At 71.0% G+C, this 114,445-nt stretch carries 99 protein-coding genes, 3 tRNA genes, 5 pseudogenes and 1 riboswitch (1 of these 108 cut by a window edge); of the genes and pseudogenes, 52 read left to right on the forward strand and 55 right to left on the reverse strand.

The window, feature by feature from the left end:
• Positions 1-42: 42 nt before the first annotated feature.
• Positions 43-345 carry a co-chaperone GroES gene (locus U5640_RS28190; protein ID WP_162252535.1) on the forward strand — a complete coding sequence of 101 codons (303 nt, stop codon included), beginning with the start codon at positions 43-45 and terminating at the stop codon, positions 343-345.
• A gap of 51 nt (positions 346-396) precedes the next feature.
• A riboswitch (guanidine-III (ykkC-III) riboswitch) is annotated at positions 397-480 on the forward strand.
• Between the two features lie 36 nt (positions 481-516).
• Positions 517-837: an SMR family transporter gene (locus tag U5640_RS28195; protein ID WP_340378673.1), complete on the forward strand. Its 321-nt coding sequence runs from the start codon at positions 517-519 to the stop codon at positions 835-837.
• Positions 838-853: 16 nt separating this feature from the next.
• Here U5640_RS28195 and U5640_RS28200 read toward each other — a convergent pair whose 3' ends face one another.
• Positions 854-3,256, reverse strand: coding sequence for a transglycosylase domain-containing protein (locus U5640_RS28200; protein WP_340378675.1), 2,403 nt, complete (start codon positions 3,254-3,256; stop codon positions 854-856).
• 213 nt (positions 3,257-3,469) lie between these two features.
• Between U5640_RS28200 and U5640_RS28205 the strand changes: the two genes are divergently transcribed.
• Genes U5640_RS28205 through U5640_RS28220 form a run of 4 tightly spaced genes read left to right on the forward strand, consistent with a single transcriptional unit; the run spans position 3,470 to position 6,877 of the window.
• Positions 3,470-4,270: an ABC-2 family transporter protein gene (locus U5640_RS28205; protein WP_340378677.1), complete on the forward strand. Its 801-nt coding sequence runs from the start codon at positions 3,470-3,472 to the stop codon at positions 4,268-4,270.
• A gap of 55 nt (positions 4,271-4,325) precedes the next feature.
• Positions 4,326-5,102 carry an ABC transporter permease gene (locus U5640_RS28210; protein ID WP_340385380.1) on the forward strand — a complete coding sequence of 259 codons (777 nt, stop codon included), beginning with the start codon at positions 4,326-4,328 and terminating at the stop codon, positions 5,100-5,102.
• A 56-nt stretch (positions 5,103-5,158) separates the two neighbouring features.
• Positions 5,159-6,160 (forward strand): ATP-binding cassette domain-containing protein, encoded by a 1,002-nt coding sequence (locus U5640_RS28215; protein WP_340385382.1) that lies wholly within the window; start codon positions 5,159-5,161, stop codon positions 6,158-6,160.
• Between the two features lie 9 nt (positions 6,161-6,169).
• Positions 6,170-6,877 carry a DUF1707 domain-containing protein gene (locus U5640_RS28220; protein WP_340378679.1) on the forward strand — a complete coding sequence of 236 codons (708 nt, stop codon included), beginning with the start codon at positions 6,170-6,172 and terminating at the stop codon, positions 6,875-6,877.
• A gap of 138 nt (positions 6,878-7,015) precedes the next feature.
• Here U5640_RS28220 and U5640_RS28225 read toward each other — a convergent pair whose 3' ends face one another.
• On the reverse strand, positions 7,016-8,371 hold the full coding sequence (locus U5640_RS28225) for an SGNH/GDSL hydrolase family protein (protein ID WP_340378681.1): 1,356 nt from the start codon (positions 8,369-8,371) through the stop codon (positions 7,016-7,018).
• 223 nt (positions 8,372-8,594) lie between these two features.
• On the opposite strand from U5640_RS28225, the gene U5640_RS28230 reads away from it, so the two are divergent.
• A complete protein-coding gene (locus tag U5640_RS28230) occupies positions 8,595-9,857 on the forward strand; it encodes a DUF445 domain-containing protein (RefSeq protein ID WP_340378683.1) in 1,263 nt (420 codons plus the stop codon).
• 196 nt (positions 9,858-10,053) lie between these two features.
• The gene (locus tag U5640_RS28235) at positions 10,054-11,535 is read left to right on the forward strand and encodes an MFS transporter (RefSeq protein WP_340378685.1); all 1,482 of its coding nucleotides are present in this window, start codon (positions 10,054-10,056) and stop codon (positions 11,533-11,535) included.
• A gap of 201 nt (positions 11,536-11,736) precedes the next feature.
• Here U5640_RS28235 and U5640_RS28240 read toward each other — a convergent pair whose 3' ends face one another.
• Positions 11,737-12,186, reverse strand: a complete 450-nt coding sequence (locus U5640_RS28240) for a hypothetical protein (protein ID WP_340378687.1) — start codon at positions 12,184-12,186, stop codon at positions 11,737-11,739.
• 143 nt (positions 12,187-12,329) lie between these two features.
• On the opposite strand from U5640_RS28240, the gene U5640_RS28245 reads away from it, so the two are divergent.
• Positions 12,330-13,310 carry a helix-turn-helix domain-containing protein gene (locus U5640_RS28245; protein ID WP_340378689.1) on the forward strand — a complete coding sequence of 327 codons (981 nt, stop codon included), beginning with the start codon at positions 12,330-12,332 and terminating at the stop codon, positions 13,308-13,310.
• A gap of 253 nt (positions 13,311-13,563) precedes the next feature.
• Here the strand turns inward: U5640_RS28245 and U5640_RS28250 are convergent, their stop codons facing one another.
• The 3 genes from U5640_RS28250 to U5640_RS28260 form a co-directional block, all read right to left on the reverse strand.
• Complete coding sequence (locus U5640_RS28250) at positions 13,564-13,866, reverse strand: hypothetical protein (protein ID WP_067243795.1); 303 nt, start codon at positions 13,864-13,866, stop codon at positions 13,564-13,566.
• An 80-nt stretch (positions 13,867-13,946) separates the two neighbouring features.
• Entirely contained in the window at positions 13,947-15,038 is a 1,092-nt protein-coding gene (locus tag U5640_RS28255; protein WP_340378692.1) for a CU044_5270 family protein, read from the reverse strand.
• Positions 15,035-15,664 carry an RNA polymerase sigma factor gene (locus tag U5640_RS28260; RefSeq protein WP_340385384.1) on the reverse strand — a complete coding sequence of 210 codons (630 nt, stop codon included), beginning with the start codon at positions 15,662-15,664 and terminating at the stop codon, positions 15,035-15,037. Before U5640_RS28260 ends, U5640_RS28255 begins: the two co-directional genes overlap by 4 nt.
• Positions 15,665-15,827: 163 nt before the next feature.
• Between U5640_RS28260 and U5640_RS28265 the strand changes: the two genes are divergently transcribed.
• Positions 15,828-17,015, forward strand: coding sequence for a serine hydrolase domain-containing protein (locus tag U5640_RS28265; protein ID WP_340378694.1), 1,188 nt, complete (start codon positions 15,828-15,830; stop codon positions 17,013-17,015).
• On the opposite strand, the gene U5640_RS28270 is transcribed toward U5640_RS28265, so the two are convergent.
• The 3 genes from U5640_RS28270 to U5640_RS28280 form a co-directional block, all read right to left on the reverse strand.
• The gene (locus tag U5640_RS28270; protein ID WP_340378696.1) at positions 16,945-17,442 is read right to left on the reverse strand and encodes a hypothetical protein; all 498 of its coding nucleotides are present in this window, start codon (positions 17,440-17,442) and stop codon (positions 16,945-16,947) included. The genes U5640_RS28265 and U5640_RS28270 overlap by 71 nt on opposite strands.
• A gap of 80 nt (positions 17,443-17,522) precedes the next feature.
• The gene (locus tag U5640_RS28275; protein WP_340378697.1) at positions 17,523-17,963 is read right to left on the reverse strand and encodes a hypothetical protein; all 441 of its coding nucleotides are present in this window, start codon (positions 17,961-17,963) and stop codon (positions 17,523-17,525) included.
• 48 nt (positions 17,964-18,011) lie between these two features.
• A complete protein-coding gene (locus tag U5640_RS28280; protein WP_340378699.1) occupies positions 18,012-18,503 on the reverse strand; it encodes a hypothetical protein in 492 nt (163 codons plus the stop codon).
• A gap of 167 nt (positions 18,504-18,670) precedes the next feature.
• On the opposite strand from U5640_RS28280, the gene U5640_RS28285 reads away from it, so the two are divergent.
• From U5640_RS28285 to U5640_RS28295, 3 genes are all read left to right on the forward strand, one after another.
• Positions 18,671-19,897 (forward strand): transcriptional regulator, encoded by a 1,227-nt coding sequence (locus tag U5640_RS28285; RefSeq protein WP_340378701.1) that lies wholly within the window; start codon positions 18,671-18,673, stop codon positions 19,895-19,897.
• A 2-nt stretch (positions 19,898-19,899) separates the two neighbouring features.
• A complete protein-coding gene (locus U5640_RS28290) occupies positions 19,900-20,460 on the forward strand; it encodes a GNAT family N-acetyltransferase (protein ID WP_340385386.1) in 561 nt (186 codons plus the stop codon).
• A gap of 327 nt (positions 20,461-20,787) precedes the next feature.
• Positions 20,788-24,330 (forward strand): AAA family ATPase, encoded by a 3,543-nt coding sequence (locus U5640_RS28295; protein WP_340378703.1) that lies wholly within the window; start codon positions 20,788-20,790, stop codon positions 24,328-24,330.
• A gap of 8 nt (positions 24,331-24,338) precedes the next feature.
• Here the strand turns inward: U5640_RS28295 and U5640_RS28300 are convergent, their stop codons facing one another.
• Together U5640_RS28300 and U5640_RS28305 are read right to left on the reverse strand one after the other, a co-directional pair.
• A complete protein-coding gene (locus U5640_RS28300) occupies positions 24,339-24,638 on the reverse strand; it encodes an NIPSNAP family protein (RefSeq protein ID WP_340378705.1) in 300 nt (99 codons plus the stop codon).
• Between the two features lie 141 nt (positions 24,639-24,779).
• Positions 24,780-24,980 (reverse strand): hypothetical protein, encoded by a 201-nt coding sequence (locus U5640_RS28305; protein WP_340378707.1) that lies wholly within the window; start codon positions 24,978-24,980, stop codon positions 24,780-24,782.
• A gap of 52 nt (positions 24,981-25,032) precedes the next feature.
• Here U5640_RS28305 and U5640_RS28310 point away from each other — a divergent pair, with 52 nt between their 5' ends.
• The gene (locus U5640_RS28310) at positions 25,033-25,893 is read left to right on the forward strand and encodes a hypothetical protein (protein WP_340378709.1); all 861 of its coding nucleotides are present in this window, start codon (positions 25,033-25,035) and stop codon (positions 25,891-25,893) included.
• On the opposite strand, the gene U5640_RS28315 is transcribed toward U5640_RS28310, so the two are convergent.
• From U5640_RS28315 to U5640_RS28350, 8 genes are all read right to left on the reverse strand, one after another.
• On the reverse strand, positions 25,881-26,738 hold the full coding sequence (locus U5640_RS28315) for an aldo/keto reductase (protein WP_340378710.1): 858 nt from the start codon (positions 26,736-26,738) through the stop codon (positions 25,881-25,883). The genes U5640_RS28310 and U5640_RS28315 overlap by 13 nt on opposite strands.
• Positions 26,672-27,868, reverse strand: a complete 1,197-nt coding sequence (locus tag U5640_RS28320) for a cupin domain-containing protein (protein ID WP_340378711.1) — start codon at positions 27,866-27,868, stop codon at positions 26,672-26,674. The genes U5640_RS28315 and U5640_RS28320 overlap by 67 nt, the downstream gene beginning before the upstream one ends.
• Before the next feature lie 94 nt (positions 27,869-27,962).
• A complete protein-coding gene (locus tag U5640_RS28325) occupies positions 27,963-28,085 on the reverse strand; it encodes a hypothetical protein (RefSeq protein ID WP_340385719.1) in 123 nt (40 codons plus the stop codon).
• Between the two features lie 317 nt (positions 28,086-28,402).
• On the reverse strand, positions 28,403-28,966 hold the full coding sequence (locus U5640_RS28330; RefSeq protein ID WP_340378713.1) for a flavoprotein: 564 nt from the start codon (positions 28,964-28,966) through the stop codon (positions 28,403-28,405).
• Positions 28,963-30,198 carry a helix-turn-helix transcriptional regulator gene (locus tag U5640_RS28335; protein ID WP_340378715.1) on the reverse strand — a complete coding sequence of 412 codons (1,236 nt, stop codon included), beginning with the start codon at positions 30,196-30,198 and terminating at the stop codon, positions 28,963-28,965. The genes U5640_RS28330 and U5640_RS28335 overlap by 4 nt, the downstream gene beginning before the upstream one ends.
• Before the next feature lie 561 nt (positions 30,199-30,759).
• The gene (locus U5640_RS28340) at positions 30,760-31,056 is read right to left on the reverse strand and encodes a DUF6247 family protein (protein WP_340378717.1); all 297 of its coding nucleotides are present in this window, start codon (positions 31,054-31,056) and stop codon (positions 30,760-30,762) included.
• Positions 31,057-31,093: 37 nt separating this feature from the next.
• Positions 31,094-31,342: a DUF397 domain-containing protein gene (locus tag U5640_RS28345; protein ID WP_340378719.1), complete on the reverse strand. Its 249-nt coding sequence runs from the start codon at positions 31,340-31,342 to the stop codon at positions 31,094-31,096.
• Complete coding sequence (locus U5640_RS28350) at positions 31,339-32,187, reverse strand: helix-turn-helix transcriptional regulator (protein ID WP_340378721.1); 849 nt, start codon at positions 32,185-32,187, stop codon at positions 31,339-31,341. The genes U5640_RS28345 and U5640_RS28350 overlap by 4 nt, the downstream gene beginning before the upstream one ends.
• Before the next feature lie 216 nt (positions 32,188-32,403).
• On the opposite strand from U5640_RS28350, the gene U5640_RS28355 reads away from it, so the two are divergent.
• Positions 32,404-33,039, forward strand: a complete 636-nt coding sequence (locus U5640_RS28355; RefSeq protein ID WP_340378723.1) for an ATP-binding protein — start codon at positions 32,404-32,406, stop codon at positions 33,037-33,039.
• Positions 33,040-33,048: 9 nt separating this feature from the next.
• On the opposite strand, the gene drmB is transcribed toward U5640_RS28355, so the two are convergent.
• From drmB to U5640_RS28375, 4 genes are read right to left on the reverse strand one after another with little or no spacing between them, the layout of a single operon-like run.
• Positions 33,049-34,887: a DrmB family protein gene (gene drmB, locus U5640_RS28360; RefSeq protein ID WP_340378724.1), complete on the reverse strand. Its 1,839-nt coding sequence runs from the start codon at positions 34,885-34,887 to the stop codon at positions 33,049-33,051.
• On the reverse strand, positions 34,884-38,129 hold the full coding sequence (locus U5640_RS28365; protein ID WP_340378726.1) for a helicase-related protein: 3,246 nt from the start codon (positions 38,127-38,129) through the stop codon (positions 34,884-34,886). Before U5640_RS28365 ends, drmB begins: the two co-directional genes overlap by 4 nt.
• A complete protein-coding gene (locus tag U5640_RS28370; protein ID WP_340378728.1) occupies positions 38,126-40,036 on the reverse strand; it encodes a UvrD-helicase domain-containing protein in 1,911 nt (636 codons plus the stop codon). Before U5640_RS28370 ends, U5640_RS28365 begins: the two co-directional genes overlap by 4 nt.
• Complete coding sequence (locus tag U5640_RS28375) at positions 40,033-44,775, reverse strand: DEAD/DEAH box helicase (RefSeq protein WP_340378730.1); 4,743 nt, start codon at positions 44,773-44,775, stop codon at positions 40,033-40,035. Before U5640_RS28375 ends, U5640_RS28370 begins: the two co-directional genes overlap by 4 nt.
• Before the next feature lie 975 nt (positions 44,776-45,750).
• Between U5640_RS28375 and U5640_RS28380 the strand changes: the two genes are divergently transcribed.
• From U5640_RS28380 to U5640_RS28390, 3 genes are read left to right on the forward strand one after another with little or no spacing between them, the layout of a single operon-like run.
• Positions 45,751-47,868: a helix-turn-helix transcriptional regulator gene (locus tag U5640_RS28380; RefSeq protein WP_340378732.1), complete on the forward strand. Its 2,118-nt coding sequence runs from the start codon at positions 45,751-45,753 to the stop codon at positions 47,866-47,868.
• Positions 47,865-48,851 carry a hypothetical protein gene (locus U5640_RS28385; RefSeq protein ID WP_340378734.1) on the forward strand — a complete coding sequence of 329 codons (987 nt, stop codon included), beginning with the start codon at positions 47,865-47,867 and terminating at the stop codon, positions 48,849-48,851. The genes U5640_RS28380 and U5640_RS28385 overlap by 4 nt, the downstream gene beginning before the upstream one ends.
• A gap of 2 nt (positions 48,852-48,853) precedes the next feature.
• Positions 48,854-49,726: a DUF6339 family protein gene (locus U5640_RS28390; protein ID WP_340378736.1), complete on the forward strand. Its 873-nt coding sequence runs from the start codon at positions 48,854-48,856 to the stop codon at positions 49,724-49,726.
• Positions 49,727-49,728: 2 nt separating this feature from the next.
• Here the strand turns inward: U5640_RS28390 and U5640_RS28395 are convergent, their stop codons facing one another.
• The 6 genes from U5640_RS28395 to U5640_RS28420 all read right to left on the reverse strand — a co-directional run bounded on the left by U5640_RS28395 (position 49,729) and on the right by U5640_RS28420 (position 56,577).
• Positions 49,729-50,886 (reverse strand): DNA cytosine methyltransferase, encoded by a 1,158-nt coding sequence (locus U5640_RS28395; RefSeq protein WP_340378738.1) that lies wholly within the window; start codon positions 50,884-50,886, stop codon positions 49,729-49,731.
• A gap of 74 nt (positions 50,887-50,960) precedes the next feature.
• On the reverse strand, positions 50,961-51,950 hold the full coding sequence (locus U5640_RS28400; RefSeq protein ID WP_340378740.1) for a DNA cytosine methyltransferase: 990 nt from the start codon (positions 51,948-51,950) through the stop codon (positions 50,961-50,963).
• 102 nt (positions 51,951-52,052) lie between these two features.
• On the reverse strand, positions 52,053-52,436 hold the full coding sequence (locus U5640_RS28405; RefSeq protein WP_340378742.1) for a very short patch repair endonuclease: 384 nt from the start codon (positions 52,434-52,436) through the stop codon (positions 52,053-52,055).
• 303 nt (positions 52,437-52,739) lie between these two features.
• Positions 52,740-53,777 carry a questin oxidase family protein gene (locus U5640_RS28410; RefSeq protein ID WP_340378744.1) on the reverse strand — a complete coding sequence of 346 codons (1,038 nt, stop codon included), beginning with the start codon at positions 53,775-53,777 and terminating at the stop codon, positions 52,740-52,742.
• A 153-nt stretch (positions 53,778-53,930) separates the two neighbouring features.
• A complete protein-coding gene (locus U5640_RS28415) occupies positions 53,931-54,956 on the reverse strand; it encodes a hypothetical protein (protein WP_340378746.1) in 1,026 nt (341 codons plus the stop codon).
• Positions 54,957-55,101: 145 nt separating this feature from the next.
• On the reverse strand, positions 55,102-56,577 hold the full coding sequence (locus tag U5640_RS28420; RefSeq protein WP_340378748.1) for a beta-1,6-galactanase: 1,476 nt from the start codon (positions 56,575-56,577) through the stop codon (positions 55,102-55,104).
• A gap of 212 nt (positions 56,578-56,789) precedes the next feature.
• On the opposite strand from U5640_RS28420, the gene U5640_RS28425 reads away from it, so the two are divergent.
• The 4 genes from U5640_RS28425 (at position 56,790) to U5640_RS28440 (ending at position 61,588) form a co-directional block, all read left to right on the forward strand.
• Positions 56,790-57,620 (forward strand): class E sortase, encoded by an 831-nt coding sequence (locus U5640_RS28425; protein ID WP_340378750.1) that lies wholly within the window; start codon positions 56,790-56,792, stop codon positions 57,618-57,620.
• 102 nt (positions 57,621-57,722) lie between these two features.
• Entirely contained in the window at positions 57,723-58,565 is an 843-nt protein-coding gene (locus U5640_RS28430) for a L,D-transpeptidase family protein (protein ID WP_340378752.1), read from the forward strand.
• A gap of 273 nt (positions 58,566-58,838) precedes the next feature.
• Positions 58,839-59,534, forward strand: a complete 696-nt coding sequence (locus U5640_RS28435) for a response regulator transcription factor (RefSeq protein WP_340378754.1) — start codon at positions 58,839-58,841, stop codon at positions 59,532-59,534.
• A complete protein-coding gene (locus U5640_RS28440; protein WP_340378756.1) occupies positions 59,531-61,588 on the forward strand; it encodes an ATP-binding protein in 2,058 nt (685 codons plus the stop codon). The genes U5640_RS28435 and U5640_RS28440 overlap by 4 nt, the downstream gene beginning before the upstream one ends.
• 146 nt (positions 61,589-61,734) lie before the next feature.
• Here U5640_RS28440 and U5640_RS28445 read toward each other — a convergent pair whose 3' ends face one another.
• On the reverse strand, positions 61,735-62,118 hold the full coding sequence (locus tag U5640_RS28445; protein ID WP_340378758.1) for a GntR family transcriptional regulator: 384 nt from the start codon (positions 62,116-62,118) through the stop codon (positions 61,735-61,737).
• A complete protein-coding gene (locus U5640_RS28450; protein ID WP_340378760.1) occupies positions 62,111-62,869 on the reverse strand; it encodes a hypothetical protein in 759 nt (252 codons plus the stop codon). The genes U5640_RS28445 and U5640_RS28450 overlap by 8 nt, the downstream gene beginning before the upstream one ends.
• Before the next feature lie 185 nt (positions 62,870-63,054).
• Here U5640_RS28450 and U5640_RS28455 point away from each other — a divergent pair, with 185 nt between their 5' ends.
• The 3 genes from U5640_RS28455 to U5640_RS28465 all read left to right on the forward strand — a co-directional run bounded on the left by U5640_RS28455 (position 63,055) and on the right by U5640_RS28465 (position 65,122).
• On the forward strand, positions 63,055-63,366 hold the full coding sequence (locus tag U5640_RS28455; protein ID WP_340378762.1) for a DUF6412 domain-containing protein: 312 nt from the start codon (positions 63,055-63,057) through the stop codon (positions 63,364-63,366).
• Positions 63,367-63,462: 96 nt separating this feature from the next.
• The gene (gene yidC, locus U5640_RS28460; protein WP_340378764.1) at positions 63,463-64,164 is read left to right on the forward strand and encodes a membrane protein insertase YidC; all 702 of its coding nucleotides are present in this window, start codon (positions 63,463-63,465) and stop codon (positions 64,162-64,164) included.
• 100 nt (positions 64,165-64,264) lie between these two features.
• Positions 64,265-65,122, forward strand: a complete 858-nt coding sequence (locus U5640_RS28465; RefSeq protein ID WP_340378766.1) for a fumarylacetoacetate hydrolase family protein — start codon at positions 64,265-64,267, stop codon at positions 65,120-65,122.
• A gap of 210 nt (positions 65,123-65,332) precedes the next feature.
• Here U5640_RS28465 and U5640_RS28470 read toward each other — a convergent pair whose 3' ends face one another.
• Positions 65,333-65,839, reverse strand: coding sequence for a heme-degrading domain-containing protein (locus U5640_RS28470; protein ID WP_340378768.1), 507 nt, complete (start codon positions 65,837-65,839; stop codon positions 65,333-65,335).
• A complete protein-coding gene (locus U5640_RS28475; RefSeq protein WP_340378770.1) occupies positions 65,836-66,921 on the reverse strand; it encodes a Gfo/Idh/MocA family oxidoreductase in 1,086 nt (361 codons plus the stop codon). Before U5640_RS28475 ends, U5640_RS28470 begins: the two co-directional genes overlap by 4 nt.
• A 55-nt stretch (positions 66,922-66,976) precedes the next feature.
• Between U5640_RS28475 and U5640_RS28480 the strand changes: the two genes are divergently transcribed.
• From U5640_RS28480 to U5640_RS28505, 6 genes and pseudogenes are all read left to right on the forward strand, one after another.
• A complete protein-coding gene (locus U5640_RS28480) occupies positions 66,977-68,083 on the forward strand; it encodes an ROK family transcriptional regulator (RefSeq protein ID WP_340378772.1) in 1,107 nt (368 codons plus the stop codon).
• 158 nt (positions 68,084-68,241) lie between these two features.
• Positions 68,242-69,153 (forward strand): hypothetical protein, encoded by a 912-nt coding sequence (locus U5640_RS28485; protein ID WP_340378774.1) that lies wholly within the window; start codon positions 68,242-68,244, stop codon positions 69,151-69,153.
• Positions 69,154-69,258: 105 nt separating this feature from the next.
• The gene (locus U5640_RS28490) at positions 69,259-70,038 is read left to right on the forward strand and encodes an HAD-IIA family hydrolase (RefSeq protein ID WP_340378776.1); all 780 of its coding nucleotides are present in this window, start codon (positions 69,259-69,261) and stop codon (positions 70,036-70,038) included.
• 118 nt (positions 70,039-70,156) lie between these two features.
• Positions 70,157-70,759: a hypothetical protein gene (locus tag U5640_RS28495; RefSeq protein WP_340378778.1), complete on the forward strand. Its 603-nt coding sequence runs from the start codon at positions 70,157-70,159 to the stop codon at positions 70,757-70,759.
• Between the two features lie 3 nt (positions 70,760-70,762).
• Complete coding sequence (locus tag U5640_RS28500; RefSeq protein WP_340378780.1) at positions 70,763-71,419, forward strand: class F sortase; 657 nt, start codon at positions 70,763-70,765, stop codon at positions 71,417-71,419.
• 499 nt (positions 71,420-71,918) lie between these two features.
• A pseudogene (locus U5640_RS28505) lies at positions 71,919-72,767 on the forward strand (glycoside hydrolase family 6 protein); the annotation flags it as partial.
• Between the two features lie 49 nt (positions 72,768-72,816).
• Here U5640_RS28505 and U5640_RS28510 read toward each other — a convergent pair.
• Positions 72,817-72,890, reverse strand: a tRNA-Lys gene (locus U5640_RS28510).
• Between the two features lie 185 nt (positions 72,891-73,075).
• Between U5640_RS28510 and U5640_RS28515 the strand changes: the two genes are divergently transcribed.
• The 4 genes from U5640_RS28515 (at position 73,076) to U5640_RS28530 (ending at position 77,079) form a co-directional block, all read left to right on the forward strand.
• Positions 73,076-74,425, forward strand: a complete 1,350-nt coding sequence (locus U5640_RS28515) for a peptidoglycan-binding protein (protein ID WP_340378782.1) — start codon at positions 73,076-73,078, stop codon at positions 74,423-74,425.
• Positions 74,426-74,528: 103 nt separating this feature from the next.
• Positions 74,529-75,731, forward strand: a complete 1,203-nt coding sequence (locus tag U5640_RS28520; RefSeq protein WP_340378784.1) for an SPFH domain-containing protein — start codon at positions 74,529-74,531, stop codon at positions 75,729-75,731.
• A gap of 100 nt (positions 75,732-75,831) precedes the next feature.
• Positions 75,832-76,437 (forward strand): lytic polysaccharide monooxygenase, encoded by a 606-nt coding sequence (locus U5640_RS28525; protein ID WP_340378786.1) that lies wholly within the window; start codon positions 75,832-75,834, stop codon positions 76,435-76,437.
• 174 nt (positions 76,438-76,611) lie between these two features.
• Complete coding sequence (locus tag U5640_RS28530; RefSeq protein ID WP_340378788.1) at positions 76,612-77,079, forward strand: DUF3592 domain-containing protein; 468 nt, start codon at positions 76,612-76,614, stop codon at positions 77,077-77,079.
• Between the two features lie 33 nt (positions 77,080-77,112).
• Here U5640_RS28530 and U5640_RS28535 read toward each other — a convergent pair whose 3' ends face one another.
• Positions 77,113-77,760 carry a dihydrofolate reductase family protein gene (locus tag U5640_RS28535; RefSeq protein ID WP_340378790.1) on the reverse strand — a complete coding sequence of 216 codons (648 nt, stop codon included), beginning with the start codon at positions 77,758-77,760 and terminating at the stop codon, positions 77,113-77,115.
• Between the two features lie 197 nt (positions 77,761-77,957).
• Here U5640_RS28535 and U5640_RS28540 point away from each other — a divergent pair.
• Positions 77,958-79,603 (forward strand): annotated as a pseudogene (locus U5640_RS28540) (AMP-binding protein).
• Here the strand turns inward: U5640_RS28540 and U5640_RS28545 are convergent.
• From U5640_RS28545 to U5640_RS28575, 7 genes are all read right to left on the reverse strand, one after another.
• A tRNA-Lys gene (locus U5640_RS28545) sits at positions 79,569-79,642 on the reverse strand. The pseudogene U5640_RS28540 and the gene U5640_RS28545 sit on opposite strands and share 35 nt — an antisense overlap.
• Before the next feature lie 114 nt (positions 79,643-79,756).
• Positions 79,757-80,515: an IclR family transcriptional regulator C-terminal domain-containing protein gene (locus U5640_RS28550; RefSeq protein WP_340378792.1), complete on the reverse strand. Its 759-nt coding sequence runs from the start codon at positions 80,513-80,515 to the stop codon at positions 79,757-79,759.
• 239 nt (positions 80,516-80,754) lie between these two features.
• Positions 80,755-81,486, reverse strand: a complete 732-nt coding sequence (gene ehuA / locus U5640_RS28555; RefSeq protein WP_340378794.1) for an ectoine/hydroxyectoine ABC transporter ATP-binding protein EhuA — start codon at positions 81,484-81,486, stop codon at positions 80,755-80,757.
• Positions 81,476-82,126: an ectoine/hydroxyectoine ABC transporter permease subunit EhuD gene (gene ehuD, locus U5640_RS28560; protein ID WP_340378797.1), complete on the reverse strand. Its 651-nt coding sequence runs from the start codon at positions 82,124-82,126 to the stop codon at positions 81,476-81,478. The genes ehuA and ehuD overlap by 11 nt, the downstream gene beginning before the upstream one ends.
• The gene (ehuC, locus tag U5640_RS28565) at positions 82,123-82,767 is read right to left on the reverse strand and encodes an ectoine/hydroxyectoine ABC transporter permease subunit EhuC (protein WP_340378799.1); all 645 of its coding nucleotides are present in this window, start codon (positions 82,765-82,767) and stop codon (positions 82,123-82,125) included. Before ehuC ends, ehuD begins: the two co-directional genes overlap by 4 nt.
• On the reverse strand, positions 82,764-83,669 hold the full coding sequence (ehuB, locus tag U5640_RS28570) for an ectoine/hydroxyectoine ABC transporter substrate-binding protein EhuB (RefSeq protein WP_340378801.1): 906 nt from the start codon (positions 83,667-83,669) through the stop codon (positions 82,764-82,766). The genes ehuC and ehuB overlap by 4 nt, the downstream gene beginning before the upstream one ends.
• A 67-nt stretch (positions 83,670-83,736) precedes the next feature.
• A complete protein-coding gene (locus U5640_RS28575; RefSeq protein WP_340378803.1) occupies positions 83,737-84,687 on the reverse strand; it encodes a D-2-hydroxyacid dehydrogenase in 951 nt (316 codons plus the stop codon).
• 173 nt (positions 84,688-84,860) lie between these two features.
• Between U5640_RS28575 and U5640_RS28580 the strand changes: the two genes are divergently transcribed.
• A complete protein-coding gene (locus U5640_RS28580) occupies positions 84,861-85,601 on the forward strand; it encodes a decarboxylase (protein WP_340378805.1) in 741 nt (246 codons plus the stop codon).
• A 316-nt stretch (positions 85,602-85,917) separates the two neighbouring features.
• Entirely contained in the window at positions 85,918-86,994 is a 1,077-nt protein-coding gene (locus tag U5640_RS28585) for an LLM class flavin-dependent oxidoreductase (protein WP_340385388.1), read from the forward strand.
• 39 nt (positions 86,995-87,033) lie between these two features.
• Here U5640_RS28585 and U5640_RS28590 read toward each other — a convergent pair whose 3' ends face one another.
• Positions 87,034-88,896 carry an EAL domain-containing protein gene (locus tag U5640_RS28590; protein ID WP_340378807.1) on the reverse strand — a complete coding sequence of 621 codons (1,863 nt, stop codon included), beginning with the start codon at positions 88,894-88,896 and terminating at the stop codon, positions 87,034-87,036.
• Positions 88,897-89,212: 316 nt separating this feature from the next.
• Between U5640_RS28590 and U5640_RS28595 the strand changes: the two genes are divergently transcribed.
• Positions 89,213-90,481: a M6 family metalloprotease domain-containing protein gene (locus U5640_RS28595; protein WP_340378809.1), complete on the forward strand. Its 1,269-nt coding sequence runs from the start codon at positions 89,213-89,215 to the stop codon at positions 90,479-90,481.
• Between the two features lie 95 nt (positions 90,482-90,576).
• Here the strand turns inward: U5640_RS28595 and U5640_RS28600 are convergent.
• The 7 genes from U5640_RS28600 to U5640_RS28630 form a co-directional block, all read right to left on the reverse strand.
• A tRNA-Lys gene (locus U5640_RS28600) sits at positions 90,577-90,650 on the reverse strand.
• Positions 90,641-91,213, reverse strand: a complete 573-nt coding sequence (locus U5640_RS28605; RefSeq protein WP_340378811.1) for a bifunctional DNA primase/polymerase — start codon at positions 91,211-91,213, stop codon at positions 90,641-90,643. The genes U5640_RS28600 and U5640_RS28605 overlap by 10 nt, the downstream gene beginning before the upstream one ends.
• Before the next feature lie 136 nt (positions 91,214-91,349).
• On the reverse strand, positions 91,350-91,718 hold the full coding sequence (locus U5640_RS28610) for a hypothetical protein (RefSeq protein ID WP_340378813.1): 369 nt from the start codon (positions 91,716-91,718) through the stop codon (positions 91,350-91,352).
• A gap of 234 nt (positions 91,719-91,952) precedes the next feature.
• Positions 91,953-93,293, reverse strand: coding sequence for an AAA domain-containing protein (locus tag U5640_RS28615; protein ID WP_340378815.1), 1,341 nt, complete (start codon positions 93,291-93,293; stop codon positions 91,953-91,955).
• On the reverse strand, positions 93,290-94,915 hold the full coding sequence (locus U5640_RS28620) for a hypothetical protein (RefSeq protein ID WP_340378817.1): 1,626 nt from the start codon (positions 94,913-94,915) through the stop codon (positions 93,290-93,292). Before U5640_RS28620 ends, U5640_RS28615 begins: the two co-directional genes overlap by 4 nt.
• Positions 94,906-96,039 carry a hypothetical protein gene (locus U5640_RS28625; protein WP_340378819.1) on the reverse strand — a complete coding sequence of 378 codons (1,134 nt, stop codon included), beginning with the start codon at positions 96,037-96,039 and terminating at the stop codon, positions 94,906-94,908. Before U5640_RS28625 ends, U5640_RS28620 begins: the two co-directional genes overlap by 10 nt.
• Positions 95,990-97,024, reverse strand: a complete 1,035-nt coding sequence (locus U5640_RS28630; protein ID WP_340378821.1) for a phosphatase PAP2 family protein — start codon at positions 97,022-97,024, stop codon at positions 95,990-95,992. Before U5640_RS28630 ends, U5640_RS28625 begins: the two co-directional genes overlap by 50 nt.
• 233 nt (positions 97,025-97,257) lie before the next feature.
• Here U5640_RS28630 and U5640_RS28635 point away from each other — a divergent pair.
• Positions 97,258-97,855 (forward strand): annotated as a pseudogene (locus tag U5640_RS28635) (histidine phosphatase family protein).
• On the opposite strand, the gene U5640_RS28640 reads toward U5640_RS28635, so the two are convergent.
• On the reverse strand, positions 97,845-99,365 hold the full coding sequence (locus U5640_RS28640) for a tetratricopeptide repeat protein (RefSeq protein ID WP_340378823.1): 1,521 nt from the start codon (positions 99,363-99,365) through the stop codon (positions 97,845-97,847). The pseudogene U5640_RS28635 and the gene U5640_RS28640 sit on opposite strands and share 11 nt — an antisense overlap.
• A 267-nt stretch (positions 99,366-99,632) precedes the next feature.
• Between U5640_RS28640 and U5640_RS28645 the strand changes: the two genes are divergently transcribed.
• Together U5640_RS28645 and U5640_RS28650 are read left to right on the forward strand one after the other, a co-directional pair.
• Entirely contained in the window at positions 99,633-100,037 is a 405-nt protein-coding gene (locus U5640_RS28645; protein WP_340378824.1) for a hypothetical protein, read from the forward strand.
• Between the two features lie 64 nt (positions 100,038-100,101).
• Positions 100,102-100,974: a fused MFS/spermidine synthase gene (locus U5640_RS28650; protein ID WP_340378826.1), complete on the forward strand. Its 873-nt coding sequence runs from the start codon at positions 100,102-100,104 to the stop codon at positions 100,972-100,974.
• 159 nt (positions 100,975-101,133) lie between these two features.
• On the opposite strand, the gene U5640_RS28655 is transcribed toward U5640_RS28650, so the two are convergent.
• Positions 101,134-101,649: a hypothetical protein gene (locus U5640_RS28655; protein WP_340378828.1), complete on the reverse strand. Its 516-nt coding sequence runs from the start codon at positions 101,647-101,649 to the stop codon at positions 101,134-101,136.
• A gap of 122 nt (positions 101,650-101,771) precedes the next feature.
• Between U5640_RS28655 and U5640_RS28660 the strand changes: the two genes are divergently transcribed.
• The 8 genes and pseudogenes from U5640_RS28660 to U5640_RS28695 all read left to right on the forward strand — a co-directional run bounded on the left by U5640_RS28660 (position 101,772) and on the right by U5640_RS28695 (position 110,396).
• Positions 101,772-102,479 carry a response regulator transcription factor gene (locus tag U5640_RS28660; protein ID WP_340378830.1) on the forward strand — a complete coding sequence of 236 codons (708 nt, stop codon included), beginning with the start codon at positions 101,772-101,774 and terminating at the stop codon, positions 102,477-102,479.
• Positions 102,476-103,846 (forward strand): HAMP domain-containing sensor histidine kinase, encoded by a 1,371-nt coding sequence (locus U5640_RS28665; RefSeq protein WP_340378832.1) that lies wholly within the window; start codon positions 102,476-102,478, stop codon positions 103,844-103,846. The genes U5640_RS28660 and U5640_RS28665 overlap by 4 nt, the downstream gene beginning before the upstream one ends.
• 144 nt (positions 103,847-103,990) lie before the next feature.
• Positions 103,991-104,467 (forward strand): annotated as a pseudogene (locus U5640_RS28670) (sugar hydrolase); the annotation flags it as partial.
• Positions 104,468-104,672: 205 nt separating this feature from the next.
• Positions 104,673-105,989: an ABC transporter substrate-binding protein gene (locus U5640_RS28675; RefSeq protein WP_340378834.1), complete on the forward strand. Its 1,317-nt coding sequence runs from the start codon at positions 104,673-104,675 to the stop codon at positions 105,987-105,989.
• 20 nt (positions 105,990-106,009) lie between these two features.
• Positions 106,010-106,987: a sugar ABC transporter permease gene (locus U5640_RS28680; protein WP_340378836.1), complete on the forward strand. Its 978-nt coding sequence runs from the start codon at positions 106,010-106,012 to the stop codon at positions 106,985-106,987.
• Positions 106,984-107,871, forward strand: a complete 888-nt coding sequence (locus tag U5640_RS28685) for a carbohydrate ABC transporter permease (RefSeq protein ID WP_067243906.1) — start codon at positions 106,984-106,986, stop codon at positions 107,869-107,871. The genes U5640_RS28680 and U5640_RS28685 overlap by 4 nt, the downstream gene beginning before the upstream one ends.
• Positions 107,872-107,895: 24 nt before the next feature.
• A pseudogene (locus U5640_RS28690) lies at positions 107,896-108,255 on the forward strand (alpha-galactosidase); the annotation flags it as partial.
• Positions 108,256-108,380: 125 nt separating this feature from the next.
• The gene (locus U5640_RS28695; RefSeq protein WP_340378838.1) at positions 108,381-110,396 is read left to right on the forward strand and encodes a beta-galactosidase; all 2,016 of its coding nucleotides are present in this window, start codon (positions 108,381-108,383) and stop codon (positions 110,394-110,396) included.
• A 38-nt stretch (positions 110,397-110,434) separates the two neighbouring features.
• Here the strand turns inward: U5640_RS28695 and U5640_RS28700 are convergent, their stop codons facing one another.
• A complete protein-coding gene (locus U5640_RS28700) occupies positions 110,435-110,821 on the reverse strand; it encodes a VOC family protein (RefSeq protein ID WP_340378840.1) in 387 nt (128 codons plus the stop codon).
• Between the two features lie 116 nt (positions 110,822-110,937).
• Between U5640_RS28700 and U5640_RS28705 the strand changes: the two genes are divergently transcribed.
• Both U5640_RS28705 and U5640_RS28710 read left to right on the forward strand, forming a co-directional pair.
• Positions 110,938-111,735, forward strand: coding sequence for a TetR/AcrR family transcriptional regulator C-terminal domain-containing protein (locus tag U5640_RS28705; protein WP_340378842.1), 798 nt, complete (start codon positions 110,938-110,940; stop codon positions 111,733-111,735).
• Positions 111,732-112,271, forward strand: a complete 540-nt coding sequence (locus U5640_RS28710) for a 2'-5' RNA ligase family protein (protein ID WP_340378844.1) — start codon at positions 111,732-111,734, stop codon at positions 112,269-112,271. Before U5640_RS28705 ends, U5640_RS28710 begins: the two co-directional genes overlap by 4 nt.
• Before the next feature lie 107 nt (positions 112,272-112,378).
• Here U5640_RS28710 and U5640_RS28715 read toward each other — a convergent pair whose 3' ends face one another.
• Both U5640_RS28715 and U5640_RS28720 read right to left on the reverse strand, forming a co-directional pair.
• Positions 112,379-113,812 (reverse strand): GH1 family beta-glucosidase, encoded by a 1,434-nt coding sequence (locus U5640_RS28715; RefSeq protein WP_340378846.1) that lies wholly within the window; start codon positions 113,810-113,812, stop codon positions 112,379-112,381.
• A gap of 111 nt (positions 113,813-113,923) precedes the next feature.
• Positions 113,924-114,445, reverse strand: partial view of a carbohydrate ABC transporter permease gene (locus U5640_RS28720; protein WP_340378848.1) — the 3' portion only. Its footprint extends 390 nt past the window's final position; the window shows 522 of its 912 coding nt (coding positions 391-912); its start codon lies off the right edge, out of view — the gene reads right to left on this strand; it ends in the stop codon at positions 113,924-113,926.

Here is a 114,445-nt window from a genome sequence, read left to right on the forward strand (position 1 = left end):
AGCGACCACAGCGGTCCTCAGCACGACAAGCTTCCCATCCGGATGCTCCACGACCGTGTCCTCGTACGGCAGGACACCAGCGAGGGCGAGCGCCGCTCCGGCGGCGGGATCCTGATCCCCGCCACGGCGGCGGTGGGCCGGCGCCTGGCGTGGGCGGAGGTCGTCGCGGTGGGGCAGAACGTACGCACCGTGGAGCCGGGCGACCGGGTCCTGTACGACCCGGAGGACCGGGCCGAGGTGGAGGTGCGGGGCGTGGCGTACGTCCTGATGCGCGAGCGCGACCTGCACGCGGTGGCCGCGGACCGGTTCGAGGGCTCGGAGGACACGACCGGCCTCTACCTCTGAAGGATCGAAGGATTGGCCGAAAGGGGCCGGTGACCATCGTCACCAGCCCCTTTTGCCGTTCCTTTGCTAGCGTGGACGTGCCCGACGAGACGCGCCGTACCGGGATGTACGTGAGGTACGCAAAGACGACGCACCCCTGAAGACAGAACGCTCGCGTCCCGGAGGTGCCCCATGGCCTGGGTCCTGCTCGTCCTCGCCGGTCTGCTCGAAGTCGGCTGGTCCATCGGGATGAAGTACACCGACGGTTTCACCCGGCTCGTGCCCAGCGTGCTCACCGGGGCCGGGATCGTCACCAGCATGCTGCTGCTGTCGTACGCCGCCCGTTCCCTGCCCATCGGTACCGCCTACGGCGTCTGGGTGGGGATCGGGGCGGCCGGTGCGGCGGTCCTCGGGATGGCGGTGCTGGGGGAGCCCGTCACCGCCGCCCGGATCTTCTTCGTGGCCCTGCTCCTGGTCGCCGTGATCGGTCTCAAGGCGACCGCCGGGCACTAGCCGATCTCCCTGCGGGTCAGTCGATCTCCCTACGGGTCGTGAGCTGCGTCCCCGTCCCCGTCGTCGTGCCCTGGGGGCCGCCCGGCGTGCCGGTGTCGCCGGTGCCCGTGCTCGTGCCCGCGTCCCCGGTGCCGGTGGTGGAGCCCGCGTCGCCCGTGCCGGTGGTGGTACCGGCGTCCCCGGTGCCGCCGTCGGCGGTCCCGGTGGAGGTGCCGCCGTCGGTGGTGCCGCCGCCGGTCGTGCCGGAGGTGGCCGCGCCGCCGTCGGTGCTGCCGCCGCCGGTCTGGCCCTGGGTCTGGCCCTGTGCCTGGCCCTGGTCGCCCTGGCCGCCGGTGGTGGCCTGGTCGCCGCTGGGGGAGGCGGCCGGGGAGGACGGGCCGGAGGGCAGCCCGGTGTCCGCGGAGCCGGCCTGCAGGTCGAGGTCGAACGCGTGCACCTTGGTGTTCTTCAGGGCTTCCTTGGTGAACTGCGCCCAGATCTCGGTGGGGGCGCCGCCGCCGTTGATGCGGGCGAGGCCCATGGCGCCCTTGAGGGACTTGTGGGCGGCCGTCTCCGGGTCCTGGCCCATCACGGCGACGACGGTGGCGAGGTCGGGGGTGTACCCGGCGAACCAGGCGGCCTGGTCCTCCTCGGCGGTGCCGGTCTTGCCGGCGGCGGGGCGGCCGGCCGCGAGGGCGGCGGTGGCGGTGCCCTGGTTGACCACGCTCTGCAGGACGGAGGTGGTGGTGTCGGCGGCCTCGCGGCTGACGGCCTGGGTGGTTCGGCGCTTGGGCAGCTCGACCGTCCTGCCGTCCTTGGTGACCTTCTCGATGATCGTGTACGTGCCGTGCTTGCCGTGGTTGGCGAGCGTGGCGTACGCCTCGGCCATGTCGAGGACGCTCGCGGTGGCGGTGCCGAGCGCGATGGACGGGTACGGCTGGAGGTCGGGCGTGTCGGTGGGCAGGCCCAGGGCGATCGCGGTCTGCTTGACCTTGGAGGGGCCGACGTCGACGGCCATCTGCGCGTACACGGAGTTCACGGACTTGTCCGTGGCCTGGCGCACGGTGATGTTGCCGTAGTTGACGTAGTCCTCGTTCTCGGGGGCGTAGCTGCCGCCGCTCCAGCCCTGCACGGGCCGCTTGTTGGTGCCGTCGTACACCGTGTTCGGGGTGATGGTCCGGCCGTCCTGGGTGGTGGAGTCGTTCTCGACGGCGGAGGTGAACACGAACGGCTTGAAGGTGGAGCCGACCTGGAAGTCCTGGCGGGTGGCGTTGTTGGTGTACTGCTTGATGTAGTCGATGCCGCCGTACATGGCGAGGATCTTGCCGGTCTTGGGCTCGACGGCGGCGCCGCCCGCGCGGACGTAGGTGTCGACCTTGCGGTTCTTCTTGTCGAGCTTGTCCATCAGCTTGTCGTTGACGGCGTCGACGAAGGCGTTCTGCTTCTTCTTCTGGATGGTGGTGGTGATCCGGTAGCCGCCGGCGTCGAGCTGGTCCGAGGTGACGATCTTGTTGTCGAGCAGATAGTCCTTGATGGCGTTGACGAGGTAGCCGCGCTGTCCGGACATGCCGGTGGCGGCGCCCGAGGTCTCCTTCGGCGTGGGGAACTTCATGCCCTCGCGCTTGGACCCGTCGAGCCAGCCCTTGGTGACCATGCCGTCGAGGACGTAGTTCCAGCGGGCCTGGGCGGCCTTCTTGTTCTCGGGGTGGGCGATCACGTCGTACTCGCTGGGCGCGTTGACCAGCGCGGCGAGGTACGCGCCCTGTTCGGCGGTCAGTTCGGAGGCGTCGATGCCGTAGTAGGCCTTGGCGGCCGCCTCGATGCCGTACGCGTTGCGGCCGAAGTAGCTGGTGTTGAGGTAGCCCTCGAGGATCTCGTTCTTGGACTTCTCGCGGTCCAGTTTGATCGCGATGAAGAACTCCTTCACCTTGCGGGTGACGGTCTGCTCCTGGGCGAGGTAGTAGTTCTTCACGTACTGCTGGGTGATCGTGGAACCGGACTGCTTGCCCTTGCCCGTGGCGGTGTTCCAGCCGGCCCGCAGCATGGCCTTGGGGTCGATCGCGGACTCGGTGTAGAAGTCGCGGTCCTCGGCGGCGAGGATGGCGTGCTGGGCGTCCTTGGAGATCTGCGAGAGGTCGACGTTCTCACGGTTGATCTCGCCGTCGCGGGCGATCTCCGTGCCGTCCGCGTACAGGTAGACGTTGGACTGCTTGGTGGCGAGCGCGTTCGCCGGCGGGATCTTGACCGTGGAGTAGCCCAGGTAGAACAGGCCGATGACGAGGAGCACACCCAGGACGAAGGTGGCGAGCACCAGCCGCCAGGTGGGGATCAGCCGCCGCCAACCGGTGCGCCTGGGGCGCTTGGGCATCTTGGCCTCCCCCGGTTGTTCACTCGGTGCCCAGCCCTCGGTCGGCTGCTGCGGCTGCGGCTCGTCGCTCATGTGCTGCTCGGACTCCTGTTTCGCGTCGTACGTTCCCGTACGCCTCGTACGCCATCTGTGCCCCCTGTTGGAGACTCTCGCACCAAGCGTTCCGTTCCCGGCAATCGGCACGCGTTGTGCCGGAAAACGCGTGGCACGTCACTGTGCCTGCGGGCTAGGCTCCTGCGCTTCGGTGTCGTAGAGGTGGACGAGCGGGCGAGGAGGAAGGTTGCCGTGGGTTCGGCGCGGTTGTACGCGGCCGTCGCAGCGGGGGGTTTCAGAAGGTACGCGACCTATCGGGCGGCCACGGCCGCGGGGGTGTTCACCAACACGGTTTTCGGCCTGATCCTCGTCTACACATACCTGGCGTTGTGGGACGAGCGGCCGCACCTCGGGGGCTATGACCAGGCCCAGGCGGTGACGTTCGTGTGGCTGGGCCAGGCGTTGTACGCGACGCTGGCGATCCAGGGCGGCGGCTTCGAGATCGATCTCATGGAGCGTATCCGTACGGGTGACATCGCGATCGACCTCTACCGTCCCGCGGATCTCCAGGGCTGGTGGCTGGCGAACGACATGGGGCGGGCGGTGTTCCAGTTGCTGGGCCGCGGTGTGATCCCTTTCCTGTTCGGGGTGTTGTGCTTCCCGACCGCGCTGCCGGGTGATCCGGGGACCTGGCTGGCCTTCCTGGTCACGCTGGTGCTGGCGATGATCGTCAGCTTCGGGATCCGGTTCCTGGTGGCGCTGAGCGGGTTCTGGCTGATGGACGGCACGGGCGCGCTGCAGGTGCTGATGGTCACGGGGATCTTCTGTTCGGGGATGACCCTGCCGCTGAACGTGTTCCCGGGGGCGCTGGGCGAGGTCGTACGGGCGCTGCCGTGGGCGGCGCAGTTGCAGATGCCCGCCGACGTGCTGATGGGGGAGGCGGATCCGCTGCCGGTGTTCACCTTCCAGGCGGCGTGGGCGGCGGCGCTGCTGGCGGCGGGGCGGCTGGTGCAGTCGGCGGCGACCCGGCGGGTGGTGGTGCAGGGTGGCTGAGGAACTGCGGTTGGCCGAGCCCGGCCGGGTCCTGGAGGGGCTGCGGACGTACCGGATGATCGCCGGGATGTGGATCCGTTCCACGATGGCCTACCGGGCGTCGTTCGTGATGACGGCGCTCGGCGGGGCCCTGGTGACCGGGCTGGACTTTGTCGCGATCTTGCTGATGTTCTCCCGGGTGGACAGCCTGGGCGGCTACGCGCTGCCCGAGGTCGCCCTGCTGTACGGGTTGTCGGCGACGTCCTTCGGGATCGCGGACCTGGTGATGGGCTCGGCGGGCCGGCTGGGCACCCGGGTGCGGGACGGCACGCTGGACACGCTGCTGGTGCGGCCGGCGCCGGTGCTGGCACAGGTCGCCGCGGACCGGTTCGCGCTGCGCCGGCTGGGCCGGATCACCCAGGGCGCCGTCGTCCTCGGGTACGCGCTGTTCGCCCTGGACGTGCACTGGACCCCGGCGAAGGCGCTGCTGCTGCCGGTGACGGTGGTGTGCGGTGGGGTGATCTTCTCGGCGGTGTTCGTGGCGGGCGCGTCGTTCCAGTTCCTGGCGCAGGACGCCGCCGAGGTGCAGAGCGCGTTCACGTACGGCGGTCAGACGCTGTTGCAGTACCCGCCGACGGTGTTCGGCAAGGAACTGGTGCGCGGGGTGACGTTCATGTTCCCGCTGGCCTTCGTCAACTGGGTGCCCGCCGCCTATGTGCTGGACCGGCCGTATCCGCTGGGGCTGCCGCAGTGGGCGGCGTTCGCCCCGCCGCTGGTGGCGGTGGGGTGCTGGGTTCTGGCCGGACTGGCGTGGCGGGCGGGGCTCAGGTCGTATCGCAGCACAGGGAGTTGAGGGTGGAAAGGGAGCCGAGGGTGGACGGGGAGCCGGCGGTGGACGGCGAACTGGCGGTGGACGGCGGGTCGACGGCGGACGCCTTCATCGAACTGGACCGTGTGGAGAAGGTCTTCGACGTACGGAAGAAGACCGGCTTCCTGAAGCGGGAGGTGCGGCGGGTGCGGGCGGTCGACGCGATCTCCTTCACCGTGGCGCGCGGGGAGATGGTCGGCTACATCGGGCCGAACGGCGCCGGGAAGTCGACGACCATCAAGATGCTGACCGGCATCCTGGTGCCGAGCGGCGGCCGGCTGCGGGTGGCGGGCATCGATCCGTCGCGGGAGCGGACCCGGCTCGCGCACCGCATCGGGGTGGTGTTCGGCCAGCGCACGACGCTCTGGTGGGACCTCCCGCTCATCGACTCCTACCGGCTGATGCACCGCATGTACCGCATCCCGGACGCCCGGTACCGCGAGAACCTCGACCGCCTGGTGGAACTCCTGGAGCTGGAAGACCTGTTGGACGTCCCCGTGCGTCAGCTCTCGCTCGGTCAGCGGATGCGCGGCGACATCGCGGCGGCGCTGCTGCACGACCCCGACGTGCTCTACCTGGACGAGCCGACGATCGGTCTGGACGTCGTCTCCAAGGCGCGGGTGCGGGAGTTCCTGCGGGAGCTCAACGCCGAGCGCGGCACGACGGTCCTGCTCACCACCCACGACCTCCAGGACATCGAGCAGTTGTGCTCGCGGGTGATGGTCATCGACCACGGGCGGCTGGTCTACGACGGCGGCCTCGCCGGGCTGCACGAGGCGGGGGAGAGCGAGCGGACCCTGGTGGTGGACCTGGAGCGGGAGCTGCCGCCGATCGAGGTGGCCGGCGCGCAGGTGGTGAAGGTGGAGGGGCCGCGGCAGTGGCTGGCGTTCCCGGCGTCGGCGTCGGCGGCCCCGCTGGTGGCGCGGATCGCGGCGGAGTATCCGCTGGTGGACCTGTCGGTGCGGGAGCCCGACATCGAGGCCGTCATCGCACGGATGTATGTCGAACGGGAGACCGTGGTGCCGGGCGGCCGGAGCTCGTAGGCTGCCCGCATGACCGACGATGCCGCAGTCCCGGACCTGAGAGCATCCGACGCCGACCGTGAACGGGTCGCCGAGGTCCTGCGGGACGCCGTCGCCGAGGGCCGCCTCGACATGGCGGAGTTCGAGGAGCGGCTGGAACTGACGTACCGGGCGCGGACGTACGGCGAGTTGGCGCCGATCACCCGCGACCTGCCGGCCGCCGGGCTCGTGCCCGCCGTCTCGCTGCGCAAGGAGCCCGTGCCGGAAGGGACGTGGGCCGGGCGGACGGTCGGCGGCGAGGGGACGTCGAGCTGGGCCGTGGCGGTGCTGTCGGGGTTCCAGCGCAAGGGGCGCTGGGTCGTGCCCCGGCGGTTCACCGCGGTCGCCTTCTGGGGCGGCGGCGAACTCGATCTGCGCGAGGCGGACTTCGCGGCCGGCGAGGTCGAGATCACCTGTGTCGCGATCATGGGCGGCGTCCAGATCGTGGTGCCGCCCGGGGTGGAGGTCGTGGTCCGGGGCGTCGGGATCATGGGCGGCTTCGACCAGCGGGAGACGGGCGTGCCGGGCGAGCCGGGGGCACCCCGGGTGATCGTGAGCGGCTTCGCGTTCTGGGGCGGTGTCGGGGTGGAGCGCAAGCTGACCCGGGCGGCCCGCCGGCAGGCGAAGCTGGAGCGCAGGGCCGCCCGGGCGGAACTGCGCGAGGCCCGCCGGGACCGGCACCGGCACCCGGGGCACTGAGCCCGCACGGCACGACGCACCCTGGAAGCGTCCTGAAGATCTTGAAATCGCGCCCGACTTGCACCGGTTCATAGTGATTGACATTTACTGGCAATCCGGGGCGAGTCGGGCGGCCGGAGCAAGATCTTCATCAGACTCCTAGGCGCGCGCGGCCGAGCCCGTCAGGTCGGTCAGGTCCCCCAGGTCCGCCAGGTCCAGCGTCCGGGCCATCGTGCGGTAGCCCAGGTCGCTGGGGTGCAGATGGTCGCCCGAGTCGTACTCCGGGCGCAGGCTGCGGGGGTCGTACGGATCGCGCAGGGCCTCGTCGAAGTCGACGACCGTGTCGTACAGCCCGCCCTCGCGGATCGCGTCGTTGACCCGGCGGCGTACGTCCTCGCGGTCCGCGCGGTAGCCGCGGTGGCCGCGGAAGGGGGTGAGGGTGCTGCCGACGACCTTGATGCCGTGGGCGTGGGCGCGCTCGACGAGGGTGCGCAGTCCGGCCACGATCGCGTCGGGGTCGGCGCGGCCCGGGTCGCGGAGGATGTCGTTGACGCCGAGGTCGATGATCACGACCTTGACGTTCGGCCGGCCGAGGACGTCCCGTGCGAAGCGGTGCGGGCCGCTGGCGCCGCGGAGGGGGTCGTCGGCGAGGACCCGGTTGCCGCTGATGCCCTCGTTGACGACGCCGTAGCGGGGCGCGTCCGCGCCGGAGCGGGCGGCGCCGCGCAGCCGTTCGGCGAGGACGTCCGGCCAGCGCCGGTCGGCGTCGGCGGTGGCGGTCACCCCGTCGGTGATGGAGTCGCCGAGGGCGACGACGGTGCCGTCGGCCTCCGTGCCGAGGACGTCGAGCGCGGTGAGGTAGCGCCAGTGGACCGTGGTGCCCGTGTAGGCGGTGCCGGACTCGTCCGCGGTGTGCTCGCCGTCGGCGACATAGCTGGTCTGCCGGGCGTGCGGGTGGTAGGTGACCGGGCCGGAGGAGGTGGGGGAGTACGTGCTGACGACGACGTCGCCGTCGTGCGGGACGGCGAGGGCGACCGGGTCGCTGACGGTCTGGCCGCCGGGCGGGACGGTGACCGTGGTGGCGCCGCCGAAGGTGAGCCGGCGCAGGGTGCCGGGGGCCGTCGCGGGGCCGTGGTCGCCGGCCGCGACGGCGAGGGTGGCGTGGGTGAGGGTGAGCGGCCGGGTGCCGTAGAGGTTGGACAGTGTGACGCGGGCGCCGGTGCCGCCGACGCTGGTGTGCACGAGGTTGCGGACCGTGCGGCCCGCCATGCCGGTGCTCTCGGTGCCGGGCTCCCCGCCGACGGGGGAGGCGCCCCAGGTGCCGACCCACACCCCGGTCGAGGCGGGGGCGGCGGGCCCGGCGCCGCCGGGGGGTGCCGCCGGGGCGGCGAGGGCGTCGCCGGTGCGCGGGCCGGGGCCGTGGTCGGCGGCGGCGACCGCGTAGATGGCGGCGGACAGGGCCACCACGAGGGCGACGACCGCGCACAGCAGCGCATAGCCCTTGTGCCTGGTCATGCGGGTCTGGTTCTCCTCGGTGCGGGAGCGTGCGGCTCCGGCGGACAGCGCAGGAGGTCACCGTCGAACTCCCCCGTACGAATGACGTCGGGAACTCTTGTTCCGTTCCGGGAGTCGGTCAAGCAGGGACAATATTTGCGTGCGGGACACGGGGGACCGGGGAACGGGTGGAGTTGTGGAGCGAACGGATGCGGGACCGACGGGGAAGACCCCGGCGCGCGCGATGACCGTCTTCAGCGCCGCCGACGAGGAGAAGCGGCGCGGCGTACGGCGGATGAAGCTGACCGCGGCCGGGCTGCTGCTGTTCGTCGCCGTGGTGTACGGCCTCGCGGAGTGGGCGTCCCACCAGGGCGCCGGCCCCTGGGCGGGGTATGTGGCGGCGGCGGCCGAGGCGGGCATGGTGGGCGCGCTGGCCGACTGGTTCGCGGTCACCGCCCTCTTCCGGCACCCCCTGGGCCTGCCCATCCCGCACACGGCGATCATCCCGAACAAGAAGGACCAGCTCGGCGTCTCGCTGGGTGAGTTCGTCGGGGAGAACTTCCTCTCCGAGGACGTCGTACGGCAGCGGCTGCGCGCCGTCGGCATCGGCACCCGGCTCGGTTCCTGGCTGGCCGAGCCGGAGCACGCGGACCGGGTGACCGCCGAGCTCGCCACGGCGCTGCGGGGCGCCCTGACCGTGCTGCGCGACACGCACGTCCAGGCGGTGGTGAGCGAGGCGATCACCCGGCGCGCCGACGCCCAGGAGATAGCGCCCGGCATGGGCAAGATGCTGGAGCGGATCGTCGCGGACGGCGGGCACCGGCGGGCCGTGGACCTGGTGGTGGCGCGGGCCTACGAGTGGCTGGTGCTGCACGGCGACTCGGTGGTGGACGCGGTGGAGGGCGGCGCCCCCGGCTGGACGCCCCGGTTCGTCGACAAGCGGATCGGCGAGCGCGTCTACAAGGAACTGCTGCGCTTCTGCGCCGAGATGCGGGACATGCCCTCCCACCCGGCCCGTGGCGCCCTGGACCGCTTCCTCCGTGACTTCGCCTCCGACCTCCAGTCCGACACCGAGACCCGGGCGCGGGTGGAGCGGCTCAAGGGCGAGGTGCTGGGCCGCGGCGAGGCCCAGGACCTGATCGCGTCCGCCTGGACCGCCGTACGCTCCATGATCGTCGCGGCGGCCGAGGACGAGCGCAGCGAGCTGCGGTTGCGGGTGCGGGCCTCGCTGCTCACGCTGGGCGCGCGGATGGCGACCGAGCCGAAGCTGCAGGAGAAGGTCGACCGCTGGGTGGAGGGCGCGGCGGTGCACGTCGTGACGACGTACCGCAAGGAGATCACCTCCCTCATCACCGACACGGTGGCGGGCTGGGACGCGGAGCACACCACCCGCAAGATCGAGGCCCACATCGGCCGCGACCTCCAGTTCATCCGTATCAACGGCACGGTGGTGGGCTCCCTGGCGGGACTGCTGATCTATACGGTGGCCCGGGCGCTGGGGGCGTAGGACTTACGGGGGCTTGGGGGCTTGGGGGCTTGGGGGCTTGGGGGCCTGGGGGCCTGGGGGCCTGGGGACCCGGAGACCCGGAGACCCGGAGACCGGGGGACCCTGGGGACCTGCGGGCCGGCGGCTCACGGTTGCCGGGCTCGGGCCCACCGGTCACGCGGGCGTACCTCGTTCATCCGGGGGCACCCGGGAGGGCATGGCCACGACTGATCAAGCGGCGACCGGCCGCACCCTCAGCACCGACATCCCGGCACGTCTGGACCGGCTCCCCTGGTCCCGCTGGCACTGGACGATCGTCATCGGCCTGGGCACGGTGTGGATCCTGGACGGCCTGGAGGTCACGGTCGTCGGCAACATCGCCGGCCGGCTCTCCGAGCCCGGCAGCGGTCTGCCGATCACCTCCGGCGAGGTCACCGGCATCGCCGCCGCCCTCTATGTCGCGGGCGCCTGCATCGGAGCGCTGTTCTGGGGCCGGCTGACCGACCGATGGGGCCGCAAACGCCTCTTCATGATCACCCTGGCGGTCTATCTGGGCGCCACCGCCCTCACCGCGATCTCCTTCGACACCTGGTGGTTCCTGCTCTTCCGCTTCCTCACCGGCTTCGGCATCGGCGGCGAGTACGCGGCCATCAACTCCGCGATCGACGAGCTGATCCCGGCGCTGTACCGGGGACGGGTCGACCTGATCATCAACGGCAGTTTCTGGGTGGGCGCGGTGGCCGGCTCGCTGCTGTCGATCGTCGCGCTGAACACGGCGTTCTTCGCGGCGGACGTGGGCTGGCGGCTGACCTTCGCCCTCGGCGCCGTCCTCGCCCTGGTGATCCTCCTCGTCCGCCGGCACGTCCCGGAGAGCCCGCGCTGGCTGCTCATCCACGGCCGGGACCGGGAGGCGGAGGAGATCGTGACCTCCATCGAGCGGCGCGTGCGGGCCGAGCACGGCGAGCCGCTCGCCCGGCCCGAGGGCGAACTCACCCTCCACCAGCGCGGCAGCGTGACCTTCACCGAGATAGCCCGCACGGTGTTCTCCCGCTACCGCCGCCGCGCCGTCCTCGGCTTCTCCCTCTTCATCGGCCAGGCGTTCCTCTACAACGCGATCACCTTCGGCTTCGGCGCCATCCTGACCACGTTCTTCGACGTCCCGAGCGGCAACACCGGCTACTACTTCGCCGTCATCGCGGTCGGCAACTTCTGCGGCCCCCTGCTGCTGGGCAAGCTGTTCGACACGGTGGGCCGCCGGGTGATGATCTCCTCGACGTACCTGCTGTCCGGCCTGCTGCTCTTCGGCACGGCCTGGCTGTTCGACCGGGGCTCGCTGAACGCCGCCACGATGACGGCCTGCTGGTGCGCGGTCCTGTTCTTCGCGTCGGCCGGTGCCTCCAGCGCCTACCTCACGGTCTCCGAGATCTTCCCGATGGAGACCCGCGCGATGTCCATCGCCTTCTTCTACGCCCTCGGCACCGCCGCCGGCGGCATCAGCGGCCCCCTCCTGTTCGCCGACCTCACCGAGTCCGGCAAGGTCGCCGACACGGTCCTCGCCTTCTCCGTCGGCGCGGCCCTGATGTGCGCGGCGGGTCTGGTCGCCGCGTTCCTGGCGGTGCGGGCGGAGCGGCGTTCGCTGGAGGACGTGGCACGGCCGCTGAGCGCGGCGGCGGGCACGGCGGCACGGACGACGGCCTGACCGCGGGCCGACCGGGGCTGACGCGGGCCGACCGGGGCGGGCTGACCGCGGGCCGGCGGGAGCAGGGCTGATCGCGGTTCCCCGCGCTCGCCGCGCCCCTGGCGGGCGGCGGTCCCGGTACCTCGACGGCGCGGGAGGAGCAGACCTCCCGCGAGCGCCGTGAGACGCCCTCCTCCCGTGCCTTCCGGTGGCCGTCGCCCCTCACGCCCCGGTCGTCGACCCCGGCCGCACGATCATCAGCACCGTCACCGTCGCCCACAGCAGATTGAAGATCCCGGTGAACATGGCGAGCCGCACGGTGATCTCCCGGCTGCCCCCGCCCTCGGCCAGCACCTCCTGCCGGGGCAGGACGAGGACCAGCAGCACACCGGCGGCCAGCACGGTCAGCACGGTCGACGCGATCAGCCAGGCGTCGCCCATCACCCCCATCGCGCCCGCCGTGGCGAACCCGAACACCGGGACGGCGATGCCGACGGCGGCGTACACCTGGCAGATGCGGTGCAGCAGCCGTACGGTCGCGCCCGCACGTTCGTCGTCGGGCGCCGCGAGGAAGCGGCGGGCGGCGGGCGGGAACATGCTGGCGGCGACGGTGACGGGGCCGACGGCGACGATCGCGGCGAGGACATGGACGGCGAGCAGGAACTTGGTCACGGCCCGACGCTAGGCGGCCCCGTGATCACAAAGAAGTGGCGGGACTGCCAGGCACCGACGGATTCTTGCCAGCCCGGCCTCGTACACCCCACCGCACCGGGTCCCCGGTTGGCGGCTTCCCGTCGTACTCCTACCCTCTCGCCATGCACACTGTGGTCGTCCTGGCACTGGACGGAGTCGTCCCCTTCGACCTGTCCGCCCCCATCGACACCTTCGGCTGGGCCCGGCTGCCCGACGGCCGCGAGGCCTACCGGGTGCGGGTCTGCTCGCCCGAGCCGGGCGGGGAGGTGCGGGCGGGGGCCTTCACCGTGCGCGCCCCGTACGGCCTGGAGGCGCTCGCGGAGGCGGACACGATCGTGCTCCCGGGGGTCGCGCAACCGCCCGAGGCGCTGCCGCCCGGTGTCGCGGAGGCGCTGCGCGAGGCGGCGGCCCGCGGCACCCGGATCGCCTCGATCTGCGTGGGCGCGTTCCTGTTCGCCGCGACCGGTCTGCTGGACGGCCTGCGCGCGACGACCCACTGGATCGCCGCACCCGACCTGGCAGCCCGCTACCCCCGGGTCGGGGTCGACCCGAACGTCCTCTACGTCGACAACGGCCAGTTCCTCACCTCCGCGGGCGCCGCCGCCGCGCTGGACATGTGTCTGCACATGATCCGCACGGACTACGGCTCGGCGGTCGCCGCCCACGCGGCCCGGATGTCCGTCATGCCGCTCGAACGGGAGGGCGGCCAGGCGCAGTTCATCGTCCACGACCTGCCGCCCGCGCCCGCCGGGGCGACCCTGGAGCCGCTGCTGTCCTGGCTGGAGGAGCACTGCGCGCGGGACCTGACGCTGGACCAGATCGCGGAGCGGGCCGGCATGAGCAGCCGTACCCTCAACCGCCGTTTCCGCGAACAGACCGGTACGACCCCGTTGCAGTGGCTGCACCGGGCCCGGGTGCGGCGCGCGCAGCACCTGCTGGAGACGACGGCCCACCCCGTCGAACGGATCGCCGCCCAGGCCGGCTTCGGCTCCCCGACGGCGTTCAGGGAGCGCTTCCGCCGCGTGGTGGGGACGAGCCCGCAGGGGTACCGGAGGTCGTTCCGGACGCGCGGCGCGGGCGCGGACCCGCGGACGGCCCCGTGAGGCGGTGCGACGGTGCGGACCGACCGGTGCGACGGTGCGGGCCGACCGGTGCGACGGTGCGGGCCGACCGGTTCCCGCCGTACGAGCCCTTCGCCCCGCCCTACGCCACCGTGGCGATCCTCGGGGTCGTACGGGTACCGGGCGAGTACCGGGCGAGTACCGGGCGGGGCCGCGGACCCACCCCGGACCGGGCACCCTGGACCGGGCACCCTGGACCGGGACACCCCGGACCGGGACACCCCGGACCAGGGCGTCAGCCCCGCCGGTCCGCCACCGCCCATGAGGCCAGCGCGACGGCCCCCGCGACACCGAAGACGGCCGGCCAGGCGCCCACCTTCTTCGCCAGCGGATGCGACCCGGCGAAGGCGGCGACATACGCGGCGCCCAGCGCCCCCGCGGCCCTCCCGCCCGCCCGCTCCCGCCACTGCTGCGCGGCGGCGGCGCCCGCGGCGGCCAGCACCACCCCGCCCAGCTGCCGCTTCTTCGTCCACCGGGCCACGCCGTACCCCCCGACGAGCCCGCCGGCCGCGATCACCGAGCTGGGAACCCTCGCCATGTCTGCCTCCTCCGCACGGTCCTTCTCCTGCGCAAGAGGCTAACCACGCCGCACCCGGACGCCCCCACCGGTGCCCGGCCTCAGCTGCGGGAGGCGCGCCGCCGTTCGCCCGGCTCCTGGCCCCGCTTGTCGACGACCGCGCGTTCCAGCACGGCCCGGGTGTCGAACACGGTCCCTGCCCGGCCCATCGCGGACGTCCGGGTGAGCACGGACCGTTCGCCGAGGTACCCGAGGGTGCCTGGATCGAAGATCCACTCGGTGCGCAGGCCCATCCGGGTGTCCTCCCGTGCGATGGCGATGCCGTGCCGCCCCGCCGCGTCCACCGCGTCGGAGACCTCCGTCACCCCGGGAATCCGGGCGGTGGCCTGGTAGATCGCGGCGGCCGTGGCGGACGGCAGGAGCTGTTCGGCGACGAGTTCGCCGATCCGCTGGAACACGGCCTGGTCCCGGTCCTCCCCTTCGGAGACGGGCGTCTCGGCGTAGAGCTTCTTCAGCAGAGCGCCGGGATCGGTGGGCAGGGAGGCGAGCCAGGCGTAGGTGGGCCGGTCGATCCCGGCGGCTTCCCCGTCCGAGCCCTTCGGCACCAGGATCCTGATCGGGAAGTCGTCCCCGTTCTCGCGGATCAGCCCGTACTCGACCAGCGGCCCCTGCTTCTGCGAGAACCACACCTCCCGGTCGTGCAGCGCGCCGGGCTTCACCGGCTTCCCCCAGTCGGACTCGTTCTCGGAGACCCGGGTGCGCACATACACGAACTGACCGTCCCGCACCGGCCCGACGTCGGTCCGCATCGCGACGGCGGCGATCCGGTCGAGCGTGCCGACCGCACTGCGGCTCCCGCCGCTCGGCGCGTCGCTCACGGCTGCCCGATCCGGCGCGCTGCCGGCGTCCCCGCCCGCGCCGACCCCGACGGTCAGCCCGGCGGCCAACGCGACGGCGACGGCCCCGGCGAGGAGAGCGGGCTGGAGGATCCGCGAAGGGCGGCGACTCCGCTGGTCCCGCTGGACCTGGTGGCCCTGTCGGTCCCGGTTGCCCTCGTGGCTTCGGTGATCCTGGTCGATGAGCTGCATCAGTACGTCCTTGTGGTGAGAGTGACGCTCAGCAGTCAGCCCCCGCTCGGCAGGAACGGCCGGCAGCAGCCGCCCCAGTTCCTCCCGCTCGTCGTGCTCGTTCATCGGGCTTCCTCCTGAAGGGGCAGGGCCGCGAACGCGGCCTCACTCTCTACCTCTCCGTGACGGGAACGTGGTTCCTTATATCCCGTACGCGTTTTATGTGCCTCCTGCTCGACGATGTCCCGCAGCCGGGCCCGTGCCCGGGACAGCCGCGACCGTACGGTCCCCACGGGCACCCCGAGCGCCTCGGCGGCCTGGGCGTAGTCGAGCCCGCCCCACACGCACAGCGCGATGACCTCGCGTTCGTGCCGCCGCAGTTGCCCCAGGACTCGCTGAACCTCGGCGAGGCGCCGGGTGTCGTCCACCCGCCCCGCGACGTCCTCGGCGAAGTCGCCGACCGCCTCTTCCGTGGACCGCCGGGCGAGGAAGGCGAGCCGGCGCCGCAGACTCCGGTCGGCGTTGCGTGCCTTGTTGGTGGCGATCCCGAACAACCAGGGCCGCAGCGACCCCCCTTCGGCCTCCACGTCCGCCCGCCCCCGCCAAGCGGCCAGGAACGTCTCGGACATGACCTCCTCGGCCGCCGACCAGTCGCCGGTCAGCCGCAGGGCATGGTGGTAAACGGCCGTGGCGTACCGCTCGTACAGCTCGGCGAACGCCTCACGTTCCCCGGCCCGCACCCGCCCGCGCAGCCGTCCGTCGTCGTCATCGTTGGATCTCACGCATGTACCTCTCCGGACCTCCGGACCGGTTCCCGTGGCGTGGCTCACAGCGCCCCTGAGGCTCGGCCCGCCCCTCAGCCCCTCCCCGCCCATCCCCCCTCGGCGCATGACCCGGGCTGCCAGGATGGGCGCCATGACGACGACGATCGAGGGTATCCAGGGTGAGGTCGCGCCCGGTTTCGAGCCGGTGCGCGAGGCGTTCGCGGCGAACTTCGAACGGCACCACGACATCGGCGCGGCGGTGTGCGTCTACCACCGGGGCCGCCCCGTGGTGGACCTCTGGGCCGGAACCGCCGACCCGGCCACCGACCGACCCTGGACCCGGGACACCCTCCAGCTGGTCTACTCCGCGACCAAGGGCGCCACCGCGACCGCCGCCCATCTGCTCGCCCAGCGAGGCGAGCTGGACCTGGACGCGCCGGTGGCCGAGTACTGGCCGGAGTTCGCCGCGCACGGCAAGGAGCGCGTCCCGGTCCGCCAGCTCCTCTCCCACCGGGCGGGCCTGCCGGCGCTGGACCGCCCCGTCCCCCTGGCCGACGCCCTGGCCTGGCACCCGATGGCCGCCGCCCTGGCGGCCCAGCGTCCCGCCTGGACCCCGGGCACCGCCCACGGCTACCACGGCCGCACCTACGGCTGGCTGGTCGGCGAGGTGATCCGCAGGGTGTCCGGCCGCACCCCGGGCCGCTACTTCGCCGACGAGATCGCCGGGCCCCTGGGCCTGGACTTCTTCATAGGCCTGCCGGAAGGCGAACGCGACCGCGTCAGCAGGATGGCGTACCGGCAGCCGACGGTCGACTTCTCCACCGTCCCGCCGGAGGCGATCCCGGAGGAGTACCGCGCCGCGGTGGCCGCCCTGCTGGACCCGGACTCCCTCTCCAACAGGGCCTTCGCGATCACGGACCCACCGGAGATCGACTTCAACTCCCCGGAGGTCCAGGCGGCGGAGATCCCCGCCTCCAACGGCATCTGCACCGCCCGCGCCCTGGCCCGCATGTACGCCGCCCTGGTCGGCGAGGTCGACGGCATACGCCTGCTCACCCCCGAGACGGTCGCCGCGGCGACGCGGGAACAGTCCTGTGGCCAGGACCGTGTCGTCATGCTCCCGATGCGCTTCGCCTCCGGCTACATGCTCCCCACCGACCAGGCCCCCCTCACCGGCCCACGGGCCTTCGGCCACCCGGGCCGCGGCGGCTCCCTGGGCTTCGCCGACCCGGCCCACGACCTCGCCTTCGGCTACGTCATGAACCACATCATCGAGGACCCGACGGACACCCGGGCGGCGTCCCTGGTGGAGGCGGTGGCGAGGTCGCTGGCGGGTTGAGCAACGGCTCGGCCGAGGCCTGGGCCGGTCTGTGGTGGGGGCGGTCGGAAGACCGCTGGTCGCTGTCGAGAGCGATCCGCCCGGTCATCAGCACCTCATGGTTGGCGAACAGCGCTCCGAGAGCGAAGCGGCGCCGGATGTGTGCCGTCCACCTGGCGTCGGGCAGGTCGGTGTACGTCTTCACCATGCGGGCGCGGCCGGCCTGCGTGAGGATCCAGCGAGCCTGGTCCGCACCCTGCGTGCGACCGCCGAGATCACGGGCAAGGCGCCACAGCTCGTCGCCGTCGGCCTGACCGTCCACGACGGTGACGAGCCCGATGTCCCCGAGGCCGCGCCCGTCGCTGGACCGGGTGGTGTAGGCGACGGTGAGGTGTTCGAGGGGGAACACGGTCACGCGACTGCTCGCGGTCAGCTCGGACAGGGACACGGTGCGAGTCCGTTCTGCTGCGGGGAGGAGCGGGCCGACCGCGCGAGCGGGCCGACCCGCGATGGCTGAGGCAACGGGCGTCAACAGCCGTCGCCGTCACCGCAGCAGGCGGGTGCGTTGCACTCGGCGGCCGTGCCCCACAGCCGTTCGTCGACCTCGAACCCGGCCGCGCGGAGGCGGCCGACGACGTCGACCATGAGCCCGCGCGTCAGGACCTGGGCGTTCGGCTGGTGGTGCAGGAAGTAGCCGAAGCTGCGCTCACACCAGTCGGCGTACCACCCCGTGTGCAGGATGAGCGTGTGCCAGCCCGGGTCGACCTGCTGAGACGGCGCCATGCGCGCGCCCTCCCCGCTGGAGCCCATCACGTGGACGAGAGCGAGGGCCTGGTCGACGACCCGGTCCGCGACGCACCGCTCCAAGCCGTACTCGTCGGCGCAGAACGCGGCGAGCGTGTCGAACTCGGCGTCTGTGACGAGGGAGCGGCCGGTGCGGGGCATGGTCGCGACGGTGGTGAGAGTCATGGGATGGGTTCCTTCGCATAGGGAGAACATGTGGGCAACGGAGGGAGTTCACTCCGGTTCATCCGGTGCGGGCTGGGGCCTTCCCGCGTCAACGAGCTCGCGCACGAGCTGTGGCGTGCACAGGTCACCGTCGTAGCGCGGTGGAACGACCCAGTAGGTTCCTGGCGGCTCCACCCGATCGAGACGCGGGACGCCCAGATACGTGTCGCCGTACAGACAGGGCGCTGTGTCGCCGTAGTCCCAGACGAGGCCGGCGTGCCACTGAATGAGCACGTAGTACGTCGGTCCCGCGGTGCGGTGATCGTGGATGACGGGCCCCTGCAACCGCTCGCGCAGGGCGAAGGCCACCCGGCTGGCCTCCTCGCAGCCAAGGGCCGCGTGCACGAGTGCACCCGACAGCCGCACCGCCGCGAACGACGTGCCGAGCGGGAGTAACGCCACGGCCTGATGCGACCACTCGGCATGGGCCCGCTCCGGTACGGGATGCGCCCGAGCGAGCCATTCGGAGGTCAGTCTGTACTGGTCGGCTGCCGTCAGCACCGTAGCTCCCTCGTTGATTACGCCGTTTACGTTCACGAGGAAACCGGAAGCGCCCTGTCCCTCATCAGGACAGTTCCGGGGAAGTCGCAGGCGACCGACCGGACACTTTCACCGGATGGCGCCGGTGGGTAGGACTACCTTCGAAGAAAGAGCCACGGGGGCCACCAGTGAGCAGCAGGCGGAACATCTCGCTCGAAGCTCTGTTAGCAGAGTTCGGCTACACCCATGAACAGCTCGCCGAGGAGGTGAACAGGACAGCTGAGCGGCTCTTCGACAAGGCCGCCAACTGTACCGATCGGCACGTGCGTCGCTGGATCGCGGGCGATGTGCAACGGCCGTGGAACCAGTATCTTCTCCCCCTCCAGGAGATCTTCGGCCGCGGGCCGGAAGCCATGGGGTTCGTACAGGGCAAGTCTTCGAAGTCCCCCGCCATCCCTACAGAACCCGTACCGGTGAGGACTCCGCACTTCGTGCACCGCCGTACATTCATTGCCGGAGCTCTTGCCACGGCCCTCGGTATCGATGAGACCCCGGGGCACGGCCGTCTCGGCTCCAGCGACATCCAAAGAGTCCAGGCCACGATTTCCCGGCTCGACGCCCACTTCAACGGGCTCGGCGGAGGTGCTCTGGTCGACGTAGCGGTCGAATACCTGCTACGGCTTCGACAGGCGCTGGATCACTGCGTCTACGGAGAACGTGTCGAGCGCGCGATGAACCAGGCCATGGCTGAAGTCGCAGCCTGTGCGGGCTGGTCGGCCCACGACTGCGGCCAGTACGAGAGAGCCGCCCGGCTACGCAACGAGGCGCTCCAGGCTGCGCTGCTGGCCCGCGATCCGGTCTCTGTGACCAGAGCCTGGTCTGACCTCGCTGCGCAGGTCGAACATGCGGGGCGGCCCGCTGAAGCCGCCCGGATCAACCGCGCAGCGCTGTCCGAGCGCCACGTTCGAAACCATCCGCTGCTCTCTGCACTCCTGCACTCACGGCTCGCCGATTGCCTGGCACAGACCGGTGACACCAAGAGCATGGGCCGCCACCTGGCTGCTTCCGAACGCGTTTACGACCGAGTGGACGTGACCAGCACCCCCAGTTGGCTGCGCTTCCTCACGCATGCAGAGCTGGCCGGCCTCGCGGCCATCGCTCACCAGAGCGCTGGTCAGTACGTCCATGCGGAGGAGCACGTGGTGCGGGCTCTCGACCTTCTCGATGAGTCATTCCCTCGCAACCGCGCCTACTACAGCGTGCTGCTCGCAGAACTCCAGCTTGTCCAGGGCGAGCATGAGAAAGCCCTGGCGACAGCGTCCAGCGTCCGGGCAGACGTCGTGACCAGCAGCCGCATTTCTGCCCGCCTTGAACAAGTGACGGAATCGAGCCGCTGTCAGGGAGAACACACGTGACCATGCCCACCGAACTCGCCCTGCGCCACTACGGCCACTCTGATGCGCAGACCATCCGTGAAGTCCTCCTGGACATCCACGACGAGGTATACGCAGGCAGCGATGATCCTCTCGCAGGCCGGGAGGCCTTTGCCAGGTTCGTCGACCACTGGTCTGCCCACGAGGAGTTCGCTTGTGTCCTCGCCTACGACGGGGAACAGCCCGTCGGATATGCGTACGGCGCTCCGCTCAGCCCGGTCACGACATGGTGGGCCAAGGTCGCTCCAACTCTCGCTGACACCTTTGTCAGTGAGACCGGAGACCGTACCTTCGCGCTGTCCGAGCTGATGGTCCGAACGCCCTGGCGCGGTACGGGCACAGCACGCCGCATCCACGACGAGCTCCTCGCGTCTCGCGGGGAACAGCGAGCGACCTTGCTCGTGCACAAGTCGCACGTCAACGTCGTGGCCCTGTACGAGAGCTGGGGTTATACGTCCGTCGGCGAGACGGTGCCGTTCGAGGGCGCCCCGCTGCTCTGTGTCATGGTGCTTCCCCTTAGGTCTTCGCGGGAGAAGAACGGGTGATCGAGGCAGATCTGAGGCTCTCTACCGATCGCATACGGCGTCTGCCCGGAGGCTCTTCGGAGAGGCCGACCGGGAGCTCGGCATCCGCAGGGCTGCCGGTGGGACGTGCCCGGCCGACGAACTCCGCGCTCTGAAGGTTTCCTTTAACCCGGCTCAGTCGCGCGATGGCCGAAACCCATCCGCACCGTTGAACACGCTTGTGAAGCCTCAGAAGATGGTCATGAGGCGATGGCACGATGCCAGCCTTTCGGGGCTGGTGGAACGGGGGCTGGTATCGGTGCTGGTGGGCGGCGCAGCGGTCGTGAGTGGGGTCCGATGAGGAACCGTATGCAGGTCGTGCTCCAGATCATGCTGGCGCTCGTCGCCTGCTTACTCGGGATCGCCACCAACTACGCGACCAGCACCGACAAGGCTCCCTGGGTGCTTGAGGCGATTCAGCGGTTCTCCGTTCCAGCCATCGGCGTACTCATCGTGGCCCTGGTGGTCGGACAGGTCGTCGTCTACCGGCTGGAGAATCCCGCGCCGCCCCGGGTCGAATGGCCGCGTGACAGGGTTCCGTACCCGGGTCTCGACGCGTTCGACGAGGACGAGGCTCCTGTCTACTGCGGCCGGGAGGCCCAGGCAGCTGAGCTGACGCGCAGGTTGCACGCCACCGCGACCCGCCCCGACGAACGGTTCCTGTTCCTGGTCGGAGCGTCCGGGAGTGGAAAGTCCTCGCTGGTCAGGGCGGGTGTGATGCCTCGGCTTCGGGAACGCCGCTGGACCGTCGTACCGGCCTTCGCTCCTGGCCCGAGCCCACTGGGCGCCCTCGCGGGTGCGCTGGCGGCCCTGACCGATGGGCAGGAACCGGCTGGTGCCGTACTGCGCAGACTGCGCCAGGGGCCGGGTGCGCTGCGAGCCGAGCTGTCCCGGCTCCGTGGTGGACGGTTCCGGCGGATACTCCTCGTGGTCGACCAGTTCGAGGAGCTCGTCACCCTGGCGGGGGAGCGTGAACGCGCCCAGTTCCTCGAAGCGCTCCGCACCTGCGTGGAACAGGACCCGTCGGTCCGTGTCCTGGCCACCCTCCGGGTGGATCTGCTCGGCAGGCTCCTCGGCACCGGGGAGGCGGACCTCTTCCAGCACCCTGTCGCCATCGGCACCTTGGGCAGAGCACAGCTCGCCGAAGCCGTGGAGCGGCCCGGCGCCCTCGTCGGCCTCAGATTCGCGCCCGGAGTCGTCGACTCCATCGTGAGCGAGACCGGGACGGACGACGCGCTACCGCTTCTCGCCTACCTCCTTCAGGAGCTGTACTTCGCGTCCGGCCCTGGGGGGACGGTGACCGAGGAGTCGTACCGGCGGCTCGGCGGAGTACCCGGAGCGCTGGCGCGGCAGGCGGACAACACCGTGAGCGGCCTCGGGGCGGGAGCGGGCATCGACTTCGTTCTTCGCGTCCTGCTGAGGTTCGTCACGGTCGAGGGACAGGACGTGGCCCGCCGCCATGTACCGCTGTCCGAACTCGACGAGCGGGAGCGCCATGTCGTCGACGCGTTCGTCGAGGCACGGCTGCTGCGCACAGACGTCATGGGCGGCGCCGCCGTCACCAGCAGCGAGCCCTGTGCGCAGGTCACGCACGAGGCCTTGTTCCGCCAGTGGGCACCACTGCGGCAGGAGGTCGAGGCACGGGCCGAACGGCTCCGGGAGCGCGCCGAACTGGAGCGGTGGGCGGCCGACTGGGAGCGGGCCGGACGAAGTGACGACTATCTCCTCACTGGGGAGCGCCTCACGACGGCCCGGCGCTGGCTCGAAGCTCTGGAGGAGTCCGGGCAGGCGTCCGCACCCGCCCGTGCGCTCGTCGAGTCCTCGCTGCGCCGCGACCTGACCTTCCTGAGCCGGGTCTCGGACAGCATCGGCCGGCAGGTCCTCCTGAACGCGGAGAGCGAACCGGAACGCTCGCTGCTGCTCGCACTCGCCGCGCTCGGCGAGTGCACGCCCACGCCCTCGGCCAGGCGCGGGCTGATGGCGGCGCTGGCCGCGAGTCACCTTCGTGCCCGGCTCGACGGACACACCGACACGGTCCGGCACATCGCCTGGTCGCCCGACGGGCGCATGCTGGCGACGGCGTCCAGGGACGGCACGGCCCGCGTTCATGACGCGCGGTCCGGCCGCACCCTGCTGGTACTGCCGTGTGACGGGGTCATGGTCGAGTCCGTCGCCTGGTCGCCGGACTCGGCGAAGGTGGCAACCGCCGGCCGTGACCTCGTCGTACGGATCTGGGATGCCGTTTCGGGAGAGCCAGTGCGGCTGCTCACCGGAGCCGGGGACCTCAACAGACAGGTGGCCTGGTCGCCCGATGGCCGGCATATCGCGGCGAGCTCCAAGGACCGGGTCGTACGGGTGTGGGAGGCCGACAGCGGCCGGGTCGTGCATGAGTTGCACGGGCACGGTGAAGATGTGTGGGGCCTGGCCTGGTCGCCGGACGGCAGCCGTCTCGCCTCCGCCTCCCACGATCAGACCGCGATCGTGTGGGACCTGACGACCGGGACGGTGGCCACCACGCTCACCGGGCATTCGGACTTCGTCGAGGGCATCGCCTGGTCACCCGACGGCCGGCACATCGCCACCGGTTCGGGAGACCACACCGCCCGCATCTGGGACGCCGGGACCGGCGACCTGCGCCTGTTGCTGCGAGGGCACACCGACTACGTGTGGAACCTGGCCTGGTCCCCGGACGGGCGGATGCTGGCCAGCGCCTCCTCCGACCGCACGGTGCGCATCGTGGACACCGAGGACGCCGGGGTCCTTGCCGTGCTGCGAGGTCACGCGGACACCGTGTGGGGCGTCACCTGGTCGCCCCGCGGAACCATGCTCGCCACCAGCTCGACCGACGGCACCGGCATGGTGTGGGACCTGCGCCCGCGTGGCGCCGAGGCCGTAGTGGCCGACGGGCACCGTCGCGCGGTGAACCAGGCCACGTGGTCCGGCGACGGCGGCCGCTTCGCCACGGCCTCGGACGACGGCACCGTGCGGGTGTGGGACGCGGTCACCGGTGTTCCGGCCGGACCGGTGATCGAGTGGGAGGACCGGGTCTGGGCAGTCGCGTGGGCCCCGCAGGGGGAGCGGCTCGCGTTCAGCACCAACGACGGCCTGTTCCGGATCACCGACGGGCGCGGCGGCACGCTGTTCGAACGGCGGGGCGAGGTCATCGAGGGGTGCGCGTGGTCTCCGAACGGTGATCGGATCGCGACCGGCGGTCACGACGGTGCCGTGCGTGTGCTGTCCGCACGGGACGGGAGCGAGCTGCTGAAACTGACCGAGCACCAGGACTGGGTCGGGCGAGTGGCCTGGTCGCCGAGCGGACGGCTGCTCGCCAGCTGTTCCGACGACCGCACATGCCGGGTGTGGGACATCGGGGCGGGGCGGCAGCACACCGTGCTGCGCGGCCACGACAACTACGTGGAGGACGCCGCCTGGTCCCCGGACGAGACGAGGATCGCCACCGCATCCGGTGACCGGACGGCCGCCGTGTGGGACGTGGTCACAGGCCGGCGCATCGAGGTGCTGAAGGGGCACGAGGGACGCCTGCGTGCCGTCGCCTGGTCACCCGACGGTCGGCACATCGCCACGGGCTCGGACGACCGCACCGTACGGGTCTGGTCCGCCACCACCCTTGAGGAGATCGCCGTCGTCGGTGTGCACCAGGACAAGGTCACCTCCGTGTCCTGGTCCCAGGACGGCACGCGACTGCTCACGGGATCGGCCGACGGGACAGCGCGCGTGTGGCGGGCGGAGCCGGACCACGACCGGCTGGAGGCGACCGCCCGGGGAAGGGTCTTCCGCACCCTCACTCGTGAGGAACGGCGGCAGCATCTACTGCCGGTCGACCCCGCCTGACCGGTTGATCAGTAGGCCAGTTCGACAGTGCGCTCTTCGGTGCGGACGAGGTAGTCGTCCGGGTCGAGGCCCATGGCATCGCGCTTGGGCGAGGACCAGTACAGCGCGTTGCGCTCGGCGAAGGTCTCCGGACCCTCGTACGAGATCAGCCAGACGAACTGGTTGTGTTCGCGGTCCACCCAGGCTCCTCCGAGGGTGAATCCCAACTCCAGTCGCAACGGCACGATCTCCTCCTTCCAGCGCTTCACCCACTCGTCCAGCAGGCCTTCCCGGACGGTGTACGTACGCAACTGTGTGGTCTTCGGCATGCGGACATCTTCTACGACCTTGCAGTCGAAGGAGGTCGGATTTCCGGTCGCTCTCAGGACGCTCTCAGTCGGTTGATCGAGCGGATGATCGAAGAGGCCCGTGAACCGCGACGCGGCGAGCTATCGCCCGCCCTCTGAGCTTCAGACGGGCTGGCGCAGGCCGGAGTGCGACAGCGTGATCCGTCCCATGAGGAGGACCTCGTGGTTCGCGAACAGCGCCCCGATTTCGAAGCGTCGGCGGATGTGTGCCGTCCACTCGGTGTCCGCCAGATCGGTGTACGTCTTGACCATGCGGGCCCGGCCGGCATGGGTGAGGATCCCGCGAGCCTGGTCTGCAGACACGTCCGTCCCACACACTCCTCCGGCGTCCCGACCGACTGCTACGGTCCCTCGCATGACGTTCCCGGACGCCGCCTCCGTTCGTTCCGTTGATCTCCGCCATCGATCGGTCGACGAACTCCTCGGTCGAGTCGAGCGCTCGTTCCGGACCCGCCTGGACCTGAACACCGTCGTACGCAAGCGTCGCTCGGTGGGAGCCCGCACGGACCGTGACACATGGATCCGAGTCGAGCGCCGTCCGCTGGAGAAGATCGGCGATCAGGACTGGAACGGAACCGAGCGCGCCGCCCGGCTGCACGACGTCGCCCAGCCTGCCTGGCAGGGCTGTGCGGTCTGGCGGGACCCGGTCGACCCCGTGATGTGGCGGGCGGACGAGACCGATCTCCTGCCCGGAAGCCCCGTCGGCACAGCCGTGCTGAGCGACGAGCCCAAGCTGACGGACGCGTGGTGGCAGGCCTTCAACAACTCGCTGGACGCGCTCGCCGCGCAACACACGGGCCGCACGGCCACGCCGGACACCGTCACCGTCACCCAGACCCTGGTCACCGAGGCCATCCACACGGCGTTCCCCGGAGATTTCGGCACCACAGTCGAGCAGTGGGTCCCGGCCCACGCCGATCTGAACTGGGCCAACATGACAGCCCCGATCTTCTGCCTCTTCGACTGGGAGGACTGGGGGAACGCCCCACGGGGACTTGATGCCGCGACTCTATGGGGAAGCTCCCTTGCCGTCCCGGCCCTGGCCGACCGCGTACTGCACGAACGGCGCCACGACTTCGAGAGCCGGGACGGCAAGCTGATGACCCTCTTCACCTGCTCGAAAATCCTCGGCCCGGGCGCGCATCCGGAGGACCCGCGCCTGGAGCCGGCCCGCCGTAGGGCGGAGCAGGTGGTCTCGGAGCTTCAGGAGGGCTGACCGCCCGCTCTGCTTCGAAGAAGATCCCGGTACTCGTGGATCGCGACCTCGTCGACGTCCCAGGCCAGAGCGTCGACCAGCTCGCCCAGGTGGGCGGGTTCATCGGTGCCGACGCAAACCGCCTGTACCTGTGGGAGGTGATACGCGGCCCGAAAGGCGGCCTGCACGCGAGAGGCTTTGTCACCGTCCCGGAGGAAGACCCGAGGGTCCACCCGTTCCCATACGGGCGCGTCCGTGCTGCCTCCGAAGGGGCTCATGCCCCACAGCACGGTGTCGTCCAGGCCCCATGCCGTAGCAAGGACGTCCACGGCCGTGAGCGTGCGGGTTCCGACCAGTAGACCGGCACGCACCATGAGCACCGAGGGCTTCGGCATACCTGGGTCGACCAGGCTCGACAGCAGTGTCGGATCCCAGGAAGCCACACCCCAGGTACCGCACAGCCCCTTGGACGTGGCTTCATCCAGGGCGGCGAACGCGTGGGCCAAGATCTCCCTCCCATGGCTGGCGGAACCTTGCAGCGAGTGCTCCGGGTTGTGCAGGAACACCAGTTCCGGCTCCTGCCCGAAATCCTTGGCCACACGTTCCATGGCGGTACGCAGCCGATGGGCATCGAGCGAGTGTTCCACCCCGTACGGCGTCCGGAAGTAGCCGACCTTCGTGGAGACACTGAACCTCGGCAGCAGATCCGAAGCCGTCCTCGCCAAGGTTTCGTGTGAGCGGAAGCCGAGATAGTTGGAGCTGGTGTCGAGCCCGGTGACGCCCAGGTCCAGTGCGCAGGTCAGGAGCCGGCGTTCGTGACGAGACCGGTGTAGCCCGAGGACAATTCGGGGGTCAGGGGCGCGCACAACTCCTCCTCCACCAGTGCTTCGGCGACCTCCAGCACCTCGACGCCGACGGCCGGCACGGCCCGGTCCAGACAGACCGGCTGACCGCTCAGGAGCAGCCGCAGGGAGGGCAGGGCCTTGGCCGTGAAGGTGAGCCTCTTGCCCGAGGCCGACACCTGGACCGTCTGCCCGTCGTCCTGGATCCGGGGTGGGAAGTGAGTGGTGCACACGACGGCGTCGAGCCGTCCGAAGACGTCCAGGAACGGCACGTGCCTCGGAAGCGGCATCGCCTGCTCGTAGGAGGTCAGGAACTCGGCCGGGGGACGCTCCGCGATCAGTCGCGCCGCAGCATCGGTCAGCCCCCGGCTGTCGGCTCCGTGCCGGCGGTCGAGGTCGTGCCGGAACACCTCGTTCTCGCGGCACCAGTCGCCCAGCCAGGAAAGCCAGCTCGCCCCGGTGCGTTTGGTGATGCCGAACGTGACGTGAAGGCTGTGGCCGGATCCGTGACCGTTGCGCGTCGCCCGGTGCCAGTGCCCTCGCGGAATGTGCATCACGTCGCCGGTCTTCATGACGCCGCTCCAGATGATCTCTTCGCTCGGCGTGCTGTTGGGATCGGTGTCCCGGTACATGGGCACCGCCCGAGAAGCCCCGCGCACCTCCCACTGCTTCTCGCCGGCGAGCTGGACGATCACCACATCGTGGTCGTCCCAGTGCAGGGGGAAGCCGGATGCCTCGTTCGTGGTCAGGTAGGCGTTGACCTGCACCCGTTCATGCGACCACCACTGCAGCGCACGGCACGCGACCTCCATCGTCGGATCGAAGACGTTGGCCTGATCGAGGATGACGGTCGCTCCGCTCCGGAGGAGCGTGCCCAGGCTGTGCATGTTGACCATGGGGATGCTCTGGCCCCGCGGGCTCACGCTGTCGGCGAAGTAGACGGCCGGGTGCACTTCCTCGCCTTCGCGGAAGACCCGTAACTGGGGGCGATTCAGACTCCTGCGCATCGCGAGGTCGAGCAGGCGGTTCGGTGTCAGGATGCGCGACATCAGACTCGGGGCGCCGGTGCTTCCCCGTACGAAGCCTCTGCCGAGATACTCCGCCCCGCTCCAGCCGAGCGCTGTCTCCATGGCATCGATCAACCCGTGCTTCACCACGTTCTCCTCAGACTCCTGGTGTGTTGACCTGCATCGCGCAGGCACGACGGGGGCCGACACGGCGGACCGGGCGGGCCCCCGCCGTCTGCCGCTACTCGCCGTCGTGGAGGTTGCCGTCACCGCCCGGCCAGGGCGCGTCGCCGGAGCTGCCGGCGTTGTCGGATCGGAGGCTGTCGTAACGGTCGTGGACGGCTGTCAGTTCTTCCACAGCCACGAGAAGGCTGTTCCTAACTTGCGGAGGTTTCGGATCTTCTGGCACTTCGTGCCCCTTCCTGTCTAAGGCCTCTCGGAGTCGAGACCGACGACATGCGAAGTACGCGGCTGCACCGGGTGATACAGCCGCTGATGGGTGATGTGCTGCTCTTGCGGAGCGTCAGAGACCGCCCCCGGCGAAACTGTGCTTCGCCGGGGCGAGCCCTTACGGCTCACGCCGGCGCTCCGGTAGGAGACAGCTTCACCGTCAGGCAGCCTCAGAGCCCTGACAAACTATCCGGGTCCGACGTCGTGCCGGCTCGGAAGCCGCCCAGTGGGTCAGCCGATGGCGTGTGTGACGGTGTCGAGCACCGCGGCCCAGGGGAGTTCCCGCCCGACCGGCGCTTCCCTCGGCTCGTGCAGGGGCCAGACATCCGGCCCGTACACCAGGTGCACGTCTGCTTCCCGCAGCGTCGCGATGTGCCGCTTCCAGGCTGGGTGGCGTACATGGGCGGCGTTGACCCTGGGAAACACGACGACGGGCAGCCCCAGGGTGCCGATCGCTTCTCCCACCTGCGTCAGCGCTTGGTTGTCAGCGACGCCGGTCGCCAGCTTGGCCACCGTGTTGGCGCTCGCGGGGGCGACCACGTAGCAGTCCACCTTGGGGTGTGGGCTCGCGTCGCCGGGCAGCCGAGCATCGTGCCGTACGGGCAGACCGGTCAGTTCCTCCAAGAGGTCGAGTTCACCGCTCATGCGCAGCCAACGACCTGCCGTCGGAGTGAGGGTCACCGCCACGCGCCAGCCCCGTGCCAGGGCAGGCACGACAAGCCCACTGCGCAAGGTCTCGACCCCTCCGGCGCCGGTGCCCACCACTCCCAGGACCCGGCCTTCGACCACGCTCACTGCACCGCCCTGCACCGTTGAGCCATCGCGAACAACTCCGACGAAGGAGCGCCGCCCGTAACCGGAGCTTGCTTGATCAGATCGCGCAGCGTGTCACGGACTCGAGGATTGTTCCGTACAAGCTGCGGTGATGTGGATTCGGCTCTGCGCAGGTGCGTGAACGCCTCGTCCACCCGACCGGTCAGAGAGAGCGCCCTGGCATAGTCGATACGGTGGGAGACGCTGCGTTCCGCCGCTACGTGGTTCACGTCGATGTCACCGTGCTCCACCACGTACGAGACGTTGTCGAGATCCAGTTCTGCTGACACCCGGTGCAACATCACGTTCGTCGGACCGAAGCAGGTATGCCAGTAGTTCTCGTCGGAACCGAGATGGTCGGCCAGCTCTCCAGCGCGGTCCAACAGACTCATGGCCGTCGCCCGATCCTGGTGTCGGGCTGCGGCGATTGCCGCCCGAAGGTGGATCATGCCCAACAGACTCAAGGCAGCAGGATCGCTCTCCTCGATGCGAGCGGAGAGCCAGCTCGACGCCGTCAACGCCAACTCCAGAGCATCGTCGTACCGGCCGTTGGCCAGTAGGGCGTGGGTGCCCGAGCGTGCAGCGGAGGCCAGGACGAGCGGGTCCTCCGACTCGTCGGCAGCTCGCATCGCCCTTTCCGCCGCGAGCCACGAGATGTCGGACTCTCCCACCTTGGCGAGCGTCGTGGCTGCGAGGTGGTGCACGCGCGCGGAGACCGCCCAGGAATCCATGCGTTCTGCTGCGGAGCGAACGGCGCGATCTTCGAGACCATGGGCGATCTGGAGAAGTCCGGGAAGCGCAGCTATCACCTTGCCGAGCCGACCGGCCTGATAGTCGTCCCAAGCCTCTTCGACCCGAGGAGCCACTGGCCCCGGGGTGGGGAGCTGGCACTCGGCCTCTGGACCGAAAAGCAACCGGGACAGGCGGCGCGGGCTCATCAACGCGTCCCGGACCGCCGGTACATCGTCCTGTTGCTGTGCGTCCTCCATCAGCACGGGTCTCCCGAGCAGGTCACCGAGGGGAACCCGGAGCACACGGGCCAGCTCGGCGAGCATGTCGACCCGGGGCGGCTTGCGCCGACCCGACTCCGCCTTGGCCAGCCAGTCGGTGCTGCGCCCCACCAGACCGGCAAGGACTTGCTGGGTGTAGCCGCGGCGTCGCCGATGGAAGGCGATCCGCTCCCCGACGGTCAGATGGTCTCCGAGTCCACGCATGAGTGCCCTCCTTTTCTGCTGGAAGGACCCTGCCCACAAGGAGGAACGGCCAGCCTCGTGTCCGGAGTAGATCGATTTTTCATCAGGGAGGCAACCGGCAGCACGAGGCGGAACCGCACTGTCGCCATGGCGCTGAGGCAGCCCCCGGGCAGGCACCTCACCCCGTATAGCTGAGACGGCCCGCTGCAGAACGCTGCCGGTGACTGCACATCCGAACTGTGCACAGCGCGGACAGCACCTGCACGGTACGCACCGTCAAGACAGCCGCATAACGGAGTTACTCGCTGGGAGCGCCGTCGTCCGGGGTTACGGCGACGATCGCAACTGTCGGAGGCGGAGGCGACGGGGTGTACACGTACGCCACAGCCAACCCCGGCAGATCGCCTCGGGGCTCGACCCGCGTCTTGCGGACCTCGGTGCCGTCTGCCCGGGGCCGTCCGAGCAGTAGCCCGAGCCGCGGTACCTGTTCCAGCTCCTGCCGCAGTATTTCGAGGGCCTGTTCGGCGCCGAGTACCTTGGCCCGCTCTGCCGCCCTCACTGTCACTGCCGCAATCACGCCGCTCACCGCTCCTGTGCCTCCTGCTTCAACCGTGCCGCGAGGTCGATGCCCTCCTGCACTGCGATGTCGAATTCAGGGTCCTGGTAGAGACGGATTCTGCCCCGGTAGTCGACGATCACAGCAGCAATTGCATTCAGGTCAGTTTCCGTCGATGTCTCCAGTGCGTGCTGAAGATCTGCCTCGAAAGTCTCCCGGTCACCGGGGAAGCCGTGCCCGGACCGCAGAGCGGCTCGAATGTCGCCGATGGTCTTCAAGGGCAACGGTGCAGGAACGGGCGTTTCCGAGTGCTGTGCGCTCACGATCTGCTCCTTGATCCTCGGTCCTACCGGCAGTCTGCTACAGAGTCTGGCAGTCAGGATGCATACTCCCTGAGCGCGCTGGCTGTAACTGCGCCAGGCCCCCCAGGAAGGAACGCCAAGCCCTGCTCCTCACGGCGATCACCGGTCCTCCCGGCTGCTTGGAGTCGCGTACGGCAGCGCCACCCTCCAGCAAGGCGCATTCGACGCACTCCCCTCCCGCACCGTTGCTGTACGACGACGTGAACCACACCGGACGGCTCTTCCCTGTGCGGACTGCAATGATCACCTTGCGTATTCCTTCAAGACCGTTTCGATCAACTGGGCCGAACGCTGAGGGCTCAGGGCCGCGGCTCGCAGCCCGTCGAACGCTCGGGTGTACTCACGAATATGATGCTCGCCCTCCAAATAGACGGCGTCGGTGATGCCGTCCCGATAGACGATGTCAGGGTCCTCCGGGGCGGGAAAGCCCAGCATGGTGAAGGAGCCCGTGACCGGATAGGTGCCCGAGTCGAAGGGGAGGACCTGCAGGGTGACGGCCGGCAAGCGGGCGGTGTCCAGAACGCGTTCGGTCTGCTCCCGCATCAGCCCGCGGTCCCCGATGACGTTGCGCAGAGCGCCTTCGTTCACGATGAACCACGCCTCGGGAGCATCGGGCTGCGTCAGCATGCTCTGCCGTTCCATGCGCACTCGTACGGCCCTGTCGATGTCCTCGGCAGACATGTGGGCACCGGTCTCGTGGAGCTCGGAGGCGTAGGCGTGCGTCTGCATGAGGCCGGGCACCAGCTCGCACTGGTACTGGCGGAAGCTGGAGGCGTCCTGCTCCAGGCCGATGTAGATGTTGAACCACTCCGGAACGCCGGAGCCATGGACCTGCCACCAACCCCGCACCTTGGCCTGTCGGGCCAGCGCCTTGAGGAACTCGCGCAGCTCATCGCTGGTGCCGTAGAACCGGCACAGCGCATCGATGTCCGAAGGCTGGACCCGGCCGCTGCCCGTCTCCATGCGATTGACCTTGGAGCCGCTCCAGTCCAGAGCTTGGCCGACCTGCGCACAGGTCAGCGTGCTCTGCTCGCGGAGCTTCTTCAGTTCGATGGAGAGTCGGCGCCGGCGTGCCGTGGGTGATCCGGCCATATCAACCCCGTTTCGGATAGCGGGCGTTCAGTCTCGCGCCAAGGGGCGTGCTTGCCAATCACTCGGAAGTGGGAATCCCACGGTGCACATTGCATAAAGGGATGTGAAACCAGCACTCTGATGGCAACGCAACTCATCGTGATACCTCGTGACGCTGCGTGGCTTGCGGAGGTGTCGCCTGCGACGAGAGGGGATTTCGTGGGACAGGAAGCGTGCATGACGCGCAAACCGTGGGACCTTGCCTTCACCGCTGAGCCGACGGAGGTGGCCGCCCTGCGCCGGGTCATGCGGCTGCATCTGGGCATCTGGGGTCTGCATGAGGTCGCCGACGAAGCCCAGCTCTGCGTCAGCGAGTTGGTGTCCAACGTCATCACGCACGTCGGTCCCGGCACTCCGGCCACACTCGCGGTATCGATGAGCGGAGTCCATCTGCGCATCGAGGTCCACGACCCCGACACCCGCGCCCTGCCCACCCTCCTCGACGCGAACGTGGACTCGGAGGGCGGGCGAGGCATGGCCCTCGTCGACGCGATCGCCGACCGCTGGGGCGTCCAGCTCCGCCTCGATCGGAAGGTCACGTGGTGTGAGCTGGCGACGGGTCTTACGGCGCCGAACGGTCATGTGGCCGGGCCGGCCGTGCAGCGGGCCGAGGCGCTGTTGGAGGTCTACGCGGGCGCGAAACCGCCCCTCCTGCCCGGCCCGGGAAGACTGGGGAGGGCCGTGGCCGAGGAGTCGGTGATTACGGTCATCACGGACTTCCTTCACTGGCTTCGTGCGCACGGTTGCGACGTGGACGAGGCCTTGGACCTTGCTCAAACACGCTACGACGCAGAACTAGGTAGCTGCGGCTGACAAACTGGCCTACAGGTCGAGTACCTGGCGGAAGAAACCCACAGACGCATCCTCGGGAGTACCAACCAGGAGAGCTCGATCGAGGAGGCCGTTGTTCTGCTCACAACTGGTCTCAGGAAGCAGAACACACGCATGACAGGCCGCGAGATTGACGCTGCCTGTTCCCCCCGCCTCCGACTCGATGCACAAGGGATCGGCGCTGCACCACTCGGCGCGGTGCAACGCCGACCGCAGCGTGCGAACCAAACGATTCGGCTCACCTTGTGCGACCAGCCCGCCGAGGCTGCCCGCCGAATCGCTGGTTGCCGTGTAGATCAGCAGGCCTGCCATGGTCTCGTCGGCGTACAGGCGCTCCCGCAGGGAGGCAGCCGGGTAACCGGCCTCCAAGCTCCACTCGTTGATGAGTATGTGCGCCAACGTGTGCAGCAGGATCATGCGCGGCGTCGCGGGCGACGTCGGAACCGCCTGGGGGTCGGATGCACGCTCGCGCAGCAGCCGCGTGTGATTGTTGCGCATGCGCTCCACGCGGGCGGCGACGGTTGCATTGCGCGCCCAGGCATCCACGCTTTCCGCGTCCAACCGCAGGAAGACCCCTTCGCCCTGCACTTCCATGGCCGGTAGCCAGTCCAACTCGGCCAGCGAGAGCGGTGCTTCGTGGACCTCGATGTTGGAGTCGGGGGTGTGGACGCGCGAGAAGGACTTGAGAGCGCGGACCTCTCGCAGGCGCTTCACAAGCATGGGCGTCGTGAGCCCGAACGCCTCCAGGGCGTTGGAGGACTCCGTCGGGGCTTCGCAGATGAACTGCTCCTCGCGCGAGCTGTCCCGTTCCGCGTTGCCGGCACGGAGGCGTTCGTATTCTTGCTTACGCAGAGCGAAGTACCTGCTGTTGTGGTCGGCATCCTCTTCGAGGTCCGACTCCTCGTGCTGTTCGGCCTCCAGGAGGGCAAGTACGGCTTCGACGGGAATTACCTCGCTGCCTTTTGATGCGAGGGCCTTGAGGTAGATCTCCAGACCGGCCCGGTCGAGGGCGCCCAGATCGTCCCAGTGGTCTGCGAGGCGGGCGGCGAGACCATCGCTCCACGGGGGAATGGACAACGCGGACTTCACGATGGGCTGCCAGGCCATTGAAGAGCCACGCTGGAGCGTACGGGGGGTCTCGGTACAGGAGGTCTCTGCCGGCGCGTCCTTCAACCACGGCCGCGCGCCCGAGCAGCGGACGTGCAGCTTGGCCAGAGCATTCCGTCTGAAGGCGCCTTCCATGGAGACTTCAGGGATACCGCACGTGCACGATATCAGCACCGAGCGCAGAGAGGCGGTTCGGCCGGTCGTGCGCAGGCGCATTTCGCCACCGCACAGCCCCGATGCCCCCTCCTGTCGGTTGTCGCGGTGGGCCCACTTCCAGTACGGGAAGTCGTCGATGTGGCCTTTGGGGCAGGCAACCACAAAGCGCGACGGCACCAGGTCCTCCTGGCAGTCACCGCACTCGTTCTTCCCCGGAGGTGAATTGAAACCGCGCACGTGCTGGAGCGTGGTGCATTTGGGACACGAGTGCCAGAGCGGGAAGCGGCGGACATGAACGCCGTCCTTGCTCGTGTCGTCGGAGGCCGGAGGAAGACGGAAGGACTTCACGCCGAGGACGCGAGCGAGGCGGTGCTCGTGAATGCGAGGAGCCTCGGTGACGTTCCAGGAGTCCGTTCCGGCGACGATGAACGATTCGCTGTCGACGGCGACCATTGAGCCGACCCCGTACGTAGTGATCATCTGCGCTCGTCGGACGGATCCCTTGCGCTGGTAGCTGCGCTCGGGTGCACCCGAGCCACGGCGGCGACGAGCGGGGGGCGGGGTCATCGGGATGCCTCCATGAACAGAGCGGATTCCGCATCGACGTCGCGCAGGCTCCACAGAGTGGGCCACGACTCGTCGTTGGACTCGTCGTCGAACGCACAGAGCAGGGACGGCACTTTCCGGCCGCGCAAGGGCTCGTAGTAAAGCCCACCGTGCGCATCGGCTTCGTCCATCCACCAGTCGATGAACTCGTCAAAGGCCTGGGCGGTCGCGTCGCATTCCGTGCTGTAGCGCTCTCCGTCCTGCCCGCTCATGGTCCCCTCGACCCGGCTGAGAAGGATGTCGCGGATCCGTCCTCGGAGTTCGCTCTCGAAGAGATCGACTCGTCCGGCCCCTTCGTTGGGCCGAGCTTCGGGGATGAGAATCCGTGCTAGTGCGACGACGACGGCGTGCAGCCCGCGGTCGCGGGCGCGTGCGGAGAACGGTGTGACGGATGTCGACTCGACCTCGCGATAGAGGGCGGAGTGGAAGTGCAGGAAGTTCTCGTAGTGCGAACGATCCCTTGAACGCGTCGAGTTGAGCATCACGGCAACCAGCCCGGGATGACTGCGTCCCACGCGACTTGTCGCCTGGATGTACTCGGCCGTCGTCTGGGGCTGTCCCATCACGGCCATGAGACCCAGACGATCAACGTCGACACCGACAGAGATCATGTTCGTGGCCAGGAGGACGTCCACGGTTTCCTCGTGAGGCAGTCCGCGCTCGATCTGCTTGAGCCGACTCGGGATCTCGCTCGAGTTGGCGCGACTGGTCAGCTCGGTGAGCTCCAGGACCTTCCGCTTGGGGGTGCCGTCGCGTTCGGCCAGATATTCAAGATACGCCTCGACGTCGTCGTGCACCTGAAGCTCGGCAGCAGCAAGCAGACGCAGGCTGTTGAAGTAGCCGACGAGGCTCCAGTACGCGTCACGGACCGCCTCGGACGTGTCCATGCGAAGCGCCTGGTGCAGGAGAGAGGCGTACGTGCGGATCAGCAGCGTGGACTGACTGGTGCTGGGGGTGAGCAGGCCCACGTACTGGCGGCTGGCCTTCTTCTCGCGCGGTGTCTCGACGGCGAACCACGAGTCGCGGGCGTCCAGGCCCGCAGGCGGAAACTGACGGACCTCCCGGTCGAACAGAGCACGTCCCTGTTCGGAGGCACGGCGGATGGTGGCGGTGGAGGCGATCACCTTCGGTCGGTCGGCAAGCGCGTCCACCGCGGTCTCGTAGAGACCGGTGAGCGTCCCGAGAGGTCCGGAGATGAGGTGGAGCTCGTCCTGGACGATCAGTTCCGGGGGAGGGGTGTCGTCCGGCCGGTCCCGATTGAAGAGGGCCGCCGTCTGTTCACGCCACGGCATGGAGGCGAACTTGTCGACGGTGGCGATGACCAGGGTTGGACGGGCGTCGTAGACAGCTTCGTCCACCAGGTGCACCGGGAGTCCACCGGTGAAGTCGCACGTCGGGTCGGGGCAGCGGACGTGCATCCGCTTCGCGTTGTGGTCCACCTCGTACTGGTGGGCATCGAGCCGCGTACCGCACCACGGGCAGGCGTGCAGCTGTACGGGGTTCTTCTCCTGGAGAACCTTTCCCTTGCGGAGCTCCTGGATGCTGTCCTCGGCGACGCTCAGCTTGTTGGGGGTCGCGGACTGGCCGACCCACATACCGATGGAAATGGGCTCAGATCCCAACAGGGCCTCGTCCGCCTGGCGCATGAGTTCCATGGCGCAGATCAGGATCGTGGCGCGCTCGAACTGCTGCAGTGTGAGCAGCCGAAGCGTGTAGCGCATGAGGACGGTCACGCCGCCCCCGTTTTCCTTCCGGCGGATGCGCCGCAGGAAGGTTGTGAGCGCGATCAGCCCGAGGTACGCCTCGGTCTTGCCGCCACCGGTCGGAAACCACAGCAGATCGGCGAGCTTCCGGTCCGGGTGATCAGGGTCCACGATCCCTTCGAGGCACAGCAGCATGAACGAGATCTGGAAGGGGCGCCATCGGCTGGAGGCCGGGTCGGGAGTCCCGGCGCGCCCACCCTTCACCCAGGCGCTGCGAGCCCGCTGCTGTGCCATGGCGTCATTGGCGAGCCGGAAGGCGTGCATGACATCCGAGTCTTCGCGCAGGACGTCGATGCCACGCCTCATACGCCCCAGAGCGGTAGCACATGCCTTCAGCTGCTCCCGTGCGGCCTGCTCGAAGGAGGTTCCTGCCAGCGTTTCGGCCTCGGAACGTCGAGCGTCGATCCAGCGCTCGTACCCGGCGGCCAAGTCTTCGAGGGCCTTGAGCACGGCTGCGTCCGGAAGCTTTGCGATGCCCTGCATGGTGAGGGCGTCGCTGTCGATCTCCTCGTTGGAATCGGTGAGGAGCACTTCGTGTGTGGGCACGAACTCCGTACGCACCATCGAGACACGCGCTCGTTCTGCGTTCGGCGTTCCCACGGGCGGCGGTGTCCAGTTCCAATGGGCCGCGCAGCCGTGCCCCACGGCGAACGTCGGAGCGTGGCGGTGCAGCAGCCTGCTGGCCGCCTGTTCCTCGTCGACAGCGTTCAGCGTCGTGGGGCGCTCCACGAATGCCTTCTCGCCGGCAGGGGTCTCCACGGTGAGTCGGGGCTGAAAAAGGCTGAAAGCATCCTGCAGTTCGCGTTCACTGATGCGCTTGTCGTTGATGAGGGTGACGGTGATGGTCACTGTCCCGGAGGGGGCAGCGGGGCGCACCAGCGCACGCAGCGATACGTCTTCGGCCAGTGGCTCGAACTCCTGCATGCCGGGCCTGGTCACGTCGATGGTCACAGGACGCAGCGGCAGCCGGCGTCGGCGCCAGTGCTCAGACTGATCCTCCGTGCTGCGAGCCTGCGTACGCTTCGCCGAGACGACCCGACCCTCGATGTCGATCGGGTCGTACATGGCGGCCTCCGCCCGGACCGCCACCGCGGAGGATTCGGACGGATCGACAGCGAAGGTGAGGCCCATGGAAGAGGGCCGACGGTCGTTGGCGAGCGAAACGCCAAGCTCGTACCCCGTGTCCTCGGTGTCCGAATACGCCAGGATAGGGGCCTCGTCGGGCCCATCCGTCTCGAGGAGGCCCGCGACCCGTTCCTCCATGGCGTTGTCGTCGGCCGGGCGGGGAAACAGCACACCGATGGGGTACGTCGTGATCGGCGGGTCCTGAGTGAGGACCTCGTCCTCGGCACCGGGCCCGAGCAGGTCCCTGCGGAGCTGGTCGACGAGGCTCTGTCGGGCCGTGTAGTGCGCGGCGTGCCGACTCTCGGTGTTCGTCATCGGCCGTTGTCCTCCTGTGCGTTTCCACTCGACCTGTAGCGCCCCAGCCCCACCACGCGCGGGACAAGCCACACCCCATGATCCCCGAGGCCGGCGCGGGCACCGGATGCCGTGCTTCCGGCGACACTTTCCATGGCGTCGATACGAAGGCCGTGGATCTCGTCCGGCCAGCGGATGTCCCACGTCTTGTTGATCTTGAGCAGGGTGTGGAGGTCGCGGTGAAAGCGTTCAGAGGCCACGGCTATGGAACGTCCCTGGTGAAGGACGACGTAGGGCGGGCTTTGCTCGGCGCCGAGCGGCATGTCGTGCTCGCGACGGAGAACGACGGCGTCCCCGGAGCGGACCGTACCGGCCAAGTGTTCCTGGAGTGCGACGGCGTCATCCTGGAAGACATCCGTGCCGGGAGGATGCTCGGTGGACACGTCCGCCGCCGTGGCCTCGATGCCGTATCTCTCGTGGGGCTTCCAACCGCCCACATACCACCGATCGATGACGCGGTGGCGACGCAGTCGCGAGGTCTCGGGAGCAGCGAGCCGGTACAGGTCGTACCGAGCACGGGTCACGGCGACGTACAGAGCGCGGGCCTCGGCAGCAGGGTCGATGTGGGTGTGTCGCTTGCGAAGCTCCGCAAGGGTCGGCGGTTCGACGACGATGACCCTGTCGAACTCGAGACCCTTGGCGCGGTGGACGGTGGACACGATCAGATGGGCCGGTTCCGGAGCGGCGAGTTCGTCGGGGAAGCGACCTTCGGCAATCAGCCGGTGCACCCTTGCCAGATCCACCAGTCCACGACGGTCACGTGCGGCGCCTCGCAGGGAACGCCACAGGAGATCGACATCGGTGTCGGCAGGAACACCGACCTCCGCGACGAGTTCCCGGAACCGCTCCTCACCGAGCGCCGCCGTGCCGGTACGACGCAGCACACCGGCCACCCACGAGGGCACCGGCCTCTCACGCAGGGAGCGCTGCATTCGGTGCGGCACCTCGTGCTCGGACAGTGTCTGCGAGATGACAAGCGCTTGGGCGTTGTCCCGACACAGGATGGCCGTGGTGTCAGTATGGTTCCGGAGCGAGTCGAGCGTGAAGGGTGCACCGAGCTCTCCGAAGGACGGCAGCGTCAGCAGACGCGACCGCAGATCCTGGTACAGCGACTCGCCCGTGGAATCGCTGTCGGCAACCTTCGGGGACAATTCTTGAAGGGACGCGCCGACGGGCAGCGCGATCCGTGCCTCCTCCGTCGCCGCGCGGAAGTTGGCAGACAGATGGAGCTCCACCAGGTCGTCGAAGTACGAGGCACGCAGCCAGGCGAAGAACTCGTTGGTCTCGGCGGCTCGTGCATCGGGATCGGACACCTGAAAGCCGAAGATCGCCTGGGCGGCGTCGCCGACCAGGGTGAAGCCGCAGGAGTCCTGGAAGTGATCCAACAATGTCTCGACCATGTTGCGCCGATCGCCGACGAGATCCTGAACCTCGTCGATCACCACATGAGCCGGCGTGCCGGCCTCGGTGGACTCGACAGCACCCTTGACGATCGCTTGCTCCGCCTTCCGAATGCGCTCGTCGAACGAGTACTGGCTCCAGTCCTCGTCGGGGTATGCGGAGGTCAGCAAGGCGTAGGCCCAGGAGTCGAAGGTCTGAGCCCTCACTCTCCGCGCGTGATGGGCGTGCCTGCGGATTCTCTCCTTGAGCTCTCGCACCGCCGACCGCGAGAAACTGAGGACCAGGATCTCCCGGGCTTCGAGGGCGTCGTCCTCACGACTCATCAGGGCGTCGAGCCGCCGAATCAGGGTGTGCGTCTTGCCCGCTCCGGGTCCTGCGGTGACGAGAACCCGAGCGTCCCACGGTTGGTCGACGACAGCTCGCTGCTCCGCGGTGAGCGGCGGGCTGTCGGCGTATGCGCTGATCACTTGGTGCTCCACAGGTACTCGAACTGTGTGAAGGCCAGTGCCTTGCCATAGTTGGTGATGTTGTCGCGGACGTTGAGGATCAGGCAGGTGTCCTTGCCACCGTTGCGCGGCCCTCGGAGACCACGCCCGATCATCTGTTGGTAGACGTTCGGACTGTATGTCGGTCGCGCGACCACGACGGCCTTGGTGGCGGGTGCGTCGAAGCCCTGGGTGAGAACGCCGTAGTTGGTGAGGACGCGAAGCCGGCCGTGCCGAAAGTCCGTGATGCGGTTGAATCGGTCGGTGGGACTGGTCGCCGAATCGACCGCCGCCGAGCGGATACCTCGGTCGTTGAGCTTGGCGGCGAGGAACTTGGCATGTGCGACGGATGTGGCGAAGACCAGGACGGGCCATTCCGAGGGCATGCCAGCGATTTCCTCGACGATACGTCGGTTGCGGTCGTGGTCCTCGGCCAGGCGCTGCTCGGCGGCCTTCGACAGGACACTCAACTGGTCCGCACGCTCGACTTCGTCTTCGGTCAACTCGATCGTTCCGCCGGTCAGCTCGCGATGCTCGACCCGAGCCAACATTCCCAGTTCCTGGAGTTCGGCGTACGGGTCGCCGGAACTGAAGACACCGTCGTCGAGCCGCCGCCCGCCGAACCGCCGGATCAGACGACGGGTCTCGTCCTCGTTGGTATTGCGGAACGGCGTCGCGGTGAGACCCAGTAGATGCCGGTCCGTGCGAGAGGCCGTGACACCCATGGTTGCGAGGAGTTCCGTGTACTGCGGGGCAATCGCAACGTGGGCTTCGTCCACGATGACCAGCGCGGCATCGCGCAGCCACGCGTAGCTGTCGGTGTCGAGGCAGCTGCGCAGTTTGGCGTCCGTGGCGACCACGAGGTGGGGTCGATCACTCACCGGCCCCGCCTCGTTCGACGACCAGAGTCGACTGATCGCGAGAGGGTTGTCCGCACCGACCTTGGACCACACGAACTTCCAGCTCTGGACTGCCTGCTCGCAGAGCTCTTCCGTCTGTGCGATCCACAGGATCGGGCCGCCGATGTCACCGTCCTGCTTGATCCAGCGGATGACGGCTTCCGAGGCCACACGGGTCTTACCCGCACCGGTGGGCAACGACAGCATTCCCCGTTGGGGCTGGACGCGATCGAGCATGGCGAAGACGTTGGTGGCCAGACGCTCCTGGTAGTCGTGCAAGCGAGGGAATTCGCTCGGCCCGTCCACATCGATGCGCGGGGCCAGGGACGGTGCACGAGAGCCGGCGAAAGAGTCGGGGAAGCGAAGGTCGGAGACGAACTTCACCGCGGGAGTCATGCCGGTGAACGACGACGGCGCGTGGTTCGGATAGGCCGCCTGGAGATCCTTCACGTGGACCTGGAGCACACCGTCGCCGTGTGCGTTGTACGCCATCTGCGCGATGCGTTCCGAAGTGGGGTCTTCTCCGTCGGACTCGCTCTGCTCGCTGGCGAGGAGACCGGCGGGAAGGCGGTCACGCAGAGTCTCGGCACCCAACAGCAGGGCCAGCTTCTCCACGACCGTTTCGGCATCCCGCACAGCCTGGAGAGCGGCCTGGACCTTACGGTCCTGCTCCTGTTGCCGTTGCGCTTCGAGTACGGCCCGGCAACCGGCCTCGCCCAGGTTCCATCGGAGTTCCCGGTCGGCGGCCATCAGTGCTTCCAACGGCGACTTCGGGTCAAGGACCAGGACGGTGGTGCCCTGCAAGGCGCTCTTCAAGGGAGTGGGCTTGATGCCGTTGGGCGTGCGGGTCACCTGTTCCAGCTCGGAGCAGTTCAAAAGGGCGTAGTTGTTGATCTGGCTGCCGAGGCGTTGTCGCAACGCCGGATAGGCGTCACGCAGCGGGATCGGCTCGCCCGCCGGAACATGACGGATCTCCTTGGTGATCACGTCCGTGTACCGCAGCATTCCCCACTTCTCGATGAGGAGTTCGGCGTCCTCGGCCCTTTGAGTGAGCAGTGCCGGCAACCCCTCCGCTCTGAGCGCCCGGTACTCGTCGGATGTTGCGGCGACCGCGATCTCGCCGTCCTCCCGGCTGCCCCACGCGTCGCCGATGCGGCAGCGGGTCAGGACGTCCTCGGGGAAGGGAACGTCCAAACGACTCAACAGCACGTAGGTGTTGCCCACGAAGACATCGTCTTCGCTGAGCAGGAGCTGTTCGATGAGCCTTTCCCACTGGTCCTCGGGGACGGCGTCGACGGTGAGAGGCAACCGGAGTTTGCGTGCCTTCTCGGGACTGATGTCGGCGACGGGAAGGACATCGGAGTACGAGGTGAGCTGGGGCCCGACGGCTTCCGCTAGGCGCTTCACGCCCTGAGAGGTGGGTACCAAACCGTACCGGCGGACCATCCAGCGCAGTGGTGACGAGATCGCTCGGCGGGTCTGGGCCTGGGCACCGAACTGCATGGTCCACGCGTCTACGACGTACGCGTCCGGGAGGGCCTTGACGAAGGCCGCCTTCCCTTCGTCGGACAGCCGCAGCAACAGGTGCAGGGACTTGGCGACGGGTGACCCGCTCAGGTTCATCCGGGCGATCTGGGGGCGGTTGTCCCGGGGACCGAGTGTCCGGCAGTAGCTTTCGTACTGGTAGTTGCGGTACTCCTCGAACCAGACTTCCTCCTCCGGCCCATGTCCTCCGACCGGGCGGTCGTGCAGGCCGAACTCACGCAGGACTGCCAAGTCGTCCGAGTGGAACTTCACGTTCACCGCGACGGATGTGTCGCGCGAGCCGTCGTCAGGAACGATCGGCCCCGGCAGCAGACAGTCGTACATGGGGTGGAAGCGACCGTCGATCGTCTGTGCGCGCAGGGTCTTCAGCGGCTCCGGGAATCGGCGCCGCACCTCGGCGGTGACGTGCGTACCGCCTGCGCTGCGGAAGAGTTCCCAGAAACGTGTCCAGTCGCGCGGGCCGTACGACTCGAACCCTTGGTCCAGAACTCCGGCGAAACGACCTCGGTCGTCGGCCTCGCGGATTCCGACGGCGCTGAGGGCAGTCTGCAGCTTCGGATCGTCGGAGAGTTTCGGATCGACGTAGACCAGGTCGTCCTTGAGGCCGTCCTGCACGACGCGGCGCCAGACCTTGTTGGGCACCGGAGGCACCATCCCGTGGGACTCGGTCAGGACGAAACGTGCCTTCCGAGCCTCGTCCACGAACGGCGAGCCTGCCGCGATCATCTCGGCGAAGATGCGGATCGCGGTGGCCGAGGCCTCGGCTGTTCCGTCGCCGACCAGGGCCTCCAACCATTCGCGCACAGTGGCACGCGGGTGCTTCGCCTCGCTCAGGATGTGCTCGACCTTGCCGGACCGCAGGCGGCCCGTGGTGTCCACGGAAGGGTGCACCCAGTTCGAGGGGCGACCAGGGTAGGAGCTCCACATGCGGAGCCAATCGGATTTGAGGATCTTCGTGGCATCCTTGCCCTCGACCGGCGGGAAGCGCAGATCGCGAGGTACGCGAAGGACACCCTCCTGGTCCGGCAGGGAGGGAAGCTGGGCGGCCAGCTCCCAGATCTTCCGGGTCAACAGCAGGTCGGCCCAACTGACGGTCTCCGACTCGCGGGGGCGGCCCGGCAGGAATCCCAGATATGCGGCGGGATCATTCGGCGGCGAGAGATGAGGCAGCGACTCCACAACCAGGCGGGCTGCCACCTGGATCAACTCCCTGTTGAAAGGGGTGGAGTCGAGCAGGTTCTGACGGTCCTCGTTTGTCTTCCAGGCACCGTTGAGCGCGCCGCTCAGGGTCATTTCATACTTGGTCGGGAAGAAGGACCAGAACCGTCCTCGCCCCCTGGGCGTGGAGAACGGAGGCTCCCCCGTGTACTCCGGGACGGCCCAGGCGATGTCGATCGTGCCCCGGTCGTGCATCTCGCCGGCACTGCGGCGGGCTTCCTCAGTTGGTCTGTGCGTAAGACCGAAGACCTTCCACCGGCTGCTGGCTGCCCCTCCGCCCGGTCGCCACTCCTGGATCGTGCGGTTGAAGCCGTCCTGGCCCACAGTGATCACGCGCCGCACCTTGCTGCGCCCGTTCCCGATCCGTCGGTCTTCCAGCGTCACGGTGCTCACGTGCGGCGAGAAGAGCTGGAAGAGAGCGGGGAACTCCTCCTGCTCGGGGTCCTCCTTGGCGAGGTAGATGTCCTTGCCAAGGCGGTCGGCCTTGCCTTCCAACAGGCGAAGACGAACCACAGTGGTCGCCCAGCCCAGCAGCTCGTCGAGCACGGGGTCGGAGCGACGTTCCGCGGCTTCGTCCAGGGGACGGGCCATGCGGAGCACGGGGGTCTCCACACCGGAGGCCGACTGGACACCGATGGCCCGACAGATTTCAGAATGGGACCAGTCACGGTCGAAACCGAAACTTCCCGACGTGCTGAAAAACTGAGGTGCGTCCGTTACGACGAGCACCGACTTCACACCAACACCGAATCGACCGATCTGGCCACCGCGTTTGCGGGAGACGCTCATCCGCAGGATGGTCTCGGCGCCGTCGGGTGTCACTTCCGTTCCCGTGTTGGCGCAGTACAGATGGGACTCGGTCAGTACGACATGAACCTTCCCGCCCGGTTCGTTCGCGATTTCGTCAGCTGCGTTCTGGACAAGCTCGAAAAGTTGCCTGTCCCCATACCCGCCCTGCGCGATGCGACGTTCCCCATTGGCGTGTTCCTGGACCAGCCCGGGGTCCACACGGTAGGTCTCCAGTACGCGTTCCGACTGCTCGAGAATCTTGGCGATCACGGGGGTTGCAGACGAAGCGCTCGACAACGGCTGCTGGCTCACAAGAAGTCCGTTCTGTTGGTGATCGAAGATGCCGGGGCCGGCGGATTCCGTGCACGACGGCACAGCCGACCCCGGCGGGTGGAAGGCGTGGGGGGGAGAGAAGATCTATATGACCGGCCCGAGCGGCTAGCGAGACGGGAAGTCGAAGATGATGACGACAGTGACGCGGTCTCGGGTCCCGCGGTTCCGCGGCGAGTCACCCGGCCGGGTGGTCTCGTACGCACGGGAGGAAGGGGACGTGGGGCCGCGACGGGTGCGGCGGCGGGTCGCGCGGATACGGACCGTGGCAGTGACGGGCGCCGGGGACGAACGACGGTCGGCGCGAGCGACGATCTTCCGGTAGGCCATAATGGTGGCGAAGCTCCGCCCGTGCGTGTCCAGGTATTCGGACTTCAGGACAGGATCCTCAATCGAGTCGTACTCGGCGAGGATTCGACGCATTCTCGCGATTTCGGGCGAATCTGAATTGGATCCGGAAGGGTCGTCAAGGTCACTGCTCACGGCAGTCCCCCTATGGGTGTTGTTGAGATCGGTTATTCGTGCTTGGGCGGTGCGGAATTACGATCCTGTTGGCGTGCCGGGGGTGTGGGCACAGCAAACTAGGCCGCTCCGAGCCGTAACGGTTGTTTCCCGTGAGGCTACGGGGGCCATGCTTCAAACCGTAGAGGTTCCGACAAGGGCGCCGCAACATCGTTTCTGCGTCCTCTCGGATCTCTACATTCGGAATTCGGGACTCCGGATCGAGGGGCATCCCGTCACGAAAGCGGATTTAAATCATCAGAAATGGGCGAATGGGGAGGAGTTGACCCATGGGGTCCTTCTGGTGGGAGGCTCCTCCGAGCTTGTCAACAAGAATTGTCGCGATCTCCAAGTGTCAAATTCCGCGTGCTAGAGTGGCTCTGACCTGGAGCTAGCGTGGTGGGGGAGCCGTACATGGTCAGTGGAGAGGACTTCGGTCCGTGGCTTGCTCGGCAGCTGCGCCGGGCCAACATGAATCAAGCGGATCTCGCGGAGCGGGTGGGCTTGACCCGAGCTGCTGTCTCGGCCTGGATCACAGGGCGAGCCACCCCCCGCGAAGAGACCATGCGGGCCATCGCCGCCGTGTTCGACGTGGACTACGTGAGTGTGCACACGCGCACGACCGACGTGGTGAGCAGTCGCCCTGTTACCTGGTACCACCGCCCTGCCTACGCCGACGGAGGAAGGGACTTCGGGAACGCTGCCACCTTCGCCTTCGAGGCCGACGTGGAAGTCCTGGCCCGCGAAGCCACGCAGAACAGCCTGGACGAGCGACTCGACCGGACGAAGCCCGTACGCGTCCGCTATACCCTGCACGAGCTGACGGGAGAGTCACTCGCCCGATTCCGTGAGGCCATCGCGTGGGACGACCTCTTCCCTCACTACGAGGCGGCTGCTGCGCAGGAGCAAAAGGTGGGGCGAGTCATCGCCGAAGGCCTGCGCGACATGTACGAGCGTGATCGCCTCGTTCTGTTGAGGGTCGACGACTACAACGCCTCGGGCCTCACCGGTGACGACTATGAGGACGGCCGGTTCGCCGCCGTCATGCGGCGGCAGCTCGACAGTCGGAAGTCCGACGCTAGCGCTGGTGGCTCGTACGGCCTGGGCAAGGCCACCCTCTGGGCTACCAGCCGGCTCGGCATGGTCCTCGTCAACTCCACCCTCTCCGAACAACATGAGGGGCGGACGGAGCGCCGCCTCATCGGGCGCCTCGAACTGCCGTGGCGCGTCGTGGACGGTGAGCCTTGGGCCGGGCCTGCCTGGCTCGGTGAGCCCGACACGTCACCCGACAACGAGGGTGTGGCTCGTTCCTGGTGGGCGGACGAGGAGACGGTGGCGAGGCTGCACCTCACCCGGGAGAGCTCTGATCCGGGCACGTCCTTCCTGATCGTTGGTGCCCACGATGTGGCGAGCCTGGTCGCCGACTCGCTCAACGGCGAGGACACCGCCGAAGAGGAAGAGACGGTGCAGTCGATGCACGAGCGCCTCGTGGAGGCGCTCGGCCGGAACTTCTGGGCCGCGATGACGGCGGGCAGGGACAAGGCGCCTCTCCTGGAGGCATCGGTGAGAACCCTGCGCAACGGACACGTGGTCATCGACGAGGAACGTGTCGAGCCGCAGCGTGTGCAGCCGTCCCGCACGCGCGCGCTCAGGGCGTACCTGGATGGGGAGACCGTCGATCGTCTGACCGAAACCGGGCAGGTCGCCCAATTGCGTGTGCCGCTGAAGGTGCCACCCTTGCGCGGCCAGGGCGTAGCGGTCGAGCACCAGGCGGTACTGCTGATCACCTCGGCCGAGGACCTGGATGGCAAGCCGAACCAGATCGTCGGCATGCGCGGCAACCGCATGGTGATCAGGTCGGCCCGGGTCCCGGACCTGCCCTTGGGCACGAACCCCTTCCAAGCAGTACTGCTTGCCGGCCACGCGGCGGGAGACGGATCCGATCACGCGGACAGAGCGGAGGCGTTTCTCCGGGCCTCGGAACCCCCCGAGCACAACAAGTGGGGCCAGACCGACGAGCTGCGTGCCCTGTACTCGGCTACCGCGCATCGAAGGATCAGTGAGTTCACACGAGCCGCCAATACGGTGGTGCGAGACCTTGTGGGACGTTCCCGACAGAGGAACCAGGGGGGTTCTAAGGTATTGCGCGACCTCCTGGGGCTCGACGCAGGACCGGCACCTTCGGCTGCTCGCGGAGGGAAAGTGCCGACGATTCGTGGGCTGGACGCGGAACTCGACGCGTCGGGTGCGTGGCGAGTAAGGGCGGAAGTCAAACTGCCGGTCGGCCAGGATCCTTGGCTTTTGGTGGCTGTTGCGAAGTTCGATGTTCGTTCCGGCGGACGGCCCTCCGTCGGATGGGCAGAAGTCGTCCCGGGGCAGAACTGCGAACTGGTCGAGGGCAAATTGCGTTTCAAGGCGGGTGCCCGCACTGCCTCCTTCAGCGCGGTTACCGACGTGTCCACACATCCTGTCAGGGCCGAACTGGCCGGCTTGATCGTCGAGCTCCAGAAGACGAGGGAGGTTTCGCAGTGAAGATCTATCCGTACCGGCGGCTGACCGGCGAGATCTCCTTCAAGGTGACGGGTGTTCGCCAGGAACTCGAAGGTCGCTACCAGCACGACCTGGACACGCGGAGTTTCTCCACGCAGGAGCGTGTCGTAGCACTGCACCAGGTGGATCGGGACGACTGGGAGAGCGTCCGGCTCACGATTTCTGCTGCACTACCGGTCAAGGAGCTCGCCGACGGTCCGTGGACCGACCTTTCGGTCGTCGCGGTTCTGACGGAGAAGGCGACCAATTCGCGGACGACGGTCCGGCTCACGCAGGAGGGCTGTGGCGCAGAAGCAAACTGGCACGGACATTTGCGATTCTGGCGGTCGGCATACCGCAGCCAGGCCGAGCTGACGATCGTGGCCGTGGCCACGGTGGATGGCGTATCGGGACGGATGATCGGCGAATCCGAGGAGTCGTGGGTTGTCGACCTCACGGCCATGACCCCCACGCGTCAGCGCGAGATGGTGGTCAACGAGGTCGACTTCACCGTGGGGCCGGAGTGGCTGCGTCCCTTCAAGGACGCGCCCTGGATCGTCGAGACCTCGGGTGACCTTCCCACCGTGCATCTGAACACGGGGTTCGAAGGGGTCTCGGAGCTGATCAATTCCACGGGCAGCCCTTTGGAGCGAGCCGTCCGCGACATGCTCGCGGCGCAGATCGCCTCCGACGTCTGGACAGCGGTCTTCCACTCCCTCGTCAGTGACTTGGAAACGGACGAACGTGGTGAGCCGATATGGCCCGGAGGCTGGCGGGACGGCGTACTGCAGGGCATGCTCGCCGTGATCCTCCCCGACCACTCCGAAGTCGACGCCTTGCGAGAGATCCATGTTCGCCGCTCGGAGTCGGCAGCCTGGAACGAGCTTCAGCCGCGCATCAACTACGCGGCGGGCCGCCGTGCGAAAGTAGCCAGGAATCTGGGTACGGCGATTCGAACCCTCGATGTGTCCCAGCGGGAGAGCTGAGCATGATGGAAAAGCCCGAACACCTGCCCGAGCGATTGGCGCTGCTCTCCGACATCAATGCGGCGAAGTACTTGAGCACGGGAGTGCTTTCCGGGCAGGAGTCACCGCCGTTCATCGCGCTGCAAAAGGTCACCGAGCCGTTTGACGACCTTCAGGTGCGGTCGGAGGTCGTTCCGGTTCGGGACCTCATCGACGACGTGATGCACCTTCATCGTCACGACACTCCCACGAAGGCGGATGCCTGGCTTGCTCCCCGGTTGCACGCCGCGCTGCGTCTGACGCGGCGAGAAGCGGCCGACAGCAGGTTGTGGAACTTCCTCGCGCTTGCGGTGGCTCCCGATTACGTAGCCTGGCGCCACCTACCGGCCAAGGGCAAGGACGAACTTCCCCCCATGGTCGCCGCGAGCCGCTTTCGGGGGGCTCACTACACGCAGGCTTTCTCCCGTCTGTGGTGGGCCGCCGAGTTGTTCAGGGACGGTAGCGACTACGAGCCCGTTCAGGTGGCCTGTGGAAACCAGGATGTCCTCAACACGGTTCTCCGCCTCGATGTGATCGACCATCGGCCCACAGCCCAGGCGTTGATACGGATGGTGGCACGCAAGAAGGTCCAGACCGGACGTGAAGTGAACGCCTTGGCGAGGGCGGTCAACGCATCGGCAAGCACTCTGATGTACGACGTGCTTGCCGAGGACGACGGTGTGGACGGCAGCCTTTTGGAGGAGTGGATCCGCGCGGCCGAATCGGCACCCCCCGTGCCGCGCAAGTTCCTTCCGAAAGGGCCCGAAGACGGCTCCGTTCCCTCGGATGCGATCGACACCCTCGTCGTTCGCTTCGAAGAGCTCTTCGACCAGTACGCAGCAGTCAGGGGTTCATAACCCTATGAGCCCGTCGGCTCTGTGTCACCGTCATGCCCGGGCGTCGGTGGCTTCCACGAAGCGAGCCGGTCCAACGCCTCCTTCGAGGGGCTCCCCAGTCCCAGGGCCGCACTGATGATGTGCATGCCGAGACGCGGTGGCACAGCGTTGCCGATCTGCTGAGAGACGTCCTTGCCGCTCCACGGGTACGTTGCTGGAAACGTCTGCAGACGACCGGCTTCGTAGACGGAGAAACGGTCGTCCTGCCCGTCGGGCCCGACGACCCGATTCCTGGAGACCTTTCCGGTGACGGTCGCCGAAGGCTGATCCGAGCGGCGCTGCCCGCGGGCCTTGGGATCACCTCCGGTGCCGTAATTGGAGATCACGGTGAAGGGGGCGCGGCGTTTCGGGAGCGCCTCGCCCATGCTCACCCACTTCTTGGGCATGGAGTCGATGAAGGCGAATCCCTCGTCGTCCTTCCTGCCGTTCTCTCCGCGATAGCGCTGGTGGGTCGGCTTGGGTAGTCTCAGCGGGTGATGACTGTGCAGGTTGCTGTCTCCGTTACGGCGCCGCGCGACAAGGACGGCCCGCCTGCGTGTTTGGGGCACACCGAATTCCTCGGTGTGCAGGACCCCGTAATCGGTTTCGTATTCGTCGCTGAGCGCCTTGGCGTAGGCCTCCCATACCGGGAGAACCGCCGGGACCTGTTCCAGCACAATGGCGTGGTAGGGGGTCAGGGCGGGGTTGTCAATTGCTTCCAGGGCCCAGTGGAGAGGCTGCAGAATCAGGCCGGTGCGCTCGTCCTTGAGTTCGGCCAGATCCGCCTCGATGTTGGACCATTTGTCGCGATCCACGAGGCGCTGGACGAACTTCAATACGAGGTCCAGCGCGCGACGCCCAGCGCCGGTGCCGGCGACGGTGAACGTCTGACAGGGAGGTCCCCCCGCCAAGACGTTGGCTCCTTCGAATTCGGGGTCGGTCGGCTTAACCGCGCGGACGTCCGTATGCACGGTGTTCAGTCCTGCCCGTGTCCGAGTGGCGACCGCGCCGGCGTCCCACTCGACGCCGATACTCCCCACCCCAAGCGCTTCGGCTGCCATGTCCAACCCGCCCGGACCTGCGAAGAGGTCCACCAAGCTGAAAAGTGCAGGCTGAGGCGACTGAGGCTGTACGGGGGTCATGGCACCGAAGTGTAGCCGGCGTGAGTGATGGTCTGGGTCAGACCCAGGATGTGGGAACCGGTAGCACGGCGTGATCAACCCCGAAGGGCCTCGGCGATCGCCTGGCCCAGAGCCTCACCGACAGGGGGTGGTGAGGCGTGCCCGATCTGCCGGGCTTGGCGGGTCTTCTTGCCCGCGAAGGTCCAGTCGTTCGGGAATGACTGCAGGATTGCTGTCTGTTCCACAGTCAGCTTCTTGAGGGGCGAGCCGGACGTGTCCGACTCTTGGATGCCGTCCGGGTCCGGGACCTCGTCGCTCAGTGCCCCCCCATTGATGCCCATCTGGGCCCAGATCTTCTTGCTCCCCGTCAGGCCGAGGTCGGCGCCGCCTCGATTGTCGGACCCGCCGACGAGGGTCGGGGGGACCCGGTTCGCCTGTGCCGCCCACTCCGCTGCGCCTACCCAACCGCGGGCCGAAATCGACGGCAGCAGAGCCTCGCCCGCTGTTATGTGGCGGGTGACGGTGGGCGCCGGAGGGTGGAAACGGTCGAAGAAGCGACTCTTGAGTGCGACGAGTACACCTTGCTTCCGGTCCTGCGGAACGCCGAAGTCGGCAGCATTGATGACAAACCAGTGGAATTTGTAGTCGAGGTGTACGAGCTCACGCTGAATCAAGTCGCGGACCTCTTCGAATTCCGGCGCTGTGACGAGCCCTGGCACATTCTCGATCAGCAGGGCATTGGGCTGAACAACATGGGCGGCCAAGAGGACAGTCGCCTTCAGTAGGTGCAGCTCCAGGCCGGTTTCCACTCGCTTTGTGGTCGCCGACGATTTTACGCGAGGCAACCCGGCGGACAGCAGGTCGACCTCGAAGGCGTCCGGATCGTAGGGATCCGGGTTCTCGATTGGGTCGAATTCCAGGAGGTCCATCTCGGCGACGTTCCAGTGCGGCCGATTCTTGCGCAGCGTTTCGCAGGCGACCGGATTGTTGTCCAGAAGGAGAACCGGGTCGAATCCAGCCCGTTCCAGGCCTAGCGCGAGGCCCCCCGCGCCGGAACACACGTCGACCGATGTCAGTCTCCTCATGGAGTCTCCCCGCCCCGATGGATCAACGAATATGCCAAGACGATAAGCCTGATCGTCTGCAGTGTCGATGACAGACGCATGTGAATCGGCCACATCGCCTGATCATGTCTTGCCAGACCCCCGCAGAGCGATGGATTTCACCTCTTCCGCCACCATCACCGGAACGTCGTGCTCCCAATAGCGAAGGACCGTCCATCCTTCCGCCTGCAAGTGCTCGGTGGTCTCCCGATCTCGAGCCATATTCTTGTCCAGCTTAGCCCGCCACCACTCTGCGTTTGCCTTGGGCTGGGTCGCGTGCTGCGGGCAACCATGCCAGAAGCAGCCATCCATGAAGATGGCGATTTTGGCCTTCGTGAATGCGATGTCGATCGTGCGGCGAGGCATGCCCGGCACTGGAACATTCACCCGGTAGCGAAGACCTGCCGCATGGAGCAGGCGCCGGACCGCGACCTCCGGGGCCGTATCTCGGGAGCCCTGACGGCTCATGCGGGCGGAGACGGATGGGGAGGATGGGACAGCACCAGACACGCAAGCATTCTGCCGGCGGGTTCGATGTGTTGCCCAAGCCTTGTTCCGAATGCTCCGCCCCAGCTCCGGACTCGTCCCTTCTATCGCGGCCCCGCGCCCTCTGACCGCCCCTGGTCGCGGCACCCTCAGCCGGACGCGTTCCCTCGTTCCTTCCACAGTTGCCGATCCCGACCGCCGCCGTCGTACGTAGTCACCATGACCTGCTTGCTACCCCCGAAAGGAAATGTGGCGAGCGGGCGCAGGAGACGGTGAACGGTGGCCTCAGAGCTCGTCGATCAGTTCTGCCGCGCGGATCACCGACGCGAGCACGTCCGGGTCGCCCGTGCGGTGGTGTATGTCGACGCAGGTGTCGGCGAGCTTGATGACGTGTTCGTCCTGGTGGTGGACGGCGAGGGTGAACACCTCGTCCGCCGATTCGGGGGCGGAGGGGAGGTGGTCCGGAGGCGCGGGTGTGGTGGGGGTGTAGGCCGCGGTCACGGCCGCGCTCGCCGCCCAGGCCGCGTGCAGGCTCATGACCCATTGGGCGCGGGGGAGCGCGGGCAGGGTGCGCAGGACGGCCATGGGTGCGGTCACGGCGTGCACCAGCATGACGGGGCTGCCGTGCGCGTTCGGGAGGTAGCGCACGCCGGCGGCGGCCGTCAGGTCGGCCAGCAGGTGCCGGGCCTGCTCGGCGTCGGCGGCGGGTGTCAGGGCGGCCAGCGCTGTGGGCCAGCCAGTCAGGTCGGTGAGGTGGTCGAGCCGGTGGTTGATGCCCGCGCTCTGGTCGGGCACGCGGGGAACGGCGGCGAGGGCGGACGCCGGGTCGGCGGTCCCGGACGGGGGAGTGAACGCGACGGGCTGCCAGCGCGCCGCCCAGTAGCCGAGCGCCTGGCCCAGCTCGGCCAGGCGTGGTGCGTCCTCGTGGTCCAGCAGGGCGTGGACGGCGTGGCCGGTACGGATCACCCCGTGGGTGGCGCCGGCCGCGATGCCGGGCAGGAGCCGCGGCCACCACGTTTCCAGCACCGTGCGCCAGGGCTGTTCGATCACCTCACGTTCGAAGAACACGATCCAGTCACCGAGGCGGTGTGGGTCCCCGAGTGCCGTGCGCCATCCGTCGGCGGTGATGGGCGCGGTGCCGCGTGGCCGGTCGTCCAGTCGGCGCATGTAGAGGTCCAGCCAGCGGTGGACCTGGCGCGCGTGTCCGCGTCGGACCATGGACTCCACCGCCATGGGGCCGTGGTTGGTCAACCAGCCCTCGAACTCCGGTCCCGTCCGATGCAGCCGTTCATAAGCCTCGTCGAGCGTGCCGTCGATGTTCATGTCACCCGACGCTAGCCGCCCGCCGCCGAGCCCCCATCGGGCCAGGGACCGAGATGCGTCCCTGCGCCGGACTTAGGACCGGCGCGGGGCCGACCCGGCGCCCGCGGCCCCCACGCTCGAACGAACCGCGCAGGGGCACCCTCGTACCTGGCCTCAGCCCGCCACCCCGTGGCACCCCTCGTACGCCGACCCCGCCCCACACCAACAATCCGCCCCCCGCTGCGGAGGCCAAGCCACAGCCCGCCCCCGCGCCGCCAAAGTCGTCGCGTACTGGGGCAACAGATCACCGTCCCCCGGCGTAGCGCCCTCCGATGCCGCGAAGGCCTCGTAGGAGGGGACCGTGCCCGTCACGATGCCCAGGTTCGGGGTGCCGGAGGCCGCCAGTTCTCGGAGGGACGCCTCTATCGTCGCCAGGTGTTCCTCGTGCGAGGTGTACTCCGCGGAGAGGGACGGATACGCGGACACCAGCTCCGTCAGTTCCGCCGCCGGCCAGTGCAGGACCGCCACCGGGAACGGGCGGGAGAGGGCCTCGCGGTAGGTGCCGAGTTCGGCTCGGAGGCGGGAGATCTCCGCCTCCAGTTCCGCCGGGTTGTCCGAGCCGAGGGACCAGACGCGCTTGGGGTCGTGGAGTTCGTCCAGGGAGACCGGGGAGGAGTGGAGCGTGTCGGCCAGCGCGTCCCACTCGTCGTGCGCGGCGCCCAGCATGCGCCGTACGCGGTGGCGGCCGAACAGCAGGGCGTGCGTCGCGTACGGGGGCTCCGGTACGTCGGTCAGCAGGACCCGGGCCCCCTCCGTGAACGCCGCCTCCGCCGCCTCCAGCTCGTCGTGGGACTCCAGGGCCTCCGCGACGATCACCCAGGGGGCCGCGTCGCGCGGGGCGGCCGCGCGGATGCCCTCGATGATCGCGCGGGCCTCGGCCTCGTGGCCGTACTCCCAGAGGTTGGAGGCCTTGAGGGCGCGGACCAGATGGGGGTTGTCCAGGTCGTCGCCGCCGTCCGCGGAGGACAGCAGGCGGTCGTAGAGCGTGCTCGCGGCGGGGCGGTCGCCGGAGAGTTCCAGGTGGGCCGCGGCCTGGAGCAGCAGCGGCTCGGCGTCCTCGGGGTACAGGCCGGCGGTCCGCTCCAGGCGGGCCGCTTCGGCGGTGTGGTCGACGTTTTCGGCGGGCGTGTCGGGGCGCATGCACGACACCGTACTGCCCGCCGGTGACAAAGGTCAGGTACCTGGTGGGGCATCTCCGGCCAGGACCCGGCCAGGACCGGGCCAGGACCCGGCCAGGAGCCGACAGGAACCTGGCCAGGGCCCGGAGCGGGTGCCGAGGAGCGGCTCAGATGGTCACGTTGTCCACCTGGAGCGTCTGCACCGACTTCGCCGGGAAGGACAGTGCCACCGACTTGCCGCTGAGGTAGGTGTCCGAGCGGGCCGTGTAGAGGTCACCGCCGCCCGACGTCAGGGTGGACCAGCGCGGGACCAGGCCGCCGGTGCCGCCGGAGACCGTCGTGAAGCGGGAGAGGTCGAAGGTCAGGGTCTGGGCGGAGGTCGAGGTGTTCAGGGCGACGACGACCAGGCGCTTCGCCGTCGCGTCGTAGCCCGCCACCGCATTGCTGACGCCCGTGTCGAGGATCTTCATGCCGGGGCGGATGTGCCGGCTGAACTGGGCCATCACGTAGTACTTCGTCTCGACCGCGCCGGCCTGGAGCGTGCTCGCGTCGTACTTGATCACGCCCCAGCCCGCCGTCGGGTCCATGACCTGCCAGTAGACCCACGCCGTCGGGTGCAGCCAGCGGAAGTCGTAGAGGAGGTTGAAGGCCATGGTGTAGCCGGTGCCGTCGCTGTCGCCGGTCTCGGAGTTCCACAGGGCCTTGCCCGCGGTGGTGACGACGTCCGTGTAGAGGAGGTCGCGGCGGCCGCCCGAGCCCTGGTAGCCGTGGACGTTGACCCGGTTGACGTAGCCCTTCGTGGTCGAGGAGAAGGAGTTCCAGGTGGTGCGGGCCAGGTCGTAGCTCGTCTCGTCGCTCGCGGAGATCTTCAGCGACGTCAGGCCGCGCTTGTCCAGCTCACTGCGCATGTACGGCAGTACGGCCGCCTGCACGGTCGCGTCCATGTGGCAGCCCTCCTGCGTGCCGGTCGCCGTCCACCAGGAGGACGAGGGCTCGTTGAAGGGGTCGACCGTCGCGAAGTTCACGCCCCAGTTGTTCTTGGCGTAGAGGGCCACCGCGGCCAGGTGCGAGGCGTGCTGGCGGTAGTTCCAGGACTGGAGGTTGTTGCCGCCGCCGGAGGCGCCGGACGGGTTGTGGTTCAGACACATCCACCACATGGGGGAGTTGGCGAAGAGCTCGGTGGTCGCCCCGCGGGAGACCGCCTTCTGGAGCATCGCGCGCTGAGTCGCGTCCGCCGTCCAGTCCCAGGCCGAGGACGTGGGGTCCTCGTTGTTCCAGTCCTGCCAGTAGCCCTCGATCTGCTTGAAGGCGGGGATGTTGGCGGAGGCCACCATCGACTCGCCGCTCACCGTGTTCCAGCTGCACGCGCCGAGGTTGTACCGGGCGATGTTCAGGCCGAGGCCGGGCAGGCTCGTGCCGTTGTAGGTCACCGACTTGGTGGTGAAGAAGGCGTCGGCGAAGTCGTCCCGGGCGCCGAAGACGTTGGCCCACCAGGCGAGGGAGGTGCCCCAGCCCTCCCAGGTGCCGTAGGACGTCGACGGGTTGACGGCGATGGTCGCGTCGGCGTGGGCGGTGCCCGAGGCCAATGCGCTGCCGAAGAGCGCGCCGCCGGTGGCGGCCAGCAGTGTCCTGCGTCGGATCATGGCTACTCCGCTCCGAGTTGTGGCCGGTCCCGTGCGGCCGAAACGAAGCATCGGGTGCGGCGCGTGGGGTTGTCGAGAGTTTGGACAGCCCTTTCTCCAACCTGTGGACGAAGGGGTGGCCGGGTATCCCCGCGGGGGTTCGAGGGGGCGAACGCGCAGGTCGTGCGCGCAAGGCTCTGGAGAGCTCGTCCGTACGGCCTTATGGTGCCCCGATGGTGCGCAGCGTGCGGATCCCCCTCGTGCAGCACAGCTCCCTGCGTCGGCGTGCCCGGTACCGGCGGGTGCTCTGGACCGGCGCCGAACTCCTTGTCACCGCTGGGGTGTTGGTCCTCCTTCTCGTCGCCCATCAGCTGTGGTGGACCAACCGGGAGGCGCGGGAGGGCGCCGAACGGAAGGTGGAGGCGCTGGAGCGGGAGTGGGGCGGCGACCGCGGGCAGGACGCCTCGGGCGGCGGCGGGGGCGGGCCGTCCGGTGGCTCCGCCACGGACTCGTCCGGCTCCGGTGGGACGGGTCGTACGACCGGCCGTGCGACCATCGGTACGACGTCCGGTACGACGTCCGGCTCGGGCGGCGGTACGAATCCCCGCGCCTCCCGGGCCTACGCCGTCCTGCGCATCCCCCGCCTCGGCCTCCGGGTCCCCGTCGCCGAGGGCACCGACAAGCGGAAGGTGCTCAACAAGGGGTACGTCGGCCACTACGCCCACACCCAACAGCCCGGCCGGGCCGGCAACTTCGCGGTCGCGGGGCACCGCAACACCCACGGCGAACCCTTCCGGCACCTCGACCGCCTCAGGAAGGGCGACAGGGTGGAGGTGGAGACGCGTGACGCGACCTACACCTACACCGTCGACAAGATCCTGCCGCGGACCTCACCCCGTGACTCGGGCGTCGTCCGGCCCGTGCCCCGCTCCCTGACCGAACCCGCCTACGGCTACACCCTCCCCGGCCACTACCTCACGCTCACCACCTGCACGCCCGAGTACACCTCGCGCTACCGGCTGGTGGTGTGGGGGAAGCTCGTCGCGTCGCGGCCCCGCGCGTAGGACCCGTACACGGAACAGGCACGAGAAACGGAACAGGCACGAGAAACGGAACAGGCACGAGAAGCTGACGAGTTCCTCATAGGTGGCGGTCAGGGTCGAAGCATGATCAGACCTCTCCGCCACCTTGCGTCGCGACCGGCGGCGCTGAGCGTGCCGGCCGCCGCCCTGGCCGCGTCACTCCTGCTCGCCGGCTGCGGCGGCGGCACGGCGGCCGCTCCCGGACACGGGTCGGCCACCTCGCGGGACCCGTCGACCGCCCCCACCCGGAGCGGAACGTCGTCCCTTCCCGAGGTGTCCCTGAGAAACACCCCGCAGAACCTGCCGCGGAAACCGCCGCAGGAAGTGCCGCAGGAACTGCCGCAGGAACTCCCCGGCCTCGGGCCGACGACCCTGGCCGAGGTGCCGTCCGGGACCCGGCAGGCCGTCGTCGTGACGGGCCGCGACAAGGACTCGTCGCTGTCCACCGTGGTGCTGTACGAGCGCACCGAGGACGGCTGGCGCGCCGGGGAGAGCTGGGCCGCGCACAACGCCCGCGACGGCTGGAGCGACCACCACCTGGCCGGTGACCTGCGCTCACCCATCGGCGTCTTCGGGCTCACGGACGCCGGCGGGCTGCTCCCCGACCCCGGGTCCCGGCTGCCGTACCACCGCTCCGGCGCCTTCACCGTGTCCGGGACGGGCTTCGAGGGGGAGCCGCTGGCGGGCTCGTTCGACTACGTGGTCGCCATCGACTACAACCGCGAGCCGGGCACCTCGCCCCTGGACTGGACCCGGCCGATGGGCGCGCGCCGCGGCGGCGGTATATGGGTGCACGTCGACCACGGCGGCCCCACGCACGGCTGCGTCAGTGTGAGCGAGGACCATATGAAGGAGCTGCTGCGCGCCCTCGACCCCGACCTGCACCCCGTGATCGTCATGGGGGACGCCGACTCGCTGAGCCGCTGACGAGCCCACGCGGGCCGGGCGCGGCACAGGGATGTCAGGAAGCCGTGAGCGTGTGGGAAGCCTCTCCCACCACCCTGTCAACCTTCCGGTCCGCCTAGGGGGTGTTTCGAAAGTCCCGCACAGCACCCACGGCGCCCGGCACGCCCTCTCGCCGCACCGGCCGAAACCCCAAGTACGTCCAGTACGAGGGCTTTCGTCCGGCACGCCGAGAGCACGCACCGGACACCGCGGGCACCGCACGGGACTTTCGAAACACCCCCTAGCATCGGCCGCGTGTGCGCTTATGTGCTGGTGGCCGAGGACGACGAGAAACAGGCCGAACTGATACGCCTCTCCCTCCTCAAGGAGGGGCATACCGCCACCGTCGTCCACGACGGCGGGGCCGCGCTCGAAGCGGCCCGCCGGCACCGGCCCGACCTCGTCGTCCTCGATCTGATGCTGCCCGTCGTCGACGGGTACGGGGTGTGCCGCGAGCTGCGCCGCGACGACGACATCCCCGTGCTCATGCTCACCGCCCGCTCCACCGAGGACGACGTGCTGCTCGGCCTGGAGATCGGCGCGGACGACTACATGACCAAGCCCTACAGCCCGCGCGAGCTGATGGCCCGGATCCGCACGGTCCTGCGGCGCAGCGAGCGCACCGCGGGCCGCGGCGAGGATTCCGTCGTACGGGCCGGGGGCATCGCCATCGACCTGCTGCGCCACGAAGTGCGCTGCGACGGTGTGCTCGTCGAGGTGACCCCGGCCGAGTACGAGATCCTCCTCGCCATGGTCTCCGAGCCCGAACGGGTCTTCTCCCGAAGGCAGTTGCTGCACTGCACCCGGGGCATCGACCGGTCCTCCACCGAGCGGGCGATCGACGTGCACATCATGAACCTGCGCAAGAAGACCGAGCGGGACCCGCGCAGACCGGTCCGGCTGCTGACCGTCTTCGGCGTCGGCTACAAACTCAGCGGCGACCGCGCGTGACCCGGGGCGTCCCGCTGCACAAGCGGCTCCTCGTACGCCTGCTGATCACCTCGGTCCTCATCGCCCTGTGCTCCGTAGCGGCGACCGCCTGGCTGGCCGTGCAGACCACCACCCGCGCCCTGCGCGAGGAACAGGGACAGGTCCTCGCCGACGACATGGACGTCCTGCGGCGCCTGAGCGGGTACGCCGCCACCCACGCCGACTGGAGCGGGGTCGACGCCACCGTGCGCGCCCTGTCCGCGAAGACGGGCCGGCGTATCGCCCTGACCACCGTGGACCGTTCGGTCATCGTCGACTCCGCCGCGGACGGCACCTCGCTGCCGCCCCGGGCGTCGGCGACGGTCGACCCCCTGCACACCGACACCTTCACGGACCCGGGCGCGCAGAGCAGCGGCATCGACCCACGGGCCGTCGGGCCGTTCCTGCTGACGCCCGCCGAACGCGCCGGGTTGCGCGCCACCGTCGGGAAGCAGCAGCGGTGCCTGTCCCGCGTCGGCCTGCGGACCACGCTCGTGGAGACGCCCACCGGGCGTTCGCTGCTCGTCGACGACGACGGGGAGACGGTCAGCGGCTACGACCGGGAACAGTGCGTCGGCGAAGGCGTCTACGCGCAGACCCGCACGGAGAAGAAGGCCCTGGACGCGTTGGTCGAGGGCGCTCGGCTCTGTCTGACGCGACACCAGGTGACCGACGCGGACCGCCTCTACATCACGCTCGGCCTCTGGGACCGGACGCCGCGGCCCCGCATCATCTTCGAGGGGTCCCCGGTCCCGGAGGACAGCGCCGTCGTGCGCGCGGCGCAGAGCTGCGTGGACAGCGCGCGCCGCGCCCAGCTCGACCCGTACGTCGCCCCGGCGGCCGAGCTGTTCCTCGGTACCGGGGACACCGTCGCCCCGCGCTTCGACATGTCACCGGCCAACAAGGCCAAGGTCGTCGGGGCCGCCGGTCTCGTCCTCGCCCTCACCGTGGTGGTGACCGCGGTGGTCGCCACCCGGCTCGTCCGACCGCTGCGCGCGCTGACCAGGGCGGCCCAGCAGCCGCCCGAGCTGCACCTGCGCGTCCCCGTCACCACGCGCGACGAAACCGGCGTCCTGGCCGAGGCGTTCAACGACCTCGCCGACCGCCGGGAGCGTCTGGAGACCCAGCGCAAGGCGCTGATCAGCGACATCGCCCATGAGCTGCGCACCCCGCTCACCAACATCCGCGGCTGGCTGGAGGTCACCCGGGACGGCACGGTCGACCCGGAACCGGCTCTGCTCGACTCCTTGCACGAGGAGGCGCTGCTGCTCCAGCGCGTCATCGACGACCTGCAGGATCTGGCGTCCGCCGACGCGGGCACCCTCCGTCTGCATCCCGAGTCCGTGCGCACCGACGAGCTGCTCGCCCAGGTCGCCGCCGCCCACCGGGTCGCGGCGGACGGGGCCCGCGTCACGCTGCTGACGAAGGGCGACGACGTCCTGTGGCTGCACGCCGACCCGGTCCGGATGCGGCAGGCGCTCGGCAACCTGGTCTCCAACGCGATCCGCCACACCCCGGAGGGCGGCACGATCACCCTCACCGTGCGCCGCGAGCCGGCGAGCGACGCGCCGTCCGACCGGGTGGGTCACGACGGCCGGCTCGGCCATGACGGGCGGGCGGGCCATGACGGGCGGGCGGGCAAGGAACGGCAGGTCGGCAAGGCCGGGAGGGAAGGGCGGGCGGGCAGGGAAGGGCAGGAACGACGGGCCGGCAAGGAAGGGCGCGCCGGAAATGAACGGCGGGTCGGCAAGGCAGGGCAGGAACGGCGGGCCGGCAAGGTAGGGCAGGAAGGGCGGCCCGAGCGGGTCGTCCTCGAGGTCGCCGACACCGGCAGCGGCATCGCCCCCGAGGATCTCCCGCACGTCTTCGACCGGTTCTGGCGCGCGGAGAAGTCCCGCAGCCGCCGCACCGGAGGCAGCGGGCTCGGCCTCTCCATCGTGCGCCAGCTCGTCGCCGCCCACGGCGGAACGGTCGAGGCGGCCAGTGAACCCGGCGTGGGTTCGGTGTTCTCCCTGAGCCTTCCCGCCCGGCCGTGACCAGCCGGTGGACCCCACCTCCCCGCACGAGGGGACAGCCGTGGTCGTCTCCTCGCGCGGCAGGCCGCACGCCTTCCGGTTCGCCTCGCAGCGGCGGCGACCAGGTGCCGCCCCGGGGCGAACCGAAGTCCCACCGCGCCGGCCGTTCATCCTTCCCTCCCCAGCACCTCCCGCACCGCCGCGAGGATCGCCTCCGGGCCCGCGCCGAGGGCCCGGGCGGCCGCGGTGAAGTCGCGGGTGAGGGCGGCGAGTCGGGCCGGGTCGAAGCGGACCGGCCCGGTGGGCAGGGCCGCGACGCGGGTGCCGGCGCCGCGTCGGGTGCGGATCAGTTCGGCGGCCTCCAGTTCGCGGTAGGCGCGGGCGACGGTGCCGGGCGCGAGGCCCAGGTCGGCGGCGAGCTGGCGGACGGTCGGCAGGCGTTCGCCCTCGGTCAGCCGGCCGGTGAGGATCAGCGTGGCGAGCTGCGCGCGGATCTGCTCGTACGGCGGGACCTGGCTGGTCGTGTCGACCCGGACGGCGGCCTCACTCATCGTCGACGGCCCGCGGGACCACGATGGTGAACACGGACCAGCCGAGGGCGAACAGGCTCAGCAGGCCCAGCGGGTAGATCACCAGGGCGGTGACGTTGCCGAGCATTCCGGCGCACTGCGAGTAGAACAGCACCCTGCCGATCATGCCCAGGACCAGCAGCAGCTGGCTGGAGACGAGCAGGCCCCAGGCCGCGGTGATCGCCCAACTGCGGTCGTGGCGCTGCCGGTTCTCGCCCGGGCGGTGGGCGATGCGGCGCAGGGCCCAGGCGCAGGCGGCGGTGCCGAGGGTGACGGAGACCAGGACCGGGGTGGCGTAGTGGAGGCCGGGCCAGGGGGTGAGCCGGCGGGTCAGGCCCACGGCGCAGGTGACGGCGAGCGCCCGGCCGCTGTGGCCCGCGCGGTCGGCGTCGGCCGCGGCGATCCCGATCGTCAGCAGCAGGACGAGGAACGCCGACTGCAGGAGGAGCAGCCGGGCCATCCGCGGTGGTACGTGGTCGCGGACCCGGCGCGGGGAGAGGGCCGCCCTGCGGACCCGGTCCTGCGGGGCGGGAGTGAGGGAGTCGCCGAGCAGGACGCCGCCCACGGCGCACAGTCCGAAGGCGGTGACGGCCGCCACGAACGGCATGGCCATGTCGTCGCTGTCCATCGTGGCCAGCCCCTGGGCGACCGCCGCCCCGAGCGCGAGCCCCGCCCAGCGGGCGCAGAGGTCGGCCCGGGCCAGGAGTCTCTCGGGCGTGACGGTGTCGATCATGTCGTCCCCCGGTGGCATGCTTGTATCAAGTGGTGAGTACAAGATGCCGGGGGTGGCCTCTTGTGTCAAACCCTTGATACAAGTCGGCCCGGTGCCGCCAACGCCCCCGGTGTGGAACCCTGGTACCGGTCCGGACGTCCTCAGGGGAGACGGACTGGAGGGACGGACGAGAGGGGAGGAGGCACGTGATCCGCAAGCGGCTCACCGCGCGTTCCGCGCCGCTGCTCCTCTTCCTCGTGCTCGACGTCCTGCTCCTCGACACCGGCAGCCTCTCGGCCGCCGTCGCGCTCGCCGCGACCGCCGCCGCCTCCTCCGCGCTCGCGGTCTGCGCCCTGCTCGCCTCCCGCAGCGCGCCCGCCGTACCGCCCACCCGGGTGCGCACGGCCATCAGGGACCGCGCCCGGCGCACGGCCTTCCTGCCGCAACGCGACCCGGACGCCTCCGGCCGGCCCCGCCCGCGAGCCCCCGGCCGCGCCCTCACGGCGACCGCCGCGTAGGGCACGTCCGGCTTCTCCCCGTGACCCCGCGCGGGTCGTCATGCCGCCCCTTTCCACAGTTCCGGCACGACGAGACCCCCGGAGGGCTCCTCACCCATGTCCGTTTTCGCCACCCTGGTCGAGCACCTCGCCGACCTGCTCCAGCCGCTGTTCGGCGCGTCCGCGGCGGCCGCCGCGATCGTCCTGTTCACGGCGGCCGTACGACTCCTCGTCCACCCCCTGTCCCGGGCGGCGGCCCGCGGCCAGAAGGCCCGGGCGGCGCTCCAGCCGAGGATCGCCGAACTGCGCAGGAAGCACGCGCGCCACCCCGAGAAGCTCCAGCGGGCGGTGCTCGACCTGCACGCCGAGGAGAAGGTGTCGCCGCTGTCCGGGCTGCTGCCCAGCCTCTGCCAGGTGCCCGCCTTCTTCCTGCTCTACCACCTCTTCTCCAGCACCTCGATCGGCGGCGAGGCCAACGCCCTGCTCGGCCACCGGCTCCTCGCCGCGCCCCTCGGCGACCGCTGGGCGGACGCGCTGGGCGGCGACGGTCCGTTCGGGCCGGCCGGGCTGGTCTACCTGGCGCTCTTCGCCGTCGTCGCGGCCGTCGCCACGGTCAACTTCCTGCGGGCCAGGCGGGTCCCGCTGCCCGAGACCGGCACCGGCCAGGACGTGCCCGGCGTCGGCGCGATCACCAAGGTCATGCCGTTCCTGTCCTTCTTCACCCTGGTCACCGTGGCGGTGGTCCCGCTCGCCGCGGCGCTCTACGTCATCACCAGCACCACGTGGAGCGCGGTCGAGCGGGCCGCGCTCTACCGGTGACCGCGGTGACGGTCCAGTACGTGAACCGGGTATTGCGGAGTGCACGCGCAGCTTGGAGTATCGGCCAGACATCGGATGGCTGTACGCGGAGATGGTGATCATGAAGCTGCTGAGAGTCGGTACGGCGGGCGCGGAGCGTCCCGCGCTGCTCGATGCCGACGCAACCCTGCGGGACCTGTCGGGTGTCGTGGACGACATCGACGGCGCGCTGCTCGCCGACGCCGCCGCGCTCGGCCGGATCCGCGCGGCCGCCGAGGCCGGCGAGCTGCCCGCGCTCGACGCGACCGGGCTGCGGATCGGGCCGCCGCTGGCCCGGATCGGCAAGATCGTGTGCATCGGGCTGAACTACCACGACCACGCCCGGGAGACCGGCTCCGAGCCGCCGGCCGAGCCCGTGGTCTTCTTCAAGGCGGCGGACACGGTCGTCGGGCCGTACGACACCGTGCTCGTCCCGCGCGGGTCGGTGAAGACCGACTGGGAGGTGGAGCTGGCGGTCGTCATCGGGCGCACGGCCCGCTACCTGGAGTCGGCCGAGGAGGGGCTCGCGCACGTCGCCGGGTACGCCGTGGCGCACGACGTGTCCGAGCGGGAGTTCCAGATCGAGCGCGGCGGGACCTGGGACAAGGGGAAGAACTGCGAGACGTTCAACCCCCTGGGCCCGTGGCTGGTGACCGCCGACGAGGTCGGCGATCCGCAGGCCCTGTCGCTGCGGCTGTGGGTCAACGGGGAGCTGAAGCAGGACGGCACCACGGCCGAGCAGATCTTCCCCGTGGGGGAGGTCGTGCGGTACGTCAGCCGGTTCATGACGCTCTATCCGGGGGACGTGATCAACACGGGGACGCCGGCGGGGGTGGCGCTGGGCGCGCCCGAGCCGAAGCCGTTCCTGAGGGCCGGGGACGTCGTGGAGCTGGAGATCTCAGGGCTGGGCAGGCAGCGGCAGGAGTTCAAGGACGCGTGAGCGCTCCGCTTGGGGGGCGGGGAAGTGCGGTGGTGTGTCGGAGCGGGCCCGATGTGGCTTGTCGCGCAGTTCCCCGCGCCCCTGAAGAACGCGCAGTTCCCCGCGCCCCCAAGAAGCGCGCGGTGCCCAGCGCCCCTGAAAGAATGCGCAGTTCCCCGCGTCCCCGGAAAAGAATGCGCAGTTCCCCGCGCCCCTTGAAGGCAGGTCCTTCTACAGGTACTTCTCCAGGAATCGTTCCAGGGCCTCGACCACGAACCGGTGGTCCTCCAGTTGGGGCAGGCCCGAGACCGTCACCGCGCCCACCACGCCCACCCCGTCCACGGTGATCGGGAAGGAGCCGCCGTGGGCCGCGTAGGTGTCCTGGTCGAGGCGGGAGGACTCCTCGAACGTCGTGCCCCGCGCGCGGAAGCGGGCGCCGACCAGGTAGGAGGACGCGCCGTAGCGTTCCACCACGCGGCGCTTGCGGGCGATCCAGGCGTCGTTGTCCGGGGTGGCGCCGGCCAGGGCCGCGTGGAAGAGCTGCTGGCCGGAGCGGTGGATGTCGACCGCCACCGGGGCCTCGCGCTCGCGGGCCATCTCCACCAGGAGCGAGCCGAGCGCCCAGGCGTCCTCGTGGGTGAACTGGCGGAAGACCAGCCGTCGTTCCTGAGCCTGGAGCTCCTCCAGGCTCGGGGTGATCTCCGGGGTGAACTTCGGGGTCAGCTCGTGGGTGCTCATGACAGCGTCACCGCCACTCCGTCTCGTGCCGAACGGCGGGCCGCCTCCAGGACGTCGAGGGCGGCGGCCGCCTCGGCGGCGGTCACCGGGTTCGGGCCGCCGTCGATCAGTGCCTTGGCCACCGCAGCGTAGTAGGCGGGGTAGTTCCCGGGGAGGGTCCGTACGGGTCGTCCGCCGCCGGTCAGGGGGGACTCCCCGGCGCCGACGCGGCCCCACAGCTCCTCGGGTTCCTCGCCCCAGCCGGGCCCGGGGCGTCCGCCCTCGCGCAGCGCCGCCTCCTGCGGGTCCAGGCCGTACTTCACATAGCCCGCCGTCGAGCCCAGCAACCGCAGGCGCGGACCGAGCTGGGGGGTGGTCGCCGAGACGTAGAGGTGGGAGCGGACCCCGCTGCGGTGCGTCAGCGCGACGAAGGTGTCGTCGTCGGCCTCCGCTCCGGGGCGGCGGACGTCCGCCTCGGCGTACACGGAGGCGGCGGGGCCGAACAGGGTCAGCGCCTGGTCGACGACATGGCTGCCGAGGTCGTACAGCAGACCTCCGATCTCTGAGGGGTCGCCGGACTCCCGCCAGCCGCCCTTCGGCTGCGGCCGCCACCGTTCGAAGCGCGACTCGAACCGTCGTACGTCGCCCAGCTCGCCGTCGGCCAGCAGGGCGCGCAGGGTCAGGAAGTCGTTGTCCCAGCGGCGGTTCTGGAAGACGGAGAGGAACAGGCCCCGCTCGTCGGCGAGGGCGGCCAGCGCGCGCGCCTCGGCGGCGGTGCCGGCGACCGGCTTGTCCACGACGACGGCGAGGCCCGCCTCCAGCGCGGCCGTGGCCAGCGGGACGTGGGTGCGGTTCGGGGACGCGACGACGACCAGGTCCAGCTCGTCGGCGCGGGCGAGGAGGTCCTCGGCGGTGGCGGCGAGCCGCACGTCCGGGAACTCGGCGCGGGCCCGGTCCTGCCGCTCGGGGTGCGAGGTGACCACCGTGTCCAGGGTCAGGCCCTCCGTGGCGGCGATCAGCGGGGCGTGGAAGACCGAGCCTGCGAGGCCGTAGCCGATCAGGCCCACGCGCACCGGGGTCTCGCCAGTCTTGCGTCCAGTCATGCGCCCACTTTCGCAACGCTGTTGCCAAAGTGCAAGCAGGGGGGAGAATGGAGGAGTGAACGGGACGAACGGAACCGGGCGCACGACCGGCGTGAACCTGCCGGACCTGCGCAACCACAACGCCGCGCTGGTGCTGGACCTGCTGCGGGCGGCGGGCCGCGACGGCATCAGCAGGCTGGAGCTGGCCGACCGCACCGGGCTCACCCCCCAGGCCGTCAGCAAGATCACCGGGCGGCTGCGGGAGGAGGGATTCGCGGCGGAAGCGGGCCAGCGCGCCTCGACCGGCGGTAAACCGCGCACCCTGCTGCGCCTGGTCCCGGACGCCGGGCACGCCGTCGGCGTCCATCTGGACCGCGACGAGCTGCGGGCGGTGCTGACCGACCTCGACGGGAGCGTGGTGGGGGAGCGGCTGGTACCGCTGGACCTGGGCGCGGGCGCCGAGGCGGTGCTGGAGACCGTGGTGCGGGAGGCCGGGGAACTGGGGCGCGGCGCGACGGGCTCGCTGCTCGGGGTCGGGATCGCGCTGCCCGGCCCGCTCGACCATGTCCACGGCGTGCTGCACCGCGTCACCGGCTTCGCGGAGTGGGACGGCTTCCCCCTGCGCGACGCCCTTGCCGATCGCCTCGGGGTGCCGGTCGTCGTCGACAAGGACACCAACGCCGCCGCCCTCGGACTCGCCGTCGGCGGCGAACGCGGCTCCTTCGCCTACCTCCATCTCGGTACGGGGCTGGGGGCCGGGCTGGTGATCGGCGGGACCGTGCACCGGGGCGCGCGCACCGGGGCCGGCGAGTTCGGCCACCAGGTGATCCAGATGGACGGGCTGCACTGCTGGTGCGGCAACCGGGGCTGCGTCGAGGCGCTGTGCCTCGCGGCGATCGGCAAGGGGGACGTGAGCGAGGCCGCCCGGGTGCTCGGCGAGGGGGCCGCCAACCTCGTCGGACTGCTCGACATCGACCTGGTCCTGCTGGGCGGCCGTACCGTCACGGCGACACCGGGGCCCTTCGTCCGCGGGGTCACCTCGGTGCTCGCCGACCGCGCCCGCCGCGAGGGCCTGCCCGAGGGCGCCGTGCCCGTACGGCTCGCCCCGGGCGGGGACCGGGTGGTCGCCGCCGGCGCGGCCCAGCTCCTGCTGGCGCCCGTGTTCGGCAGGGGCGACGGCTGACGGCGGGGATCGGAGACGCGCCCCCCGACGGCTCCACGGCCCCGCCGCCCCACGGCTCCACGGCCCCACGGCTCCACCGGAGGGGTGAAAAACCCGACCATCGCACAGTCATACGGCCGTGTCGGTGCCCCCTGCCCGCTCTCGCCCGGCAGGCTCACATGACCATGCGAGTGCCCACGCCCGACGCCCTCCGCCGTGCCGCGACCGCAGCCGCCGCAGCCGCCGCGACCGCCGCCCTGCTCGCCGTGCCCGCGCACGCAGAGGACGGCGCGCCCTGCGCCGGTCCCGACGCCACCGCGTTCCCCCTCACCACCCGGCTGCACGGCGGCCCGGACTCCTACCGGGCGGGCGGCGGCTACGGCACCTGGTACCTCGACCTCACCAACACCACCGACCGCGCCTGCGCGGGGGTCCACCCGGTCGTCGTCCTCGTCGACTCCGGGCGCGCCCTGCGGCCCGGCCAACCGCACCTGGACTTCTACGTCGACGGCCGGCCGCATCCGGTCCGCTTCGAGACGACCGACGAGGACGAGCTGGTCGGCGTCTTCACCGACGGGCCCGACGGGGAGCCCGGCGCCTTCCCCGGCTTCACGGTCGCCCCCCGCGAGACCCTCACCGTCCAGGTGCGGCTCGCGCTCACCTCGGACACCGCGGCCGACGACATCACCGCCAACGCGGCGCTCGTCCAGCGGCACGGCGACGACGGCGACTGGATCGGACAGTCGAACGACTACCGGTTCGCCGTCGAGGGCGAGCCCCGGACGAGCGCCGCGCCCGAGGCCCCCGCGAGCGAGGCACCCCTCGCGAGCGGCGCCGCGACCACGCCCGGGACCACCCCCGCCACTCCCCCCTCCCCTTCCGCCTCCCCCTCCCCTTCCGCCTCCACCTCCACCTCCACCTCCACCTCCACCTCCTCCCCCTCGCCCCGCTCCACCGGCACCCCCTCCCTCGCCGACGAGGCCGCCGAACTCGCCCGCAGCGGCCTCGGCTCGGTCTCCGCCCTCCTCGCCGCCACCGCCTGCTTCGTCGCCGCCGGCATCGCTCTCCTGCTGGCCCGCCGCCGCAACTGAGCCGCTCCGGTCCCAGTCCTCGGACGCTCCGATTCCGGGCATTCCCTCAAGATCGGGCGGTGATTAGGCTGGGGCCGCACCCGCGTACGGCAGGAGATCCCGCACATGGCAGACCGCAAGCCCATCGAGTCGTGGCTCACCGACATGGACGGTGTGCTCATCCACGAGGGCGTTCCGATCCCCGGAGCCGACGCCTTCCTGAAGAAGCTGCGCGAGTCCGGCAGGCCGTTCCTGGTGCTGACGAACAACTCGATCTACACCCCGCGCGACCTGCACGCCCGCCTGCGGCGCATGGGTCTGGACGTGCCCATCGACAACATCTGGACCTCGGCCCTCGCCACCGCCCAGTTCCTGGGCGACCAGCGGCCGGGCGGCACGGCGTACGTCATCGGCGAGGCCGGCCTCACCACCGCCCTGCACGACATCGGCTACATCCTCACCGACCACGAGCCCGACTACGTCGTCCTCGGCGAGACCCGGACCTACTCCTTCGAGGCCATGACCAAGGCGGTCCGGCTGATCAACGACGGCGCCCGGTTCATCTGCACCAACCCGGACGAGACCGGCCCCTCCACCGAGGGCCCCCTCCCGGCCACCGGGGCCGTCGCCGCGCTGATCACCAAGGCGACCGGCAAGCAGCCGTACTTCGCCGGCAAGCCGAACCCGCTGATGATGCGCACCGGCCTCAACGCGATCGGCGCACACTCCGAGACCAGCGCGATGATCGGCGACCGCATGGACACCGACGTGCTGGCCGGCATGGAGGCCGGGATGCAGACCTTCCTGGTGCTCACCGGCCTGACCCGCCCCGAGCAGGTGGAGAACTTCCCGTACCGCCCCTCGAAGGTCGTCGACTCCATCGCGGACCTCGTCGACCGGATCTGAGACGCCGGATCCGAAACCCGGCCGGCCCCACAACCCACCCGTACGGAGCAATGAGACCCCGCCAGAGGATGCGCGCGGGGTCTCGGCGGGGGAGTCTCCAGAGAGCTGGAGGTTCACGATGAGTCCACTGAAAGTCACGCTCTGTGCGGGTGCCGCGGCCGCCGCCGCGGTGCTCCTTCCCACGGTCCACGCCTTCGCCGAGGACGGCGGCGGCAAGGGCGGCAGCGTCTCCGTGACGCCCGAGACCCCGACGCCCGGCGCCGAGGTCGTCCTGAGGGTCAGCGGCTGCGGCGGGAAGACCGCCACCGCGGCCTCGACGGCCTTCGTCGCCGACGCCCGCCTCGTCGGCACGGGCGGCACCCTCGTCGGCGAGACCCGGGTCCGCTCCTCGATCACGGCCGGCACCTACGACGTGCGGATCACGTGCGTCGACTTCCAGGTCAAGGGCCGCATCACGGTCGTGGCGCAGGACCGCGGGCCGTCGCAGCCGCCCGCGCAGCCGACGGTCCCCGGCGACACCCCCGCCTCTCCGATCGCCCCCGTGCACGCGGGCGGCGGCGGCACCGCGCCGCTCGCTTCCGCCGACGAGGCGCGGGTGGAGGGCCCCGGTACGGCGCAGACCGTCACCGGGCTGGTGCTGGCGGGCGTGGCCGCGGCCGTGGTGGCGTACCGGGGCACCCGGGCCACCCGCGCCGCCCGCCGGGGCCGCGGGACGGGCTGAGCGATGGCCGACCCCGAACGCTCCTCCGGTCGCGTGGTCACCGGAGTGGCCTGGGCGGTGCTGCTGCTCGGGCTGTGGCTGTGGGGGCGCGAGGTGACCGACGTACGGCCGGGGGCGTCCGCGCCGACCACGGGCGACGTGGCCGCCGTGGGCCGCCCGGCCGACGCCGAGCTGCCGCCCGCCGCCGCGCCGCTCACGTCCGCGCTGCCGCAGCGCATCGACATCCCCGAACTGGGCGTGCAGGCCCCGGTCGTCGCGCGGGGCCTGGACGCCGCGGGCGGGATCGACCCGCCGCCGTTCGACCAGGCGGGGGTCGTCGGCTGGTACGCGGCCGGTGCGAAACCCGGCGCCCGGGGCACCGCGCTGATGGTCGGGCACGTCGACACCGAGACCCGCCCCGCCGTCTTCTACAAGCTCAGCACCATGCGGGCGGGCGAGACGATCCGGGTGGTCCGCGACGACGGCAGGGTCGCCGAGTTCACCGTGGACCAGGTCGAGGTCGTCCAGCGCGCCGACTTCGACGCCCAGGAGGCCTACGGCACCCGGCAGGCGGACCGCGCCGAACTCCGTCTGATCACCTGCGGCGGCACCTTCGACCGGGTGAGCCGCAGCTACACGGCGAACGTGATCGTGTCGGCGTACCTGACCGGCCGCGCCTGACCGCCCGAGGGGGATGCGGATGGACGCCGGAAGAGGAGCCACGGCCCTGCGGGGCGCGCTCCTGAGCACGACCGTGGGCGCGCTCCTCCTCCTCACGGGCTGCACCCCGGTCCCCCCGGGAGCCGACGACACCGAGTCCGGCGCTCATGCAAGCGCCGGGCCCGTGAAGCCCCCGGCCGACGGCGCCGCAGGCGGGGAGGCCCAGGCGGGGGATGCTCCCGCGGGTGAGGCCATGGCGGGGGCGAGTGCGGCCGGGGAGCCTCCGCCCGGCGAGGCCGCCCCCGACGGCACTGCCCCCGGAGCAGGCGCGACCGCAGGTGGCGCACGCGGAGAGAGCCGGACGGGTGAGACCTCTGCCGGGGAAGCCCCGACGGGGGAGACCCCGACGGGTGAGGCCCCTGCCCGGGAGGCCCAGACGGCTGAGACCCCCGCCGACCAGGCCCCGGTGGGGCAGGGCGGGGTCGGTCCGGGGGGCGGGTGGGGCGTCGTCGGCGGTGATGAGCCCTTCTGGGCCGACCCCGGGAGCGCGGCCGCACGGCAGCTCGCCGTGTACGAGGGCGAGGGCAGGGCGGCCGAGGCGGCGGCGGTCCGGCGGATCGCCGGGCGCGCGACCGGGGAGTGGCTCGGCGGCGCGGATCCGGAGGCGCGGGCCCGCGCCGTCACCGAGGCCGCCGCACGGGCGGGCCGGATCCCGCTGCTCGTCCTCTACGACATCCCGCACCGCGACTGCGGCCAGTACTCCCGGGGCGGCGCGGCCGACGGCGCCGCCTACCGTGCCTGGACCGCCGCGGTGGCCCGGGGCATCGCCGACCGCCCCGCGTTCGTCGTCGTGGAGCCCGACGCGCTCCTCCACCTGGTCGACGGCTGCACCCCGGCCGCCCTGCGCGAGGAGCGGTACGCCCTTCTGGCGGACGCGGTCACCACCCTCAAGTCGCTCAAGAACACCAAGGTCTACCTGGACGCCGGCAACGCGGGCCGGGGCCGGACGGACGGGATGGACCGGGCGCTGCTGCGGGCGGGCGTGGCCCGGGCCGACGGCTTCGCGGTCAACGTCGCCAACTTCTACTCCACCGGGGACTCCCTGGCGTACGGCAGACAGCTGTCCGCGGCGGTCGGCGGCAGGCACTTCGTCGTCGACACCAGCCGCAACGGCAACGGTCCCTACCGCGAGGGCGACCCCGCACAACGCTGGTGCAACCCCCCGGGCCGGGCCCTGGGCACCCCGCCGACCACGAGGACGGCCGACCCCCTGGTGGACGCCTACCTGTGGGTGAAGACCCCGGGGGACTCGGACGGGGAGTGCAAGGGGGGCCCGAAGGCGGGCACGTGGTGGCCCGAGTACGCGCTCGGCCTCACGCGAAAGGCCCCCCGCTTCCGCGAAGGGCCTCTGCCGTCTGTGCGCCGCCAGGGACTCGAACCCCGGACCCGCTGATTAAGAGTCAGCTGCTCTAACCAACTGAGCTAGCGGCGCCTGCTGACGTCGTAACTCTACAGGACGCCGGAGGGTGCCCCCGACCACCCCGGCCGGGGCCGCCCTCCCCCTCCGGGCCGGGGTACATCGTTCGGACCGTCAGCATGCGCGTCGCAGCGACAGTTGAGAAACTGACGGACGTGCACAGCCGCGGACATTTCCAGCTGGAGTGTGAGGGGAATCGCATGGAGGCTCCGGTATTCGAGGAATTCGATCCCGCGAGTGACTGCGACTGCCCCGGGTGCGCGCACGGGCGCCGGCTGCCTCCCCGTTCCGCCGCGTGGGGGTCCTCCCGATTCGGCGGTCACCCGGCCGCCCGGCGGACGCTCGTCGTCGCCACCGCGGCGGCCGCGACGCTCGGCGCGGGCCACGCCGTACCCGCCCTCGCCGCCCCGCAGGCCCCTGCTCGGCCGGGAATCCCCGCAGGTGAGGAGCCTGAAACCCCCCAGGGCGGCACGGCGCCGCTGCACGGTCCGGGCGGCCGGCCCGCCCAGCCCGAGGCCACCGTGAGAACACCGGCGACGACCCGCACGGAGATCATCCGGCGGGCCAGGGAGTGGGTCGCGGCGCAGGTGCCGTACAACATGAGCGCGTACTGGTCCGACGGTTACCGGCAGGACTGCTCGGGATTCGTCTCGATGGCCTGGCGGCTGCCCGGAAACGAATGGACGGGCACGCTCGCCCAGTACGGGACACGTATTTCCAAGGAGGAACTCCAGCCCGGCGACATTCTTCTCTTCCACAATCCGGCCGACCCCCAGAAAGGCTCGCACGTCGTCATTTTCGGCGGCTGGACGGACTACACCCACACCTACTACCTCGCCTACGAACAGACCCGCCCGACCGCACGCCGCCAGACCACCCCCTACGCCTACTGGAGCCATGCCGACCGCTATGTCCCGTACCGCTACAAGGGGCTCGTGGCGGGGTCCGGTACGGAGGCGTCCGGGCCGCAGGCGACGGACGGCGCGGGCGCCGGGTCGGCCGTGGCCTACCCCGGTCCGTCGTTCTTCGGTCCCGGCGCGAACAACTCGTACGTCACCCAGCTCGGCCGGCTCCTCGTGGCGCGCGGCGGGGCCCGCTTCTACGTCTCGGGGCCCGGCCCCCGCTGGTCGGAGGCGGACCGCCGGGCCACCCAGGCGTTCCAGCAGGCGCAGGGGTGGCGCGGCGCCCAGGCGGACGGGCTGCCCGGCCCCCAGACCTGGCGGCTGCTGAGCACGGGAGGGGGCCGGGACATCGCCCCCGCCGCGTCCGCCCCCGCCCCCGCACCCCCGCCCCCCGCGTCGCGCGCGCTGGCCTTCCCCGGCCGGGGCCTGTTCCGGCCGGGGGCGCAGAACGCGTATGTCACGCAGTTGGGGAGGCAGCTCGTGAAGAAGGGGTTCGGCCGGTACTACGCCCGGGGTCCGGGACCGCGCTGGGGCGAGGCGGACCGGCGGGCCGTCGAGGCGTTCCAGCGGGCCCAGGGCTGGCGCGGCGGCGCGGCGGACGGCTACCCGGGGCCGGAGACCTGGCGGCGGCTGTTCGCCCAGGGGTGACGGGAGCCGACCGCAGCCGTTCGTACTCCTCGGCCCGTGGGGTCACTCGTGGGCCGTCCACTCACTGTCATGGCGTATCTGGCGCGGAGGCTGGAGGCACGCAATGCACCCGACCACTTCACACACACCTGAGCCCGGCCGGTCCTCGGAGCCCGGCGCGGCGGCGGACGGGACCGCGGAGCCCGGCATCGCCGCACCGCTGCCGTCGGCGCCGCCCCCGCCCGTGGGGGAGGGGCGCGGCGGGCGGCTCATCCACAACGAGGTGACCACCGAGATCCCCGTCCATCTGCTGTTCCGCGACGAGGCCGGACCGCGGTCGGTCGCGGTGGGGCCCGCGGTGGTGGGGCCCGTGGCGGGGAGCCCGAGCGGGGAGCCGCCGCGGCTGAGGCGGCCGGTGGCGGCGAAGGCGCGGCCGCAGGCCGAGGTCGACCCGGCCCTGGTGGAGCGGCCCGCGCGGGTGCTGCCCGGTGCGGCCGGGGTGCTCGCCGGGGTCTGCGGGGCGGCCGGCTGTGTGGCCGCCTCGTGGTGGGCGGGGGTGCTGCCGCCGCTGGTGGAGCAGGCGCTGCGGCTGCCCGCGTGGGCGGGGGCCGGGCTCGGTCCGGCGCAGTGGGCGGCGTACGCGGGAGCCGCGGCCCTGGGGCTGTTCGGGTTCGGGGGGCTGGCGCGGGGGCGGACGGGGCAGGCCTGGGTGCTCGGTCTGTTCGGGCGCTACCGGGGGACCGTCCGCCGTACCGGTCTCCTCTGGGTCAATCCGCTGCTGCTGCGCCGGCGGGTCGACGTCCGGCTGCGGCACTGGCGCGGTGAGCCGATGCCGGCGGCCGACGGCAGCGGGGTCGCGCTGCGGGTGGTCGTCCTGGTGGTGTGGCGGGTGCGGGACACCGCGCGGGCCACGCTGGGCGTCGAGGATCACGAGACGTATCTGCGGGAGTGCGTGGAGGCGGCGCTCGCCCGGATCCCGGTGGAGCCGCCGGGGGCGGGCCGGGGGTCGGTCGAGGCGGCGGGGGAGGCGCTGACCCGGCGGGTCGCGCGGGACGCGGGCGCGATCGGCGTGGAGGTGTTCTCGGTGCAGCCGCTGCGGATCGAGTACGCCCCGGAGGTCGCCGCCGCGATGCACCGGCGGCGGATCGCCGCGCTCGACGCCCAGCACCGGGCGACCGTGCTGACGTCGGTGGTCGACTCGGTGGAGGACACGGTGACGCGGCTGACCATGCGCGGTCTGGTGGAGCTGGACGACTACGAGCGCAAGGCGCTGGTGAAGGACCTGACGGTGGCGTTCGCGGCGGGCCGCGGGGAACAGACCCCGTGATTGGTCTGGACATGTTCAGGGAACGGCAATAATCTCGCACTTGGTCTAGACCTGCACGGCTCGGCTCAGTGAACTCCCCACGTTCTCCAGGAGCGGCAGCATGCGCGAAAAGACCAAGTGGTACGCCGCCGCGCTCGGGCTCACCACGGCGGGAGCCCTCGTGCTCTCGGCCGGCGGCGCGAGCGGTCACGGCTACACCGATCTGCCCGTCAGCCGGCAGAAGCTCTGTCAGAACGGCACGGTCACGGACTGCGGCGACATCCAGTGGGAGCCGCAGAGCGTCGAAGGTCCGAAGGGCTTCCCGGGCTCAGGGGCGGCCGACGGATCGATCTGCTCCGCGAACAACGCCCGCTTCGCCCAGCTCGACAGCCCGAGGACCCCCTCGGGCGGGGCCTGGCCGGCCACCCGGGTGACCGGTGGCCGGAGCTACACCTTCCGCTGGCAGTTCACCGCGATGCACGCCACGACCGACTTCACGTACTACGTCACCAAGCAGGGCTGGAACCAGAACCACCGCCTGGCCCGCTCCGACCTCAACCTCACCCCGTTCCTCACCGTCCCCTACGGCGGCCGGCGTCCGCCCGCCACCCTCTCCCACAGCGGCACGCTCCCGTCGGGCCTGTCCGGCCGTCATGTGATCCTCGCGGTCTGGACGATCGCCGACACGGGCAACGCCTTCTACGCCTGCTCCGACGTCACCTTCTGAGGGACCGTCGGCCAGGGTCCGCGTGCGCCGTCGACGGGCGTGCGCGGACCCGGAGGAGGCCACCGCGTCCGCCGGGGATTTCTGAGGTTCCCTTGAGTCAACGCCGCCCCGGGTACGGGTACGTTCCCTGCACACCGGCCGGGCAGGCCGGTGACCGGAGCTCGGGGGGCTCGTATGGACATCTTCTTCCTGATCGTCCCATCGATCATGATCATGGGCGTTCTCTTCGCCATGTACACGGTGATCAGCCGCGCGCGCCGCGTCAGCCGGGCCTGGGGCAGCGGGCTGACGGCCGAGGCGCGCTGCCTGCGGACGTACACGACGACCAGGACGAGCACGGGTGAGCACCGCCGGGTGACGACGGTCCTGCACCACGTCTACGAGTTCACCACCCGCGAGGGCCGCACGGTCCGGTTCGAGGAGGAGAACGGACCGGGGACGATCCTGGAGGGCGACATCGTCACCGTCTTCCATCCCGCCGACCGCCCCGAGCAGGCCACCGCCCACCCCCCGGCGCACGGGCGGCTCTTCGCGCAGACCGGCTGTCTGCTGGTCTTCCTCGCAGTGGTGCTCGCCGGCTGCGTCGCCTTCATGATCGGCGCCCAGACGGAGACCTCCGCCTGGAGCGACGTCGCGCCGTAGGGCCGTGCCGGGGGTGCGCGCAGGGGGCCCGTGTCACCTGCGCCAGAAGAGATGGTGGGTCACGCCGCTCGGGCTGGGCACGACCTCCAGGTGGAACCGGTCCAGCAGCTCGTCGGGCGAGTCCCACAGGCGGAGCCCGGAGCCGAGTTCCACCGGGGTGACCACCACGTGCAGGGCGTCGACGAGGTCGGCGTCGAGGAACTCCCGGACGGTGGTCACTCCGCCGCCGAGCCGGACGTCCTTGCCCTGCGCGGCCTCCCGCGCCCGGGCGAGCACGTCGGCGGGGGCGCCGTCCACGAAGTGGAACGTGGTGTCGGAGAGCGTGAACGACGGCCGCGGGTGGTGGGTCAGGACGAACACCGGCGTGTGGAAGGGCGGCTCGTCGCCCCACCAGCCGCGCCACTCGTGGTCGCGCCATGCTCCGCGCTGGGGTCCGAACTTGTTGCGGCCCATGATCTCGGCACCGATGTTGTGGCCGAAGTCGCGGGCGAAGTAGTCGTCGAGGCCCCGGCTCCCGCCGGGCTCGGTGCGGTTGGGCCAGCTCGCCGTGGCGCCGGCCCAGGAGAAGAGCCGGGCCGGATCGACGGCGTGACCGAACGGCCGCTCCAGGCTCTGGTCCTCCCCGGCGGCGACGCCGTCGCTCGAGACGGTGAAGTTCTGCACGCGCAGCAACTGATCCATGGCTGTCCTCATCAGGTCCGGTCGCCTCCGCGGGAGGCGATTGTGCGGAGGACCATTGCGTCCTCCGTCAGCATGTCGAACGGGACGCGGCCGGATCGACAACGGCGCCCGGGTTTCTTCCGAACGTGCCCCGCTCGGCCGTTCACGCGCGCCGTCCGCATAGTCATCTGACGGTATGTCAGCTACCGTGCGCCCCCATGGAGTCCGTCGCCGCACTCGTAGCGCACCGCTGGGACGACCACCGGCCGGGACTGTGGTGCGAGGACACGGTGCTCAGCCATCACGAGGTCGCCGCCGGTGCCGCCGCCCGGGCCGCGCTCCTGGCCGAGCTGCTGCCGCCGGGTGCCGCACCGCATCTCGGGGTGCTGCTCGACAACACCCCGGAGTTCCCGCTGTGGCTGTCCGCCGCCGCGCTCGCCGGTGCGGCGGTCGCCGGGATCAACCCCACCCGCCGGGGCGCCGAGCTGGCCCGCGACATCCTGCACACCGAGTGCGCCCTGCTGATCACCGAGCGGGTCCACCTCCCGCTGCTCGCCGGGCTCGACCTGCCCGGGGTCCGGGTCCTGGTGACCGGCACGGAGGAGTACGAGGCTCTCCTCGCCCCCTGCGCGGGCGCCCGCCCCGACCCGTCCCGGGCCCGCCCCGGCGACCGTCTCCTGCTCTACTTCACCTCCGGTTCGACCGGCGCCCCCAAGGCCGCGATCTGCACCCAGGGCCGGCTGGCCGCCGCGGGCCGGACCCTGGCGGCGCGGTTCTCCGTCGTACCGGACGACGTGCACTACGTCTGCATGCCGATGTTCCACGGCAACGCGGTGATCGCCGACTGGGCTCCGGCGCTGGCCGCCGGGGCCGGGGTGGCCCTGCGCCGCCGCTTCTCGGCCTCCGCGTTCCTCACCGACGTACGGCGCCACCGGGCGACGTACTTCACCTATGTCGGCCGGGCGATCCAGTACCTGCTGGCCACCGAGCCGGGCCCGGCCGACCGGGACCATGTGCTGCGGCTCGGCTTCGGGACCGAGGCCGGGGTGGTGGACGCGGCGGCCTTCGAGCGGCGGTTCGGGGTGCGGCTGGTGGAGGGGTACGGCTCCTCGGAGGGCGGCGCGGCGGTGCAGTGGACGCCCGGGACACCGGCCGGCGCGGTGGGGCCGGCGGGCCCCGGGCTGGCCGTCCTCGACGCGGAGTCGGGGAACGAGTGCCCGCCGGCCCGCTTCGACGCCGCCGGGCGGCTGCTCAACGGGGACGAGGCGATCGGGGAGCTGGTCAACCGCGGGCCGAACCCGTTCGAGGGGTACTGGCGCAACCCGCAGGCGGAGTCCGAGCGGCGCCGGGACGGCCTGTACTGGACCGGCGACCTCTTCTACCGCGACACCGGCGGCTACCTCTATTTCGCCGGGCGTACGGACGACAGGATCCGCGTGGACGGCGAGAACCTGGCCGCCGCGATGATCGAGAACATCCTCGCCCGGTACGAGGGCGCGGACGCCGTCGCCGTGTACGCGGTGCCGGACCCGGTGACCGGGGACCAGGTGATGGCGACGCTCGCGGGGGAGTTCGAGCCGGCCGCCTTCGCCGCGTTCCTCGCCGCCCAGCCGGACCTGGGGACGAAGATGGCGCCCCGGTTCGTCCGGGTGGTGGAGCGGATGCCCGTCACCGCCACCAACAAGATCCACCGCGCGCTGCTGAGGCGGGAGGGGATGCGGTGCGCCGACCCGGTGTGGTGGCGCCCGCCGGGGGAGGCCGGCTACCGGCCGCTGACCGACGAGGACGCCGAAGGGCCCCTCGTGTCTCCACGAGGGGCCCTTCCGATGTGCGCCGCCAGGGACTCGAACCCCGGACCCGCTGATTAAGAGTCAGCTGCTCTAACCAACTGAGCTAGCGGCGCATGACTCCCGCCCTCCGCCCTTCGGCGGCCGGCGACAGAGAAAATACTACCTGGTCCCCAGGGGTGCTTCGGACCGGCCCGCTGTCCCGGGCCGAGGGGGGTCCTAGGGGGGTCCTAGATCGCCAGGGAGAGCAGGACCGGGGCCGCGTTCCTGTTCAGGGCGTCGGCCGCCTGGCGCAGGCGGTGGGCGTGGGCGACGGGCAGGGACAGGGCGAGACAGCCCACGGAGGAGCCGGCGGTGATCGGGACGGCCGCGCAGACCGTGCCGACCGCGTACTCCTGGAGGTCGAGGTGCGGGACCGTGGGCGGCTGGGACTCCAGTCGGGACAGCAGCAGCCGGTCACTGGTGATGGTGCGCGAGGTGAGACGGGCCATCTTGTGCCGGGAGAGGTGGTCGCGCCGGCCGTTGTGGTCGAGCTGGCCGAGCAGGCTCTTGCCGAGCGCGGTGGCGTGCGCCGAGGAGCGGAAGTCGAACCACTCGTGGACGGCGGGGGTGGCGGGGCTGTCGGCGTACTGGGCGATGGTGACCTCGCCGTCGACGTACCGGCTGACGTAGACGGCGGCGCCGATCGAGTCGCGCAGCCGGTCCAGGGTGCGCTGGAGCTGGTCGCGCAGGGCCTGCTGGTGGCCGTGGGCGGAGCCCAGGCGGGTCAGGGCGTCCCCGGTGACGTAGGCGCCGTCGGCGACCTGCTCGACGTACCCCTCGCGGCGCAGCATGCGCAGGAGCGTGGTCAGCCGCTCCCGCTCCAGGCCGGTCTCGCGGGCGAGTTCGGTGTCGGTGACACCGGTGGAGTGCCGGGCCACCGTCTCCAGGACGCGCAGGGCGTCCTGAGCCGAGTGGTACGGCGCGGTCGGCTCGTGCTTCAGCGCCACGGTGTTCCCCCCTGGTCGCTTCCTCTGGCCGTGATCCATGAGCGGTGATCCATGAGCGGTGATCCATGAGCGGTGATCCTGGCAGCGAATCATTTCCACGATAACGGCCAAGGAGCCGGAGGGGAGGGGTTGTTGGCGAGAAGATGGCGTGCCTTTGGTGTCCTCAACTGCGACACTGGCCCTCTGGCACATGCCCGGGGCATGTCCAGCCGCCCCGGCCCCGTGCGCGACCTGCCCCGTTACCGCACCGCGCTCAGGAACTCCCGGGTCCGCTCCTCCTCCGGCGCGCCGAAGATCTGCTCCGGTGGACCCGCCTCGACGACCCGCCCCGCGTCGAACATCAGTACCTGATCGGAGATGTCCCGGGCGAAGTTCATCTCATGGGTCACACAGAGCAGGGTGATCTCGGTGGAGGTGGCGACGTCCCTGAGGACGTCGAGCACCCCGGCGACCAGCTCGGGGTCCAGAGCGGAGGTCACCTCGTCCAGCAGGAGCACCTTCGGCCGCATCGCCAGCGCCCGCGCGATCGCCACCCGCTGCTGCTGTCCGCCGGAGAGCCGGGACGGCCGGGAGTCGCACTTGTCGGCCAGCCCGACCATGTCCAGCAGCGCGCGGGCCCGCTCCTCCGCCTCGTCCTTCGACAGCCCGAGCACGGTGACCGGGGCCTCGGTGACGTTCCTGAGGACGCTCATGTGGGGGAACAGGTTGAACTGCTGGAAGACCATGCCGATCTGCCGGCGCACCTCGCGGCGCTGCCTGCCCGTGGCGGGGAACAGCGGCTGCCCGTCCACCGTGATGGTGCCCGCGTCGGGCTCGGTGAGGGTCATCAGCATCCGCAGGATGGTCGTCTTGCCGGACCCGGACGGACCGATGAGGGTGACATGGCTGCCGGCCTTCACCGACAGGTCCAGCCGGTCGAGGACGGTGTGGTCGCCGAATCGCTTGGTGACCTGGCTGATCTCAACGGACAAGGCGTCGCTCCAGGGTGCGCAGAAGGAAGGAGGCGAGGACGGAGATGACGACGAAGGCCACGCCGATCACCGTCAGTGGCTCGGTGAACCGGAAGTGCTGCTGGGAGAAGAGCCGCGCCCGGCCGAGCATCTCCAGCACGGTGATCGCCATCAGCAGTGGTGTGTCCTTGAGCATCGCGATCACGTAGTTGCCGAGCGCCGGCACGACGCGGCGGACCGCCTGCGGCAGGATCACCGCCCGCCAGGTGCGGCCCCGCGGCAGGTTCAGCGCGGTCGCCGCCTCCCACTGCCCGGCCGGCACCGCCTCGATGCCGGCCCGGTAGACCTGCATGGTGTACGTCGAGTAGTGCAGCCCGAGCGCCACGACCCCGGTGGTCATCGCCGACAGGGTCAGCCCCCACTCGGGCAGCACGTAGAAGAGGAAGAACAGCTGCACCAGCAGCGGGGTGTCCCGTACGAACTCCGTGACGGCCCCGACGGGCCAGCGCACCCACCGGGTCGGCGTCCGCATCAGCAGCGCCCACAGCAGCCCCAGCGTGAACGAGATCAGCGACCCGAGCGCCAGCGCCTGGAGCGTGACGAGGGTCCCGTCCCGGAACATCGGCAGGAAGTCGCGGACGGCACTCCAGTCCCAGTTCATCGCAGCCCCGCCTTCAGCCGGTGCTCGAGCCCGCGCATCAGCCGCGTCAGCAGGAACGCGATGACGAAGTAGATGAGCAGGACGTACGTGTAGATCTCCGCGCTCTCCTGGAGCGCGAGGCGGACCAGGTTGCCGCTGAACGCCAGGTCGCCCATGCCCATCACCGACACCAGGGCGGTGCCCTTGAGCAGCTCGACCAGCAGGTTCGAGAAGGGCGGGATCATCTCCGGCACCGCCTGCGGCAGCAGGATCCTGCGCAGCCGCTGGCCGGGCGTGAACCCGAGCGCGATCCCGCCCTCCCGCTGCGCCGGATCGACCGCGCCGAGCGCCCCGCGCACGATCTCCGCCCCGTACGCCCCGTAGGTCAGCCCGAGCGCGAGCGTGCCCGCCCACATCGGCACCAGCTGCCAGCCGAAGGCGGGCGGCAGCACGAAGAACACCCAGAAGATCATCACCAGCGCCGAGGTCCCCCGGAACACCTCGGTGTAGCAGCCCGCCAGGAAGCGGACCGGCCACCGCCGGTGGGTGCGCGCGATCCCGACGGCGAACGCCACGGCCGCCCCGAGCGCCGCGCTGAACACGAGGAGCCGGACGGTCGTCCACACCCCCTTGAGCACGAGTTCCCACAGTCCCGGGGTCATCCGCCGCAGAGCTCCTTCGCGGTCAGGTCCGTCATCTCGGCCTTCGTGAACCCGAAGGGCTCCAGGATGCGGAACAGCTCCCCGCTCCTCCTCAGCTCGCGCAGCTCGGTGTTGAAGGCGTCCCGCAGCCGGGTCTCGCCCGGCCGGAACGCGAACGCGCCGCCGTCCACGTGCGGCGCGCCGTCCACGAGCGGGGCGAAGGGCCGGGTCGACTCGGCCCTGCGGGACTTCTTCACGACCTCGCGGGCGGTCAGCGCCGTCCCCGCGAAGACGTCGACCCGGCCCGCCTCGACCGCGTTCAGCCCGGCCACCTGGTCCGGCACGATCAGGATGGCGCTCTCCGCGTACCCCGCGTCCACGGCGTACCCGATCTGGGCGTACCCGGTGCCGGTGGCGAACCGGGCCTTCTTCTCCACGACGTCCCGGTAGCTGTGCAGCCCCTTCGGGTTGCCCTTGCGGACGATGAAGGCGTCCAGCATCTGATAGTCGGGATCGGCGAAGATCACCTGCTCGCAGCGCTCGGGGTTGACGTACATCCCGGCGGCCACGACGTCGAACTGCTGGGAGTTCAGCCCCGGTATCAGGGACCCGAACTCGGTGGGCACGGGCTGCACGGTGTCCACCCCGAGCCGCTTGAAGACCACCTTCGCCAGCTCGGGGGCCTCCCCGGTGAGATGCCCGTCCGTGTCGATGTACCCGAAGGGGATCTCGCCCGCGATCCCGAGCCGTACGACCCCCGCGGCGCGGAGCCGGTCGAGGAGGTCGCCGCCGTCCGCGGTGGACGCCGTGGCCACGCGCGCGCAGCCCGCGGCGCCCAGCGCGCCGAGCGCCGCCACCCCCGTGAGCAGCGACCGACGGGTGGGGTTGTCGTGGTGAGGGGTTCGTCTGTTCGGTGGAGCCATGGCGGCGCGGCTACCCGGGCCCCCTCGGCTTATGCGGACGGGTCGTGTGAGGGGAGTGTGGTGACCGTCAGCGGCCGGGCACGTATCCGCGCGCCTTGTCGACCACGTTCCGCAGCGGCCGGCCCGCCGCCCAGCGTTCGAACTGCTCCACGAACTGCGCCCCCAGCTCGTCGTGCCGGCCGACCTCGGCGCCACTCATGTGCGGGGACACCAGCAGGCCCGGGACCTGCCACAACGGGCTGTCGGGCGGCAGGGGTTCGGCGCCGAACACATCCAGGGCGGCGCCCGCGATCCAGCGGCTGCGCAGGGCCCGTACGAGTGCCTCCTCGACGACCAGGCCGGCGCGGCCGACGTTGAGGAAACGGGCCGAGGGCTGCATCACGCCGAAGCGGCGGGTGTCGAACAGACCCCGGGTCAGCTCGGTGAGCGGGGCCGCCGCGACCACCCAGTCCGCGCGGGCGAGCAGCCGGTCCAGGTCGTCGGGGCCGTGGATGCCGGTGCGCGGGACCCGTCCGACGAGCGCGGTGGTGACGCCGAGCGCCTTGAGGGTGCGGGTGATCGCCCGGCCCACCGGGCCCGACCCGACGACCACGGCCCGGGTGCCGGCCACCCGCCGGCTCTCCCGGGGCCGCCACTCGCCGCGCGTCTGCGCCGTCCAGGTCCCCGGCAGGTCCTTCGCCATCGCCAGGACCAGCGCGGCGACGTACTCGGCGACCGGCTCGGCGAAGACCCCGCGCGCGTTCGTCAGCACCGTGTCGGACGCGGCCAGTTCCGGGGAGAGTACCCGGTCCACGTCCGCGCCCGCGGTGTGCACCCAGCGCGGGCGCGGCCCGGCGCCCGGCCAGGCGGCGCGCACCGCGTCCGAGGAGGTGTCCCACACCAGCAGGACGTCGGCCCGTGGCAGCAGCGCGCCGAGGGTGGAGCCGTCGGCGTGCAGCACCCGCACCCGGCCCGTGAGCCGGCCGAGGCGGGGCAGGGGCTCCGCGTCGAGGACGAGGAGCGTGGGGACGGCGGCCATCCGGTGCCTTCTCATGACCAAGGGCCTGACGTGCGCGGACGGAACACGGTCGCACCCCGGTCCACGGCCGTCAACACGTCGGGACCGCCAACCAGGTGAGGATGGCGGCCGTGGGCTGCGCATGCGGGGTACCCGGGTACCTCCGGAAGAAGAGCAGCAGCAGGAAGGCCGTCATGACCGCACTCGGATTCCTCCACCCGGGCCACTGTGCCGAGGACGACTACCCCCGTATCGAGCAGCTCCTGGCCGGCGACATCCGGGTGGACCTCGTCCGCGCGGACCCCGGAAAGGACGGCGGGGAGGACGGCGGGCGCACCGACGCCTCCCTGCGCCTGGGCGCGCCGCACCGGCTCGCGGCGGGCGTCGAGCAACTGCGGCTGTCGGGCGCGGAGGCCGTCGTCTGGGCCTCCACGCGCGGCAGTTTCGGCTACGGCAGGGAGGGCGCCCACGAGCAGGTGCGCACCCTGGCCACGGCCGCCGGCATGCCCGCCTCCTCCACCTCGTTCGCCTTCGTGCACGCGGCCCGGGAACTGGGGGCCGCCCGGGTCGCGGTGGGGGCCACCTACCCGGACGGGGCCGCCGCGCAGTTCGCGGAGTTCCTGCGGGCCGGCGGACTGGAGGTGACCGCGGTGCACGCCGCCGGGGTCACGGCGGAGCGGGCCGGCGCCTTCGGTGAGGCGGAGGTGCTCGCCCTGGCGCGGGCCGTCGACGCCTTCGGCGCCGACGCGGTCCTGCTGCCCGACACGGCCCTGCACACCGTCGCCTGCCTCCCGGCCCTGGAACGGGAGCTGGGCAAACCCGTCCTGACCGCGAACCAGGTGACCGTGTGGGAGGGGCTGCGGCTGACGGACCGGCGGGTGAACGCGCCGGAACTGGGGGCGCTGTTCCGGCGGGAGCCGATCGTGCAGGTGTGAGGGGTCTCCCCGGCGGCCGCGTGCGGGCGGGAATAAACGGGGACACCCTCCTGTTAGTGGGCGAAGGACACCGTAAGCCCGACAACAGGAGGACCCCGTGGCGGCAGACGAGACGGCGGCCGGGACCGCGACGGCCGGCACGGCGCCCGGCACCGCGGCGGTGCGCACGGCGCCCGGCGGGACCGCGGCGGCCGGGACCGCGGCGGTGCGCACGGCGCCCGGCGGGACCGCGACGGCCGGCACGGCGCCCGGCGGCACCGCCACGGCCGGCACTGCGGCGGCCGGGACCCCCACGGCCGGTACCGAGGCGGACGGCATACGCGCCGCCGCCCACGGCACCGCCCCCGCCCCGCTCTCCGTCCTCGACCTCGTGACGGTCGGCTCCGGGCGCACCGCCACCGACGCCCTGCGCACCAGCGTCGACCTCGCCCGGCTCACCGAGTCCCGCGGCTTCCACCGCTACTGGGTCGCCGAGCACCACTCGATGCCCGGCGTCGCCTCCTCCTCGCCCGCGGTGATCCTCGCCCACCTCGCCGCCCACACCGACCGCATCCGGCTCGGCTCGGGCGGCGTCATGCTGCCCAACCACGCGCCCCTCGTCATCGCCGAGCAGTTCGGCACCCTGGAGGCCCTCGCACCGGGCCGGATCGACCTCGGCCTCGGCCGCGCCCCCGGCACCGACGGGGGCACCGCCGCCGCCCTGCGCCGGACGGCCACGCTGCACGAGGGCGCCGACGACTTCCCCGAGCAGCTCGCCGAGCTGATCCGGTTCCTGGACGACGACTTCCCCGACGGGCACCGCTACCGCCGTGTCCACGCCGTGCCGGGGCCGGTCCAGGCGACCGCGCCCGGGGGCGTCCAGTCCCGGCACCGCCCGCCGGTCTGGCTGCTCGGCTCCTCCGGTTTCAGCGCCCGGCTGGCCGGACTCCTCGGCCTGCCCTTCGCCTTCGCGCACCACTTCTCCGCGCAGAACACCGTCCCGGCCCTCGACCTCTACCGGGAGTCCTTCCGTCCGTCCGCGGTGCTCTCCGAGCCGTACGCCCTGATCGGCGTCTCCGTCCTGGCCGCCGACGACGAGGGCGAGGCGCGCCGCCAGGTCCTCGCCACGGGTCTCAACATGGTCCGGCTGCGCACCGGCCGCCCCGGTCTCTTCCCCTCCCCGGAGGAGGCGGAGGCGCACACGTTCAGCGAGCTGGAGCGGGAGTTCGTCGACTCCTGGACGGCGAACATCGTCCACGGCACCGCCGACGAGGTCCGCACCGGCCTCGACGACCTGCACAAGCGCACCGGCGCCGACGAGCTGATGCTCACCAGTCACGCCCACCGCGGCGAGCTGCGACTGCGGTCGTACGAGCTGGTCGCTGACGCGTACGGACTGCCGGCGGCCGGCTGAGAGCCGTTCCCCGGGGGCACCCCTACGGGTACGGGACCCCTACGGGTTCTGCGGTGCCCCGACGGGTGCCGCCCGGTCCGGGCCCGCCGCCCGCAGCTCGGAGATGCGGTCCGGCGACACCGCGCGCGAGTACAGCCAGCCCTGCCCGGTGTCGCAGCCGATGCTGCGCAGCCGGTTGGCCTGCGCGGCGGTCTCCACGCACTCGGCGGTGACGGTGAGGCCGAGGCGGTGGGCGAGGTCGATCATCGCCTCGACGACGACCTCGTCGGCCGGGTTGGGCGCCGCGCCCGTGCCCTCGTACTGGAAGCCGCGGACGAACGACCCGTCCAGTTTGAGGACCGAGACCGGCAGCCGGCTCAGATAGGCGAGGTTGGAGTAGCCGGTGCCGAAGTCGTCGATGGCGATGTGCACGCCCATGTCGCTGAGGGCCTGGAGGGCCTGGAGCGGGCGGCCCGCCGACCCCATGACGGCCGACTCGGTGAGCTCCAGCTGGAGCAGGTGCGGCGGCAGCCCGGTCTCGGCGAGGATCTCCGCCACGTCCGCCACCAGGTCGGAGTCCCACACCTGACGGACCGCCACGTTGACGCTCACGAACAGCGGCGGCTCCTCCGGCCGGTCCAGCTGCCAGGCGCGGGCCTGACGGCAGGCGGTGGCCAGAATCCAACGCCCGAGCGGGACGATCGAGCCGTCCTCCTCGGCCAGTGCGACGAACCGATTCGGCGGCAGCGAACCGAACCGCGGGTGGTCCCAGCGCACCAGCGCCTCCACCCCGCGCAGCCGTCCGTCCGACATGCCGACCAGCGGCTGGTACTCCAGCCGGAACTCCCCGCGCTCGATGGCGGGCCGCAGGGTGGAGGCGAGGGCCTGGCTGGTCATCAGATGCGCGTTGCGCTCCGGGTCGAACAGCGTCCAGCGGTCCTTGCCGTCCACCTTCGCCCAGTACAGCGTGGTGTCGGCGGCCTGCATCAGCGCGGTCGCGGTGGTCCCGGCGGCGTGCCGTTCGACGACCCCGATCGAGGCGGAGACGTTCATCCGCTGTCCGGCGAGGTCGAAGGGCGCCTGGAGCGCCTTCAGCACGGACTCCGCGAGATCGGCGAGCTGTTCGGTGCCGGTCGAGTCCTCCACCAGCAGCGCGAACTCGTCCCCGCCCAGCCGGGCCACCAGCGGCTCGCTCGGCCGGTTCTGCCCGGCGTCCTTCGCGCACTGGGTCAGCCGCTCGGCCACGGTCGCCAGCAGCCGGTCGCCGACGCGGTGGCCGAGGGTGTCGTTGACGGCCTTGAAGCCGTCCAGGTCGAGGTAGCACAGACCGATCCGGCCGGTTCCGCTCTGTTCGTACGACTCCGCCTCCAGGGCCGCCGACACCCGCTCGAAGAACAGGGTGCGGTTGGGCAGCCGGGTCACCGGGTCGTGCATCTGCAGGTGCCGCAGCCTCGCCTGGAGGTCACGGCGGTCGCTCACGTCGGCGACCGACAGCAGCACCCCGGGCGGCCCGCCCTCGTCCAGGGGAGCGACGGTGACCTGGGCCCACAGCGTGCGCCCGTCGGGGTGTTTCAGCCGCCGGGTGCAGCGCAGTTTCGCCTGGCGGCCGCGGAGCACCTCGCGGTAGGCGTGCCAGGTGCGGGCGTCGGAGGCGAGGTCCAGCAGATCGGCGGCGACCCGCCCGACCAGATTCGCCCCGTCGCCGCCGAGCAGCTCGCCCAGCGCCTGGTTGGCGTCCACGACCTGACCCTCACGATCGACGAGAGCCATGGCCAGAGGCGCCGCCGCGAACACGGAACGGTAGGCCGGGGGGTCGGCTCCGTCCAAGCTCTCCGCACAAGTAGCGGCATGACTGTCACGCTCCGTGACGGCGGACCGGTCGAGGTCTGCCGCGGGCGTCGACCCTTCGGACGTTCCGCTCACCGCTCGCTCCCGCAGTGCACTCGATCGCTGTCCTGGCAGGAAAGTGTGCCGATCATAGATGCTGCCCCCGGAGTTGCGCAGCCACTGCCCAGTGTCCCGGAACACCCCACCTTTCTGACAGATCGTTTCTGCCCGCAGGTGGACCGCTTCTGCGGGTCCTCGATCGCTTGTGACGGACCGTGAGAATTCCGGGGGTGTCGGGATTGATGCCCGCTTTCTCCCTCCTCACTCTTCTGGGGCAGACAAACAGGGCATAGCGCGACAAAGTCGAACAGGCTGGGGGCGGTGTCCCGTGAACCGCCCCCGGAGGTCCGAAGTGCCGCGACTGTTCCCGCGCCCCCGACTGCGCAGCACCGCGGCCCTGTGCACCACCCTCTCGGCGATCGCCGCGATCTCACTGGCCACCGGCCCCTCCATCGCCGAACCCTTCTCCGCCGCGCCCTGCGTCCTCAAGCGCACCGACGCCCACCACTCCGAGGGGCTCGACACCTGGAACGCCGCCTACCCCCGCCCCACCCGCGCCCTCGACGCGGTGATGGTCTTCCTGTCCTTCCCGGACCGCGCCCCGGCCACCACCCCCGCCGAACTCACCGCCGACCACTTCCCGGCCACCAGCCGCTTCTTCCGGCAGGCGTCCTACGGCCGCTTCACCCTGCGCGCCCACCCGGTCGAGCGCTGGATCCGGATGCCGAAGCCGTCCACCGCGTACGCCATACAGCGCGACTGGAACGCCGAGCGCCGCGCCGCCTATCTGCACGACGCGCTCGCCGCCGCCGACCCCTCGGTCGATTTCTCCCGGTACGACCTGGTCTACTTCGTCGCCGACCCGGACGCGCCCGGCGTGGACTCCGACGCCACGAAGGTCGTCAACCTGGACGAGCCCCTGCACGCCGACGGCACCGACATCCGCCGTGTCGTCACGGTCTTCGAGCAGCACCCGCCGGACCGGCTGGTCCTGGCCCACGAGACGGGTCATGTCTTCGACCTGCCCGATCTCTACCACCGGCCGGTCGACGGCAAGGGCGACTGGGACACCTACGTCGGCGACTGGGACCTGATGGGCAGCCAGTTCGGACTCGCCCCGGACCTCTTCGGCTGGCACAAGTGGAAGCTGGGCTGGCTGGCGCCGCGCCAGGTGGTGTGCGTCACGAAGGCGGGACCGACCCGGCTCACCCTGGAACCGCTCGGCGCAGGCCCCGGGGTCCCCGTCACCGGCACCTCCGGCGCACCCGCCTTCGGCCTCGGCGACGGCGCCAAACTGGCCGTCGTGCGCACCGGCCCCGACTCCGTCCTCGCCTTCGAGGCCCGCGGGCCCGTCGGCAACGACCGCGCCGCCTGCCGCTCCGGCATCCTCGTCTACCGGATCAGCGGCGACGCCCAGTCCGGCCGCGGACCGGTCGAGGTGATCGACACCCACCCGCACACCGAGGCCTGCTGGGAATCCTCCGTCTACCCGCCCCTCGCCGACGCCCCGGTCGCCCTCGGCGAGAACTTCACGGTGCCGGGGACGGGCGTACAGGTACAGGCGGAGAGCCGGACCCCCACGGGAGCCTGGAACGTGAAGATCACGCTGCCGCGCGTATGAGCCGTACGGCGGGCCCGTACGGCGGGCCCGTGCGGCGGGCCCGTGCGGCGGCACGCGAAAGGCCCCCCGCTTCCGCGAGGGGCCTCTGCCGTCTGTGCGCCGCCAGGGACTCGAACCCCGGACCCGCTGATTAAGAGTCAGCTGCTCTAACCAACTGAGCTAGCGGCGCCTGCTGACGTCGTAGACCTTAGCATCCTGGTCGGCCGGGGGAAAAATCGATATCCGCACCGCCGCACGGGCCGCCCGCACGGCCGCCCAGAGCAGCACCTCGGGGCCCGGCAGCCACGGGTGCCGGCAGTCCGGGGCGACCACCCAGCGGGTGGGCCCGTGCTCCCGCTCCGGGGTGAGCGCGGGCACGGTCACCGCGTCCCCGGTGCCGTGGCAGAGCAGCGGCGGCACGGCGTGCGTACGGCCGTCCCGCCGGCCGCGCGTGCCCCACTCCTCCCATTCCAGCAGCGACGGCAGCCGCTGGGCCGTGCCCGGCGCGGCGAACAGCAGGGTCCGCCCCCGCAGCACCGCCACCGGACCGGACCCCGGCCCCTCGCTCCACAGCCGGTCCAGCATCAGCCGCCCGAACACCGCCGGCGCGCTCACGATGTCGAACACCGAGCCGCAGGGCAGCACGACCGGGGCGTGCGGCCGCTCCTCCCAGAGGGCGAGGGTGCTGCGCGGATACGTTCCGGCGGAGGCCAGCCAGACGGCGCCGTCCGCGGTGACACATGCGCTGCTCATGCCCACCTGTCTACCCACTGTGAGGGCACGGCTCCCAAGAGTCGCGGAAAGCCGGGACAAGGGGTGGGGAAGCGGAGTATCTTGCCCGCCTGCCCGCCTGGCATATGCCGTCGCGTGGTGCCGGTGCGCGCGGGGGCTACAGCGGGTCCACCGGCCCGCGGCCCTCGGCGTCGCCCCGCAGCAGGTCCCGGCCGAACTCGACCATCTTCTTCGCGTAGTCCTCGGTCCACTCGGCCCGCCGGGCGATGTCCGCGGGCGTCAGCCGGTCGAAGCGGCGCGGGTCGGCGAGCTGGGCCGCCGCGACGGCCTGGAACTCCAGCGCCCGGTCGGCGGCCGCCTGGAACGCCACCGTCAGCTCCGTCGCCCGCGCCAGCAGCGCGCCCGGGTCGTCGATCGACTCCAGGTCGAAGAAGTGCTCCGGATCACCGGCCGCCTCCGCCGGCTCGAAGAGCAGGGGCGCGGGGCGTAGCCGCGGTTCGTTCCGACGCGGCGTGGGCTCCGCCATGTCTTGTCCTCCTCGTACGTCGTGCGGGCGCGCGGGCGCGCGCGTTCCGGTGCGGACCACCTTCCATTGTCCCCCGGTGGCGCAAGAGGCCCTGCGCCCCGCACTCTCAAGGAATCCGCACCCCGGGATGTTCCCCCGCCCCGACCGGTTCCAGGCCTCCGGCCGCACCCCCGCCTCCGCGGAGCCCGGGGCACGTGCGTTCGCCGGTCCCGCGTGCCGGGGTCCCGCCCGCCTTCACACCGTCCACGCCACCCGGTGCTCCCCGAGGTGGGCGAGCACCGCGTGATTCGCCTCCCAGCCGTCCGGGAACTTCACGAGTGTGCCCAGCTGGACCGGTTCCGTGGACGGGTAGTCGTCCAGGAGGTCGCCCACCCCCGCGCGGCAGACCACGATGCACGCGTGGCGGTGGCGGGAGGCGAGGACGCAGAGGCGGCCGGTCTCCAGGTGGAAGGCGGTGGCGTCGGGGCGGCCGGAGAGCGGGTGGAGGATCACCGTGACGTCGAACTCCATGCCCTGGAGCCGGTTCGCGGTGTCCACCGCGACGTCCGCCACGCCCAGCTCGGCCAGCGCCGCCCGGACCGCCGCCGCCTGGTCCCGGTGAGCGGTGCCGACGGCGATCCGGCCCGCGGTCACGGGCGTGGGGTCCGGGGAGCGCTCCGAGACGGCCGAGCCGCCCCGGTCCAGCAGACGCCGTACGACCGTCGCCACCGCCCTGACCGCTTCGGGGTCGGTGCGGGGCGTGTGCCGTGCGGGCAGCTCCAGCAGGCCCCAGCCCGACTCGGCCGCCTCGTCGATCACCCGGTCGGGACCCGAGCCGTCCGAGGGCACGCCGAAGGAGAGCCGCCGGTCGCCGTGCCCCGTCCCGCTGCGGAACGGGGTGTACGGGTAGAACGCGTCGGAGACCAGGGGCGCCGCGGAGGCCGGGAGACGCCAGGAGACCGGCAGACGGTGCTGGGGCAGGTCGGGGTTGTGCGCCAGCAGGGTGGTCACGGCGGAGCCGGAAGGGTCGTACGACAGGCCCGCCCACTGCTCGCTGCCCACGATCGCGAACGGGTCCAGCTGCCCCGGGTCGCCCACGAACAGCGCCCGCTCGAACAGCCCGGCCACGGCCAGCAGCCCGTCCGAGCGCATCTGGTACGCCTCGTCCACGATCGCGTGCCGCCACGGCTCGTCGACCTTCACGTGCGCCCACTTCGCGGCGGTGGAGATCACGACCGGCAGGCCGGCCAGCTCCGCGGCCTTCGCCGACTTCTTCACGTTCTCCAGGCGGTCCAGCGCCTTGTCGTACGGGTCGGCGTCGCTGCTGTGCAGCCGCCCCACCGGCAGCTCGGGGCTCTTCTCGGCGAGCCGCAGCACCAGATCGTCGACCTGCGCGTTGGTCTGCGCGACGACCATCAACGGGCGCCCCGCGTCCGCGAGTTCCAGTGCCGCCCGGACGACGAGCGTGGACTTCCCCGCGCCGGGCGGGGAGTCCACGACCACCCCGCGCGCGGTGCCGTGCAGCGTGTCGTGGAGGATCGCGTCGGTCGCGCGGGTCGCGGCCGTACCGGGGTCGAAGGCGGCCTCGGTGGTCACAGGACGTCCTCCCGGGTGACGGAGTCGGGGGCTTCGGGCACCGGCTCGCCGGGCGGTCCGCCGTGCGTCCACGGCGTCTCCTCCGGGTCCGGCAGCTTGGCGCCGCCCCGCTGCTCGTGCTCGAAGAGGGTGAAGCAAAGCAGGTCGCCCTTCTCCGGCACCGACCCGTGCTCCGGCTCCTTGCCGCGGCCCATCCGGTCGACGATCCGCAGCACCAGCAGCCCGTCCTCCGGCCGCTCCACGCACTCCGCCGCCTGCGGCTTCCCGCCCAGCGACCGGTACGCCTTCGCCCGCTCCCCGAGATGCGGGCGGTCATCGGTCCGTACGGTGACCAGCGGGCGCGGACTGGGCCGCCTGCCCTCGCTGTACGCCATGGTGACGTCCACGACCTCGCCCTCGAACGCCTCCCCGGCCAGCCGCCGCCCGGCCATCACCAGCGGGTCGTCCAGGGCTTCCTGCGCCTCCAGCCGGGCCTGTTCCCGCTCGCGCGTGGCCAGCTTGTTCGCCGCGGTCACCGCGTCGTCGCGGCGCGGCTGCGGGGGCTCGCCCGCGGCGACCCGGTCGCGGTGGCCGGTGAACGACCAGCGGTCGCGGGTCCACCGCTCCTCGCAGTGCGCGCCCTCGGGCAGCTCCCGCAGCAGGTCGAGCCCCCGCCACACCGCCTGCCAGGTGGGCAGGGTCCGGCTCAGCACCAGCTCGCGGATCTCCCCCTCGGCGGCGGCCAGCGCGCCCAGCCGGTCGTCGGCCTCCAGCCCGTCCTCGGCCGCGGCGAACGCCGTCCGCGCGCGGTCGTAGCGCTCGATGGCCGGGGCCAGCAGCTTGTTGTCGAAGGCGGGGTCGGTGGCCGGACCGGCGGGCGGGCACAGCAGCTGCCCCGAGGCGTCCCGGCCCAGCTCGGCCCGCCCGGCCGCCTCGGCGCCCGTGACGCCCGAGTGGGGGTCCCCCGGGTCGAGCGAAGCCGAGACCGGGGGAGGGTCGATCCAGGCGAGCAGGGCGCCCAGGTGCTGGTCCTCCAGGCTGGACTGGCCGGTCGCCCAGTGCCGGCCGAGGACCTCGGTGAGGGCGAGCAGCAGCGCGGAGCCGGGCACCCGGGCGCGCTCCCCGAAGTGCGTCAGCCACCGGCCGAGCAGCGGCACGCGCGGGGGCGCCGGATGCGGCGACTCCGGGTCCTGCTCCGCCGTACGCCGGAAACGCATCGAGCGGCCGAGGAGGCGGACGTACTCGACGCCGGCGCGGCTCGGGACGATCAGCTGGGGCGCGTCGGCGCACAGCTCGACCTCGACCTTGACGCGCTTGCCGGTCTCCGGGTCGGTCTCGCTCCGCTCGGCGGCTTCCACGGTGTCCGCGTAGGAGTCGATGTACGGCAGGACGGCGTCGGCGAGTTCGGCGAGGAACGCGAACCGCAGGTCGCGGTCGCGGGGCTGCGGTACGACGAGCAGCCGCGGCGCGTCCCGGTCGGTGCCGACGAGCGCGCCGAGCGGGGCCCCGGCCTCGCCGGCGGTGGTCAGCGGCACGAACACCAGCGGCCGGTCGGACAGATGGCGGTGCCGGACGGTGGCCATGGGCTGGGCGCGGCCGGTGGTGACGGCCTCGAGGCGGGCGAGGGTGGCGATCAGCGACACGTCGCCCCCCGGCCGGCGAGCGCCTCGGCGCGCAGCCGCGCGGCCCGGCGCAGGGCGGCCACGGCCGGGTCGTCCGGGTCCCCGGACTCGCCGCGGGCCGCGGACAGGACGGCCTCGACGGTGCCGAGGCCGCCGAGTTCGGCGCGGAGTGAGCGGCCCAGGGTGGTGACCGCGCCGGCCGCGCGGGAGCGGGCACGGCAGTGGAACGCCAGCTCGCAGGCGGCCAGGCACTCGGGCGCGTAGGCTGCCGGGACCGCTTCGACGGCCGCGGTGAGCTGCTCGGCGGGCAGCTCGGGGGAGAAGCAGGTGCCCTCGGGGAGGGTGTCGGCGATGTCCTGGATGCGGGTGAGGCGGGCGAGCTGGCGGCTGGTGACCGCGCGCTGCTTGCGGATGTCCACGGCGGACGCGGTGGGCAGGTTGGAGAAGTCCTTGGGGCAGACGAGCAGGACGCGGTGGCGGACCCGGGGTGCCGGGTCGAGGCGGGCGGCGACCTCCTCCAGGGCCAGCACGTAGACGGCGGCCTGGCGGGCGGCGGCGCCCACCTTCGCCGGGTCGGCGGAACCGTCGAGCATGGGGAAGGACTTGATCTCCACGACGGTCCAGCCGCCGTCCGGGTGCACCACCACCGCGTCGGGTTCCAGGAAGGCGGTGGAGCCGGCGACGTCGAGGGCCAGCATCGGGTGGTCGAGGAACGTCCACGTGCCGAGGGCCTGTTCGGTGGCCTCGCGCAGCGCCAGCGCGGTCCGCGCGCTGCGGCCCTCGGGGCCGGAGGCGGTGAGGTCGGGGGTGCTCTTGGTGGTGGGCGGTTCGGCGCCCGGGTCCAGTCGTTCGTGCACGAGCCGCAGCAGTTCCGCGCCGCCGTCAGCCTTCACCTTCGCCTCGAAGGCGTTGCCGCGGGTGAGGGCGAACTGGGACTGGCCGAAGGCCGACGGGGCGCCCAGGGCCCCCGCCAGCGCCGCCTTGTTCACCCCGGCGCCGTCGAGGATCGCGCGCCGCTTGCAGCCGGGGTTGGCGGCGAGGGCCGCGAGGGCACGCGCGTCCAGCGCCTTGGCCGGTACGTCGGGGCCGCGCAGCTCAGCGAGCCGCTGCCGGAGCGCCGTCCCCCGCGTCCGAGGGGGAGGCACCCGGTTCGGTTCCCGCCCCGAACCGTGACTCGCGCTGCCGTGGAATTCGTTCACCCGTCGAAGTCTGGCATCCGCCACTGACATTCGGGGCGCTGGTGTCCGGGGTGGCCGTCGGCGTGGTGTCCGCGGCCGCCGCCGGGGAGGGCGTGGCAGGGGCCGCCGCGGCGGCCGCCGCCGGGGCCGGGATCCGGGCCGCGGGGGACGGGACCCTGGCGGCGGCCGCGGTCCGCAGCCGGTCCGCGGTCCGCATCACGAGCGGTGTCAGCAGCAGTCCGACGCCCATCACGGCCGCGCCCGCGACCGCGTCGAGGAAGTAGTGGTTCGCGGTGCCCATGACCACGATCGTCGTCAGCAGCGGGTAGAGCACGGCGGCCGTGCGCGCCGTGCGGGTGCGCCCGTGACGCCACAGCATGACACCGCACCACAGGGACCAGCCGACGTGCAGGCTCGGCATCGCCGCGTACTGGTTGGTCATCCCGCCGAGACCGCGCGGTGCGCTGGCCTCGCCGCCCCACCAGCCCCACGAGCTGTACTGGGCCATGGTGTCCACGAAGCCGTGCTCCGCCGACAGCAGGCGGGGCGGGCAGGTGGGCAGCAGGGTGAAGCCGATCAGACCTATGAAGGTGGACGTCATCAGCCAGGTGCGGGCGGCCCGGTAGCGCAGGCTGCGGGAGCGGAACAGCCAGACCAGGATCGCCGGGGTCACCAGGTAGTGCAGCGACGCGTACCAGAAGTCGGCCGGGACGCCGAGCCAGGCCTCGCCGGTGAACAGCCGGTTCAGCGGGTGCTCGGCGTTGAGGTGGAGGAACTTCTCGACGCGCAGGATCGCCAGGCCGTGGTCGACGGCGGTCGTCACGTCCCCGCGCGCGAGCAGCCGGCCCGCCGAGTAGCAGGCGTACACCAGCAGGATCAGCGGCAGCTCCGTCCACCAGCGCAGCCGGATCCGCGGGGCCGCCTCGGTGCCTGGTGTCTCGGTCTGCGGCATCCGATCGCCTCCCCCTTCGTGTCGCTGTGTGTCGCTGGTGTGTCGCTGCGCCCGTGGTCGCGGGACGTGTCACTTTACGGCGTATGCGTGCGTCCCCCGCGGGGTGCCCCCGGCCCTCAAAGACGCGGGGATCGCCCGCCGGGTTGCCCCGTTTCAGGGTGAGCGATGATGGAGGGGTCCCGCCTCCGCTTTCTCCCCTGGGACGTCCCAGGGTTTCCCCGGAAAGGCCCCTCATGGCACCGCGCATCCTGCTGGCCCGGCACGGACAGACCGAGTGGTCGCTGTCCGGCAAGCACACCGGCAGGACCGATGTACCGCTGCTGGAGGAGGGCCGCCGGGGCGCCAAGCTGCTCGGTGAACGGCTGCACCGGACGCCGTTCGACGGGCTGCGGGACGTCGAGATACGCACCAGTCCGCTGGCCCGCGCGCGGGAGACCTGCGACCTCGCCGGCTTCGGCGAGCGGGCGACGCGCTGGGACACCCTCATGGAGTGGGACTACGGCGCCTACGAGGGCATGACCCCGGCCGACATCCAGGGGGTCCGGCCCGGCTGGCTGATCTGGCGGGACGGGGTCCCGGAGGGGGAGTCGCTCGCCGAGGTGGCCGCGCGCGCGGACGAGGTCGTCGCCTGGGCGCGGTCGGCTGACCGGGACGTTCCTGGTCTTCGCCCACGGCCACATCCTCCGCTCCATCGGCGCCCGCTGGCTGGGCCTCCCGCTGGACTTCGCCGCCCGTATCCGGCTGAACCCGACCTCGCTGTCGGTCCTGGGCTGGGCGTACGGCGAACCGGCGATCGAGAGCTGGAACGACCTCGGTCACCTCACGCCGTAGCGCCCGACCCCGCGCCGGCCGACCGCGGTGCCGACGCGTGCCGGTCCAGGAACTCCTGCACCCCGTCGGCCCGCCGGTGCGGCAGCAGCACCCGCGCCGTGCCGGCCAGCATCCCCTGGATCCGCGAGGACTGGACCTGGCCCAGCAGATCCAGCACCCGCAGGCCCGCCACCGCCGCCTCGCCGGGCCGTCCGCCGCGGGCCAGATCGTCGGCCAGCTCGGCCGTGTACAGCGCGATGTTGCGGGTGAAGTGCGGGTCCTGGAGGTCCGCCGCGCGCCCCGCGTGCCGGGCCGCCCGGGTCCAGTCGCCGAGTGCGGACCAGCACTGCGCCTCCAGCCCGGCCAGCTCGGCCTCGCCGTAGAACGTCATCCACTCGGGGTCGGCGTCCGAGGGGCCCCGTTCGTAGAGGGCGTGCGCCCGGGCCAGGGACTGTTCGCAGCCGGCCCGGTCGGCGAGCCCGGCCCAGCCGCCCGCCTCGCGCAGCGCGAGCAGGGACATCAGCCGGGGGGACCCGAGGGGGCGTGCGACGCGCTGGGCGGCCTGCGCGGCCCGTACGGCCTCGCGGGGGCGCCCGGCGTCGCGCGCGAGGAACGCGGTGTTGCAGAAGGCGTGCGCCTCCAGCGCGTGGTCGCCGGTCATCCGGGCGGTGGCGAGGGCCTCCGCGTAGTGCGAGCGGGCGTCGTCGAAGCGGCCCGAGTCGTGCGCCAGCCAGCCCACGGAGATGGCGAGTTCCCCGGCTCCCGAGTGCAGCCGGTCGGCGGTCGTCTGCCGGGTGGTGCCGGCGTCGAGCAGTGCGTAGGCGGCGCGCAGGGGGGCGGCCGCGCGACGGTAGAGGCCGTCGGCGCCGTGCCGGTCGTCCAGCAGACGGATTCTGCGGACCGCCTCCTCGAGGGCGCCCGCCTCGCTCGACCCGACGCGGCGCACCCGGCGCCCGGCGGCCGGCGCGGCCGGGCCCCCGCCGTCCGGGCGGGGCCGGGAGGACGGGAGGGCGAGGGCCAGCGGGCCCAGCGAGACGGAGGCCACCGTGGCGCCCCCGCCGGTCATGAATGCGCGACGCAGCACGTCGCTCTCCTCGTGGTTGTGGTGCGTGTCGTACGGGTTCTGCGTGTCATACGGCTCACGCGCCCCGCGTGTCTCATGCGCCTCCCGCGTCTCACTGGTGGTGAGCGCCGGGCTCGTGGGGTGCGCGGGGGGCGCGTCCCCGGCGGCGCGCGCTCCTCGTCCGCGGACGGACGCCCGGGGCGCGAACCCCAGGTCGGTGAGTGTCCGGCCGGGGAACATGTGCAGGAAGACCCGCTCGTACGCGTAGTTGGGGCAGCGGATCTCCCCCGCCTCGACCCGCCCGACGTAGCGTGCGTCGCAGCTGACCCGCTCGCCGATCTCGCGTGCCGCCCGCCGTACCAGTGCGGCGAACTCGGCCGGCGAGCGTTGTCCGCGCAGGTGCCGGAAGGCGAGGTTGGGCCGTGGTGGCCGGTCGGGCCGGGGTGGGGTCACCGTTGACGACGCCATGGCCGGGTCCTCTCATGCGAACCGTCGAACCATGCCGGAACCGGGGCGACGCAGCCGATGTCCGGCGGTGATCACCTGGTGTCCAGCGAGCAAGAACGTACCTGCTGTGACGGGTCGGCCACGCGGTGTTTGGCCACAAAACGGATTTCTCCTCCACGATCTGCCATGAACTGCCATCCTTTGCGGCGGACTTCCGCCGTAGCCGTTGACGCGGTCGTGCGTTGAACGCTGTGGACTGCAGGAGCGGGCTGTGTGGTGGAGGCCGGGATGGAGACCAGCCGGAGCAACGATCCTTGTGCGCCGTCGTCGGCGTTCGGGCCCGCGGGCCCGGCGTGCGACCTGGTGACGGTGCCGACCCGGCAGGGACTGGAGGCGGTCGACATCCTGCGCCGGGGCGCGGCCGAGGCGGTGGGGCCCGTGCTGCACGACGACGGCGGCGACACCCTCGGCTTCCTGGTGCCGCCCGGCACCGCCGCCGCCTGGGACCTGCCGGGAAGCGTCTGCACGGAGACCGAGGGGCGCGGCCCGAGACGCGACCCCGCGCCGCCGGTGGAGGGCTCCGACTGGCTGGTGCCGCCCGGCGAGGCGGACCTCGCGACCGATCCCGCGGTGCTGCGCCGGGCCCTCGGCGAGGCGGCCCGGACGATCGAGGCGGCGGACAACTGCCGGTGAGGTGACCGCGGCGCCGGCGCCGGCGCCGACGCGAGCCGGCCACGCCGCCTGCGAAGATGCCCTCATGGGGAAGTCCAGGAACACCCGGCGCGAGCGCGGCGCCGACCCGGCTGCCGTCGTCGAGGCCGTCGACGGGGGGCTCGCGGAGCTGCTGCCCGACCGGGACCGGGCGCGGGCCTGGACCCTGCTCATCGACGGGGCGCCGCAGTCGCACGTGGACCTCGACGACCCGGCGCACCTCTCCTTCGAGTACCAGCGCCGCTTCGGCCATGTCGTCGACCTCGCCGCGCCGCCCGGGCGCCCCGTCCACGTCGTGCACCTCGGCGGCGGCGCCTTCACCCTCGCCCGGTACGTGGCCGCGACCCGCCCCCGCTCCACCCAGCAGGTCGTCGAGCGCGACGCCGCCCTGGTCGCCCTGGTGCGCCGGGAGCTCCCGCTGGATCCGGGGGCCCGGATCAGGGTCAGGTCCGTGGACGCGCGGGACGGGCTCGGCAAGGTGCCGGACGGCTGGGCCGACCTCGTGGTCGCCGACGTCTTCAGCGGCGCCCGCACCCCCGCCCACCTCACCTCGACCGAGTTCCTCGACGAGGTGCGCAGAACGCTGAAGCCGGGCGGTCGCTACGCCGCCAACATCGCCGACGGCCCGCCGCTGGCCCATCTGCGCCGCCAGATCGCCACCGCCGCCGCCCGCTTCGCCGAGCTGGCCCTGGTCGCCGACCCCACGGTGCTCCGGGGGAAACGGTTCGGCAATGCCGTGCTCCTGGCCGGCGACCTCCCTCTGCCGATCGCCGAGCTGACCCGCCGCGCGGCCTCCGACCCGCATCCGGCCCGCGTCGAGCACGGCCGCCCGCTGCTCGACTTCACCGGCGGCGCGACCCCGGTGACGGACGCCGCGGCGGTCGCCTCCCCGGCCCCGCCGCCCTCGGTCTTCCGCTAGACCGTGGTGGTTTTTGTTGGTTCGTGCCGCAGACCGCTGACGCCCAGGACATCCGCCGCCCAGGACGTCCGCCGCTCAGGACGTCCGCCGCTCGCCCAGGACGTCCGCCGCCCAGGAAGTCCGCCGCCCAGGACGTCCCCCGCCCAGGACGTCCCCCGCTCAGAACGTCTGTACGTCGACCCGTGGTGGCCCGTCGTGCCAGGTGCAGAAGACCGACACCCGGTCCGCGCCCGAGGCGAAGTCCACCCGGATCCAGGACTCCGTCCTCCACACCTGCACCGACCAGCCGGCGGCCGGGGTGGCGGACACGAGGGTCGCGTAGGTCCCGGTGAGGTCGAGGACGACCCGGCCGCCGTCGGTGTCGTAGCTCCTGACCGTCCCGGCGGGGCTGCTCTGCGCGGCCGCCGGGGTGCCGGCCGGGCCGCCGCTCCGGGTCGGGGACGCCGAAGGGCGCGCCGCGGAAGGGGTGGGCGAGGCGGACGGGACGGTGCTGGGGGAGGGGCGCGGGCTCGGCTGCCGGGGCGTGGAGGTCACCTCGCCCACCGTCAGCGGCAGGGCGCGCGGGGGGTCGTAGGCCGTGCCCGCCATCACGGTGTGGACGCCCCACCACGACAGGGTGACCGCGGCGCCCGTGGCGAGCGTCCAGGCCAGTACGTGTACGAGTCCGCTCCGCATAGCGGGCCATCCTGCCGCACCTTTCGCACGGGTGTCGCACGGACGGGGCACCGGTCGTCCACAGAAGCGGAGTTGTCCACAGGCCCCGGCCGGGTCCGAAGGCATGGCGTACGGTGCGGCGCATGGCACGTGTGCTCGTGGTCGAGGACGACCAGTTCGTCCGCTCGGCGCTCATCCGGCATCTGACCGACGCCTCGCACCTGGTGCGCAGCGTCGGCACCGCGCTGGAGGCGCTGCGCGAGGTCGCCCATTTCCGCTTCGACGTGGTGATCCTGGACCTCGGACTGCCCGACCTGGACGGCTCCGAGGCCCTGAAGATGCTGCGCGGCGTCACGGACGTCCCGGTCATCATCGCCACCGCACGCGACGACGAGACGGAGATCGTCCGGCTGCTGAACGCGGGCGCGGACGACTACCTGACCAAGCCGTTCTCGGTGGAGCACCTGTCGGCGCGGATGGCGGCGGTCCTGCGCCGGGCCCGCTCCGGAGCCGGTGCGCCCCCGCCCTCCGGAGTCCTGCGCGTGGGCGGTCTGAGCGTCGATCCGCTGCGCCGCCAGGCCGAGTTGGACGGGGCACGCCTCGACCTCACCCGCCGTGAGTTCGACCTCCTGGCCTTCCTGGCCGGCCGGCCGGGTGTCGTCGTCCCGCGCCGGGAACTCCTCGCCGAGGTGTGGCAGCAGTCCTACGGCGACGACCAGACGATCGACGTCCATCTGTCCTGGCTGCGGCGGAAGTTGGGGGAGACGGCGGCCAACCCGCGCTATCTGCACACCCTGCGCGGTGTCGGCGTGAAGCTCGAACCGCCGGGGGAAGCGGGGGCCGTGGGATGAGGTGGGCACTGGTCAGGGTCTGTCTGGCGGTCACCACGATGGTCGTGATCGCCTTCGCCGTCCCCCTCGGTCTCGTCGTCCGGGAGATGGCCCGCGACCGTGCCTTCTCCAACGCCGAGCGGGAGGCCGCGGTGGTGGTCCCGGCCCTGTCCATCACCACGGACCGGGAGGAGTTGGAGCGCGTCGTCGCCTCGGCCGGCTCGGACGACGGGATGGCCGTGCACCTGCCGGCCGGTGACGGCCGGGCCGCCGTGGACCTCGGCCGGCAGCGGGCCGCCGAGGCGGACGTCGCCGCCGTACGGAAGCTGGGCCGTGCCTCGACCGCGGAGGTGCCGGGCGGCTCCGTGCTGCTCCAGCCGGTCGCGCTGGGCCTGGGCACGGTGGTGGTCGAGGTGTACGTGCCGGAGTCCGAGGTCACCAACGGCGTGGGCACGGCGTGGGCGGTGCTGGCCGGGGTCGGGATCGCGCTGGTCCTCGGCTCGGTCGCGGTCGCCGACCGGCTGGGTGTGCGCATGGTGCGGCCGGCCCGGCGGCTGGTGCAGGGGGCGCACGAACTGGGGGAGGGGAAGCTCGGCGCCAGGGTCCCGGAGGAGGGGCCGGACGAACTGCGCCGGGCGGCCGTGGCGTTCAACTCGATGGCCGACCAGGTGGTGCAGCTCCTGGCGAACGAACGCGAGTTGGCGGCCGACCTGTCCCACCGGCTGCGCACCCCGCTGACCGTGCTCCGGCTGAACGCGGCCTCCCTCGGCGACTCCCCGGCCGCCGAGCAGACCCGCTCGGCGGTGGCCCAGCTGGAGCGCGAGGTCGACACGATCATCCGTACGGCCCGGGAGGCCAAGCCGCAGACGACGGCGCCCGGTGCGGGGGCGGGGTGCGACGCGGCGGAGGTGGTCCGGGAGCGGATGGCGTTCTGGTCGGCGCTCGCCGAGGACGAGGGCCGCAAGGTCCGCACCGCCGGGGTCGACCGCCCGGTCCGCATACCCGTGGCCCGCGCCGACCTGGCCGCGGCCCTGGACGCCCTCCTCGGCAACGTCTTCCGGCACACCCCGGAGGGCACCGCCTTCGCGGTCGACGTCCACGACAGCGAGGACGCGGTGATCGTCCTGGTCTCGGACGCGGGCCCCGGCATCCCCGACCCGGAGGCGGCGATGGCCCGCGGCCGTGGTTCCGGCGCCACCGGCTCCACCGGGCTGGGTCTGGACATCGTCCGCCGCCTCGCCGAGTCCACCGGCGGCGACGTCCGGATCGGCCGCTCGGTCCTCGGCGGCACGGAGATCCGCATCTGGCTCCAACTGGACGGCCGGGAGCCCCTGCGCCGCGGCCACCGGGGAACCGTCCGCAGACGACGCCGGGCGACGACCGGCTGACCCGAGCCGCCGAGCCCCCGGGACGACCGGGAGACGGGGCCGACCTTTCATCGGCTCCGATGGCCGGCCTAAGCGCGTCCCAAGATCCTCGGCCTCCGGCCCTATCGGGCGTTCTGCCCGTTTCGGGATCGCTGGTGCCGTGGAGGACTGGACGTCTCCTTCACCCTCCCGGTGATGCCGGAGGGGCTCACCCAGGACGGCGTGACTTTGCTCTCGGACGCCAAGGCAAATGGTGTGAAAGTCGACACTGTGGATGTCGTGGCGATGGACTACGGTCCGGCGTACAGCGGTGACATGGGCACCTGTGCCGAGCAGGCGGCCACCGCTACCCAGGCACAGGTCACGAGCGTGTTCGGGCTCAGCGGCGGCGCGGCCTGGAAGGCGGTGGCGGTCACTCCCGTGATCGGGGTGAACGACGTCGCCACGGAGGTCTTCACGGTCGAGGCCGCCGCCCGGCTCGTCGCCTTCGCGAAGTCGAAGGGGCTCGCGTGGCTGTCGATGTGGTCGGCGGCGCGGGACCGGCAGTGCCCGGGTGGGGCCAAGGGCTCCGCCGACGCCACCTGCAGCTCGGTCGTCCGGGGCGACGCGGCCTTCTCGAAGGCCTCCGCCGCCCTCGGGTGACGGGAACGATCATGGAAGTGCCAGAGAGGTGATCAAGGAGTGTCGATTACGTTTCGACAAATGAAGCCATCGGCTCTTGACGCATGAGTGGACATACGGCTGTTATTGCGCCACCCCGTGTTCGGTCAAGTTGATTTCTGGTCGATTAAGACTGGAAGTCTCAGCCAGACCTCCATGACCGAACCTTGCTGTCAGGAGCCGCTTCATGCACGACCTCTCCCCCTCCGGCCGCCTCCACCTTCCCTCCCCGAGCCGTCGCTCCCTGCTGCGCGGCATAGGCGGCGCGGCCGTCCTCGGTGCCGGCATACCGCTGCTGTCGGCCTGTGGCGGCGGTGGCACCTCCTCCGACCCGAAGACGGTCAGCCTCGGCTCCAACGCGTCGGACGCGGTGCCGAAGAAGGCGTTCGCCGAGATCTACGCGGCCTTCACGAAGCAGTCCGGTATCGCGGTCGACGTGAACACCAAGGACCACAACACGTTCCAGGAGCAGATCAACTCCTACCTCCAGGGCACCCCGGACGACGTGTTCAACTGGTTCGCCGGCTACCGCATGCAGTTCTTCGCGGCCAAGGGCCTGGCGTCCCCGATCGACGACGTGTGGCAGAAGATCGGGGACAACTTCCCCGACGCCATGAAGAAGCTCAGCAAGGGCGCGGACGGCAAGTACTACTTCGTGCCGCTGTACACCTACCCCTGGGCGATCTTCTACCGCAAGAGCGTCTTCCAGCAGCACGGCTACACCGTCCCGACCACGTGGGACCAGCTGGTCGCGCTCTGCAAGCAGATGAAGAAGGACGGGCTGACCCCGATCGCCTTCGGCGACAAGGACGCCTGGCCGGCGATGGGCACCTTCGACCAGATCAACTTCCGGCTCAACGGCTACGACTTCCACGTCGAGCTGATGGCGGGCAAGGCCGCCTGGACCGACGCGAAGGTCAAGGCCGCCTTCGACCACTGGGCCGAGCTGCTGCCGTACCACCAGGAGGGCTCGCTGGGCCGTACCTGGCAGGACGCCGCCCAGACGCTGGTGTCGAAGAAGGCGGGCATGTACCTGCTCGGCTCCTTCGTCGCCCAGCAGTTCACCAGCAAGGCGGACCTGGACGACCTCGACTTCTTCGCCTTCCCGGAGATCAACCCGCAGTTCGGGCAGGACACCGTCGAGGCCCCCACCGACGGCTTCATGGTCTCCAAGGCCCCGAAGAACAAGGAGGGCGTCAGCAAGCTCCTCCAGTTCCTCGGCACCCCCGAGGCCGAGCAGATCTACCTCAAGGCCGACGCCAGCGTGGTGGCCGCCTCCGGCAAGGCCGACACCTCCTCCTACACGCCGCTGCAGAAGAAGGCGTACGACATGATCTCGGGCGCCAAGAGCCTGACGCAGTTCATGGACCGCGACAGCCGCCCCGACTTCACCTCCACCGTCATGCAGCCCGCGCTGCAGAAGTTCGTCCGCGACCCGAAGGGGATCGACAGCCTGCTCACCTCCATCGAGCGCCAGAAGAAGACGATCTTCGCGTCCAACTGAGAGCCGGGCGCCCGATACCCATGAGCACCGACACCACCACGAAGTCCTCGCAGGCGGCCACCCGGCCGCCTCGGGGCGCGTCCTCCAAGAAGCGGACTCCGCAGGGCCACCGCCGCCTGCTGACCCGCCGTGACCGGCTCACGCTCGGCCTGATGGCCGGCGTGCCGACGATCCTGCACGTCACCCTCGTCTGGCTGACGGCCCTCGCCTCCATCGCGCTGGCCTTCACCACCTGGGACGGCATCGGCTTCGACTCCATCAAGTGGGTGGGGCTGGACAACTTCAAGGAGCTGTTCACCAACAACCCGCAGTTCTGGCCGGCCGTCCAGCACAACGTCATCTGGTTCGTCGTGCTGATCCTGATCCCGACCCCGCTCGGGCTCTTCCTCGCCGTCCAGCTCGACAAGAAGATCCGCTTCTCCCGCGTCTACCAGACCGCCTACTTCCTGCCGGTCGTGGTCTCCCTCGCGGTCACCGGGTTCGTCTGGCAGCTGGTCTACAACCCCGACACCGGCCTGATCAACAGCATCATCGGGGCCAACAAGCCCGGCCACTACATCGACTGGATCGGCGACCCGCACCTCAACCTGTGGGCGATCCTCGTCGCGGCCTGCTGGCGCCACACCGGCTACATGATGATCCTCTACCTGGCCGGCCTCAAGGGCGTCGACCCGTCCCTGCGCGAGGCCTCCTCGCTGGACGGCGCCAACGAGTGGCAGACGTTCAAGAACGTCATCTTCCCCACCCTGCGCCCCACCAACACCGTCGTCCTCGTCGTCACGATCATCGAGGCCCTGCGCGCCTTCGACCTCGTCTTCGTCTTCAACAAGGGCGCCCAGGGCACCGAACTGCTGTCGATCCTGGTCACCAACAACATCATCGGCGAGTCCAGCCGCATCGGATACGGCTCCGCCATCGCCGTCGTCCTGCTGCTGATCTCCCTCGCCGTGATCATCCCGTATCTGATCTCGACCTTCCGGAAGGAGCGGAGCGCATGAGCACCCCCGCCCTGCCCCTGAAGCAGCGCACCCCCGTGCGCCCCGCCCGGATCCTGCTGCACACCTTCCTCGTCGTCACCTCCCTGGCCTGGCTCGCCCCGCTGCTGTGGGCGCTGTTCGCCGCCCTGCGGCCGTACGCCGAGACCAGCGAGAAGGGCTACGTCTCCTGGCCCGACAAGCTCAGCCTGGACAACTTCACCAACGCCTTCACGCAGTCGGACATGGTCCACTACTTCGGGAACACCCTGCTCATCGCGGTCCCCGCGGTGCTGCTGACCCTGTTCCTGTCGTCCTGCGTCGCCTTCTACGTCAGCCGCTTCGACTTCCGGGTCAACCTCTTCCTGCTCCTGGTCTTCACCGCCGGCAACCTCCTCCCGCAGCAGGTCATCATCACCCCGCTGTACCGGCTGTACCTGCTGGTCGACCTGCCCGGCATCACCGTCAGCGGCAAGCTGTACGACTCCGCGCTCGGTCTGGTGCTGATCCACGTGGCGTTCCAGTCCGGCTTCTGCGCCTTCGTGCTCAGCAACTACATGCGCTCCCTGCCGCACGAGCTGACCGAGGCCGCCCTCGTCGACGGCGCGTCCGTGTGGCGCCTGTACTGGCAGATCGTGCTGCCGCTGTGCAAGCCCGCCATGGCCGCCCTCGCCACCCTGCTCTCCATCTGGATCTACAACGATTTCTTCTGGGCGATCGTGCTGATCTCCACCGGCGAGAACATGCCGATCACCTCGGCCCTGAACAACCTCTCCGGCCAGTACTTCACCGACCCCAACCTGGTCGCCGCCGGCGCCCTGCTCACCGCGATCCCCACGCTGATCGTGTACTTCGCGCTCCAGCGGCAGTTCGTCAGCGGCCTGACGCTCGGCGCCAACAAGGGCTGAGCCCTCCCGTCCGAAAGAGACCCCGTGCACCACCCCTTCACCCCGGTGGCCGCCGTCCCCGTGGACCCACGGCGCGCCCGTGTCCACGAGGAGGGCCGGCAGTCCCGGAGTCCGAGCGGCGCCTACGCCCTCGACGCCCGCCCGCACCGACCCGGGGGCGCGGTCCCCGCGGGGGTCTTCCAGGGCGAGGGCCTGCTGGCCCTCGACCCCGGCGACGGCTCGCCCGTCCGCCTCTGGGCCGCGCCGTACCCGCTCCGCGAGGTGCCCTCCGTCCGCCTCGCCACGGCCGGGCCGGTGGCGGAGATCGGCGCCGACCGCCCGGTGAAGGAGTTCACGGGCACGGACCTCCAGTCGGTGGTGGCCGAGTGGGCGTCCGGCCTAGGTCGTGTCCGCAAAGTCCCTCCCCCGGAGGGGTACCCCCAGCCCCGCGACGCCCGGCACGCTCCCCCGGAGGGGGGACCCCCACCGCCGCACCGGGCGAAGCCCCAAGTACATCCAGTAGGCGAGTGATGGAACGAGAACTGAAGGTCCCCGGGATCGCGTACGGCGGCGACTACAACCCCGAGCAGTGGCCGGAGGAGGTCTGGGCCGAGGACATGCGCCTCATGGCCGAGGCCGGCGTGAACATGGTCAGCGTCAACATCTTCTCCTGGGCGCTGCTGGAGCCGTCCGAGGGCGAGTACGACTTCGCGCGCCTCGACCGCGTCCTCGACCTGCTGTACTCCCACGGCATCGCAGCCGACCTCGCGACCCCGACGGCGGCCCCGCCGGCCTGGTTCTTCAAGGCCCACCCCGAGGCGCTGCCGGTGGACCGGGACGGCCGCCGACTGGCGTACGGCAGCCGTCAGACGTTCTGCCCGTCGAGCCCGGCCTACCGCGAGGCCGCCCTGCGGGTCGCGCGGGCGCTGGGGGAGCGGTACGCCGCGCATCCGGCCGTCGTCATGTGGCACGTGCACAACGAGTACGGCTGCCACAACGCCGAGTGCTACTGCGACACGAGCGCCGCCTCGTTCCGCCGCTGGCTGCGGGCGAAGTACGCCGACGACCTCGCGGCGCTCAACGACGCCTGGGGCACCACCTTCTGGAGCCAGTGGTACTACGACTGGGACGAGATCATCCCGCCGCGGGCCACGGGCGCGGTCCCCAACCCCGCCCACCGGCTGGACTGGCGCCGCTTCTGCAGCGACGAACTGCTGGCGCTGTGCGCGGCGGAGCGCGAGGTGCTGGCCGAGGCCGCTCCGGCGATCCCCGCCACCACCAACTTCATGGTGATGTACAACTTCGACGCCCTGGACTACTGGCGCTGGGCGCCGGCACTGGACATCGTCTCCAACGACCACTACCTGCGGTCCACCGACCCCGAGTCGCAGATCGACATCGCGATGAGCGGCGATCTCGTACGGTCGTTGGCGGGCGGCCCCTGGCTGCTGATGGAGCACTCCACGGGGGCGGTGAACTGGCAGCCCGTCAACCGGGCCAAGCTGCCGGGCGAGTTGCGGCGCAACGCCCTCGCGCACGTGGCGCGCGGCGCCGACGGCATCGCCTACTTCCAGTGGCGGGCCGCGAAGGCGGGCGCCGAGCAGTGGCACTCGGCGATGCTGCCGCACGCGGGCACGGACAGCGTGATCTGGCGGGACGTGGTGGCGCTCGGCGCGGACCTCAAGGCGCTCGCCGAGGTGCGCGGCAGCACCGGCACCGCCGAGACGGCGATCGTCTGGGACTGGGACGCCAAGTGGGCGCTGGAACTGCCCTCGCAGCCCAGTGAGGCGGTCCGCTTCCTGGAGGTCGTGCGTTCCTGGTACGAGCCGCTGTGGCGGGCGGGCGTCGCCGTGGACTTCGTACGGCCCGACGCGGACCTGTCGGCGTACCGGCTCGTCCTGGCCCCCAGCCTGTACCTCGTGGACGACGCGGGCGCCGCCGACCTCACCGGTTTCGCCGAGCGCGGCGGCACGCTGGTCGTCGGCTTCCACAGCGGGGCCGTGGACCAGAACTGCCATGTGCGGCTGGGCGGTTACCCGGGCGCGTTCCGGGAGGCGCTGGGGGTGCGGACGGACGAGCTGTTCCCGCTGCTGCCGGGGCAGGAGGTCGCCCTGGACTCCGGCGGGTCGGGGGCGCTGTGGTCCGAGCGGGTGCGGCTCGCCGGAGCGCAGGCCGTGGCCTCGTACGCCGACGGCCCGCTGGCCGGTGTCCCGGCGATCACCCGGCACGGCTACGGCGCCGGTACGGCCTGGTACGTGGCGACCCTGCCCGACGCCGGGACCCTGGCCGCGCTGCTGCTGCGGATCCGCGAGGAGACGGACGTGCGGCCGGTGCTGGACGCGGTGCTGCCGCCGGGGGTGGAGGCGGTACGGCGCCGGGGCGCCGAGGCCGACTACCTGTTCCTGATCGACCACGCGGGCTCGGGGGCGGAGATCGCCGTCGCCGCCGGGGCGGTGGAACTGCTGGGCGGCAAGCCGGTGCCGGGCGGTGCGGTGTCCGTGCCCCCGGGCGGGGTGGCGGTCGTACGGGAGCCGCGCGCGGTGTAGTCCCCGGCCGGGAGGCCCTCTCGTCGTCACGGTGCCCCTCAGCGTGCTCCGGTGACCCAGTCGACGAGCTGGACGATGACCCCGTTCGGGTCGGTCACCTGGAAGGCGCGCTCGCCCCAGGGCTCCTCCGTCAGCGGCATGGTGACGGTGACGCCCTCGGCGGTCAGCCGGGCCAGCTCGGCCTCCAGGTCGTCCACGACGAAGGCGAGGATCACCCCGTCGGCGTGGTCGTCGCGCTGGTCCTCGGGCAGCGACGCGAGACCGCGCCGCAGATAGACGACGTTCATACCGGCGTCCGGACGGCTCAGCGAGACGAAGCCGTCCGCGGCCGCGTCCTCCCGGAATCCGAAGTGATCGGTGAGGAAGGCGCTGGACGCGGCCACGTCGTCGACGTTCAGGGACACGGCGGAGGCGGTGATCGGCACGGGGGCTCCTTGAAGGGTCGGCAACCGGGTACGTCGGCTTCATACGGCGGACTTCATACGTCGTACTTTGTACAGTGTACTGCGTACGGAAAAAGTGCATGGGGGAAGATGAGGGCGTGCCTGTCGAGAGAAGCAGTGCCGGAGATCCGGCCCGCACCCTGGAGTTGCTCTGGCGCGTCCCGGCCGACGCCCCCCGACGCGGACCGCGGCAGCGGCTCAGCATCGACGCGGTCGTCGACGTCGCGATCGACCTGGCGGACGCCGAGGGGCTGGAGGCGCCGACCATGCGCCGGGTGGCGCAGGGGCTGGGGGTGGCGCCGATGACGCTCTACACCTATGTGCCGGGCAAGGCCGAGCTGCTGGACCTCATGCTGGACGCCGTCTACGCCCGGATGCCCCGGACTAACACCGCCGGGCGGCCCTGGCGGGAGCGGCTGACCGCGGTGGCCGAGGAGAACAGGGCACTGTTCGAGGCGCACCCGTGGGCCGCGGCGGTCGCGACGGGCCGGCCGCCGCTGGGGCCCGGGCTGATGGCCAAGTACGAGCACGAACTGTCGGCCCTGGACGGCTGTGGCCTCGACGACGTCGAGCGGGACGACGCGCTGACCTACCTCCTCGGCTTCGTCCAGGCCCACGCCCGCTCGGCGGCCGAGGCCCGCGAGGCCCGACGGGACAGCGCGATGGACGACGAACAGTGGTGGGCCGCCAACGCCCCCCTGCTCGCCAGGGTCCTCGACCCCGACACCTACCCGACCGCCTCCCGCGTGGGCACGGCGGCGGGCACCGCCCACGGCAGCGCCCACAGCCCCGCCCACGCCTACACCTTCGGTCTGGCCCGCACCCTCGACGGCCTGGGTGCGCTCATCGAGCGGCGGGTTCCCGGAGCGGGGCCCGGCGAGGGACGACGGCGATGACGGATGACGCCGCACGAGAATTCCGGGCAGGCCGGTCGGGGCTGGTCGTGCGGGTGCCGGAGGCGGAGCCCTTGGTACGGGCGTGGCGCGACCGCCTCGACCCGTCGGCCCGCGCCGGCGTTCCGGCCCACGTCACCGTGCTCTTCCCGTTTCTCGACGCGGACCGCATCGACGAGGGCGTCCGCGCCGACCTCGGTGTGATCCTCGCCCGGCACGCGTCCTTCGAGGCCCGGTTCGACCGCTGCGGCCGGTTCCCGGGGGTGCTGTATCTCGCCCCCGCGACGGACGCCGGCTTCAGGTGCCTCACCGAGGCGATCGTGGAACGGTGGCCGGACCACCCGCCGTTCGGCGGACGGTTCGACGACGTCGTCCCGCATCTGACGGTCGCCCAGGGCCAGGACGAGGCGGTCGTGCAGAAGGCCGAGGCCGGCCTGCTCGCCGGGCTCCCCGTCGTCACACGGGTCTCGGCGGTCGACCTGCTGGTCCACGACGGGACGCGGTGGCACCGGCGGGCCTCCTTCCCGCTGGGTCAGTAGTCGGGGCCGGTGGCCCGCTCGTCCGCGTTCCGGTTTCCGACGGGGCTCCGAAAACACCGGGGCGCGGCACGCCCCCTCGACGTGCCGCGCCCCTCCCCTTCCCCGGGTCAGGTGGTGTGGGGTGACGGTGTCGGCAGGGTGCCCGTGCGGGCCGCCTCGCCGTACCAGTGCGCGCTCGACTTCGGGGTCCGGGTGAGCGTCGCGTAGTCCACGTAGACCGCCCCGAACCGCTTCCCGTAGCCGTACGCCCACTCGAAGTTGTCCAGCAGGGACCACAGGTAGTAGCCGCGCACGTCCGCGCCGTCGGCGATGGCCCGGCGCACCGCCGAGAGGTGACCGTGCAGGTAGGCGATCCGCTCCGGGTCGTGGACCCGGCCGTCCGCGTCGGGCTTGTCGTCGTAGGCCGCGCCGTTCTCCGTGATGTAGAGGGGCAGGCCGGGGGCTTCCTTCGTGTACCGCATGATCAGCTCGTGCAGCCCCGACGGGTCGATGGTCCAGCCCATCTCCGTGCGGTCGCCCGGTGTCTGGTGGAAGGCGACGTCGTCCGCGGCCGGCCAGGGGGAGTGGTCGCTCGCGCCGTGGCCGTCCGTGCGCGGGCCCTTCGGCTGTTCCTGCGCCGCCGAGACCAGCGTGGGCGTGTAGTAGTTCAGGCCCAGCGCGTCCAGCGGCTGGTTGATCGCCCGCAGATCGCCGTCGAGGACGTACGACCAGTCGGTGAGGGAGGAGGTGGCCTCCAGCAGCGTCTCCGGGTACGCGCCCTTCAGGATCGGGCCGTGGAAGACGCCGTTGGCCAGGTCGTCGATCCTGCGGACCGCCGCCAGATCGGCGGACGACTCCGAAAGGGGCCGTACGACCGAGGAGTTGAGGCTGAGTGCCACCGCGTTGCGGGCCGGCATCACCGAGCGGAGCGCCGTGGTGCCGAGACCGTGGGCGAGGTTCAGGTGGTGGGCCGCGCGCAGGGACGCCGCCGGGTCGGTGCGGCCGGGCGCGTGCACTCCCGACGCGTAGCCCAGGAACGCGCTGCACCAGGGCTCGTTCAGGGTGATCCAGCTCTCCACGCGGTCGCCCAGCGCCTCGCCGACGATCTGCGCGTACTCCGCGAACCGGTACGCCGTGTCGCGCTCCGGCCAGCCGCCCGCGTCCTCCAGCTCCTGGGGCAGGTCCCAGTGGTAGAGGGTGACGGCGGGCTTGATGCCCTTCGCCAGCAGCTCGTCGGCCAGCCGGCGGTAGAAGTCCAGGCCGCGCTGGACCGCCGGCCCCCGGCCGGTCGGCTGGACCCGGGACCAGGAGATGGAGAAGCGGTAGGCGTTCAGGCCCAGCTCCGCCATCAGCGCGACGTCCTCGCGGTAGCGGTGGTAGTGGTCGACAGCGATGTCACCGTGGTCGCCGCCGAGGGTCTTGCCCGGCGTATGGCTGAAGGTGTCCCAGATCGAAGGGGTGCGGCCGTCCTCCCGCACCGCCCCCTCGATCTGGTACGCGGAGGTCGCCGCGCCCCAGAGGAAGGCGGGAGGAAAGGTCACCGGGGTGACGGGATCAGTCATGGAAGCGCTCCCATGGATGGTCGTCGAGACCGACTGGGCCGACGAGATTGGGGGGAAGTGGGGTGAGGAGGGGCGGGGCGGCGGTGACCCGGCCCCCGAGGTCGCGAGAGGTCAGCCCTTCACCGCGCCCTGCATGATGCCGCCCACGATCTGCTTGCCGAAGATCGCGAAGACCACCAGCAGCGGCAGCGTGCCCAGCAGCGCGCCCGCCATGATCAGCGACTGGTCGGGCGTGTACCCGCGGCCGAGACCGGCGATCGCGACCTGCACGGTGGGGTTGCCGGTCTGGCTCAGCACCAGGAAGGGCCACAGGAAGTCGTTCCACGTCTGGACGAACGTCAGCATGCCGAGCACCGCCATCGCGGGGCGCGCCGCGGGGAACACCACGTGCCACACCACGCGCCAGCTGCTCGCGCCGTCCACCCGGGCCGCCTCGATGATCTCGTCGGGCAGCGCCTGGATCAGGTACTGCCGCATGAAGAACACCCCGAACGCGCTCACCAGCGACGGCAGGATCACCGCCTGGAGCTGATCGGTCCACTCCAGCTTGGCGACCATCATGTACAGCGGGATGATGCTCAGCTGCGGCGGCACCATCATCGTGCCGATCACGATCAGCATCAGCGCGCCCTT

This window comes from Streptomyces sp. SS7, assembly GCF_037993025.1.
Lineage (GTDB): Bacteria > Actinomycetota > Actinomycetes > Streptomycetales > Streptomycetaceae > Streptomyces.

Coding starts and splice junctions, on each gene's coding strand:
- U5640_RS28490 (WP_340378776.1), top strand. CDS start 69,259: ATGGCAGACCGCAAGCCCATCGAGTCGTGGCTCACCGACATGGACGGT.
- U5640_RS28295 (WP_340378703.1), top strand. CDS start 20,788: ATGCAGGTCGTGCTCCAGATCATGCTGGCGCTCGTCGCCTGCTTACTC.
- U5640_RS28650 (WP_340378826.1), top strand. CDS start 100,102: ATGGGGAAGTCCAGGAACACCCGGCGCGAGCGCGGCGCCGACCCGGCT.
- U5640_RS28200 (WP_340378675.1), bottom strand. CDS start 3,256: ATGAGCGACGAGCCGCAGCCGCAGCAGCCGACCGAGGGCTGGGCACCG.
- U5640_RS28475 (WP_340378770.1), bottom strand. CDS start 66,921: ATGACTGGACGCAAGACTGGCGAGACCCCGGTGCGCGTGGGCCTGATC.
- U5640_RS28525 (WP_340378786.1), top strand. CDS start 75,832: ATGCGCGAAAAGACCAAGTGGTACGCCGCCGCGCTCGGGCTCACCACG.
- U5640_RS28230 (WP_340378683.1), top strand. CDS start 8,595: ATGACCGTCTTCAGCGCCGCCGACGAGGAGAAGCGGCGCGGCGTACGG.
- U5640_RS28395 (WP_340378738.1), bottom strand. CDS start 50,886: ATGACCCCCGTACAGCCTCAGTCGCCTCAGCCTGCACTTTTCAGCTTG.
- U5640_RS28445 (WP_340378758.1), bottom strand. CDS start 62,118: ATGAGTGAGGCCGCCGTCCGGGTCGACACGACCAGCCAGGTCCCGCCG.
- U5640_RS28710 (WP_340378844.1), top strand. CDS start 111,732: ATGACGGATGACGCCGCACGAGAATTCCGGGCAGGCCGGTCGGGGCTG.
- U5640_RS28190 (WP_162252535.1), top strand. CDS start 43: ATGCTCCACGACCGTGTCCTCGTACGGCAGGACACCAGCGAGGGCGAG.
- U5640_RS28450 (WP_340378760.1), bottom strand. CDS start 62,869: ATGATCGACACCGTCACGCCCGAGAGACTCCTGGCCCGGGCCGACCTC.
- U5640_RS28300 (WP_340378705.1), bottom strand. CDS start 24,638: ATGCCGAAGACCACACAGTTGCGTACGTACACCGTCCGGGAAGGCCTG.
- ehuD (WP_340378797.1), bottom strand. CDS start 82,126: ATGAACTGGGACTGGAGTGCCGTCCGCGACTTCCTGCCGATGTTCCGG.
- U5640_RS28400 (WP_340378740.1), bottom strand. CDS start 51,950: ATGAGGAGACTGACATCGGTCGACGTGTGTTCCGGCGCGGGGGGCCTC.
- U5640_RS28390 (WP_340378736.1), top strand. CDS start 48,854: ATGATGGAAAAGCCCGAACACCTGCCCGAGCGATTGGCGCTGCTCTCC.
- U5640_RS28685 (WP_067243906.1), top strand. CDS start 106,984: ATGAGCACCCCCGCCCTGCCCCTGAAGCAGCGCACCCCCGTGCGCCCC.
- U5640_RS28410 (WP_340378744.1), bottom strand. CDS start 53,777: ATGAACATCGACGGCACGCTCGACGAGGCTTATGAACGGCTGCATCGG.
- U5640_RS28415 (WP_340378746.1), bottom strand. CDS start 54,956: ATGCGCCCCGACACGCCCGCCGAAAACGTCGACCACACCGCCGAAGCG.
- U5640_RS28220 (WP_340378679.1), top strand. CDS start 6,170: ATGACCGACGATGCCGCAGTCCCGGACCTGAGAGCATCCGACGCCGAC.
- drmB (WP_340378724.1), bottom strand. CDS start 34,887: ATGACCCCGCCCCCCGCTCGTCGCCGCCGTGGCTCGGGTGCACCCGAG.
- U5640_RS28515 (WP_340378782.1), top strand. CDS start 73,076: ATGGAGGCTCCGGTATTCGAGGAATTCGATCCCGCGAGTGACTGCGAC.
- U5640_RS28380 (WP_340378732.1), top strand. CDS start 45,751: ATGGTCAGTGGAGAGGACTTCGGTCCGTGGCTTGCTCGGCAGCTGCGC.
- U5640_RS28630 (WP_340378821.1), bottom strand. CDS start 97,024: ATGCCGCAGACCGAGACACCAGGCACCGAGGCGGCCCCGCGGATCCGG.
- U5640_RS28350 (WP_340378721.1), bottom strand. CDS start 32,187: ATGGCCGGATCACCCACGGCACGCCGGCGCCGACTCTCCATCGAACTG.
- ehuB (WP_340378801.1), bottom strand. CDS start 83,669: ATGGCTCCACCGAACAGACGAACCCCTCACCACGACAACCCCACCCGT.
- U5640_RS28530 (WP_340378788.1), top strand. CDS start 76,612: ATGGACATCTTCTTCCTGATCGTCCCATCGATCATGATCATGGGCGTT.
- U5640_RS28420 (WP_340378748.1), bottom strand. CDS start 56,577: ATGATCCGACGCAGGACACTGCTGGCCGCCACCGGCGGCGCGCTCTTC.
- U5640_RS28580 (WP_340378805.1), top strand. CDS start 84,861: ATGACCGCACTCGGATTCCTCCACCCGGGCCACTGTGCCGAGGACGAC.
- U5640_RS28275 (WP_340378697.1), bottom strand. CDS start 17,963: ATGACTCTCACCACCGTCGCGACCATGCCCCGCACCGGCCGCTCCCTC.
- U5640_RS28235 (WP_340378685.1), top strand. CDS start 10,054: ATGGCCACGACTGATCAAGCGGCGACCGGCCGCACCCTCAGCACCGAC.
- U5640_RS28335 (WP_340378715.1), bottom strand. CDS start 30,198: ATGCGTGGACTCGGAGACCATCTGACCGTCGGGGAGCGGATCGCCTTC.
- U5640_RS28675 (WP_340378834.1), top strand. CDS start 104,673: ATGCACGACCTCTCCCCCTCCGGCCGCCTCCACCTTCCCTCCCCGAGC.
- U5640_RS28470 (WP_340378768.1), bottom strand. CDS start 65,839: ATGAGCACCCACGAGCTGACCCCGAAGTTCACCCCGGAGATCACCCCG.
- U5640_RS28365 (WP_340378726.1), bottom strand. CDS start 38,129: ATGACGAACACCGAGAGTCGGCACGCCGCGCACTACACGGCCCGACAG.
- U5640_RS28535 (WP_340378790.1), bottom strand. CDS start 77,760: ATGGATCAGTTGCTGCGCGTGCAGAACTTCACCGTCTCGAGCGACGGC.
- U5640_RS28715 (WP_340378846.1), bottom strand. CDS start 113,812: ATGACTGATCCCGTCACCCCGGTGACCTTTCCTCCCGCCTTCCTCTGG.
- U5640_RS28250 (WP_067243795.1), bottom strand. CDS start 13,866: ATGGCGAGGGTTCCCAGCTCGGTGATCGCGGCCGGCGGGCTCGTCGGG.
- ehuC (WP_340378799.1), bottom strand. CDS start 82,767: ATGACCCCGGGACTGTGGGAACTCGTGCTCAAGGGGGTGTGGACGACC.
- U5640_RS28575 (WP_340378803.1), bottom strand. CDS start 84,687: ATGGCCGCCGTCCCCACGCTCCTCGTCCTCGACGCGGAGCCCCTGCCC.
- U5640_RS28405 (WP_340378742.1), bottom strand. CDS start 52,436: ATGAGCCGTCAGGGCTCCCGAGATACGGCCCCGGAGGTCGCGGTCCGG.
- U5640_RS28255 (WP_340378692.1), bottom strand. CDS start 15,038: ATGAACGAGCACGACGAGCGGGAGGAACTGGGGCGGCTGCTGCCGGCC.
- U5640_RS28645 (WP_340378824.1), top strand. CDS start 99,633: ATGGAGACCAGCCGGAGCAACGATCCTTGTGCGCCGTCGTCGGCGTTC.
- yidC (WP_340378764.1), top strand. CDS start 63,463: ATGTCCGTTTTCGCCACCCTGGTCGAGCACCTCGCCGACCTGCTCCAG.
- U5640_RS28245 (WP_340378689.1), top strand. CDS start 12,330: ATGCACACTGTGGTCGTCCTGGCACTGGACGGAGTCGTCCCCTTCGAC.
- U5640_RS28655 (WP_340378828.1), bottom strand. CDS start 101,649: ATGCGGAGCGGACTCGTACACGTACTGGCCTGGACGCTCGCCACGGGC.
- U5640_RS28640 (WP_340378823.1), bottom strand. CDS start 99,365: ATGGCGTCGTCAACGGTGACCCCACCCCGGCCCGACCGGCCACCACGG.
- U5640_RS28265 (WP_340378694.1), top strand. CDS start 15,828: ATGACGACGACGATCGAGGGTATCCAGGGTGAGGTCGCGCCCGGTTTC.
- U5640_RS28660 (WP_340378830.1), top strand. CDS start 101,772: ATGGCACGTGTGCTCGTGGTCGAGGACGACCAGTTCGTCCGCTCGGCG.
- U5640_RS28290 (WP_340385386.1), top strand. CDS start 19,900: ATGCCCACCGAACTCGCCCTGCGCCACTACGGCCACTCTGATGCGCAG.
- U5640_RS28695 (WP_340378838.1), top strand. CDS start 108,381: ATGGAACGAGAACTGAAGGTCCCCGGGATCGCGTACGGCGGCGACTAC.
- U5640_RS28605 (WP_340378811.1), bottom strand. CDS start 91,213: ATGAGCAGCGCATGTGTCACCGCGGACGGCGCCGTCTGGCTGGCCTCC.
- U5640_RS28465 (WP_340378766.1), top strand. CDS start 64,265: ATGAAGCTGCTGAGAGTCGGTACGGCGGGCGCGGAGCGTCCCGCGCTG.
- U5640_RS28425 (WP_340378750.1), top strand. CDS start 56,790: ATGGTGCGCAGCGTGCGGATCCCCCTCGTGCAGCACAGCTCCCTGCGT.
- U5640_RS28310 (WP_340378709.1), top strand. CDS start 25,033: ATGACGTTCCCGGACGCCGCCTCCGTTCGTTCCGTTGATCTCCGCCAT.
- U5640_RS28495 (WP_340378778.1), top strand. CDS start 70,157: ATGAGTCCACTGAAAGTCACGCTCTGTGCGGGTGCCGCGGCCGCCGCC.
- U5640_RS28430 (WP_340378752.1), top strand. CDS start 57,723: ATGATCAGACCTCTCCGCCACCTTGCGTCGCGACCGGCGGCGCTGAGC.
- U5640_RS28520 (WP_340378784.1), top strand. CDS start 74,529: ATGCACCCGACCACTTCACACACACCTGAGCCCGGCCGGTCCTCGGAG.
- U5640_RS28355 (WP_340378723.1), top strand. CDS start 32,404: ATGACGCGCAAACCGTGGGACCTTGCCTTCACCGCTGAGCCGACGGAG.
- U5640_RS28225 (WP_340378681.1), bottom strand. CDS start 8,371: ATGACCAGGCACAAGGGCTATGCGCTGCTGTGCGCGGTCGTCGCCCTC.
- U5640_RS28195 (WP_340378673.1), top strand. CDS start 517: ATGGCCTGGGTCCTGCTCGTCCTCGCCGGTCTGCTCGAAGTCGGCTGG.
- U5640_RS28500 (WP_340378780.1), top strand. CDS start 70,763: ATGGCCGACCCCGAACGCTCCTCCGGTCGCGTGGTCACCGGAGTGGCC.
- U5640_RS28680 (WP_340378836.1), top strand. CDS start 106,010: ATGAGCACCGACACCACCACGAAGTCCTCGCAGGCGGCCACCCGGCCG.
- U5640_RS28210 (WP_340385380.1), top strand. CDS start 4,326: ATGATCGCCGGGATGTGGATCCGTTCCACGATGGCCTACCGGGCGTCG.
- U5640_RS28665 (WP_340378832.1), top strand. CDS start 102,476: ATGAGGTGGGCACTGGTCAGGGTCTGTCTGGCGGTCACCACGATGGTC.
- U5640_RS28485 (WP_340378774.1), top strand. CDS start 68,242: ATGACCATGCGAGTGCCCACGCCCGACGCCCTCCGCCGTGCCGCGACC.
- U5640_RS28610 (WP_340378813.1), bottom strand. CDS start 91,718: ATGGCGGAGCCCACGCCGCGTCGGAACGAACCGCGGCTACGCCCCGCG.